Annotated in this window: 105 protein-coding genes (1 of these 105 cut by a window edge); 40 read left to right on the top strand and 65 right to left on the bottom strand. The window is 64.0% G+C overall.

The annotated features are described in order from the left end of the window. Nucleotides 1-267, bottom strand: partial view of a phage major capsid protein, P2 family gene (locus BAC01S_RS09520; protein WP_027794558.1) — the start only. It extends 744 nt beyond the left edge of the window; the window shows 267 of its 1,011 coding nt (coding positions 1-267); the start codon lies at nucleotides 265-267; the stop codon falls past the left edge of the window. A 46-nt stretch (nucleotides 268-313) separates the two neighbouring features. After that, nucleotides 314-1,201 (bottom strand): GPO family capsid scaffolding protein, encoded by an 888-nt coding sequence (locus BAC01S_RS30795; RefSeq protein ID WP_043201711.1) that lies wholly within the window; start codon nucleotides 1,199-1,201, stop codon nucleotides 314-316. Between the two features lie 142 nt (nucleotides 1,202-1,343). Between BAC01S_RS30795 and BAC01S_RS09510 the strand changes: the two genes are divergently transcribed. Together BAC01S_RS09510 and BAC01S_RS09505 are read left to right on the top strand one after the other, a co-directional pair. Next, nucleotides 1,344-3,110: a terminase ATPase subunit family protein gene (locus BAC01S_RS09510; RefSeq protein WP_027794557.1), complete on the top strand. Its 1,767-nt coding sequence runs from the start codon at nucleotides 1,344-1,346 to the stop codon at nucleotides 3,108-3,110. Beyond that, entirely contained in the window at nucleotides 3,107-4,150 is a 1,044-nt protein-coding gene (locus tag BAC01S_RS09505) for a phage portal protein (RefSeq protein WP_027794556.1), read from the top strand. Before BAC01S_RS09510 ends, BAC01S_RS09505 begins: the two co-directional genes overlap by 4 nt. A 14-nt stretch (nucleotides 4,151-4,164) precedes the next feature. On the opposite strand, the gene BAC01S_RS34525 is transcribed toward BAC01S_RS09505, so the two are convergent. Genes BAC01S_RS34525 through BAC01S_RS09500 form a run of 3 tightly spaced genes read right to left on the bottom strand, consistent with a single transcriptional unit; the run spans nucleotide 4,165 to nucleotide 6,697 of the window. After that, on the bottom strand, nucleotides 4,165-5,241 hold the full coding sequence (locus tag BAC01S_RS34525) for an MBL fold metallo-hydrolase (RefSeq protein WP_156954364.1): 1,077 nt from the start codon (nucleotides 5,239-5,241) through the stop codon (nucleotides 4,165-4,167). 2 nt (nucleotides 5,242-5,243) lie between these two features. Continuing rightward, on the bottom strand, nucleotides 5,244-5,918 hold the full coding sequence (locus tag BAC01S_RS34520) for a hypothetical protein (protein WP_156954363.1): 675 nt from the start codon (nucleotides 5,916-5,918) through the stop codon (nucleotides 5,244-5,246). Continuing rightward, nucleotides 5,918-6,697, bottom strand: coding sequence for a hypothetical protein (locus BAC01S_RS09500; RefSeq protein ID WP_156954362.1), 780 nt, complete (start codon nucleotides 6,695-6,697; stop codon nucleotides 5,918-5,920). The genes BAC01S_RS34520 and BAC01S_RS09500 overlap by 1 nt, the downstream gene beginning before the upstream one ends. Before the next feature lie 486 nt (nucleotides 6,698-7,183). On the opposite strand from BAC01S_RS09500, the gene BAC01S_RS33755 reads away from it, so the two are divergent. Both BAC01S_RS33755 and BAC01S_RS30790 read left to right on the top strand, forming a co-directional pair. After that, nucleotides 7,184-7,462, top strand: coding sequence for a BrnT family toxin (locus BAC01S_RS33755; protein WP_084168470.1), 279 nt, complete (start codon nucleotides 7,184-7,186; stop codon nucleotides 7,460-7,462). Continuing rightward, on the top strand, nucleotides 7,416-7,718 hold the full coding sequence (locus BAC01S_RS30790; RefSeq protein WP_084168437.1) for a BrnA antitoxin family protein: 303 nt from the start codon (nucleotides 7,416-7,418) through the stop codon (nucleotides 7,716-7,718). The genes BAC01S_RS33755 and BAC01S_RS30790 overlap by 47 nt, the downstream gene beginning before the upstream one ends. Nucleotides 7,719-7,837: 119 nt before the next feature. Here the strand turns inward: BAC01S_RS30790 and BAC01S_RS09490 are convergent, their stop codons facing one another. The 7 genes from BAC01S_RS09490 to BAC01S_RS34515 form a co-directional block, all read right to left on the bottom strand. Then, complete coding sequence (locus BAC01S_RS09490; protein WP_156954361.1) at nucleotides 7,838-8,029, bottom strand: ribbon-helix-helix protein, CopG family; 192 nt, start codon at nucleotides 8,027-8,029, stop codon at nucleotides 7,838-7,840. Nucleotides 8,030-8,169: 140 nt separating this feature from the next. After that, a complete protein-coding gene (locus tag BAC01S_RS09485; protein WP_407667915.1) occupies nucleotides 8,170-8,838 on the bottom strand; it encodes an AAA family ATPase in 669 nt (222 codons plus the stop codon). A 47-nt stretch (nucleotides 8,839-8,885) separates the two neighbouring features. Further along, nucleotides 8,886-9,098 carry an ogr/Delta-like zinc finger family protein gene (locus BAC01S_RS33750; protein ID WP_027794552.1) on the bottom strand — a complete coding sequence of 71 codons (213 nt, stop codon included), beginning with the start codon at nucleotides 9,096-9,098 and terminating at the stop codon, nucleotides 8,886-8,888. Next, entirely contained in the window at nucleotides 9,095-9,358 is a 264-nt protein-coding gene (locus tag BAC01S_RS09475) for an ogr/Delta-like zinc finger family protein (RefSeq protein WP_027794551.1), read from the bottom strand. Before BAC01S_RS09475 ends, BAC01S_RS33750 begins: the two co-directional genes overlap by 4 nt. Further along, nucleotides 9,355-11,226 (bottom strand): replication endonuclease, encoded by a 1,872-nt coding sequence (locus BAC01S_RS30785; protein ID WP_052408722.1) that lies wholly within the window; start codon nucleotides 11,224-11,226, stop codon nucleotides 9,355-9,357. Before BAC01S_RS30785 ends, BAC01S_RS09475 begins: the two co-directional genes overlap by 4 nt. Next, nucleotides 11,226-11,510: a hypothetical protein gene (locus BAC01S_RS09465; protein ID WP_218001657.1), complete on the bottom strand. Its 285-nt coding sequence runs from the start codon at nucleotides 11,508-11,510 to the stop codon at nucleotides 11,226-11,228. Before BAC01S_RS09465 ends, BAC01S_RS30785 begins: the two co-directional genes overlap by 1 nt. A gap of 5 nt (nucleotides 11,511-11,515) precedes the next feature. Next, the gene (locus BAC01S_RS34515; RefSeq protein WP_156954360.1) at nucleotides 11,516-12,106 is read right to left on the bottom strand and encodes a hypothetical protein; all 591 of its coding nucleotides are present in this window, start codon (nucleotides 12,104-12,106) and stop codon (nucleotides 11,516-11,518) included. A gap of 246 nt (nucleotides 12,107-12,352) precedes the next feature. On the opposite strand from BAC01S_RS34515, the gene BAC01S_RS09455 reads away from it, so the two are divergent. Further along, nucleotides 12,353-12,682, top strand: a complete 330-nt coding sequence (locus BAC01S_RS09455) for a helix-turn-helix domain-containing protein (RefSeq protein ID WP_027794549.1) — start codon at nucleotides 12,353-12,355, stop codon at nucleotides 12,680-12,682. 141 nt (nucleotides 12,683-12,823) lie between these two features. Here the strand turns inward: BAC01S_RS09455 and BAC01S_RS09450 are convergent, their stop codons facing one another. Both BAC01S_RS09450 and BAC01S_RS34510 read right to left on the bottom strand, forming a co-directional pair. Then, nucleotides 12,824-13,099, bottom strand: a complete 276-nt coding sequence (locus BAC01S_RS09450; RefSeq protein ID WP_027794548.1) for a BrnA antitoxin family protein — start codon at nucleotides 13,097-13,099, stop codon at nucleotides 12,824-12,826. Continuing rightward, complete coding sequence (locus tag BAC01S_RS34510; RefSeq protein ID WP_156954359.1) at nucleotides 13,071-13,253, bottom strand: BrnT family toxin; 183 nt, start codon at nucleotides 13,251-13,253, stop codon at nucleotides 13,071-13,073. The genes BAC01S_RS09450 and BAC01S_RS34510 overlap by 29 nt, the downstream gene beginning before the upstream one ends. 162 nt (nucleotides 13,254-13,415) lie before the next feature. Between BAC01S_RS34510 and BAC01S_RS09445 the strand changes: the two genes are divergently transcribed. The 4 genes from BAC01S_RS09445 to arsB are packed head-to-tail and all read left to right on the top strand — an operon-like array spanning nucleotide 13,416 to nucleotide 15,840. Continuing rightward, a complete protein-coding gene (locus BAC01S_RS09445) occupies nucleotides 13,416-13,739 on the top strand; it encodes an ArsR/SmtB family transcription factor (RefSeq protein WP_027794547.1) in 324 nt (107 codons plus the stop codon). A gap of 12 nt (nucleotides 13,740-13,751) precedes the next feature. Beyond that, nucleotides 13,752-14,228: an ArsI/CadI family heavy metal resistance metalloenzyme gene (locus BAC01S_RS09440; protein ID WP_027794546.1), complete on the top strand. Its 477-nt coding sequence runs from the start codon at nucleotides 13,752-13,754 to the stop codon at nucleotides 14,226-14,228. Between the two features lie 23 nt (nucleotides 14,229-14,251). Next, a complete protein-coding gene (locus tag BAC01S_RS09435; RefSeq protein WP_027794545.1) occupies nucleotides 14,252-14,746 on the top strand; it encodes an arsenate reductase ArsC in 495 nt (164 codons plus the stop codon). A gap of 23 nt (nucleotides 14,747-14,769) precedes the next feature. Continuing rightward, the gene (gene arsB / locus BAC01S_RS09430; protein ID WP_027794544.1) at nucleotides 14,770-15,840 is read left to right on the top strand and encodes an ACR3 family arsenite efflux transporter; all 1,071 of its coding nucleotides are present in this window, start codon (nucleotides 14,770-14,772) and stop codon (nucleotides 15,838-15,840) included. A gap of 79 nt (nucleotides 15,841-15,919) precedes the next feature. Here arsB and BAC01S_RS30775 read toward each other — a convergent pair whose 3' ends face one another. The 10 genes from BAC01S_RS30775 to BAC01S_RS09380 all read right to left on the bottom strand — a co-directional run bounded on the left by BAC01S_RS30775 (nucleotide 15,920) and on the right by BAC01S_RS09380 (nucleotide 27,149). Further along, entirely contained in the window at nucleotides 15,920-16,198 is a 279-nt protein-coding gene (locus tag BAC01S_RS30775) for a winged helix-turn-helix transcriptional regulator (RefSeq protein ID WP_084168435.1), read from the bottom strand. A gap of 193 nt (nucleotides 16,199-16,391) precedes the next feature. Next, nucleotides 16,392-17,321, bottom strand: coding sequence for a LysR family transcriptional regulator (locus BAC01S_RS09420; RefSeq protein ID WP_027794543.1), 930 nt, complete (start codon nucleotides 17,319-17,321; stop codon nucleotides 16,392-16,394). A gap of 24 nt (nucleotides 17,322-17,345) precedes the next feature. Continuing rightward, nucleotides 17,346-18,446 carry an NAD(P)H-dependent flavin oxidoreductase gene (locus BAC01S_RS09415; protein ID WP_027794542.1) on the bottom strand — a complete coding sequence of 367 codons (1,101 nt, stop codon included), beginning with the start codon at nucleotides 18,444-18,446 and terminating at the stop codon, nucleotides 17,346-17,348. 34 nt (nucleotides 18,447-18,480) lie between these two features. After that, the gene (locus tag BAC01S_RS09410) at nucleotides 18,481-19,758 is read right to left on the bottom strand and encodes an MFS transporter (protein ID WP_027794541.1); all 1,278 of its coding nucleotides are present in this window, start codon (nucleotides 19,756-19,758) and stop codon (nucleotides 18,481-18,483) included. 187 nt (nucleotides 19,759-19,945) lie between these two features. Next, on the bottom strand, nucleotides 19,946-20,872 hold the full coding sequence (locus tag BAC01S_RS09405; protein ID WP_027794540.1) for a LysR family transcriptional regulator: 927 nt from the start codon (nucleotides 20,870-20,872) through the stop codon (nucleotides 19,946-19,948). Between the two features lie 148 nt (nucleotides 20,873-21,020). Further along, entirely contained in the window at nucleotides 21,021-22,439 is a 1,419-nt protein-coding gene (locus BAC01S_RS09400) for a cytochrome-c peroxidase (protein ID WP_027794539.1), read from the bottom strand. A 136-nt stretch (nucleotides 22,440-22,575) separates the two neighbouring features. Next, entirely contained in the window at nucleotides 22,576-24,255 is a 1,680-nt protein-coding gene (locus BAC01S_RS09395; RefSeq protein WP_027794538.1) for a phospholipase C, read from the bottom strand. A gap of 381 nt (nucleotides 24,256-24,636) precedes the next feature. After that, a complete protein-coding gene (locus BAC01S_RS09390) occupies nucleotides 24,637-25,680 on the bottom strand; it encodes a sugar ABC transporter substrate-binding protein (protein WP_027794537.1) in 1,044 nt (347 codons plus the stop codon). Nucleotides 25,681-25,734: 54 nt separating this feature from the next. Continuing rightward, nucleotides 25,735-26,058: a non-heme iron oxygenase ferredoxin subunit gene (locus BAC01S_RS09385; RefSeq protein WP_027794536.1), complete on the bottom strand. Its 324-nt coding sequence runs from the start codon at nucleotides 26,056-26,058 to the stop codon at nucleotides 25,735-25,737. A 23-nt stretch (nucleotides 26,059-26,081) separates the two neighbouring features. Next, nucleotides 26,082-27,149 carry a fatty acid desaturase gene (locus BAC01S_RS09380; RefSeq protein ID WP_027794535.1) on the bottom strand — a complete coding sequence of 356 codons (1,068 nt, stop codon included), beginning with the start codon at nucleotides 27,147-27,149 and terminating at the stop codon, nucleotides 26,082-26,084. Between the two features lie 248 nt (nucleotides 27,150-27,397). Here BAC01S_RS09380 and BAC01S_RS09375 point away from each other — a divergent pair, with 248 nt between their 5' ends. Further along, nucleotides 27,398-28,435 carry a LacI family DNA-binding transcriptional regulator gene (locus BAC01S_RS09375; protein ID WP_027794534.1) on the top strand — a complete coding sequence of 346 codons (1,038 nt, stop codon included), beginning with the start codon at nucleotides 27,398-27,400 and terminating at the stop codon, nucleotides 28,433-28,435. A gap of 69 nt (nucleotides 28,436-28,504) precedes the next feature. Here the strand turns inward: BAC01S_RS09375 and BAC01S_RS09370 are convergent, their stop codons facing one another. From BAC01S_RS09370 to BAC01S_RS09340, 7 genes are all read right to left on the bottom strand, one after another. Then, entirely contained in the window at nucleotides 28,505-30,004 is a 1,500-nt protein-coding gene (locus tag BAC01S_RS09370; protein ID WP_027794533.1) for an aldehyde dehydrogenase family protein, read from the bottom strand. Nucleotides 30,005-30,045: 41 nt separating this feature from the next. Beyond that, nucleotides 30,046-30,414: a cupin domain-containing protein gene (locus tag BAC01S_RS09365; protein WP_027794532.1), complete on the bottom strand. Its 369-nt coding sequence runs from the start codon at nucleotides 30,412-30,414 to the stop codon at nucleotides 30,046-30,048. A 39-nt stretch (nucleotides 30,415-30,453) separates the two neighbouring features. Beyond that, on the bottom strand, nucleotides 30,454-31,755 hold the full coding sequence (locus BAC01S_RS09360; RefSeq protein ID WP_027794531.1) for an NAD(P)/FAD-dependent oxidoreductase: 1,302 nt from the start codon (nucleotides 31,753-31,755) through the stop codon (nucleotides 30,454-30,456). A 749-nt stretch (nucleotides 31,756-32,504) separates the two neighbouring features. Continuing rightward, a complete protein-coding gene (locus BAC01S_RS09355) occupies nucleotides 32,505-33,722 on the bottom strand; it encodes a porin (protein ID WP_027794530.1) in 1,218 nt (405 codons plus the stop codon). A gap of 70 nt (nucleotides 33,723-33,792) precedes the next feature. Continuing rightward, entirely contained in the window at nucleotides 33,793-35,241 is a 1,449-nt protein-coding gene (locus BAC01S_RS09350) for an APC family permease (RefSeq protein ID WP_027794529.1), read from the bottom strand. Between the two features lie 236 nt (nucleotides 35,242-35,477). Then, complete coding sequence (locus tag BAC01S_RS09345) at nucleotides 35,478-36,587, bottom strand: class II histone deacetylase (protein ID WP_027794528.1); 1,110 nt, start codon at nucleotides 36,585-36,587, stop codon at nucleotides 35,478-35,480. 88 nt (nucleotides 36,588-36,675) lie between these two features. Then, nucleotides 36,676-37,863 (bottom strand): MFS transporter, encoded by a 1,188-nt coding sequence (locus BAC01S_RS09340; protein ID WP_027794527.1) that lies wholly within the window; start codon nucleotides 37,861-37,863, stop codon nucleotides 36,676-36,678. 389 nt (nucleotides 37,864-38,252) lie between these two features. Here BAC01S_RS09340 and BAC01S_RS09335 point away from each other — a divergent pair, with 389 nt between their 5' ends. From BAC01S_RS09335 to BAC01S_RS09325, 3 genes are all read left to right on the top strand, one after another. After that, on the top strand, nucleotides 38,253-39,338 hold the full coding sequence (locus BAC01S_RS09335; protein ID WP_043201806.1) for a helix-turn-helix transcriptional regulator: 1,086 nt from the start codon (nucleotides 38,253-38,255) through the stop codon (nucleotides 39,336-39,338). Nucleotides 39,339-39,464: 126 nt separating this feature from the next. Continuing rightward, a complete protein-coding gene (locus BAC01S_RS35775; protein WP_281175886.1) occupies nucleotides 39,465-39,599 on the top strand; it encodes a hypothetical protein in 135 nt (44 codons plus the stop codon). Between the two features lie 219 nt (nucleotides 39,600-39,818). After that, complete coding sequence (locus BAC01S_RS09325) at nucleotides 39,819-40,436, top strand: LysE family translocator (RefSeq protein ID WP_027794525.1); 618 nt, start codon at nucleotides 39,819-39,821, stop codon at nucleotides 40,434-40,436. Between the two features lie 13 nt (nucleotides 40,437-40,449). On the opposite strand, the gene BAC01S_RS09320 is transcribed toward BAC01S_RS09325, so the two are convergent. Further along, a complete protein-coding gene (locus tag BAC01S_RS09320) occupies nucleotides 40,450-41,853 on the bottom strand; it encodes an aminotransferase-like domain-containing protein (protein WP_027794524.1) in 1,404 nt (467 codons plus the stop codon). Between the two features lie 157 nt (nucleotides 41,854-42,010). Here BAC01S_RS09320 and BAC01S_RS09315 point away from each other — a divergent pair, with 157 nt between their 5' ends. Together BAC01S_RS09315 and BAC01S_RS09310 are read left to right on the top strand one after the other, a co-directional pair. Continuing rightward, complete coding sequence (locus BAC01S_RS09315; RefSeq protein WP_027794523.1) at nucleotides 42,011-43,339, top strand: aspartate aminotransferase family protein; 1,329 nt, start codon at nucleotides 42,011-42,013, stop codon at nucleotides 43,337-43,339. Between the two features lie 215 nt (nucleotides 43,340-43,554). Next, nucleotides 43,555-43,803, top strand: a complete 249-nt coding sequence (locus tag BAC01S_RS09310) for a hypothetical protein (protein ID WP_027794522.1) — start codon at nucleotides 43,555-43,557, stop codon at nucleotides 43,801-43,803. Nucleotides 43,804-43,879: 76 nt separating this feature from the next. Here the strand turns inward: BAC01S_RS09310 and BAC01S_RS30770 are convergent, their stop codons facing one another. The 6 genes from BAC01S_RS30770 to BAC01S_RS09280 form a co-directional block, all read right to left on the bottom strand. Beyond that, on the bottom strand, nucleotides 43,880-44,233 hold the full coding sequence (locus tag BAC01S_RS30770; protein ID WP_407667914.1) for a carboxymuconolactone decarboxylase family protein: 354 nt from the start codon (nucleotides 44,231-44,233) through the stop codon (nucleotides 43,880-43,882). Beyond that, nucleotides 44,155-44,544, bottom strand: a complete 390-nt coding sequence (gene pcaC / locus BAC01S_RS09300) for a 4-carboxymuconolactone decarboxylase (protein WP_027794520.1) — start codon at nucleotides 44,542-44,544, stop codon at nucleotides 44,155-44,157. The genes BAC01S_RS30770 and pcaC overlap by 79 nt, the downstream gene beginning before the upstream one ends. Further along, the gene (pcaD, locus tag BAC01S_RS09295; protein ID WP_027794519.1) at nucleotides 44,541-45,332 is read right to left on the bottom strand and encodes a 3-oxoadipate enol-lactonase; all 792 of its coding nucleotides are present in this window, start codon (nucleotides 45,330-45,332) and stop codon (nucleotides 44,541-44,543) included. The genes pcaC and pcaD overlap by 4 nt, the downstream gene beginning before the upstream one ends. A 5-nt stretch (nucleotides 45,333-45,337) precedes the next feature. Continuing rightward, nucleotides 45,338-46,717 (bottom strand): 3-carboxy-cis,cis-muconate cycloisomerase, encoded by a 1,380-nt coding sequence (locus tag BAC01S_RS09290; RefSeq protein ID WP_027794518.1) that lies wholly within the window; start codon nucleotides 46,715-46,717, stop codon nucleotides 45,338-45,340. 135 nt (nucleotides 46,718-46,852) lie between these two features. After that, complete coding sequence (locus BAC01S_RS09285) at nucleotides 46,853-47,512, bottom strand: 3-oxoacid CoA-transferase subunit B (protein WP_027794517.1); 660 nt, start codon at nucleotides 47,510-47,512, stop codon at nucleotides 46,853-46,855. 11 nt (nucleotides 47,513-47,523) lie between these two features. After that, entirely contained in the window at nucleotides 47,524-48,225 is a 702-nt protein-coding gene (locus tag BAC01S_RS09280) for a 3-oxoacid CoA-transferase subunit A (protein ID WP_027794516.1), read from the bottom strand. Between the two features lie 381 nt (nucleotides 48,226-48,606). On the opposite strand from BAC01S_RS09280, the gene folE reads away from it, so the two are divergent. Beyond that, on the top strand, nucleotides 48,607-49,275 hold the full coding sequence (folE, locus tag BAC01S_RS09275; protein WP_027794515.1) for a GTP cyclohydrolase I FolE: 669 nt from the start codon (nucleotides 48,607-48,609) through the stop codon (nucleotides 49,273-49,275). A 64-nt stretch (nucleotides 49,276-49,339) separates the two neighbouring features. On the opposite strand, the gene epsC is transcribed toward folE, so the two are convergent. Both epsC and BAC01S_RS09265 read right to left on the bottom strand, forming a co-directional pair. Further along, complete coding sequence (gene epsC, locus BAC01S_RS09270; protein WP_027794514.1) at nucleotides 49,340-50,269, bottom strand: serine O-acetyltransferase EpsC; 930 nt, start codon at nucleotides 50,267-50,269, stop codon at nucleotides 49,340-49,342. Between the two features lie 139 nt (nucleotides 50,270-50,408). Beyond that, nucleotides 50,409-50,642: a hypothetical protein gene (locus tag BAC01S_RS09265; protein WP_027794513.1), complete on the bottom strand. Its 234-nt coding sequence runs from the start codon at nucleotides 50,640-50,642 to the stop codon at nucleotides 50,409-50,411. 302 nt (nucleotides 50,643-50,944) lie between these two features. Between BAC01S_RS09265 and BAC01S_RS09260 the strand changes: the two genes are divergently transcribed. Together BAC01S_RS09260 and BAC01S_RS09255 are read left to right on the top strand one after the other, a co-directional pair. Next, the gene (locus BAC01S_RS09260) at nucleotides 50,945-51,307 is read left to right on the top strand and encodes a DUF3005 domain-containing protein (protein WP_084168432.1); all 363 of its coding nucleotides are present in this window, start codon (nucleotides 50,945-50,947) and stop codon (nucleotides 51,305-51,307) included. A gap of 346 nt (nucleotides 51,308-51,653) precedes the next feature. After that, nucleotides 51,654-52,358, top strand: a complete 705-nt coding sequence (locus BAC01S_RS09255; RefSeq protein WP_027794511.1) for a helix-turn-helix transcriptional regulator — start codon at nucleotides 51,654-51,656, stop codon at nucleotides 52,356-52,358. Here BAC01S_RS09255 and BAC01S_RS30765 read toward each other — a convergent pair. Continuing rightward, complete coding sequence (locus tag BAC01S_RS30765; RefSeq protein ID WP_043201705.1) at nucleotides 52,342-52,665, bottom strand: helix-turn-helix domain-containing protein; 324 nt, start codon at nucleotides 52,663-52,665, stop codon at nucleotides 52,342-52,344. The genes BAC01S_RS09255 and BAC01S_RS30765 overlap by 17 nt on opposite strands. 171 nt (nucleotides 52,666-52,836) lie before the next feature. Here BAC01S_RS30765 and BAC01S_RS09245 point away from each other — a divergent pair, with 171 nt between their 5' ends. Next, nucleotides 52,837-53,427, top strand: coding sequence for an acyl-homoserine-lactone synthase (locus tag BAC01S_RS09245; RefSeq protein ID WP_027794509.1), 591 nt, complete (start codon nucleotides 52,837-52,839; stop codon nucleotides 53,425-53,427). A 161-nt stretch (nucleotides 53,428-53,588) separates the two neighbouring features. Here BAC01S_RS09245 and BAC01S_RS09240 read toward each other — a convergent pair whose 3' ends face one another. Then, on the bottom strand, nucleotides 53,589-55,118 hold the full coding sequence (locus tag BAC01S_RS09240) for an MFS transporter (protein WP_027794508.1): 1,530 nt from the start codon (nucleotides 55,116-55,118) through the stop codon (nucleotides 53,589-53,591). Between the two features lie 319 nt (nucleotides 55,119-55,437). On the opposite strand from BAC01S_RS09240, the gene BAC01S_RS09235 reads away from it, so the two are divergent. The 3 genes from BAC01S_RS09235 (at nucleotide 55,438) to BAC01S_RS09225 (ending at nucleotide 58,290) form a co-directional block, all read left to right on the top strand. Then, a complete protein-coding gene (locus BAC01S_RS09235; RefSeq protein ID WP_027794507.1) occupies nucleotides 55,438-55,902 on the top strand; it encodes a universal stress protein in 465 nt (154 codons plus the stop codon). Between the two features lie 180 nt (nucleotides 55,903-56,082). Further along, entirely contained in the window at nucleotides 56,083-56,838 is a 756-nt protein-coding gene (locus BAC01S_RS09230) for a helix-turn-helix domain-containing protein (RefSeq protein WP_084168429.1), read from the top strand. A gap of 177 nt (nucleotides 56,839-57,015) precedes the next feature. Further along, on the top strand, nucleotides 57,016-58,290 hold the full coding sequence (locus tag BAC01S_RS09225; protein WP_027794505.1) for an SUMF1/EgtB/PvdO family nonheme iron enzyme: 1,275 nt from the start codon (nucleotides 57,016-57,018) through the stop codon (nucleotides 58,288-58,290). Nucleotides 58,291-58,330: 40 nt separating this feature from the next. Here BAC01S_RS09225 and BAC01S_RS09220 read toward each other — a convergent pair whose 3' ends face one another. Next, nucleotides 58,331-59,077, bottom strand: coding sequence for an SDR family NAD(P)-dependent oxidoreductase (locus tag BAC01S_RS09220; protein WP_027794504.1), 747 nt, complete (start codon nucleotides 59,075-59,077; stop codon nucleotides 58,331-58,333). 17 nt (nucleotides 59,078-59,094) lie between these two features. Beyond that, on the bottom strand, nucleotides 59,095-60,336 hold the full coding sequence (locus BAC01S_RS09215; protein WP_027794503.1) for a thiolase family protein: 1,242 nt from the start codon (nucleotides 60,334-60,336) through the stop codon (nucleotides 59,095-59,097). Nucleotides 60,337-60,524: 188 nt separating this feature from the next. Between BAC01S_RS09215 and BAC01S_RS09210 the strand changes: the two genes are divergently transcribed. The 4 genes from BAC01S_RS09210 to BAC01S_RS09195 all read left to right on the top strand — a co-directional run bounded on the left by BAC01S_RS09210 (nucleotide 60,525) and on the right by BAC01S_RS09195 (nucleotide 64,736). After that, nucleotides 60,525-61,337 (top strand): enoyl-CoA hydratase/isomerase family protein, encoded by an 813-nt coding sequence (locus tag BAC01S_RS09210; protein ID WP_304622294.1) that lies wholly within the window; start codon nucleotides 60,525-60,527, stop codon nucleotides 61,335-61,337. Nucleotides 61,338-61,388: 51 nt separating this feature from the next. Next, on the top strand, nucleotides 61,389-62,303 hold the full coding sequence (locus BAC01S_RS09205) for an SDR family NAD(P)-dependent oxidoreductase (protein ID WP_027794501.1): 915 nt from the start codon (nucleotides 61,389-61,391) through the stop codon (nucleotides 62,301-62,303). A gap of 71 nt (nucleotides 62,304-62,374) precedes the next feature. Beyond that, nucleotides 62,375-63,574 carry an acyl-CoA dehydrogenase family protein gene (locus BAC01S_RS09200; protein ID WP_027794500.1) on the top strand — a complete coding sequence of 400 codons (1,200 nt, stop codon included), beginning with the start codon at nucleotides 62,375-62,377 and terminating at the stop codon, nucleotides 63,572-63,574. 13 nt (nucleotides 63,575-63,587) lie between these two features. After that, nucleotides 63,588-64,736 carry an acyl-CoA dehydrogenase family protein gene (locus tag BAC01S_RS09195; RefSeq protein WP_027794499.1) on the top strand — a complete coding sequence of 383 codons (1,149 nt, stop codon included), beginning with the start codon at nucleotides 63,588-63,590 and terminating at the stop codon, nucleotides 64,734-64,736. 68 nt (nucleotides 64,737-64,804) lie between these two features. Here the strand turns inward: BAC01S_RS09195 and BAC01S_RS09190 are convergent, their stop codons facing one another. Then, entirely contained in the window at nucleotides 64,805-65,725 is a 921-nt protein-coding gene (locus BAC01S_RS09190) for a LysR family transcriptional regulator (protein WP_027794498.1), read from the bottom strand. 234 nt (nucleotides 65,726-65,959) lie between these two features. Between BAC01S_RS09190 and BAC01S_RS09185 the strand changes: the two genes are divergently transcribed. The 3 genes from BAC01S_RS09185 to BAC01S_RS09175 are packed head-to-tail and all read left to right on the top strand — an operon-like array spanning nucleotide 65,960 to nucleotide 69,590. Beyond that, complete coding sequence (locus tag BAC01S_RS09185; protein ID WP_027794497.1) at nucleotides 65,960-67,186, top strand: acyl-CoA dehydrogenase family protein; 1,227 nt, start codon at nucleotides 65,960-65,962, stop codon at nucleotides 67,184-67,186. Nucleotides 67,187-67,209: 23 nt separating this feature from the next. Beyond that, a complete protein-coding gene (locus tag BAC01S_RS09180) occupies nucleotides 67,210-68,349 on the top strand; it encodes a CaiB/BaiF CoA transferase family protein (RefSeq protein ID WP_027794496.1) in 1,140 nt (379 codons plus the stop codon). Nucleotides 68,350-68,402: 53 nt separating this feature from the next. Next, the gene (locus BAC01S_RS09175; protein WP_027794495.1) at nucleotides 68,403-69,590 is read left to right on the top strand and encodes a lipid-transfer protein; all 1,188 of its coding nucleotides are present in this window, start codon (nucleotides 68,403-68,405) and stop codon (nucleotides 69,588-69,590) included. A 114-nt stretch (nucleotides 69,591-69,704) separates the two neighbouring features. Here BAC01S_RS09175 and BAC01S_RS09170 read toward each other — a convergent pair whose 3' ends face one another. Beyond that, entirely contained in the window at nucleotides 69,705-71,585 is a 1,881-nt protein-coding gene (locus BAC01S_RS09170) for a feruloyl-CoA synthase (RefSeq protein ID WP_027794494.1), read from the bottom strand. Between the two features lie 197 nt (nucleotides 71,586-71,782). Beyond that, nucleotides 71,783-72,367 (bottom strand): DUF2889 domain-containing protein, encoded by a 585-nt coding sequence (locus BAC01S_RS30760; protein WP_043201702.1) that lies wholly within the window; start codon nucleotides 72,365-72,367, stop codon nucleotides 71,783-71,785. A 355-nt stretch (nucleotides 72,368-72,722) separates the two neighbouring features. Between BAC01S_RS30760 and BAC01S_RS09160 the strand changes: the two genes are divergently transcribed. The 6 genes from BAC01S_RS09160 (at nucleotide 72,723) to BAC01S_RS30755 (ending at nucleotide 78,349) form a co-directional block, all read left to right on the top strand. Continuing rightward, nucleotides 72,723-73,862, top strand: coding sequence for an acyl-CoA dehydrogenase family protein (locus tag BAC01S_RS09160; RefSeq protein WP_027794493.1), 1,140 nt, complete (start codon nucleotides 72,723-72,725; stop codon nucleotides 73,860-73,862). A gap of 46 nt (nucleotides 73,863-73,908) precedes the next feature. After that, complete coding sequence (locus BAC01S_RS09155; RefSeq protein ID WP_027794492.1) at nucleotides 73,909-75,096, top strand: lipid-transfer protein; 1,188 nt, start codon at nucleotides 73,909-73,911, stop codon at nucleotides 75,094-75,096. A gap of 56 nt (nucleotides 75,097-75,152) precedes the next feature. Next, on the top strand, nucleotides 75,153-75,593 hold the full coding sequence (locus tag BAC01S_RS09150; RefSeq protein WP_027794491.1) for a MaoC family dehydratase N-terminal domain-containing protein: 441 nt from the start codon (nucleotides 75,153-75,155) through the stop codon (nucleotides 75,591-75,593). A 14-nt stretch (nucleotides 75,594-75,607) separates the two neighbouring features. Further along, nucleotides 75,608-76,024 (top strand): MaoC family dehydratase, encoded by a 417-nt coding sequence (locus tag BAC01S_RS09145; RefSeq protein WP_027794490.1) that lies wholly within the window; start codon nucleotides 75,608-75,610, stop codon nucleotides 76,022-76,024. Nucleotides 76,025-76,048: 24 nt separating this feature from the next. Then, nucleotides 76,049-76,870: an SDR family NAD(P)-dependent oxidoreductase gene (locus BAC01S_RS09140; protein ID WP_027794489.1), complete on the top strand. Its 822-nt coding sequence runs from the start codon at nucleotides 76,049-76,051 to the stop codon at nucleotides 76,868-76,870. A gap of 159 nt (nucleotides 76,871-77,029) precedes the next feature. Further along, nucleotides 77,030-78,349 carry an MFS transporter gene (locus BAC01S_RS30755; protein ID WP_043201699.1) on the top strand — a complete coding sequence of 440 codons (1,320 nt, stop codon included), beginning with the start codon at nucleotides 77,030-77,032 and terminating at the stop codon, nucleotides 78,347-78,349. 179 nt (nucleotides 78,350-78,528) lie between these two features. Here the strand turns inward: BAC01S_RS30755 and BAC01S_RS09130 are convergent, their stop codons facing one another. The 13 genes from BAC01S_RS09130 to BAC01S_RS09085 form a co-directional block, all read right to left on the bottom strand. Then, nucleotides 78,529-78,876 (bottom strand): BON domain-containing protein, encoded by a 348-nt coding sequence (locus BAC01S_RS09130; protein WP_027794488.1) that lies wholly within the window; start codon nucleotides 78,874-78,876, stop codon nucleotides 78,529-78,531. A 65-nt stretch (nucleotides 78,877-78,941) separates the two neighbouring features. After that, complete coding sequence (locus BAC01S_RS09125; RefSeq protein ID WP_027794487.1) at nucleotides 78,942-80,054, bottom strand: porin; 1,113 nt, start codon at nucleotides 80,052-80,054, stop codon at nucleotides 78,942-78,944. 204 nt (nucleotides 80,055-80,258) lie between these two features. Further along, nucleotides 80,259-83,096 carry a helix-turn-helix transcriptional regulator gene (locus tag BAC01S_RS30750; RefSeq protein WP_043201802.1) on the bottom strand — a complete coding sequence of 946 codons (2,838 nt, stop codon included), beginning with the start codon at nucleotides 83,094-83,096 and terminating at the stop codon, nucleotides 80,259-80,261. 224 nt (nucleotides 83,097-83,320) lie between these two features. Further along, on the bottom strand, nucleotides 83,321-83,587 hold the full coding sequence (locus BAC01S_RS35920; RefSeq protein WP_027794486.1) for a hypothetical protein: 267 nt from the start codon (nucleotides 83,585-83,587) through the stop codon (nucleotides 83,321-83,323). Nucleotides 83,588-84,565: 978 nt separating this feature from the next. Continuing rightward, nucleotides 84,566-85,648 carry a fimbrial protein gene (locus BAC01S_RS35355; RefSeq protein ID WP_218001655.1) on the bottom strand — a complete coding sequence of 361 codons (1,083 nt, stop codon included), beginning with the start codon at nucleotides 85,646-85,648 and terminating at the stop codon, nucleotides 84,566-84,568. A gap of 113 nt (nucleotides 85,649-85,761) precedes the next feature. Then, entirely contained in the window at nucleotides 85,762-86,280 is a 519-nt protein-coding gene (locus BAC01S_RS33730; protein ID WP_084168424.1) for a fimbrial protein, read from the bottom strand. A 73-nt stretch (nucleotides 86,281-86,353) separates the two neighbouring features. Beyond that, nucleotides 86,354-89,101 carry a fimbria/pilus outer membrane usher protein gene (locus BAC01S_RS30745; RefSeq protein WP_245616548.1) on the bottom strand — a complete coding sequence of 916 codons (2,748 nt, stop codon included), beginning with the start codon at nucleotides 89,099-89,101 and terminating at the stop codon, nucleotides 86,354-86,356. Between the two features lie 203 nt (nucleotides 89,102-89,304). Continuing rightward, nucleotides 89,305-90,060, bottom strand: a complete 756-nt coding sequence (locus BAC01S_RS09105; RefSeq protein WP_027794485.1) for a fimbria/pilus periplasmic chaperone — start codon at nucleotides 90,058-90,060, stop codon at nucleotides 89,305-89,307. Nucleotides 90,061-90,308: 248 nt separating this feature from the next. Continuing rightward, the gene (locus BAC01S_RS09100; RefSeq protein ID WP_245616547.1) at nucleotides 90,309-90,920 is read right to left on the bottom strand and encodes a fimbrial protein; all 612 of its coding nucleotides are present in this window, start codon (nucleotides 90,918-90,920) and stop codon (nucleotides 90,309-90,311) included. A 327-nt stretch (nucleotides 90,921-91,247) separates the two neighbouring features. Further along, nucleotides 91,248-91,616, bottom strand: coding sequence for a hypothetical protein (locus BAC01S_RS34500; RefSeq protein ID WP_156954357.1), 369 nt, complete (start codon nucleotides 91,614-91,616; stop codon nucleotides 91,248-91,250). A gap of 357 nt (nucleotides 91,617-91,973) precedes the next feature. After that, nucleotides 91,974-95,345, bottom strand: coding sequence for a hybrid sensor histidine kinase/response regulator (locus tag BAC01S_RS09095; RefSeq protein WP_027794483.1), 3,372 nt, complete (start codon nucleotides 95,343-95,345; stop codon nucleotides 91,974-91,976). 103 nt (nucleotides 95,346-95,448) lie between these two features. Continuing rightward, nucleotides 95,449-96,180, bottom strand: a complete 732-nt coding sequence (locus BAC01S_RS30740; RefSeq protein WP_043201795.1) for a response regulator transcription factor — start codon at nucleotides 96,178-96,180, stop codon at nucleotides 95,449-95,451. A 984-nt stretch (nucleotides 96,181-97,164) separates the two neighbouring features. Then, nucleotides 97,165-97,770 carry a TetR/AcrR family transcriptional regulator gene (locus BAC01S_RS09085; RefSeq protein WP_027794482.1) on the bottom strand — a complete coding sequence of 202 codons (606 nt, stop codon included), beginning with the start codon at nucleotides 97,768-97,770 and terminating at the stop codon, nucleotides 97,165-97,167. Between the two features lie 130 nt (nucleotides 97,771-97,900). On the opposite strand from BAC01S_RS09085, the gene BAC01S_RS09080 reads away from it, so the two are divergent. Further along, nucleotides 97,901-98,824, top strand: coding sequence for an NAD-dependent epimerase/dehydratase family protein (locus tag BAC01S_RS09080; RefSeq protein WP_027794481.1), 924 nt, complete (start codon nucleotides 97,901-97,903; stop codon nucleotides 98,822-98,824). A gap of 2 nt (nucleotides 98,825-98,826) precedes the next feature. Then, entirely contained in the window at nucleotides 98,827-99,171 is a 345-nt protein-coding gene (locus BAC01S_RS09075) for a DoxX family protein (RefSeq protein WP_043201697.1), read from the top strand. 108 nt (nucleotides 99,172-99,279) lie between these two features. Here BAC01S_RS09075 and BAC01S_RS09070 read toward each other — a convergent pair whose 3' ends face one another. From BAC01S_RS09070 to BAC01S_RS35505, 5 genes are all read right to left on the bottom strand, one after another. Continuing rightward, on the bottom strand, nucleotides 99,280-100,524 hold the full coding sequence (locus tag BAC01S_RS09070) for a metal-dependent hydrolase family protein (RefSeq protein WP_027794479.1): 1,245 nt from the start codon (nucleotides 100,522-100,524) through the stop codon (nucleotides 99,280-99,282). A gap of 62 nt (nucleotides 100,525-100,586) precedes the next feature. Continuing rightward, entirely contained in the window at nucleotides 100,587-101,954 is a 1,368-nt protein-coding gene (locus BAC01S_RS09065; RefSeq protein ID WP_027794478.1) for an MFS transporter, read from the bottom strand. Nucleotides 101,955-102,154: 200 nt separating this feature from the next. After that, on the bottom strand, nucleotides 102,155-103,477 hold the full coding sequence (locus tag BAC01S_RS09060; protein WP_043201693.1) for an MFS transporter: 1,323 nt from the start codon (nucleotides 103,475-103,477) through the stop codon (nucleotides 102,155-102,157). 98 nt (nucleotides 103,478-103,575) lie between these two features. Beyond that, a complete protein-coding gene (locus tag BAC01S_RS09055) occupies nucleotides 103,576-105,066 on the bottom strand; it encodes a class I adenylate-forming enzyme family protein (protein ID WP_169740113.1) in 1,491 nt (496 codons plus the stop codon). A gap of 420 nt (nucleotides 105,067-105,486) precedes the next feature. Next, entirely contained in the window at nucleotides 105,487-105,711 is a 225-nt protein-coding gene (locus BAC01S_RS35505) for a hypothetical protein (RefSeq protein WP_174442443.1), read from the bottom strand. A 28-nt stretch (nucleotides 105,712-105,739) separates the two neighbouring features. Here BAC01S_RS35505 and BAC01S_RS35320 point away from each other — a divergent pair, with 28 nt between their 5' ends. From BAC01S_RS35320 to acnB, 3 genes are all read left to right on the top strand, one after another. After that, nucleotides 105,740-108,820 (top strand): autotransporter outer membrane beta-barrel domain-containing protein, encoded by a 3,081-nt coding sequence (locus tag BAC01S_RS35320; RefSeq protein ID WP_245616546.1) that lies wholly within the window; start codon nucleotides 105,740-105,742, stop codon nucleotides 108,818-108,820. Nucleotides 108,821-108,927: 107 nt separating this feature from the next. Further along, nucleotides 108,928-109,311, top strand: a complete 384-nt coding sequence (locus tag BAC01S_RS09045) for a hypothetical protein (RefSeq protein WP_027794474.1) — start codon at nucleotides 108,928-108,930, stop codon at nucleotides 109,309-109,311. Between the two features lie 185 nt (nucleotides 109,312-109,496). Continuing rightward, complete coding sequence (gene acnB, locus BAC01S_RS09040) at nucleotides 109,497-112,082, top strand: bifunctional aconitate hydratase 2/2-methylisocitrate dehydratase (protein WP_027794473.1); 2,586 nt, start codon at nucleotides 109,497-109,499, stop codon at nucleotides 112,080-112,082. The last annotated feature ends 95 nt before the right edge of the window (nucleotides 112,083-112,177 follow it).

Below are 112,177 nucleotides of genomic sequence, written 5' to 3'. Positions count from 1 at the left end.
GTCGACGGTCGTGCGGTCCTTCGTGCTGGTGTCGGTGGTGCTCGCGATCGGCGAGCCGACGCCCAGGCCAAGCTTCTGGCCCTGCTGCTCGGCCACGCCGATCACGTTGATCTTGCCGAGGAATTCGCTCGACTCGGTGATACGGTTTTCAAGCGTTTGCTGCACGCTCGGATCGACCGCGAATTTGGCGGCCGCGTTTTCGATGCCGTTGAGCTGCGCGATCGCGCTCATGTAGGCGTTGAAGGCGTGCCGGGTTTCGTTGCGCATGGGTGGATTCTCCGGGGTGTTGGGTCGGTGGCCGCTCAGTGGCCTGTCAGCAGTCGGTCTTGACGCCAGCGTTCTGGCCGGTCACGGCGGGACGCTGCGCACCGCTGCCCTGCTGCGAAAGCGTCACCTTGAGCTCGGCGAATGCCGTGTCGGCCGCCTCGCGTGCTTTCTTCTCGGTGGCGAGCTCGGTACGCACCGCGTTGAGCTGCGAGGCGAAGCCGGCGACGCGCACGGCCTGCTCGCGGCCGTGGTTCGCGAGCGCTTCGACGGCCTGCGCCACGTCGGCGAATCGCGTGTCGTCGGCGGCGCCCTTCTTCTTCGCGAGGCCGAGGGCTTCGGTCACTTTGGCGAACAGGGATGCGACGCCGGCGGCGGGTTCGGTGGCCGGCTCGAACTCGATCACGGTTTCGGCCGCGGCACTGAACAGGTTGTCGGGGCCGAGCTTGCGCGCGGCGAGCGGGCTGGCTTCGCCCTTCGCCACCTGCCCGGCCGAAAACGCCAGCATGTCGGTGCCGAGGCTCGCGGGGCTGTCGGTCACGGCGAGGCCGACGAGATAGGCCTGTTTCGAATCGGCAAACGAGGGGTCGACTTCGATCGACGTGAACACCTTCTGCCGTGCCTTCGTCATCGCCACGAGCGAGGGCGTCGGCGAAATCTGTGCGTACAGGCCGAGCTTGCCTGAGAACTCACCCGACTCGTCGCGCGCTTCGAGCGCGAGAACGTCGCCGTACGCGTTGAACGGACCATCGGGCAGCACGCCGCGAATGTGTTCGAGGTTCACACGGGCACCGTACAGCGTCGGGCTGTAGTTCTTCGCCATCTGTGCGATCCAGTCGCGCGAGATGTTGCGGCCGTCCGTCGTCGCACCTTCAACGGCGACGCGGAACCACTTCGACGTGCTCGCGTGATTCGTGTTGCCCGGTTGACCGTTCATTTAGTTTGGACTCCATCTGTTTGGATCGTGTAACCGAATGTTGCCGTCCTGAAAGCCGACGGGCAATCAGGCGCCTCAGTGGATCGGCCGGACACAAACGGCAACGCTGCGCACGCGCGCGCGTGACCGTTACGCTCTCGTCATGCTTGAGACGACGAACATTCCCGCATCCACGCCTGACCCGAAAAAGGCGGCACGCGCCCTCTACTGGCAGGGGTGGCGCGTGTCGTCTATTGCGCGCCATCTCGAACTGAAACGCTCCACGGTCGAGACGTGGAAGCAGCGCGACGGTTGGGACAAGACCGCGCCGGTCGACACGATCGAGCTCACGACCGAGATGCGCGTCAATGCGCTGATCGCGAAGGAGAAGAAGGATCCGGGCGATTACAAAGAAATCGACCTGTTGATGCGCCAGCTCGAACGCATCGCGCGCGTGCGCAAATATGGCGAGACGGGCAAGGAATCGGACCTGAATCCGAACATCGAGGCGCGCAACGCGGCGCCGAAAAAAAAGGCCACACGCAACGCGTTCAACGACGAGCAGGTCGAAAAGATCAACGACGCGTTTCGTGAATCGCTGTTCGACTACCAGAAGGTGTGGTTTCGAAGCGGCGAGCAGCGAACGCGCAACGTCCTGAAGTCGCGGCAGATCGGCGCAACCTGGTATTTCGCACGCGAGGCGCTGGTCGATGCGCTCAACACAGGCCGCAACCAGATTTTCCTGTCGGCCAGCAAGGCACAGGCGCACGTCTTCAAGCAGTACATCACGCAGTTTGCGCGAGAGGCCGCCGACGTTGACCTGAGCGGCGATCCGATCGTGCTGCCTAACGAGGCGATTCTCTACTTTCTCGGCACGAACGCGCGCACCGCGCAGAGCTATCACGGCAACTTCTACTTCGATGAGTATTTCTGGGTGCCGAAATTCACGGCGCTCAACAAGGTCGCGTCAGGCATGGCGATGCACAAGCACTGGCGCAAGACCTACTTCTCGACGCCCTCAAGCATCGGGCACGAGGCCTATAAATTCTGGAGCGGCGAGCACATCAACCGCGGCCGCGCGAAGGCCGATCACATTCACTTCGACGTCACACACGAAGCACTGGCGCGCGGCAGGCTCTGCGAGGATCGCCAGTGGCGTCAGATCGTCACGGTCGAGGACGCGGCGCGCGCGGGCTGCACGCTGTTCGATCTTGGCGAGCTGCGGCTCGAATACAGCGCCGAAGAGTACGCGAACCTGCTCATGTGCCAGTTTATCGACGACACCGCGTCGATTTTTACGCTGGCAAACCTGCAGCGCTGTATGGTCGATTCGTGGGAAGTGTGGGAAGACTTCGAGCCCCTGCTCGCCCGGCCGTTCGGCTATCGCCCGGTATGGGTGGGATACGACCCGGCGCTGTCGGGGGACTCGGCCGGTTGCGTAGTGGTCGCCCCGCCCGTGGTCGAGGGCGGCCCGCTGCGCGTGCTGGAAAAGCACCAGTTTCGCGGCATGGATTTCGAGGCACAGGCGCGCAGCATCGAGGAAATCACGAAGCGCTACCACGTCGCCTACATGGCGATCGACACGACCGGTATCGGCCAGGGCGTCTATCAGCTCGCCAAGCAGTTCTTTCCGCGCGTTGTCGCGTTCAACTACTCCCCCGAAGTCAAAGGCCGCCTCGTGCTCAAAGGCCTGTCGGTCGTCGGCAATGCCCGGCTGCAGTTTGATGCCGGCTGGACGGACATGGCGGCCGCCTTCATGGCGATCAAAAAGACCGTGACGGCGAGCGGCCGGCAGGTCACGTACGAGGCAGGCCGCAACGAAGAAACGGGACACGCTGATCTTGCCTGGGCGGTCCTGCACGCAATTTCAAACGAGCCGCTGGAAGGCATGGCGGCCCGCAATTCTGGTTTCATGGAGATTTCCGCATGAGGGCAAAACACAAGCACCGCGCGCAGCTCACGCGCGCCGTCGAACCGGCCGCAGGGGCATCGCACGCGCCGAAGGCAACGGCATTCACGTTCGGCGATCCAATGCCGGTGATGAGCCGCGCCGACCTGCTCGATTACGCCGAGCTCGTCGAGGTCAACGGCTGGTATGAGCCGCCGGTGAGCTGGTCGGGGCTCGCGAAGTCGTTCCGCGCCGGCACGCATCACGCGTCAGCGCTGTACTTCAAGCGCAACGTGCTGGCGTCGACGTTCATTCCGCACCCCCTGCTCTCGCGCGACACGTTCCGCCGCTGGGCGCTCGACTTCCTCATGTTCGGCAATGGATACATCGAGCGGCAGGCGAACCGGCTCGGCGGGACGCTGAAATTCGAGGCGGTGCCGGCGAAGTACACGAGGCGCCGTGTCGACCTGGCCAGCTACGTGCAAACGGACGGCTGGCAGGCGGTTCACGAATTCGACGCGGGCGCCGTGCATCACTTGATCGAGCCCGATGTGAATCAGGAGGTCTACGGCCTGCCTGAATACCTCGGCGCCCTCCATGCCGCCTGGCTGAACGAATCGTCAACGCTGTTCCGGCGGCGCTACTACGAGAACGGGAGCCACGCGGGCTTCATCCTGTACCTGACCGACCCGGCGCAGAATCAGGATGACGTCGATTCGTTGCGCGATGCCCTGAAAAACGCGAAGGGACCGGGCAATTTCCGCAACCTGTTTTACTACGCACCGAACGGCAAGAAAGACGGGCTGCAGCTCATTCCGGTGTCGGAAGTGGCCGCGAAGGACGAGTTTTTCAACATCAAGAACATCACGCGCGACGACCTGCTCGCAGCGCATCGCGTGCCGCCTCAGTTGCTCGGGATCGTGCCGAGCAATACGGGTGGATTCGGTGCGGCCGACACGGCGGCGAAGGTGTTCGGGCGCAATGAGATTGTGCCTCTACAGGCGCAGTTTCTTGCGGTCAACGAGTGGGCCGGCGAGGAAATAGTGCGATTCCTTCCGTACGTGCTGATTGATGGGAACTAAGTCGCACTCGTCGTTTAAAGGGCAGTAGCATCACCGAAAAGGGTGGTATCCCAGATGCCGTTAGAACGCCGTACACGAACAGCACCAAATCCGTTGTTAATAGGTGTAAGTTTTTCGCAGATACGCTCTAACCTTCCTACAGTCTCGCGATCGAGGTTTGGTTTCCTGCTTGCCCCTGAGCTAATGAAAGCTGAATTCGATTTTTCGCGAATGCGAATGCGGTCCTCGTCGGTAGGAAGCTTCACCCTGCCCCTAGAAAAGGGAGTAAGGAGCGACAGCGGTTGTTCGCGTAATAGCACGTCCCATGTACCTGCAAATTCTGCCGTGGAGGACCCGTGATGCGCGACCTTGTAGAGGCCCGCTTTGCGCCTTCTTGATCCGAAGCGTGATTCCACGATGCCGCGCCACCCTGCATCTGCGTGATGTTCGAGATCTGAACCTAGAAGAATAGCTTCGTCACCGAAGTCAACGTGCACCACTACTGATTCAAAATTCGGCTTGAGGTCGGGTGCATAGTCGATCGGAGTACTTTGCGGCGCAGGATCCTCGGGTGGAATATAGCCGGCAAAGTGTGCAATCGTCTGTGCTTGTCCAGCCGGCGTCGGTGAAAGGGCGGTAACTTGCACTCTGTTACCACCGTTTGTTGTAAATTCGTAAATTAACGAACTATGCCCAGTAGGAATTATTTCATTAGCACTACCGCTGACGCTCTGATATAGCTCACGTGTACCGCTACTCAGATTGTGCGTGTGTGCGCCAGAGTACGCAGCGAGGAAAGCCATTGCTTCCCTGTCGTTGAATACGTTGGAAATATGAAATGTCGCGTTCGAGCAGGCCGCCTGCACCTCCGAGATTCCGCGAACATGATCGTCATGCCAGTGCGAGGCGACAATGCTTACCACCGAAGTTGGCGGAACATTTATCGCCTCAAGGTATTCAAGCGACGCAGGGCGCCTACTGGAAGGATTGCGGCATGAATCGACCAGTATCCACGCATGGTCGCCTAGATGAACGGCAATTGCCTCACCGTATCCGGGTCCGAATACCACTATCTCCGGCTCATCGGGAGCCGGCCCCGCAGTGTATTGCATCGTTATTCGTCTAGCTTTTTTTCTGGCGCTAACTTTCCGAGTAAGCGATCTGCGTCTCGGCGGACGTTGTTGACCTGTGATTTGGTCCACGCCGGTAGACGTCTGAAACGAATGTCCTCCGTATTACGGATCGTCTTGCCTCGCAATTCGCGGTACAGCGACAAATAGAACACAGCGCCGGGCCTTACTAGATCTCTATCCTGTGGATTTACCCAACGCAACGAAATATCCGCAGTGTGCTCTGCTGTTGCGCGCGTTTTGGCACGCAAATTAACCTGCATTGTGCCTTGTGTTGGATCGATCTCTTGAACAACGCCTTCAAAAATCTCTATGGGAGCAGCATATACTGCTTGGCGTGGCCAAGCTCGTGGACGATTTTCAATACTAACTTCAGGCAAAATCGTAGATACTTTGCCTAGATCGACAGGCTCGATCGCCTCAGTAGTTGGCTTTTCTTCTTCACTTGAAGGGGGTAAGCCTAGTCGGCTAACGAGCGCATCCACATCCCACTTGCTAATCCTACTAGCCGTTGTTGTGTTTGTCCGAGCTGACGCCTGCGTCTTTGTCTCAAAAAGCGCAAAAACATCTGCACTCAGGGGCGCATTGGATTGAACATCCACCCAAGTAAGCACTGAGTCGCTATCGGACCGCGAATCGGTATATGCGATCGTTTCCATTAGCTTGCCTTCAATGCCCTCTCAATAATTTTATCGAAAGCTTCAGCAGACATACGCCAAGACGACTCCCACTTTTCACCGATTAGAGCTGCAGCAGCGCTTCCGTTGGCAACCGATTTATCGTCTGCGAGTAGTCGGTAGTGGTTGTTGATTCCGAGGTAGATCCCGGACTGAACCACCGCCGAGGGTTGCACGAAAAATCGCTGGTAATCGTTGTTCATGTCGATGATGCCAGCATCGCCCTTAGGTTGCATTATCACTTGAAGGTTTGCCAAGCCAATATGCTCAGCAGATGGAAACGCTTCGTGCCACATGCCCTTAGGGACAATGGCGTCCCCAATCCTGTGCAATTCCGCCATCGTATCAGGCCGATAATGTGCCCCATAGTTCAGCCCTACCGCACGCACGACCAGCGAGTCGATAGAAGTCAACAACCCTTGTGCAAGGTCATGCATCGCCGGTCCGGGTGCACCTTGAGAACGCAACGTCAGCTGGTTTGGTATGACCTGAACGTGAACCCAATTCGTCGCAAAAATCGTCATCTGCGACGATACGAGTAGACCGACACCTTCGGTACCCCCGATGGCCGCGGCTACGTCGTCTTCGCCAAGCAGTCCCATCCTCCCGAACCATTCCGGAGAATACAGGCTGGGTAGAAATTCACCCGCCAGAACGATTTGAGCTTCGAAAATTTCTAAATTTGCTGCCATCTTTAGCATAAAGCAATGATTTATGGGGGCCAGCCAGAAATTTCTCCCAATGAAATCAGGCAGATGCAAGCCTCGAGAAGGATATTACCGTGTTTGTCGGCACAACCATCTGCTTCTTAAGCATTTTTTGCGAGAATCGTGTCGACGCGTCAAGAGATCGGCGATTCTCGTGCCCGTTTCAGGGCATCTGGAGTGCTCGTCAGATTGCGTTTACGTAACGGGCCAAGCTGACCGCAAGCGTACCTGCCTCATAGTGCTCTCTGCAGGACGGCCGTGCGTCGAAAACTCACTATTAAGCGACAACGCAGGCGGGGAGGGGGACCGCGTTTTTGCGGGCTGGATTGCTGCATGCGCGCGTCATGCTCCTGCCCTGATTTCGCTCCGCCACCGCCGTGCCAATCTTGCAACAGGCCTGCCCGGCGCCCGGCAATGCTTGGAGGCCCCCCGCGCACCGGAGCCCGTCTGCGGCCTTCTGCGTCTGTACGCGGCGGGCACCCTATTCCGTATATACGGAAATTCCTTGCCTTCATCATTTTTCGTATATACAATAATTCCATGGAGATTACCTTTGACCCTGCGAAGCGCGACCGGACCTTCCTGGAGCGCGGCCTTGCATTCGAGGACGCCGCACAGGTATTCGAAGGAAGGACGCTCGACCGGGTTGACGACCGGTCCGACTATGGCGAAGAACGGATGATTACAGTCGGGCATCTTGCTGGCCGGATGGTGATCGTGGTGTGGACCCAACGCGGCGACGCTCGCCACGTTATTTCTATGAGGAAGGCAAATGAACGCGAACAAGCGCGTTTTGCGCAGCGACTTGAAGAAGGTTGATGCCAGCCGACCGGCTGGCACCGACTACGATGATGTTCCCGAGCTGGACGACGACTTTTTCGAGCAGGCCGATGAGCATATTGGCGGCGTCCTGGTGAAGCGTGGGCGCGGGCGGCCGCGCAGCTCGGAGAAAAAGCCCGTCAGCATTCGCCTTGATTCCGATCTGATCGAGGCTTACAAAGCCGATGGTGAGGGCTGGCAGACACGCATGAACGATGCCTTGCGCGATTATGCAAGGTCGCACGGGATGCTGTAGTACCGCGGTTTCCGTTCACGAAAGCGAATACCTGCATCGACAACCAGACTCCCAAAACGAAAGGCCGCCGCGTGTCACCACGCCGGCGGCCTTTTTGTTGGGCGGCGTGGCCTCCCCTTTCATTCAACGTCAAGAAATCGCGCCATCGCGAGATTGATCGCAGCCGCGCGCGAAAGCCCCAACTCGGCAGCGCGTGCATCGAAGCGCTTCAACAGATCCACGTCAACGCTCGGGCTTATCACCTCTTTCCGCCGACGCGTGGGTGCGGGTATCGGCTCGTGCGCGGCGTCGGGCGCGCCGGCGATGAACATATCGGCGTCGCTCGCCTGCCTCGCAATGCCCGGCCGTCTCGTGATTGCCATGTAGCCCCCTCCTAGATATTGATTTGATATCAACTTGCCATCTGTTCGATATCGCTTTGATATTGTCTTGATGGCAAATCGATATCTGGTTAAATGCCGAAGATCGCGGCCGTGAGGCGATCGATTTCCGCGCAGGCCACCAGGTCACGTCGCGGCATTTCCTCGACATGCAGGCCGGCACCGCTCGCATTCGCGAAGGCCTTGCGGCGGCCGAGCCGGAACGGCAGCAGTTCAACCTGCAAAAACTCCGCGATCGCGGCGGCCGCGTCGCGATTATCGGACCCGTTGGTGTCGGCCGCATTCAGGAATGCGAAGGCCTGCAGGTCGTGAACGGCGCGTGCCTCGTCGACGAGCTGCACCATGTCCTGCATGGCCCACACGTCGAACGTACGGGGCAGGCACGGAATCACGACGGCATCGCAGACCGTGAGCGCGGCGCGTAGCGCGCTCGAATCTCGGCCGCCGGCATCGATCACCACGAAATCATAGGCGTCACGCTGTTGGAGCACCTGGGCACGCAGCGTGGCGCCGTTGGCATAAGCCGACGCGGCAATCGGCGGCCGCCCGCTTTCCGCACGCATGGTAATCGCGGTAACGCTGGTTTCCTGCCGATCGCCATCAACGAGCCACACATGCGCACCTTCGCGTGCCAGCCCGATTGCGAACTGCAGCGAGCTCGTCGACTTACCCGTGCCGCCCTTCGAATTTGCCACCACAACGGTTTTCATAATGCTCCCCCGAGCAGGATTGAAACGCATGGCCGATATCACGTCGATATCGATCTAATTGCTTTGAAGCCGGACCGCTATTCGCCGAATTGCAGTGCGACCGTTTCACGCCGCTCGCGGCGTGGGATAGGCGTTTGCGGCGGGAACATTTCGATTCGTGTGCGGTACGTGTGGCCGCACGTCACGTCATCGCACTGGAAGTCGAGCAGCCATGACACGGGCGACTCCTTTTCGATCGACCTGGCGATACCGCGCGCGCCACAGTGCGGGCATTTGATAGTGAACCTCATATCGCCCTCGCTAGCGCTGCTGTCGTGCGTGCGTTGAAGCCACCGCGAAGCATCGGTGAGGGCCGCACTTCGAGCGTCACGTCGGGGCGCGGCTTTGCGGACGCCGACAGCGAGAACAGGATTTCGAAGCCCGCCGGCGTGCGATAGCCGCAGTCCTCGCAGACGAAGTACATGCGTCGCATGGTGTCGGACAGGCCTTCCGTGTGCCGAGCGTCGATATCGCCGCCGCAGCAAGGGCAATCGATTTTCATGGTCGTCATTCCGGTCTCCGGTCAGTACGAATTGCGCCGCCGCCGGCGAAATTCTGGGCCGCGCCGTCGAAATCTGGATCGAGTGGCGCGGCCCCGTGGTGTTCAAATGCCGGCTCTGCGGCCGGTCGCGTACAGTTATTCACACAGGTCCGAGGCGCGCGCTGCGCGCGCTCAACACCCGAACCATTCGCGCGCGAGCCCGTGCGCACAACTTCCCACCGGTAGCGCTTCGAGTCGACCGTGACCGTGCGCGGTAGTACGTCAATCCAGTTGCCGATCACGTCGCGCACCTTTGCGACTTCGAAATACTCGACACCGACAGGCTTTGCAGCGGATTCCTCGCCGTAGGCCGTGCGCGAGCCATCACGGAATGTCGCAAGGCGCACGCGATAGTTGCGGCCGCAATGCACGCCGCCCTGGGCGTTGACGTAGTGATCCCACGCGACGGACGCGTTGTCGCGCCCTTCGAGCTTGGCGACGCGGTTGACAGCGTTGTGCGCCGCACGTACGTGGGCGGGCGCATCAGCGGGCACCGATTCAACACGGCGCAACTCGCGCCATACCGTGACCGGCGCCCCACCGATTTGCTGGAACTGGCGAATGCGCCAGCGCGAGGCCCACGCTTCCACGCGCGCAGACGTTTCGAGCGCGTCGTTTCCGATCAGATCCTTGTCGAGCTTGTAGCCGTCGATATTCTTTGCGACGTACTTCGCGATATAGGCAGCGGCCGTACCGAGTGCTGCGTCCATGCGCTTGAAGTCGCAGCGCTTCTCCAGTGCGCCCGCTTCGTCGCCGTCCATTTCGAGCGCGTAACGGCGCACGATCGACTCGACGGTCGAATCGTGCTGCGGCGGATAGAACACGAGCAGATGCCAGTGCGGCGTGCCGTCGTGTTGCGGCTCGGCGATGCGGAAGCCGTAGAGCGCGATATCCCGGCGCGCGAGCGCGGCACGGATGCGCGCCCATACGCCGCGTAGATACGCCTGCGCCTCGTCGGGCTTCGTGCCGTCGTAGCGCGGGTTGCGAATCGCCCGCGTGCCGGCCATCCTGAAGGCGTGCATTTTCGACGGGCATGTGACCGTCAGGAACAGGCCCGCGTGCGCCGAGGCGATCGCGATGCGCTCGAATCCGGCGATGCGCGTCATGAGCTCGGCGCGACGGATTGCCTTGTTGGCCGGCCCCTTTGCCGAGAGTTCGGCCAGCGTGAATTCCTGGTCGGTATCGAGGTTGCGCGCGATCGTGCTTTCGAGCATCGCCGCATTGCGGGTGTTCTGCGCTTCGCGCGCAGCGAGGCCTTCATTGGACACGTACACGTCGCGCGAGCGGTTCACGAGTCCGAAATCGATCGCGGCCGCCTCAACGGCGCGCGCGTGCGCGCGGCGCATGCGCATCGTCCACCATTTCGGCGCGATCATGCGGCGTACAGCGCCTTCGTCCGTGATACGGCCCGTGGCGGGCGGCACGCCGCGCGATTCGCAGAAGTCGGCGAGCATCGCGCGCGCTTCCAGCACTTCCACGTCGGCGAGCTCAAGCGCCGAGACACCGGCGGCCCGCGTTGCGCAGCGCCCTGCTTCCTGCCACGCCTCAAGCGTAAGTAGACGCACGCGAGCCTGTTCGGCGCACGCCTGTGCGTGCGCGATCACGTCATGGTCGAGTGCATCGAGCGGCAACTCATCGCTAACGGCATGGCCGGCGAGCGCCGCGACAGTCTCGCGGAGTCCAACATTGGCAAAGCGTTGCGCGTCGTTCTCCGCTGTGACCATCTTCGGGTTGAATGTCGAGCGGCGGCGATCCCACTCGCGCATCATGTTCGCCTGCCAGCGACGCGGAAACGGCGCGACGAGCCCGGCGGCCCATACGTCGTTGGTGCCATGCATTACGCGAAGCCCCGCACGGTGCGAGAGATCGCAGCCCAATAGGCTTCAGGCGTCACGTTCATGTGGCGCGGCGTCGGGCTTTGCCCCGCGCCGTGCGTTGCCTTTGCCGTAGTGAGAATGGATTTGATACGGGAGAGCTCGGCGTCGCCTCGTGCCGTTGCGCGGATATGTGCGACGCTCGGCGCGGCCTGCGCCTTGAACGACAGGTGCGTATCGCCCGCATAGCCGATATCGCCATCTTCCACTCGATATCCGATTTCCCCGAAAGCGGTTGATGTGCGCATAGCGGTTACGCGCCGAGCCAGTAGAAAAAGCGATCGAGCGCGCGAGCGATGCGCGACGGGCGGCGGTTGAACGGACCTTCGATAGTGAAGCCGCCGAGGGAGGACGGATGGATGCGGCATGTCGCGCGGCTGTATTTGGCCGCATAGCGCCACGTTTGACGCGGGGAGCGAAGGAGTCTGCCCCATACTCGTGGTTCCGCTATCAAACAAAGAATCGTATGAACTCGACCCTTCACGCCGGCGTTGAAGCCGGAATAGACGATGAAGCTATTAGCGCTTTTCTCGCGAGCCGCCCGCCACGTAGCCCGATTGATGGCGCGGCGATGGTCATTGGTGTACGCAACGACTTGTGGGAGATCTACCGGACCATCACCACGTACGGTTTGGGCGAGTACGTTGAGTGCTGCAACTTTCTCACCGCGCTCGGCCTGACCGATTGCCTCGTCCCGGGCGAAACCGCCGACGGCTTCGATAGCATCTTCGGTGAGGACTGAGGCACGCACAGCGACATCGGCGCTGTTTTGGCCCCGCTTTGAGCCGCCTACACGTTGCGAATCGGTGAGACCTGTAACGATATGTTGCGGCAAAACTTGCATTTTGCTTTCCCCTTGTCAACCCCGAGAGCAACGTTTTTAAGAAACATCGCCCCAGCGGCCGGGTAGCAAATCCAGCACTGGCGGGGTTGGAGACCAGTTGCCGGGGCGACAGGCCGAAGAATAGTATCAGTTACGGAAACGTGTCAATGACTGATACGTATCACTCATGGAGACTGTTGCATCAAATGAAGCGTCGCAGTACCTTTGACGCCGGGTTGATTCACTTTGATTTACAAGGGGTTGTCTATGAAAACGACAGTCGAATGGCTCGACGCGGTGAAAGCCCGCCTCGACCTGCCCTCCGATTACGCCGCTGCCAAGGCGCTGAATGTGACGCGCGGTGCGGTAAGCAAGTACCGGAATCAGCAGTCGGTTTTTGATGAAAAGACGGCGATCCGCGTCGCCGAGATTCTCGGGAGTGATCCGTTGGAAGTGATCGCTTCCGCGCGCGTTGAGAGCGCGAAAGATGCCGAAACGCGTGGCGTTTGGATGCACGCTTTGGAAATTTTTTCCAAGGGTTTTCGGTTGCTGGCGCTACCCGCTAACGCTTGTGGGACTTGGCTCCCACAGGTGTAACGCCAGCTAAAGTTAGCCTCTACGAAGATTAATCTTTATCTTATGTAAAATAATAGGAACTAGTTTGAACAAGCCAAACGAAAACGGGCCGCTCAACGGCCCTTCTGGAAATATGGAAATGCGTGCCGGTTTGGCCGGCGCTTAGGCGTGGTGCGTCGACAGCCATTCCCGCAGGGCGTTGTTCATGCGCGTTTGCCACCCTTCCCCGCTGGCCTTGAAGCTCTCGACGATATCGGCGTCGTACCGCACCGTAACTGCAACTTTCGGATTGGCGAGTTTCGGCCGACCGCCGCGCCGCTTCATCTGCGCAAACTGCTCGTCGGTCGGCACGAACGTGTCGGGGTCATTCGCGATTCCGCGAGCAATCGCGGCTTCCTCTTCCGGTGTGTTACGGATCAATTTGTGTGGCTTGCTCATCGCTGTCTATCTCCCGGTTGTTGGCCTTGCGCAGACTGATAACTGGAAAAGTTTCGCCGCGCTGCGTGAACACGACGGCTTCCGCGAGGGGCAGAGACACGCCATGCTTGCGTTGGTTGGCTTCGCTCTTGGCCGAGTCGCAGGTCGTTTTCATCGATTTATTGTAGTTACAAAAAAAGCTTGCAAGAGATTGTTGTAACTACAGTTATTAACCTCCTCGGCGGAAGTGCGACCGATGCCTGCCTGTCGGTCGTCGGATCGTCGCGCACTTCGTCAATCCCTTGAATTCACTCTTAATTTCGAATATATTGGAAATATGGAAGAAAAAAACATCGTCCGTGCCCTTGCGGCGCTTGCCCACGAAGTGCGCCTGCGCGTATTCCGGATGCTGGTTGTCGCCGGACCGGCCGGCTTGACGCCCGGCGCCATCGCGACACAGCTGGATCTGCCCAATGCAACGCTCTCTTTTCATCTGAAGGAGTTGATGCACGCCGGGCTGGTCACGCAGGAGCGCGACGGGCGCAGCCTGATCTATCGCGCTGCGTATGGACAGATGAACGCGGTGCTGGGCTTTCTGACCGAGAACTGCTGCCAGGGGCAAGCTTGCCTCGCGCGCGGCACAGATTCATGCCAATGCTGACGGAGAACGTCCATGAAGCGGTTTCACATTCACGTCCACGTTGACGATATCGCAGCCAATGTCGCGTTCTATTCGAAGCTGTTCGGTGCAGCACCGACCCGCATCGAAACGGATTACGCAAAGTGGATGCTGGACGATCCTCGCGTGAACTTCGCGATCTCAACGCGCGGTACGAAGGTCGGTGTCGACCACCTGGGTTTCCAGGTGAATGACACAGCGGAGCTGGCCGAACTCGCGCAGCGTGCACAGGCCGCGGACATGAGCTTGCTCGACCAGGGTGAAACGACCTGCTGCTATGCGCGCAGCGACAAGCACTGGATTGTTGACCCGCAAGGAATCGCTTGGGAGTACTACCATACCATCGAATCCGCGCCGGTCTACGGCGAAAGCCGGCAGGCAGCCCCTGCTTCGGGCGTGGCTGCCTGCTGCGGGCCAAGCGGCAAGCCCATTGCCATTCCTGTGAAATCGACCGGTTCGGCCTGCTGCTGATCGCGAACGCGTCTGACGATACCATGACCACCAACGTCCTGATTCTCTGCACGCACAATTCTGCACGTAGCGTGCTTGCCGAAGCCATGCTGAACCGCAGGGCACGCAAGCTCGGCAAGGACGTCCGCGCGTTCAGCGCCGGCAGCGCGCCCGGTGGCCGCATCAATCCGTTCGCGCTCGAAGCGTTGACGAACGCGGGTATCGATACGGAAGGCTATCGCAGCAAGAGCTGGGATGAATTCGCGCAGAACGGCGCGCCGCCTATGCGCATCGTCATCACGGTATGCGACAGCGCGGCCGCCGAACCATGCCCGTTCTGGCCTGGTAGCCCGGTCAAGGTCCACTGGGGCTACGCTGATCCGTCGAACGCACCGGGCGGCGATGAAGGCAAGCGCCAGGCGTTCGAACTGACACGCCAGGCCATCGGCTATCGCATGCTGCAACTGCTCGAATTGCCCCTGGACCGCCTGGAGAATGCCGAGCTTCAGCAGGCACTCGACGCCATTCTGCAGAGCTGACCTTTTCCCCTTCGAGTTGTGCAATGAACACCCCCAACGTCGCGGCTTCGCGCAGGACTGCATCGAAACCGGCCATCAGCTTCTTCGAACGATACCTGACCGTCTGGGTCGCGCTTTGCATTGTTGCGGGCATCCTGCTCGGCCAGGTTCTGCCGGGCGTATTCCAGGCGATTGGCGGGATGGAATACGCGCACGTCAATCTGCCGGTCGGTTTGCTGATCTGGGTGATGATCATCCCGATGCTCGTCAAGGTCGACTTCGGCTCGCTGCATGAAGTGCGTCAGCACATTAAGGGCATTGGCGTCACGCTCGTCGTCAACTGGCTGGTCAAGCCGTTCACGATGGCGTTCCTCGCGTGGCTCTTCATCAAGCAGCTGTTCGCGCCGATGTTGCCCGCGGCGCAGCTCGGCAGCTATGTGGCCGGGCTGATCCTGCTGGCCGCCGCGCCCTGCACGGCGATGGTGTTCGTGTGGAGCCGCCTGACTGGCGGCGACCCGCTGTTCACGCTCTCGCAGGTTGCACTCAACGACAGCATCATGGTGGTCGCGTTTGCGCCGCTCGTCGGCCTGCTGCTGGGCATCTCGGCGATCACGGTGCCGTGGGCAACGCTGTTCACGTCGGTCGTGCTTTACATCGTCATTCCCGTGATCCTCGCGCAGATCCTGCGCAAGGTGCTGCTCGCCGGCGGAGAGGCGGCGTTCGAGGCGGTCATGGCGAAGATCGGTCCCTGGTCGATCACGGCGCTGCTCGCGACGCTGGTGCTGCTGTTCGCCTTCCAGGGTGAAGCCATCCTGAAGCAGCCGCTAGTCATCGTGCTGCTCGCCGTGCCGATCCTGATTCAGGTGTTCTTCAATTCGGCGCTCGCGTACTGGCTCAATCGTGCGGTCGGCGAAAAGCACAATATCGCCTGTCCGTCTGCGTTGATTGGGGCGTCGAACTTCTTTGAGCTGGCCGTCGCCACGGCAATCGGTCTGTTCGGTTTCGACTCGGGCGCCGCGCTGGCAACGGTCGTGGGCGTGCTGATCGAGGTGCCGGTCATGCTGCTCGTCGTGCGCATCGTCAACCGCTCGAAGAGTTGGTACGAGTGCGTCTGAAGATTGCCGAACGAAGCTCAGGTCCGCTTTGGGCTGGCACTCAGGCCAGCGTCCGCGAAGGTCGGAAACGCGCCATGATCTACGCCTGGTCCGCTTCGCGATCGTGCAGGGCTCGTTGCGTTTCGATCTGGTCGAGATGATTCACCGCCCACGTTGCAAGCCGCATCAGCGGCAAGGAGAGTGACCCGCCAAGCTCGGTCAGCGCGTACTCGACTTGCGGCGGGACAGTCGGATAGACGGTTCGCGTCACCATCCCGTCGCGCTCCGGGGCTTTCAACGTGGGGGTCAGCATTTGCTGGGAAATTCCGCCAATGAGGCGTTTCAGCTCGTTAAAGCGCCGCGGCTGCTGCGCCAGCATGGTGATAAGAAGCCGCGAGATTCATCGCATCAAACCCGGTAGAGCACGGATAACGGCTGTGGCGAAACGCCGTGTATCCGCACGTGGGACGGAAAACTGCGCTTACAAAAACGGCCCCGGCAGCGATGGGCCGCGGGGGCAAAATGAGCGATGTCGTCGATGCGATTCTTCGATCAGGAATACGAAGCGCCTGTCAAGCTCGCTTGCGAGCCGGCTGCGCCAGATGCTCGACGAGAAAGTCCACGAACACCCGCACGCGCGACGACAGATAACGGCCGTGCGGATACAGCAGGATGAACGGCCGCGTGCAGCGGCCGCAGTCGCTCAAGACCTCCACGAGCCGCCCTTCGCGCAGATCCTCCTCGAGGATGAAGCGGTAGGTCTGAAACAGCCCGGCGCCGCTCCTCGCGAGCGTAACGCCCGCCAGCACGTCGCCCGACGTGCCGTAGCCGCCGTGCGTCACGACGTCGGTTTCCCCGGAGGCATTCTCGAACGTCCACGGAATGTTGCGCCCGCTGCTCGGCCGCTCGAACTGAATGCATTCGTGCGCCTGCAGGGCTTCGACGGACTCCGGCACGCCCGCGCGCCGCAGATAGGCGGGCGACGCCACCACGGCCAGCTCGGCGTCCTCCAGCTTGCGCGCGATCAGGCTCGAGTCCTCGGGAGCGCGCCCTCGTATCGCGAGGTCGTAGCCCTGGTCGGCAAAGTCGATGTTGCGATTGCTCAGATGCGCTTCCACCTGCACCTGCGGATAGAGTTCACGAAAAGCCGGCAGGAGCGGCAGGACGCGATAGTGCCCGTAAGGCGTCGGCATGCTGATTCTGAGCACGCCGGCGGGCGTGCTCTGCTGCCCCGTCGCTTCGCGCTCGGCGTCCACGAGCTGCGCGAGTGCCGCCCGGCATTGCTCGAAGTAGCGCTGACCCGAATCGGTCAGACGAATCTGCCTCGTGGTCCGCACGAAGAGCCGCACGCCAAGGCGCTCTTCGAGCCTCGCCACCGACCGGCTCACCGCGGCGGGCGTGACGCTCGCCGCGTTGGCCGCCAGCGTGAAGCTGCCCTGCTCCGCCGCGAGACAGAAGAGTTCGATGCTGCCGAGCAGCAGGTCGTCGAATTTGCGTTGCATGGCCCGGGTTCCGCTGATGAAGTGTCAGACGTGAATGTCCCGCATCTGCTTCAAACAATCGCGCATCTCGTGCTCCAGTTGCGCAAAGAGTTGCGCCGCCGGCAACGCACGCGCCAGCGCGGCAGCCTGCCCCGCCCATTGCGCGCCATACCCGTACTCTCCCTTGGCTTTCGCCGCCGCGTGGAGCGCCTTGCCGGCGTCGTAGGCGATCGGATAAGCGGGCGAGTTCGGCGCCTGCGGATCGTCGCCGAGCGCCGTGAAGCGGTTCACCATGCTGCGCGCGATGCGCCCCGAAATGGCCTTCGTGAACGTCGTGTGCTGCGCGGCCTCGCTGAGCAGCGCGCGGCGGTAGCCCTCGTCGATCGAGGTTTCGGCCGCCGCGACAAACGCGGTCCCGAGTTGCGCGGCTTGCGCGCCCAGCGCGAGCGCCGCGACGATGCCCGCGCCGTCCATGATGCCGCCGGCCGCGATCACGGGCACGCTCAGCGCGCGAACCAGCAGGCGCGTCAGCGCGAATGTGCCGAGGCGTTCGTCCGTGGCGTTCGGGTCGAATACGCCGCGGTGGCCGCCCGCTTCGATGCCCTGCGCCACGACCGCATCCACGCCCGCGGCCTCGGCCTGCCGCGCTTCGTCCAGATTCGTCGCGGCGGCGAACAGCTTGATGCCGGCACGCCGGAGTTCCGCCATGGTGTCCGCCGCCGGGAGTCCGAAATGAAAACTGACGACGGCCGGCCGCTCTTCCGCGAGCATGGTCTGCATGTCGCGGTCCACGAGGAAGCTCGTGTAGATTTCGTTGAGCGTGGCGGGCGGCGTTGCGCCGAACTGCGCGAACGCGGGCTCGAGCCACTCGCGCCAGGCTTTTTCGACCGCCGCGTCGGCGTGCGCCGGCTCATGGCAGAACACATTGACGTTGAACGGCTTGTTCGTGAGCGCGCGCGTGGCGCGAATGGTCTTGCGCGCACCTTCGGCGTTCATCGCGCCGACACCGAGCGAGCCGAGACCGCCCGCATTCGAAACGGCGGCGGCCAGCTCGGGCGTGGTCACGCCGGCCATCGGCGCCTGGATGATCGGCTTCGCAATGCCGAGAATGTTCAGCAACGTACCGTTGCCGGATGCATGACTCATTTCCTCTCTCCGCAAAACAAACGGCCAAATGCATTCAACGTCCGCGCGCCCAATGCGCGAGTGCGGCGCAGGTGGCCAGCAGCGCCGCCGTTACGTAAAAGACCGAGTGCAGCCCGAGGTGCACGCCAATCACGCCGCCCACGAGCGGTCCGAACACCTGGCCGCTGAATTGCGCGGACTGCAGATAGCCGAGCATCTGCCCCGTCGCGCGCTCGTCCACCGACTGCCGCGCGAGCTTGCCGATGGAAGGCAGCAGGCCGGCGAGCGACATGCCCATTGCCACGCGCAACCCGGCCAGTTGCCACCAGTGCGTGACCCAGGCTTGAGGCACCATGGCGAGCGCGGTCGCCAGCAGGCACCCGATGATGACATTCCAGCTGCCGATACGGTCGGCCAGTGCGCCGAGCCGCGACGCGGTGAGCATGCTCCCCAGCGCCGAGCACGCCATCACGAGCCCGGCCGTGCGCGCCAGATGGCCGGCGTTCACGCCAAGGCCGCCGATATAGACCGTGATGATCGGCTCGATCGACATGTTGGCGAGCAGCACCATCATCGCCGTCACGAGGATCGCGGCGACGGCTGCGCGGCGCGTGGCGCGATGCGGGGTGTGCTGCGATCCGGCCGCGGCCCCGCCCGGACGGCCCCGTCCGTCGCGGCCCGGGTGAAAGTCCTCGCGCACCACGGCCATCGTCAGCAGCGCGGCCACGGCGATCACGGCGCCGCCCGCGAAGAACGTCCCGCGTATGCCGATCCACCCCGGCAGCAAGCCGCCGATGAGCGGCCCGACGAGATTGCCCGCGAGCGCTCCCGTCGAGAGAATGCCGAGCGCCCAGCCCGCGCGCTCGCGCGGCGCCTGGGTGCCGATCATGACCGTCGAGGCGGAGGCGTAGCCGCCCACGAGCCCGGCGACGAGCCGCAGGCCGACGAGCTCGTACACATTGTGCGCGAGTCCGATCAGCGACATCACGATCGCCATGCCGATGGCCGCGCGCACGAGCATGGGCTTGCGGCCGAAGCGGTCCGCGAGGCGCCCCCAGATCGGGGCGGTGACGGCCGTGCCGAGGAAGGTTGCGCTGAACGCGACGCCCGACCACTGGATCACCGCCGACTGCGAGCTCACGCCAAGCTGCCGCACGTACAGCGGCAGGAACGGCAGCAGCATGCTGAGGCTGACCAGCGTCGTGAACGAGCCGAATACGCACACGGCCAGATTGCGGCGCCAGTAGTTCGCGTTGCGTTCGACGTAGCCGGCAGCGGCGGAAGCGGCAACGCCAGCGGCCGCGCCCGGCGTGGAGGAGGCAAGCTGATTCATCGCGCGCCCCTCTTGCCAGGCCGGCCTTGCGCGAGGGACACGGGGGGATTCGGTGCTGTGGACTGCATCTCGCCTCTCCATGCAAAAAGCGCCGCGAGAGCGCTCGTCGTCGATGGAAGCGAGTCTAGATTGCTACGCCAATAGAGAGAATCACCGACGCACGGAAGGCATTCTTCCGCGGGACGATTCAATCGTGATCCGTAATGCGTTGCAGCCGGGTGAAATGCGCGCGCAGGCGCGGCGTCGCGAAATCGACGAACGCGCGCACTTTCGGCACCGAGAGCCGCCCTTGCGGAGTCAGCAGATGGATCGGCAGCGGCGCGTGCTCGGCATCGCGCAGCACGATCTTCAGCGCGCCCGACTGCACGTGCTCGGCCACATGGTAGGAAAAAAGCCGCGTGAGGCCGTGACCGGCCAGCGCCGACGCCACCGCACCGCGAATCGTATTGACGGTCAGGCGCGGCGCAAACTGCACCACCTGCGGTATGGCGGCCTTGCCGGCGGTGGGAAAGCTCCACGAATCGAGCCCGAAGTGCGTCATGGAGATGATGGGGTGCCCGGCGAGATCGGCCGGATCGTGGATGGCGGGATGCGCGGCCAGGTAGTCCGGCGAGGCCACCACCACGCGCCGCACCTCGCCGATGGGCACCGCCACCAGTGTCGAGTCGGCGAGATGCGCGAACCGCAGCGCCACGTCGATACCCTCGTCGATCAGGCTGACCGGGCGGTCGAGCAGTTGCAGGCGGGCCGATACCTCGGGGTGGCGGTCGATGAATTCGTCGAGCAGCGGGCGCAGCACGTCCTCGCCCGCGGCGACCGGCCCCGTCAGCGTGAGGAGCCCGCGCGGCGCCGAGCGTTCGTCGGCAACCAGCATGTCGGCTTCTTCGAGGTCCGCGAGAATGCGCCGGCAGGCCAGCGCGTAGCGCTCGCCCGCCTCGCTCAGCTTGAGCGTGCGCGTCGTGCGGTACAGCAGGGGCGTGCCGGTATGGGTTTCGAGGAACGCAATGGCGCGGCTCACCGCGGCGGGAGAACGGCCGAGCCGGCGGCCCGCGCCCGCGAGGCTGTTTTCGTCGAGAGCGGCGATGAAGACCTTCATCGCTTCGATTCGATCCATGGCGCGTCGGGGTAGTCGAGGCAGAGCAAAAAGGGGCTGCTGCAGTCTACCGTATGGCGCGCGAGAGCCGCCGCGACGCGGGCAGCGGCGCGGGCGACGGGCAATGGCGGCGCGGGCGGCGTGCGGGCGGCCCCGCACGCCAGCCTCCTTACTTCGTCGTCACCGGATCGTCGTTGAGCGTCTTGAGGAACGCGATGATGTCGCGGATATCGCTGTTCGTCATGGCCGGCGTGTCGCCGAACTTGCGGTCGAACGGCGCGTCCGTCACGTCCACGTTCTTCTGCAGCGCCGCCGGGATATCGTCGTACTTCTCGACCTTGCCGTCGGCGCCGCGCGGATAGAACTTGCCCGGGTCCGTGTTCCGCTCGTTGTAGAACGCCATCACGTGATCGAGGTCGTGATAGATGCCGTTGTGGAAGAACACGGTGCGCGTGGTCGAGTTGCGCAGCGTCGGCGTAAGGAACATCGCGCAGTACTGGGTCTGGTCCTTCAGGTCCTGGCGGAACGGCCCGCACACGCCCAGATCGAAGAACTTCGGGTCCTGGTTCTGCGCGAGCTTGCGGTTGCGCGGCACGCCGAGCGCTTCGTACTGGTAGTCCGTGAACATCGGCGGCAGACCATCCTTGCCCGGCTTCGAGAGGTGGCAGCCCGCGCAGTTGGCCTTGTTCGGATCGTTGAAGAGGCGCAGCCCGCGCAGTTCCGCCTGGGTCAGGCGCGCATGGCCTTCGAGCCAGCGATCGTATTTGCTGTTGTACGGGTGGAACGACGGGTCTTCCACCTGGTAGCGCGAGATCGCGAACATCGCCTCGGAAACGGCGAGCCGCTTGTCGCTGAAGATGCGCGGGCCGAAAAGTTCGGTGAAGCGCTTCGCGTACGGCAGCCGCTCGAGCTTGGCGGCCACGGTGTCCACATTCGGGTTCGCCATCTCGACGGGATTGAGCAGCGGACCATAGGCCTGCTGCTGCAGCGTGTCGACGCGGCCGTCCCAGAACAGGCCGCCCTGCGGCACCATCTCGACCGAGGTCGAAGGCCCGCCCGCCGTCTTCTGCGACTTGACCACGTCGGCCGACGAGGCGGCGAGCTGCGCGACCGTGGGCGCGTCGTCGTTTTCGCCCGCATCCGGGCCGATGCTGAAATTCGGCTGGCGATACAGATACATGAGCGACGGCGGCGGGCGATAGCCCTCCTGCTTCATCGCGAGACCGCCCTCCTGCACGTCGAGGCCGTTCGGCGGCCCGTAAGAGTGCTCGGGGCTGTGGCACGAGGCGCACGACTGCTGGCCCGACGCCGAGAGCGACTTGTCGTAGAAGAGCTGCTTGCCCAGCTGCGCCATGGCGGAGAGCGGCGCCACGGGCGGGCGCTGCAGCACGACCGGATGCGCATTCGCGCCGGTGAGATTTTCGACGATCTCGCCGACGGACTCGGGCACGTCGGCGGGGTATGCGAGCGCGAACGCCCCGAAGCCGAGCGCGGCGACGACGACGGCAATGGCCAGCCGCAAGGCGATGCGCGCGCCGGACGGCGCGGCTGAGGAAGCGGAAGAAGACGACGCGGAAAGCTCAGTCATGGTGCAATCTTCGAGTGCCAGGAGATAGATGCAAAAAGCCGTGCGGCTGGCGCACGGCGTGGTTTTCGGCACCGAGCCGGTCCGGACCGGCCGCCCGCTTCGTCGACGCTCGCGGGCGGCACGGTCAACGGCGCGCTCAGCTGGCCGGCGGCGTGGAGACCTGGGTGCCCTGAGTCGGGTCGAGGTACAGCACCGGGTTGAGGCCCGTGCTGTTGAAATTGAACAGCGCGCGCATGTCGCCTGCCGTGGCGTCGAACGAACCGCCGCCAAGACGCGCACTGCCCAGCCAGTTGTCTTCGATGAAGCGCGTGACCGAAGCCTGGTTGATGAGCGTGTGATCCACGTAGTTTGCCTTCGCCCACGGCGAGATCACGAGGAACGGAATGCGCGTGCCCGGGCCGCAGCGGCCGTTGACCGGCGAACCGGAAACGCCCGTCGGCTGCGTGCCGGTACCGCACACGCCATTGCCGTTGAGCTGGTCGACCGCGTTCATCGACGACGTGACAGGCTTCACGAACTGGTGGTCGTACCAGCCGTCCGAATCGTCATAGGTCACGACGACCGCCGTGTTCTTCCAGTCCGGCTGCTGCATCAGGAAGTTCACGACCTTCGTCACGAAAAGCTGCTCGTCGAGCGGGTCCGAGTAGCCCGCGTGCGCGTCCTGGGCTGCCGGCGCCTTCAGGAAGCTGACCGACGGGTAGTTGCCCGCCTGCACGGCCGCGAAGAAGTCATCCGTGTCGTACTGGTGGTTCGCCGGCTCCGGCGTCTTGCCGTCGCTCTCGACGCTCGAGCCGATCGCGGCCATCGAACTCGGGCGCGTATGCTGCGGATTCGAGGTCGTCTGGTAGTACTGGAACCAGTTGTGGTGCGGCACGTAGTCGGCCGTCGCGGCGTTGACTGCGGTGGCGATCGTGCTGCGCTTGCAGCCCGTCGTGCCGTTGCTGTTCACGGTCTGCAGGTTGAACCCGCCCATGAAGCCGCCCCACGTGATGCTCTTCGAGTTGAGCAGGTCGCCGACGTTCTTCCCGGTCATCATGACCTGATCGGTCGTGCTCGAGCACATGTCGTAGCCCGGATCCGCGTCGCCAATCTCGGTCAGGCCGCCTGCGCCGTCCTCGATGTAGTACGAGGACTTCGCGAGCGTCGAAGGCTGCGCCGTCGTCTTGACGAGCTGCATGCCGTTGGTCTGGCCCGAGACCACTTCGAGGGCGCCCGGCGTGGACGGACCGTAGGCGGCCGTCCATGCGTTGTCGCTCATCGCGAAGTGCTGCGCGTAGTTCCAGAGCGCCGTGACGGTGTTGCCGTCGAAGTAGCCCATCACCTGGCCCGTCGTGCCGAACGCGCCCGCGCCGCCCGCCGTGGCGCTACCCGTGTACTTCGGGAACAGGTCCATGGCGCCGTTGTCGTAGGCCTGCTGCTCCGGCGTATAGGCGTGGTTCTGGTCCGACGTGGCCGCCTGCGTGCGGTCGAGGCGGAACGGATTGGCCTGGCCCGGCGCATTGGCGGCGTTCGTGAAGTTCGGGTTCGACGTAAGCAGCGAGCCCGAAAGACCGTTGGGAGTCGGCGTGCCCGCTGCGGCAGAAAATGCCGGCTCGCCCGACGGATTCGCAGCGCTCGGGTACGTGGCGAAGTAGTGATCGAACGAGACGTTCTCGTTGTAGATCACGACGAGATGCTTGATCGGCGTAACGGTCGGCAATGCGTCCTGCGCCGACACGACCGTCGAGGGGCTGCTGGAGTTCGAGCTGCTGCCGCAGGCAAAGAGCGTGGCCAGAAGACCAACGCACGGCAAAGCCAGTAAGGCACGGTGTTTCATGTTAACGGGCTCCATCGATTGTTCGAATTGCTTTTCTAGAGTCCTGTACTACGCGACGAAAACGCGTGAGTCCGATCCGTCGCGCCAGCCAGTGTATGTGAGTGCGCCAGACATCAGAGCGAGCGCATTAGACCACCCTAACGTGACTCCACGGCGACTGTTTAATTTCCATTTCCTTTCTATTTATTTCTTTTTGTAATAAATGTAGGCCGCGCCCGTTGCACGGCGGCGCATACGGAAGCGCCGGCCGCAAAAAAACAAACCGGAAAAAATACGATATGGGCCGACGGCCCATATCGCCCACCGAAAGCGCGGTGGCAAACGCCGGCGGGTGGAGTCGCCGGTGCGGATTTCGGTCGCCCGTTGCCCGGGCGCCCGTGCTCAGCGGTACTGCCCGGCGAGCGCCGATACCTGCTGGATGTTTTCCGGCGTGATGAAGCCCGGACCCGAGGCGATGTTGCGCGCTTCATAAACGGGCTTGAGCCCGTAATCCTTGAGCCGCTGCTGGAATTTCGGATTCCTCTCCAGCTCGGCGCGCGCCGCCTCCACGTCGGTGTTCTTGTTCTGATGCAGGATCGCGAGTATCGCGACCGGAATGTAGCCCTGCAGATAGGGCTGCTGATCGGTGCAGAACTTGATCGTGCCGTCCTTGATGGCCGCGGCCACGTCCGGGTCGATGTCGAAGGTCGCAAACCAGATCTTGCCGGCAAGCCCGAGGCTCTTCACCGCGCGTATGGTGGGGTCGGCCGAGGTGGGGCCGAGCGTGAGCACGGCCTGCGTGTCCGGATGATTGCGCAAATACGCGCTCACCTTCGACTCGATGCCCGTGGGGTCGGTGCCGGAATCGAGCACGGAGGTTTTCATGTCGGCGCCGATGGCGTCGGCGAAACCGCGGCAGCGCTCGAACGAAAGCGGATTCGTCGCGTAGTGGTTCACGCACAGGAAGGTCTTCACGCCGTCGGCCTTCGCGCGCAGGCCCGCCGCCTTGCCCGCGAGATATTCGGGCTGCCCCACGTGCATCAGCGCGCCCAGTTCTGCGCTTTGCTGCTCCGTGCCCGTATTGGCGGTGATGAACGGGATGTTCTTCGCCTTCAGGCGCCCGAGCGAGCCTTTGAGAAGGTCGTAGTCGGCAATGGTCGTGACCACGCCGTCATAGTTTCGCGCGGCCGCCTGGTTCACGAGCTGCACCATGTCCGCAATGTCGCCATTGGGCGGATTGCGGTAATCGGTCTGCACGTTGAAGTCCTCGTCGGCCTGCTTGATGCCGTTTTTCACCGTATTCCACCAGGCGTCCGAATCGGGCGCGTGAGAGATGAAATCGAAGTGCGCGACGGGCTCGGCACGCGCGCCCGGGCTCAGTCCCAACGCGAGGACGGCTGCCGCGAGCGGCACCGCACGCAATATTCTGCTGAACGTAAAACTCATGACTGTCTCCTTGGATAGATCGCCTCGGCTTGTCGTTATGGTCGTGGGATGAAATCAATCGGCTGCCAGGCCGATGAAGATCCTGCCGTCCTCCACCTTCACCGGATGCGTCGCGAGATTCACGCAGACGGGGGCTCCCTTCGCGGCGCCGGTGGGGATGTGAAAGCGTCCCATATGCATGGGGCACTCGATGATTTCGCCGAAAACAAGGCCTTCCGCGAGGCGCGCCGTTTCGTGCGTGCAGACGCCGGCCGTCGCGTAGAAGCCCGTGGGCGTGTGATAGACCGCATAGAGTTCGCCGTCGCGGTCGAACTCGATCACGTCTTCTTCTTCGAGGTCATCGCTCGCGCAGACCTCGTGCCATTGCAGGATGTTCATGGTGGGGTGTCTCCTTCGGGGTATCAGCGCACTTCGGCGGCGAATTCGGCAGCGTCGGACCGGCTTTGCGCAACAGGCGCCGTCTTGCCCGGCACCTGCGGCGTGACCATGTACCCGGGGTCGCGGCGCTGCATGCGGAACACGTGCAGGATTTCGCGCCAGGCATGGCCGAGCCCGTCGTAGGCCGGCGGCAGATCGTTCTCGATCGCGCGGCGCAGCTGCGGCAACGCATGGAACGGCACGTTGGGGAACATGTGGTGCTCGACGTGATAGTTCATGTTCCAGTACAGGAACTGCAGCATCGGATTGAGGCGGATCGTGCGCGTGGAAAAGCGGTGATCGAGCTCGTTCTCGCGCAGCCCCGTGTGCTGCGTGATGGCCAGCAGCTCGTGCAGCCATGCACCGTACGAACGCGGCAGCAAGAGAAACACAACCGGCAGCCAGCTTTGCGCGACGATGGCGGAGGCGCCCACGCCCACGTAAAGCACCAGCATCACGCGTGAATTACGGCACATCGCGCGGTATTCGACCGGAGGCACGACGGCCTTCGCGCTCTTCGAAACGATGCCGAGGCTGTGCAGCACGATGTTGCCCAGGTGGTGGACGCCGTGGGAGACGCGCAGAAAATCCGTGGCGAGCTTCAGATAGTTCGGCGGACGCTTGACCGCGATTTCCACGTCGGCCGGCACGGTGGCCGTGAGGTGCGTATAGGTGTGATGCTGCGCATGCGACCAGCGGCTGTAGATCTGCTCGCGCCACGTCATGAAGCAGATGATCCAGTGCACCGACTCGTTGAGCCATTCGCTGCGAAACGGCGTGCGATGGCGCAGCTCATGCTCCATCGCCTCGGCGAACGCGAAGATCGTGCCGTAAAGCAGGAGCGCCGGGACGCACCAGCGCGTGCCGAGCGCGCACCCGCCGAGCACGCCGGTAACGACGACGAGCGCCATGAACCCGCCGAAGTACGCGAGCGCAACGTGGTCGTTGCGGCGCGTGAGCGCCTTGAGCGTCTTGCGCTCGAGCCGGCATTTGTACCAGTCGTCCATCGTGATCGGTTGCGGGCGGCCCGGTTGCGGGGAAGTTACGGACATGGAAACGTCTCCGGTGCGATAGCTTGAGTGCGTGTTCGGAAGGAGTGGCGTGTGGTGTTCGCCCTCGTCTTTGAGGCATATTAAAGTCTCCAAATGAGCAATCGTCAAAAGGCAAAATGCCTCATTTAGAGATATCGAGGGTAAATACGCAGGGGTAGGCCTGCCAAACACAGGCGTTGCAGCCGAATTGGCCGGATAGCCTCAAATTGAGGCAAAATAACCGGAAACGTGCTCGATCAGGAATCGCAATGAAAGGCCGGCCCACACTCAAGCAGCTCATGGAGATCACCCAGCTCAGCCGGGCGACCATCGACCGCGTGCTCAACGACCGTCCCGGCGTGCATCCGCGCACGCGCAGCGCCGTGGAGGCCGCGCTCCGCGGGCTGGAAGCGGGCACGGCGCCGGCGGCGGCTGGCAAGGCGCCTTCAACCGGTGCGCAAGCGCCCTATCGCGCGTGCTTCGTGCTCCAGGCAGGCGATGCCTTCACGGCGGAACTCATGCGCGCCGCCGAGGGCTTCGCGGCCATCCTCGCGCAAAGCGGCGTGACGCTCGATATCGTCGACTGCGTTGGCGCGTCCGACGAAACCGTCGCGCAACGCGTGCGCGAGGCAGCGGTCGAGGCCGACGGCATCGGCATCATCTGCACCAACACGCCGACGATCACGGCGGCGCTGCGCGAGTGCATGGCGGCGGGCAAAGGGGTCGTGACGATGATCACGGACGTGGATGCCGATGCGCGCCACACCTACGTAGGCGTCAACAATCGCGCGGCGGGACAGGCTGCCGCCTTTCTGATCGGCCGGCATCTGGAGACACGGCCCTCGCCTTCGGTGGCCGTGGTGGTGGCGACGTTCTCGTACACCTGCCACGAGGACCGCGAGATCGGCTTTCGTTCGCTGCTGCGCCAGCGCTTTCCGAACGTCAACGTGGTCGAGGTGATCAAGGGCGCGGATTCGGGGGCGGCGACCTACGAAGCCACGCGCCGCTGCATGGAGATGCATGGCGCGCTCGACGGCGTCTACAACGTCGCCGGCGGCAACGAAGGGCTGGCTCAGGCGTTGCAGGAACGTTCGCTCGCGGGCAAGACGCTCTATGTGACGCACGAGGTCAATCGCGTCACCGAACCGCTGCTGCGCGCGGACGTGATCGACTATCTGCTTTCGCAGGACTTGCGCCTCTTGATCGGCACCACGGTGGAGCATCTTCGCGGCGCGGCGCGAGACAAGGCCGTGGCGAGCCAGGCACTGCTTCCCATTGAGACCTGGTCGCGTTATTCGCTGTCCTGAGTGTTTGCGTGCGTGCGGCCCGAGCAATTTATTATCGCTCGGGCAGGCTGTCCGCGCGGGCCCGGAAAATCAGTGCGCAATACAGACAGACTTCGTTTCCGTGAAGCTTTCCACCGCGCCCTTGCCGAACTCGCGACCGATCCCCGACTGCTTCATGCCGCCGAACGGCATGCTCGGGTCGAGCGGCACATGGGAGTTCACCCACACCGTACCCGCGTCGATCTCGCGCACGAGCTTCATGGCCGCGCGCAGGTCGTTCGTCCACAGGCTCGCCGCGAGACCATACTGGGAGTCGTTGGCGAGCCGCAACGCTTCCTCGGGCTCGTCGAACGGCACGAGCGCGAGCACGGGGCCGAACACCTCGTCGCGAATGATCGCCGCATCCGGCGGGACGTCGGCGATCACGGCCGGACGCACGTAATAGCCCGGCCCCTCCACGGGCGCGCCGCCGGCCATGAACTTGAGCCCGGCCTCCCTGGCGACGGCGATATGACGCTCGACACGCTCGCGATGGCCCGCCGAAACCAGCGGGTTGATTTGCGCTTCGGGATCGATCCCCGGGCCGATCTTCATCGACCCGGCAATGTCGGCCAGCGCTTCGGCGATCGTCCGGTACTTGCTGCGGTGCACGTAAATGCGCGAAGCCGCCGCGCAAACCTGCCCCTGGTTCAGAAAGCCGCCGGCCAGCATGCCCTGCACGGCCGTATCGACGTCGACGTCGGCCAGCATCACGGCCGGATTCTTGCCGCCCAGTTCGAGCGAGAAACGCGTGAGGTTCTGCAGCGCTGCCGCGCCGACAAGCTTGCCGGTGGGCGTCGAGCCCGTGAACGAGATCTTCGCCACGCCGGGATGCGAAGCCAGCGCCGCCCCGCTCTCGCGCCCGCCCGTGACCACGTTGAACACGCCGGCGGGAATGCCGGCCTCGATGGCCAGTTCGGCGAGGCGCAAGGCCGTGAGCGGGGTCTCGGGCGAAGGTTTGATGACGACCGTGCAGCCCGCGGCGAGCGCGGGAACAAGCTTCCATACCGCGATCATCAGCGGGAAATTCCACGGCACGATGCCCGCCACCACGCCCACCGGCTCCTTGCGCGTGAATGCCGTGTATTGCGCGCCCGGCGGAAACGGAATCGACACGTCGAGCGTCTCGCCGTGAATCTTGGTGGCCCAGCCCGCCATGTAGCGCACGTATTCGACCGTCGCCCCGACTTCGATCGCTCTCGCGATGTTGATCGATTTACCCTGATTCAGGGTTTCGAGCTGCGCGAGTTCTTCGCCGTGCGCTTCGATGACGTCGGCGAGGCGCAGAAGAATGCGTTCGCGGTCGGCGGGGCGCAGGCCGCTCCAGCGGCGCTCGACGAACGCCTCGTGGGCGCTGGCGACGGCGCGGTCGACGTCCGCGCTGTCCGCGTCGGGCACGCGTGCGATCGCCGTGCCCGTCGCCGGATTGAAGACGTCGATCCAGTGGCCCGAGTGCGCCGGCTGCGAACGGCCGTTGATGAAAAGACCGAAGTCGCGGTCAAGAAATCGTTCGATGGCCGCACGGGCCGCTTCCGTGGCGTTGCTCGTCATGTCAGTGCTCGCATCATGTGGGCCAGAGCCCGGGTTTCCGTTCAGACAATGGCCAGGTAGTGCTTGACGAAGCTGTCCGAGATCACTTCCCAGAGGGTCGACGTGCCCTTCGTCACGAACCACGAATCGCCCGCCTTGAAAGTGCGCGTTTCGCCCGTCGATTCGTCGGTGATGCGCAGTTCGCCTGTCACCACGGTGGCTTGTTCGGAGAACGGATAAACGAGCCGGAACTTGCCTCGCGTCGTCCCGAAGTAGCCTGCCGAAACGGCGTCGGTCGGCGCGCCGCAGGTCATCTTGCCGAACGCCGCCACTTCGCCGCCTTCGAGAATCTGCGCCCCGAGATCGCTCAGCTTGCCCCACGGTTCGAGTTCCGCCATCCCGGTGCCGTGCTGGATCGTGGTAAGACTCACGTTTTAGTACTCCTCGTCAATGAAAAGATTGGGCCGCGCTCAGCGCCGGCCGTGCCAGTAGCCCGAAGTCTGGTGCATCACCTTGCCGAGCGTGACCAGCAGCGCGCGATATTGGTCCTTGCCGCGGATCGTGGCGCGCGGAATCGCGCTCACGAGGCGGTAGCGTTCCGAGCCGCCCAGAATGCCCTCGCAAAGGATCTTGCAGATGATCTGGCTGGGCGTGACGCCGAAGCCCGAATAGCCCTGCACGAAAAACGCATTCGGCCGGTCCGGCAGCGTGCCGATCTGCGGAAACAGGTTCAGCGTCGTGGCCATGGGACCGCCCCACGCCAGATCGATCTTGACGTCTTTCAGATACGGAAATACCTCGAGCATCAGGCGCCGGTTCCACGCCTTCAGGTCGCTCGGAATATGCTCGACGAGCGAGGTGGACGAGCCGAACAGCAGCCGGTTCTCGTTCGTCACGCGGTAGTAGTTGATGACAGGCCGGATGTCGCTGTACGCGCCGCGAATCGGGCTGATGCGCTCGATCAGCTCGTCGCTCAACGGCTCCGTCATGGAGTTGAACGCGTAGACGTTGATCGTGCTTCTGTGCAGTTCCGGTTCGAGACCGTTGATGAAGCCGTCGCAGGCCCAGACGATCTTTTTGGCCCGGACGCTGCCCTTCGCCGTGCGCACCTGCACCGTGTCGCCATAATGGATCTGGAGCGCGGGGCTGTATTCGAAAATGCGCACGCCGTAGATTTCCGAAACCGCCCTGGCTTCGCCCAGCAGCAGATTCAGCGAATGCACGTGCCCGCCGCCCATATGCAGCAGGCCGGCATGATAGACGTCCGAACCGATGATCTGCTTCACGTCGGCGCCCTCGACGTAGCGGATTTCGTGCGGACTGCCGAGCGATTTGAATTCCTTTTCCCAGTTTCGCAGCGTTCTGGCCTGGCGGGCGTTGTACGCGAGATAGCCGTAGCCGCTGCAGAAGTCGGCGTCGATGTTGTATCGCTCGATACGTTCGCGCATGATCTGCGGACCGAGGTCGCTCAGCGCGAAGATCGTGCGCAGCCCCTCTTCGCCCACGTCGTGCTTGATCGCGTCGAGGTCGTGTCCGATCCCCGCCATCACCTGGCCGCCGTTGCGGCCCGTGCCGCCAAAGCCCAGATAGCGGGCCTCCAGCACCACCGTATTGGTCACGCCGTTTTCGGCCAGTTCGAGCGCCGTGTGAATGCCCGAAAAGCCGCCGCCGATGATGACCACGTCGGCTTCGATATCCGCTTCCAGCGACGGGAAGCTCAGATCGTACTTCTTCGTAGCGGTGTAGTACGTCGCTGTTTCGTCAATATGCATCGTGTTTCCTGCAAGCGCGTGGCAATGCCAGAGTCCGTGTTCCTGCTCACTCTAAGTGTCCCGAGGCACGATCGTCAGCACAGATCGGCAATGTATCGCCGACCTCGGGAAAATACGGAGTTGCCTGTAGGCAGGCGGTTGATTTGCGGTTCTTGTTGCTTTGGCCTTTCCTTGTGTTCGTGGTGGTGTGCCAGGGTTGCCCCTGTGCGGGGCGGCACCTACTTTTCTTTGCAGCGGCAAAGAAAAGTAGGCAAAAGAAAGCCGCTCACACCGCTAATGTCAGCCACCATTCATCTCACGCCGCAATAGCCAGTGGCTCCGGAGCGTCTGTCACCTCGCACCCTCCACGCTAGTGACAAAGGGCTCATACCTCCTGCTGCGCGCTACGCGCGCCGCAGACAGGTCTGCAAGGGAAACCGTGCGTGCTGCGTGGACCGGCGAATACGCATGCGCCGCATCGGTGTGGGTTATGCCCTTCGGCGCGCGCAGCGCCGCCGGAAGGATGAGCGCCTTGTCACTTCGGCTAACGACGAGTGATGGCAGACGCCCCGGAACCACTACCGGGGTAGGCGAGTGGCGGACGGCGTCACACTGGCGGTATGAGCGGCTTTCTTTGCCTACTTTCTTTGCCGCGGCAAAGAAAGTAGGTGCCGCCCCGCACAGGGGCAACCCTGGCATACCACCACGAACACAAGGAAAGGCCAAAGCAGCAAGCCCCCCCTCACGAATCACAATTCCAAAACACTCATCTAAAAATTAACCCGCACTCCGGCCAGAACGGCCAACTGTCGATCGGAATTGCTATTGGCGAGATTAGGAATCTGCGCATAGTTCACGCTCGCGCCGGTGGCCGGGTCGATACCAAGCCCCATCCCTGAGGACTTCTGCGCGAAGGCGAGTAAGTACAGCGCCGTTCGCTTCGAAAGCGCGTAATTCGTGCCAAGGTTGATCTGGTGAAAGCGCGTGGAGCTTGCGCCGCTCACCTTCGCGTCGTTGAAGATGTACGCCGCGCCGAGCGTCCATGCGTTCGTCAGGTTGTAGACAACATTCAGTTCGGCAATGTCGAAGGAGACGTCCGCGCCGCCGGGATTCGCCCCGCTCGCGAAATACTGGCTGTTTTCGAGGCGCGTATGCGTATAGACAACGGCGACCGTGGCCTTGTCGATTGCGACCGAGCCGCCCAGTCCCCATGCCTTCAGCGACGAGGCGTTCTGCAACTGGCAATATTGGGCATCGGCATTCGTGCACGAGAAGTCGCCGATATAGTCGCTCGCCCCCCCAAGCGCGGCATCGAGCGGTTGGTTCAGGGAAAGGTAGCCCGCGCTCAGCGAAAACGGTCCGTGGTTGTAGGCGGCCGCGAGCGCATAGCCGCGCTTCGTGGCGAAGTCGCCGGCCTGGCCGCCGAAGCTGAACGTGCCGCCAAACGTGAACCCGCCGAAATTCTCGCTCGTGAACTTGAGCGCGTTGTTGAAGTTGAAGGCCTCGTTCAGGTTGTCGACGTCGCCGAAGTGGGAGCCGTACAGCGTCGCCCAGTTGTTGCTCGATGCATAGACGCCCAGAAAGTCCGAATACGAATCGTATTGCCGCCCTGCCGTCAGCGTGCCGAAGCGCGCATCTTCCAGTCCCACCCACGCCTGCCGGTTGAAGAGCGATCCGCTTTGCAGCATCGCCCCCGTGCCCGTGAGGAACTGGTTTTCGAGGTCGAAGCTGGCCTTGACGCCTCCGCCAAGATCTTCGCTTCCCATCAGTCCCCAGCGCGACGGAACGAGGTTGCCGCCGCTCATCTGCACGGCATGGCCGCTGCTGACCGAACCGTTCGCGTTGGTCGCCTGCTGGCTCGTGGAATAGATCACGCCGGCGTCGACGGTGCCATAGAGCGTTACGCTGCTTTGCGCATGAGCGCCCGCCGATAGTCCAATAGAAAGGACTACTAATGCCTTACCTGTCGGATTACGTTTTATTGTCATGTGAAGTTCGATGGAGGGTGAGTTGATGTTGCCCGGGCGCGTACAACGACGCCCCGGGCGATCGGCAGGATCAGAGCTTCGAGCTGCCGAGCTGCGCGAAGGCGCGCGGATTGCGCCGCTTGAGACCGACTGCCGCGATTACGCCGATGACGGCGAACACGGGCAGCAGCGCGGTCAGGGCATAGGAAAGCCCTGCGCCCGCCCCGGTGAGCAAGGGGAAGTTCACGATGGCGAGCACCAGCACGACCACCAGCGCGACGCAGGAGAGAGCCGGCAGCACCTTGACGCGAAAGGCGCTCTCTTCCGCCGCGGGCAGCCTGCCGAAGAACGCCATCACGGCGGCCGACGACAATGCCATCAGCGCGATGATGCAAAGCGTCGCCACGTTCGTGAGCCACGAGAACAGCGTGAGCACCGGGTCCGCCTTCGCGACGATGAACACGAGCACGACGGCCGCGGCCAGCACGGTCTGCGCCACCGATCCCGCATGCGGACTGCTGTGTACGGGGTGCGTGCGGCCAAGGCGGGCCGGCAGCAGCCCTTCGCGGCCTGTGGCGTAGAAGTACCGCGAGGCGGAGTTGTGGAAGGCGAGCAGCCCGGCATAGACGCTCGTGATGAAGAGCACGCTCATCGCGTCGGTCAGCGTGGCGTTTGCGTAGCGGCTCGACAGCGAGTAGAGAAAAGTCGTCGGGTCGGAAAGCGCGGTGAGCGTCTTCACCACCTCTGCGCTGCCCGCGCCGACGATCATGCACCAGACCGAAAACGCGTAGAAACTGCCGATCAGCAGCACGGAAATGTAGGTGGCAAGCGGCACCGTGCGCTGCGGATCTTTCGCTTCCTCGCTATAGATCGTGGTGGCCTCGAAGCCGATAAAGCTTGCGAAGCAGAACAGGAAGCCGATGGCGGGCGCCCCGCCGAGGAACACGTGCGGCGTGAAGGAAGCGGTGTCCACGCCATGCGCGCCGCCCGCCTTCAGGATCGCGACGTCGAGAATCAGTACGACGACATATTCGCCCATCACGAGCAGCGACAGCACCTTCGCCGAAAGATCGATCTGGCGATAACCGAGCACGGCGATGCTCGCCATCGCCACGAGCGAACAGGCCCACCACGGCACCTGCACGCCGAAGTGCATGCTGAGAAAACCCGCCGTCACGGCGCCGAACATGCCGTAAAGACCGATCTGCATCGTGTTGTAGCCGAGCAGGGCGAGGAGCGCCGCGGCGCCCCCGGCCGTGCCGCCCAGCCCCCGCGCGGTGAAGGCATAGAAGCCGCCCGCATTCGTGATATGGCGCGACATCGCCGTGTAGCCCGCCGCGAACATCAGCAGGATCGCCACCGTGGCGATCAGGAGCGACGGCGTTCCCGCGCCGTTGCCGAGCATGATGCCGATGGGGAAACCGCCCGCAATCGCGACGAGCGGGCCGGCCGCGGAAATCACGAAAAAGACGATGAAGCCCAGACCCAATGCGCCTTTGCGCAATTCGGTCGAAGGCGTGGAGTCTACCGCTACGTTCATGTGATCTCTCTCCATTGAGCCGTTCTCGTATTCGTTCTGGCAGTCGCAGGCACGCGCGGCGCCTGCGCCCCACAACGTACCTGCCGTGGAACGCAATGTAGGAGGTCAAAAATGTAAAGCGGCAGCACAAATCGGCAACCCTGCCGCCGCGAAGCGCGTCGCCAGGGTTTGTACGGAGGGGCCGGGCGTGCATTGCGGCACGCCGGCAGGGTGGAAAAACGCAGGCGGGGTTGTTTTTAGTAACCAGCCGCCGCCGCCATCTCGTCGATCAATTGACGCTGGAACGCCGCGAAGCGCGCGCTCGGCTGCTGCGCGATCGCGAGATCGAGCATCGGGTCTGCGACTTTCGTGCGCACGTCGGCGAGCGTTTCGATAATGGCGTGGCCGCAGAACGGCACATACGCCTCGGAATAGCCGCCCTCATGGACGATCGCAAGGCGTCCTTTGCAGTGGCGCTCGGCGGCGTCGCGCACGAGCTGTGTCATGGCCCGGTAGCTCTCGCTGTGCAGCAGCATGCGTGCGAGCGGATCCACCGCGCTCGCATCGAGCCCGCTGGCCACCACGATCAACTCGGGGCGAAAACGCTCAAGCGCGGGCAGCACGATGCGCTCGAACGCATACAGATAAGCGTCGTGGCCGCCGCCCGGCAGCAGCGGAATATTGACGTTGGCGCCCTCGCCGCGCCCTGCCCCGCGCTCGTCCGCGCCGCTATAGCCGGGCGGGAAGCAGTTCTCCTGATGCAGCGAGATCGTCAGCGTGTTGGGGTCGTCGTAGTAGATCGACTGCGTGCCGTTGCCGTGATGCACGTCCCAGTCGATCACCGCCACGCGCCCGACGCGGTGCTTCGCGCGCGCCGCTTCGATCGCGACGGGAATATTGGCGAACAGGCAGAACCCCATCGGCTTGTCGCGCAGGCAGTGATGGCCCGGCGGCCGCGACAGCGAGAAGGCATTGGCCGCCTGCCCCGAGAGCACCGTATCGACGGCGCCCAGCGCGAGACCGGCCGAAAGCGCCGCGATTTCATAGCTGCCCTTGCCGAACGGCGCGAGATCGCCCAGGTCGCCGCCGTTTTCGTCGCTCAGCGCCTTGAAGCGCGCGAGGTAGTCGCGCGGATGAATGCGCAGCAGATCCTCTTCGGTCGCCGCGGGCGCGCTGCGCAGGTCCAGCGACGCCGCGAGCCCCGAGGTCTGCACGAGCGCCAGCAGGCGCCGCTTCGATTCGGGCGACTCGGCATAGCCGCTCGCCGAAGGCGGCTGCACCCAGCCGCCTACCGGAAAGAACAGCGCGTGCGTGCCGCCCGTGTGCCAGAAGGTCCGTTCGTCGGTGAAGCATGCTGTCTTGCTCATGAAGGTCTCTTGCTCGTGATTCGTAATCAATGGATGGTGGCAGCGACGCCTGGGTCATCGGGCGCGTGCGAAAGGCGTGGAGCCGGTGTCAGTTGCGCTCCACGTGCAGCAGGCACAGGCACGAGAGCACGCAGATCGCCACCGCCCCCGCGAACAGCGCGGCGAGCGACGCACCCGCGTCGAGCAGCAGGCCGGCGATCAGCGGACCCGCCGCGAGCCCCGCGCCGATCACGAAGTTCAGCGAGGCAATGAGCCGGCCCGAGCCGTCATGCTTCGCCGCGGCGGCGAGAATGAACGGGAGTACGAAGGTCCACGCGAATTTGAAGGCGAACACCGCCGCGCAGTAGCCGGCCGTGCCGGGATGCGCCGCGAGTCCGGCGAGCGAGACCGCAAGAATCGCGTAGCCCGCGAGCAGCATGGCGAGCCGCGCCAGCCGCCCGCCGATGAGCGAAGCGCACGCCGCGCCCACGATGCCCATCACGCTCGCGATGGCGAGCACCTCGCCGGTGCGCGCCGCGTCGAAACCGGCCAGCGCCGCCGCCCTGCTCGCGAACGTCCATACCCCACCAATCGCGACGTAGAATGCGAACACGCCGCCGATCACGAATGCCGCGTTTGCCGCCGTATTCGCCGTGGCGGCGGTCTGAGAGGCATGGCCGTGCGTGGACGCAGGCGACGCGCGGCCGAGCGCCGGATCGAAACCGCGCACGAGCGGCGCGGCACACAGGCCGAGCACGCCGAGCGCGAAGTACAGTACGCGCAGGCCGAACTCCGCGAACAAGGTCGGGAGTACGAAGAGCCCAATGGCGCCCGCCACCAGTTGCCCGACCACCCACAGCCCGTAGACTCGGTCGCGGTTCGTGCTCGTGGCGGCGCTCGTCATGCAGAGCACCATGAGCGTGCCCCCGCCGAGCGCGGTCGCCGTGCGCAGGGCCAGCAGCCCCGCGAAGCCCGGCATCAGCAGTGCCGTCGCGAAGTTGCCGGCGCAGAACACGACGATGGCGCAGGCCGCGACGCGGCGTGCGTCGACGCGCCCGAGCCACAGCAGCGAGGGCAGCGTCGCGCTGCTGAACGCGCCTAGCTCGACGAAGAAGTACGTGCCGATCTGGGAGGCGGAGAGCCCGAGCTGCGTGGCGAGCTGCGCCGCGACGGCCGGCGCGACCAGCAGCAGGAGCGGCGTGATGGCCGCGAAGACCACGAGCGAAAGCAGCGTGGAGGCGGAAAAGTCGCGCGGCGCGAGGTCGGCGCCGGCGAAGGACGGTGAGAGATTCTTCATGGCGGTCAAGTCCGGCTCCATGGGGTTTTGTTTCGGTCTGCGTACAGTGTCGGTAGCGGGAAAAAGGATGAACAGACGTTCAAGTGAACGCTGCGGAAAACCCGCATGCGCGCCGCGCAGCGCGCGCGAGCCGCCCTTGCGGGGCCTTGCGGCAGGGACCGCGCACAGGTCCGCGCGGCCCGCCCCGTTCAAATGGAGGGGGTGAACAGGCATTCAGGAGCCGGGTCCGCCGAAAAACTGCGAACCGTATAATCGGCTCGAAGCCGGCGTTTGACCGGCCGGCCGGAAGCCCCAGCGGAAACAACAACGGAAGCGGCACGACAGTACCGGAGGAGTCCAGCTTGACCCGTATCGCAAACCGGCTCCTGCCGCCCGGGAGCGCGCCGGACATGCCGGCAGCTATTGCCATCGACGGTTACGCACAGTCGGCGCCGCACACGCGCAGCGCCGACTTCGAAGGCCCGTTCGCGCGCAACGGCGCGCCAGGCCGCGACCTGAGCGTCCTGCTGCTCGATCTCTATGCACTGGCGAACGAAACGGGCATCGGCGAATTCGAAAACGGCTTTTTCCGGCTGCTGTCGCAACTGCTCCCGTTCGACGCGGGATGGACCGGCGTGACCACGCATACGGAAAGCGGTCCCGTGATGCACAACAGCTTCACGTGGCGCCTGCCCGATACGTTCTTTGGCGACTGGATCAAGGTGCGCGCGTGCGACCCGCTGGCGGAGCGCACGCGCGGCGCCTATGGCCGCGCGATGTCGGTCTCGATCGTCGACCCGGGTGTGCCGCCGCGGTTTCGCGACTGGTCGGTCAAATACGGATTGGCCCAGTTGATGGTCGTGACGGCGCTCGATCACCGCTTCGGCCTGACGACGTTTCTCTCCGTCTACCGGCGCGCGCTCGACAAACCCTTCACGGGCGAGGACGCGCACACGGTCGAAAACATCATTCCGCATCTCGCCGCCGCGCTGACGATCAATCGCTCGTTCCAGCTCACGCGCGAACGCGGCGTCGCCACCGGCGCCTCTCCCGCGCGTGCGATCTGCGATTCGTTCGGCACCGTGCACCAGGCCGACAAGGCGTTCGAGACGATGCTGCGCGACGACTGGCCCCTTTATGGCAACCAGACGCTGCCGCAACCGCTCGTAGAGTGGCTGCGCGACGGCGCGGCGCACCCGTTCGAGGGCGAGCGCGTGACCGTGCAGTGCGTGCGGACCGCGGGCCTGTTTCAGCTCGAAGCACGTGTGCGCTCGGGGCTCGACCGGCTAAGTCCGCGCGAACTGGTGGCGATCCAGCACTATGGCGAAGGCCTGTCACACAAGGAGGTCGCCCAGCGCATGGGGATTTCGCCGACCACGGTGCGTCACTATTTACGCTGCGCGTACCGCAAGCTCGGCATGCACGACAAAATCGAAATCCCCCGGCTGCTGGCGTCGCTCAAGCAGGCCGAAGCGGCCTCCACGCCTCGGGACTGAGCGCGCGCCGGCTCGGCGTTGCGCCGTTGCGAAATCCCCGCATCCTGGGCACGCCGGGCTTGATTTTGTGCGGCGCATCATTATAATAGGGTTAACACTTAGGTAACAACCCTTAACGAGAACATCATGGTCGCGATTATCGCCGCAGTGTCGTCCACCGCCGCCCAAGCTTTCGAAGTGGTTCGCCGCTTCAGCGTCAAGGCACTGAACCGCCATCTGGAATACTGCGAACTCCTCGCGGAAGCCCAGCGCCGTTTCTGATCGGCTGCCGCGGTCCGTGACCGCCAGCATATTGAGCAGTACGGGGCGCGCCCTTGCGCCCGTAGTTCGCCGCAGGTAGCCGGCAATTGCCGGCGCTGACACTTTTCGCCATCCGTTCTCCGATCCGTACCGCTATCCGATCCCCAATCTGTACCGGTACTGTACAGACGACGCCCGATACACTGGGTCGCTATAGATCGTTACCCGGAGTTTCGCGTCATGTTGCCCGAATTGCTCAGCGCCCTGCCCGCCGGCATGCTCTTCGTCGTCGTCACGACCATCACGCCCGGCCCCAACAACACCATGCTGCTCGCTTCCGGCGTCAATTTCGGCTTTCGCCGCACGGTGCCGCACATCCTCGGCATCAGCGCCGGGGTCGTGGTGCTCATGCTCTGCGTGGGACTGGGCCTTGGCGAAGCGTTCCGGCACATCCCCGTTCTCTACGCCGTGCTGGAGGCCGCAAGCGTGGCGTATCTGCTCTATCTGGCATGGAAGATCGGCACCTCGGGCGAGCTGAAGGTGAAGCGCGGCGAGCATCGGCCCATGCGCTTTCACGAAGCCATCGCCTTCCAGTGGATCAACCCGAAAGCCTGGATGATGGTGCTCACGGCCGCCACGACAATCCGCCTTTCGGCGGATTTCAATCTCAACACCGTGATGATGGCGGGGCTGTTCTACGTGATCGGCCTGCCCTGCATCTGCGTGTGGGCGGCCTTCGGCACCGGCGTGCGGCGCTTTCTCTCGAACCCGTTGCGCATGCGCGCGTTCAACGTCGCGATGGCGCTCTCGCTTGTGCTCTCGATGTATCCGCTCTTCGCCCATCTGATCTCGCGCTGACCGCGCAGTCGCTTCAGCGCACGCGGGCAATGAAGCGCCACAGCGCGTCGTCCGTCGAGTACGGCGCGTTGAAGCGGAACCAGCCGCTGGCCGCGTCGTCGGGACGGAAGTAGGAGCCCGGCGCGAGCCAGATGCCGTCCGCGAGCGCCGCCGTGGCGATCTCGCCGGCGCGCGCCGGCTCCACGGGCAGGCGCGCCCAGACGAAGAGCCCGGCGCGCGGCCGGTGAAAGATCTCGAATCCCAGCGCGTCGAGCCGCTCCTCCACCACGGCGTGCGCCCCCTTCAGCCGTTCGTTCACGAGTTCGACGTGGCGGGCGTAGCGCCCCTCCAGCAGCACCTTGTCGACAATGCGCTCGATCGTTTCCGACGAGGTCAGCCCCACTGCCATCTTGGCGCGCGCCAGCTCGCGCAGCACGTCGCGCTCGGCCACCACGTAGCCGCAGCGCAGCGAGGGCGTCACCGTCTTCGAGAAGCCTCCCACGTACAGCACGCGCGAGAGCCCCTCCATCGCGGCAAAGAGCGGCGCCCCCGCGGGCGCAAGCTCGCGGCTCACGTCGTCCTCCACCACCCACATGCCGTGGCGTTCCGCGATCTGCAGGAGGCGGAAAGCATTCGCCATCGTGAAGGTCGCGCCCGTGGGATTCTGCAGCGTGGTGTTCACGAAGATCGCCTTCGGCTGGTGCGCGGCGGCCTGCTGTTCGAGCGCCTCGATGTCGAGCCCGGCCGGCGTGCGCGGCACGCCATGCACCGAGAGGCCCGCCAGCTTGAGGATCTGCAGCAGGTTGCAATAACCGGGGTCTTCGACAAGCACGGCGTCGCCAGGGCGCAGCAGCGTGCGCACGATCAGGTCGAGCCCCTGGGTCGCGCCTTGCGTGAGCAGCACGTTGGCCGTCTCCACGGGCAGGCCCTGGCGGTCGAGCTGCGCGGCAATGCGCTCGCGCAGCGGCGCGAACCCGTAGGGGTGGCCGTAGTCGCCCAGGCGCACGGCCGGCACCCGGCTCGTCGCGCGCAGGGCGTGATGGAGCCCGGTTTCGTTGATCCACTCGCTCGGCATCCAGCCGCAGCCCGCCTTGATGGGCACGGAATGGTCGGCGAATACGTCCGAGAGCAGCCAGGTGGCCGTGAGCGTGGGCGGCTGCCAGTGCGCCGGGCTCGCGCTCGCGGCCGTGGCGCGCTGCGCGACGCGGTAGCCCGAGCCGCGCCGCGCCACTACAAGGCCCATGGACACCAGCCGCGTATAGGCCTCGGTAACCGTATAGGTCGAGAGCGCGTGCTGCTGCGCCAGTTGCCGCACCGAAGGCAGCAGCGCGCCCGCGCGCAGCGAACGCCCCTCGATCGCGCGCGCGAAGGCGTTCACGAGCTGTTCGACGAGGGTGGACGTGGCGCGGCGGCCGCGCTCGAGTTCAAGTTCGATCATGGGAAGCGGCGGTGAACGGCAGTCGGCGTGGCACCCCTGCCAATACAGTTGGCAGGGATTGCCCAGCACAGTTATCAGCGCAGTATAGAGACTGTCTATGCCGACGTTCAAGTCGGGGCGCTACAGTTCATCTCACTCACTCAGGAGGAGAACAAGCATGACTTCGCGCCCCGTCATCGACGACCTGTCGTCGTTCTGGATGCCCTTCACGGCCAACCGCCAGTTCAAGGCCGCGCCGCGCCTGCTCGAATCGGCCAAGGGCATGTACTACCGAACCAGCGACGGCCGCGAAGTGCTCGACGGCAGCGCGGGCCTCTGGTGCGTGAACGCGGGCCACGCACGCGACGAAATCGTCGCCGCGATCGCCCAGCAGGCCGGCACGCTAGACTTCGCGCCGACCTTCCAGATGGGCCATCCGCTCGCCTTCGAAGCGGCGGCCAAAATCGCCGAGCTGATGCCCGAGGGCCTCGACCGTATTTTCTTCACGAACTCGGGCTCGGAGTCGGTGGACACGGCGCTCAAGATCGCCCTTGCCTACCACCGCGCGCGCGGCGAAGGCCAGCGCACGAAGCTGATCGGCCGCGAGCGCGGCTATCACGGCGTGGGCTTCGGCGGCATCTCGGTAGGCGGCATCGTCGCGAACCGCAAGGCGTTCTCGGGTCAACTGCTGCCGGCTATCGACCATCTGCCGCACACGCACAATCTGGAGCACAACGCGTTCACGAAGGGGCAGCCCGCGTGGGGCGCGCATCTCGCCGACGAACTCGAGCGCATCGTCACGCTGCACGACGCCTCGACCATCGCGGCCGTCATCGTCGAGCCGGTGGCCGGCTCGACCGGTGTGCTGATCCCGCCGCAAGGCTATCTGCAGCGCCTGCGCGAGATCTGCACGAAGCACGGCATCCTGCTGATTTTCGACGAGGTCATCACGGGTTTCGGCCGTCTCGGCAAGGCCACGGCGAGCGAGTATTTCGGCGTCACGCCGGACCTCATCACGATGGCGAAGGCCATCAACAACGCCGCCGTGCCGATGGGCGGCGTGGCCGCGAGCCGCACGGTCCACGACGCGATCGTGAACAGCGGCGCGCCGGGCGCAATCGAACTGTTCCACGGCTACACCTACTCGGCTCACCCGCTCGCGGCGGCCGCGTGCGTGGCCACGCTCGACCTGTATCGCCGCGAAGGCCTGTTCGAGCGCGCCGCGAGCCTCGCGCCGAAGTTCGAAGCCGCCGCGCATGCATTGCGCGACGCGAAGCATGTGAAGGACATCCGCAACCTCGGCCTCGTGGCCGGCATCGAGCTCGAATCGCGCGACGGCGCGCCGGGCGCGCGTGCCTACGAGGTGTTCCTCAAGTGCTTCGAGGCCGGCGTGCTGGTGCGCTTCACGGGCGACATCCTCGCGTTCTCGCCGCCGCTGATCGTGAGCGAAGAGGAAATCGCGCGTCTTTTCAGCACCGTGCGCAACGTGCTCGCGACCGTGCAGTAAGGCTCATGCCTGCGCCGCGGCGGCGGCGCGAACGGTTCTCCCGCACGAGCCAGGCGGTCCGCAACGAATCACCGAAGCGGGCCGCTTTTCGTTTTAGCTGCCGCACCGGTTCCGACGACGGCCCAGAAATGACGGCACGACCCGCGCCAACGGCGTATCTTTCGATTATCGATGGATGCAACGCCGCCGTGGTGCGGCTCGTGGAGAATGGACCGATGAAGACACCGATCCGCGTAGGGACGCATATCGAAGGCGTCCACTGGGTAGCCGAATACTTCACGAACACGCGCGAAATCCGCGTGTTTCGCGAGGGGCAGGAAGTCGAGACCTTCGACGCGCCGGCCTCGATGTTCGGCGAGGAGCGTGAAGCCGGGTCCGCCAGCGACGCCGCGACGCGCGCCGAAGAAGCCGCCCTGCTCGCCACGCTGCGCCGCTACGTCGCCGAAGGCGAGCCCGAAGAATAAGGCCCTGGCGCTCGGGCTTATACATGCCTTTTCAACCCGGTGCCGGCGCCGGAGCGCCCGCGCCTGGCCGGTGCGCTCAGCTCTGCGCGCCGTCTTCCTCGCGGAAAATGCGGTCGGCCAGGTGGTACGCCGAGTTCGCCGCAGGCACCCCGCAATAGATCGCCGTCTGCAGCAGCACTTCCTTGATCTCCTCGCGCGTCACCCCATTGTTCTTCGCGGAGCGCAGATGCAGCGCGAGTTCCTCGCTGCGGTTGAGCGCGACCATCATCGCGATCGTCAGGAGACTGCGCGTGTGGCGCGGCAGGCCCTCGCGCGTCCAGATCTCGCCCCACGCATAGCTGGCCGGTGCGCTCAGCTCTGCGCGCCGTCTTCCTCGCGGAAAATGCGGTCGGCCAGGTGGTACGCCGAGTTCGCCGCAGGCACCCCGCAATAGATCGCCGTCTGCAGCAGCACTTCCTTGATCTCCTCGCGCGTCACCCCATTGTTCTTCGCGGAGCGCAGATGCAGCGCGAGTTCCTCGCTGCGGTTGAGCGCGACCATCATCGCGATCGTCAGGAGACTGCGCGTGTGGCGCGGCAGGCCCTCGCGCGTCCAGATCTCGCCCCACGCATAGCGCGTGATGAGCTTCTGGAACTCTTCGGTGAGTTCCGTGCGGTTCGCGATCGAACGGTCGACATGGGCGTCGCCCAGCACCGCACGCCGTACCGTCATCCCGGCTTCGTAGCGCTCGTCTTCGGTCATCGTGCCTCCAGCAGGAAATCGGCGACGGTCTTCGTGAACGGCCCGGCCAGTTCGACGTTCGAGATGTGCGAAGCGTCGAGCTCCACGTAGCGCGCGCCCGGCACCGACTCCGCGAGCTCGCGGCCCTGCGCCGGCGTGGCGGCGAGATCGTGCGTGCCGGAAATCACGAGCGTCGGCGCGGTGATCGAGCCGGCCTCGCCGCGCAGGTCCGCGGCGTTGATGGCGTCGCAGTTCGACGCGTAACCTTCGTTGTCGGTGTGCACGAACACGTCGCGCGCCTGGTCGATCACGAGCGGATTGCGCTCCATGAATCCGGCTGTATACCAGCGCGGCAGCACTGCGTCGGCGAGCGCGCGCATCCCCTCGTTGCGCGCTTTCGCCGCGCGCGGCACCCACACCTCGGGCGAGCCGATCTTCGCGGCCGTGTTGCACAGCACGAGACGGTCGATGCGGCTCGCGTAGCGCGCGCCGAGACCTACGCCGGTCAGGCCGCCCATCGAAAGGCCCGCAAAGTGCGAGCGCTCGATGCCGAGGTGGTCCATCAGGCCGATCACGTCGCCCGTGAGCTGCTCGATGGTGTACGGTCCCGGCGGCACGTCCGAGTGTCCATGGCCGCGCGTGTCGTAGCGCAGCACGCGAAAGTGCTTCGAGAATGCGACGAGCTGCGGCGTCCACATCGACACGTCGCTGCCCAGCGAATTCGACAGAACCAGCCAGGGCGCGGCGCCGTCCGTCGCGCCGTCGATGCGGTAGAACAGCTTCGTGCCGTTGACGGCTGCATAAGGCATGCGGGTTACTCCTCGTGAGTCTGCGATGAAGAAGGGGCGGCGCGCTTCGCGTTCGACGCGAGCACCGCGTCGACGAAGGCATGCGCCTCGCCCGTGTAGTTGGCCGGGTCGAGCAGCGCCTTGAGGCGCGCGGCATCCAGATGTTGCGTGACGGCGGGGTTGGCCGCGAGCACGTCGTAGAGCGTGCGGCCGGTCTGCACGGCCGTCTTCGAAGCCTGCTCGACGAGGTGATGTGCATCGAGCCGGCCGATGGCGTCGCCGAGCGCGAGCATGACCGCCTCGCCGAGAATCAGCCCCTGCGTGGCGTCGAGATTGGCCGCGAGACGCTCGGGCCGCACTTCGAGCCCGCCCGCGATCTGGCCGATATGGGCGAGCGCGCCGCCCGCGAGGCGCGCGAGGTCGGGCAGCGCGTCCCACTCGGCCTGCCAGCCGCCGAGCGCGCGCTCGTGCTCCTGCACCATGCCGCCGAACACCGTGGCGACGAGGCCGGGCGCACGCGCCGCGGCGGTCAGCACGGCCGCGCAGCCCACGGGATTGCGCTTGTGCGGCATCGTCGAAGAACCGCCCTTGCCCGCCGCCGCCGGCTCGGCCAGCTCGCCCACTTCGGTCTGCATCTGCAGCGAAATGTCGCGCGCGATCTTGCCGAGCGTGCCGATCAGCATGCCGAAGAAAGCGGCCGCTTCGGCGATGCGGTCGCGCTGCGTGTGCCACGGCAGCGTGGGTTGCGCGAGCGCCAGCTCCTGCGCGAGCGTTGCGCTCACGTCTGCCGCCGCGGCGCGCAGGCTCGCGAGCGTGCCGGCCGCGCCGCCGAACTGCAGGACGAGCGCATGCTCGCGCAGCGCGGCGAGCCGTTCGCGGTGGCGCAGCAACGCATCGAGCCACTGTGCGAACTTCAGGCCCAGCGTGACCGGCAGCGCCTGCTGGAGCCAGGTGCGGCCCACGGCGGGCGTCGAGCGGTGCGCGCGCGCGAGGCCCGCGAGCGTCGCGCAGAGCGCATCGAGTCCGGCTTCGATCAGCGCCAGCGAGTCGCGCAATTGCAGCACGGTCGCCGTATCGATGATGTCCTGGCTCGTCGCGCCCCAGTGCACGTACTTCGAGGCTTCGGGATCGATATCCTTGACGCGCGCCGTCAACTGCTTGACGAGCGGAATGGCGAGATTGCCGCCCAGCGCGGCGTCGCGTGCGAGCGCCCCGGCGTCGAGGCGGTCGGCCTGGCAGGCCTCGGCGATCGCGGCCACGGCCGTGCGCGGAATCACGCCATGGGCCGCCGACGCGCGTGCGAGCGCCGCCTCGACGTCGAGCATCCGTTGCAACGTTGCGCGCGGCGACCAGACCGCGTTCATCGGTTCGGTTCCGCAGATCAGGCTCGTGAGGCGTTCAGTCATAGGGCAGGCAAAAAGGTATCGGGCCTTGGAAGCGGCCGCAATGCGCACATGGCGCGGCGCCCGCGCGGCAGGTGCCGCCGGATGCCGCGCCATGCCGTCAAGCTTGAGCGCATGCCGCGAACTCGGGTCGCAAAATCAGGCCGCGCGACGCGTTCCGGTCGCATCGATCAGCGGCACGCCGGCGAGCTTCTGCAGCGCGTCGAAGTCGATGTCCGAATAGATCTCGCGCACGGCGAGACCATCGCCGGTCACGTCGAACACGGCGATGTCGGTATAGATGCGGTCCACGCACTGCACGCCGGTCACGGGATAGGAGCATTCGGCAACGAGCTTGCTTTCGCCCTGCTTGGTCAGAAGCTCCATCATCACGAAGACCTGTTTCGCGCCGATGGCGAGGTCCATCGCACCGCCGACGGCCGGAATCGCGTCCGGCGCCCCCGTGTGCCAGTTCGCGAGATCGCCCTTCGCCGAGACCTGGAACGCGCCTAGCACGCAGTAGTCGAGATGGCCGCCGCGCATCATCGCGAACGAATCCGCGTGATGGAAGTAGGCGCCGCCGGTCAGCAGCGTGACGTGCTGCTTGCCCGCGTTGATGAGCTCGTCGTCTTCCTCGCCGGGCGCCGGCGCCGGGCCCATGCCGAGCAGACCGTTTTCGCTGTGCAGGAAGATTTCCTTGTGCGGATCGAGGTGGTTGGCCACCAGCGTCGGCACGCCGATGCCGAGGTTCACGTAGGCGCCTTCGGGAATGTCCGCGGCCACGCGCTGGGCCATTTCGTCGCGATTCAGTCGTTTCATGGCTTGTCTCCTCAGGCCGCCTGCTCGGCTCGCTGCGTCTGGTGCGCCGGCTGCGGCACTTCGACGACACGTTGAACGAAAATGCCGGGCGTGACGATCACCTCGGGGTCGAGCTCGCCGAGCGGCACGACGTCCGACACCTGGGCAATGGCGACTTTCGCCGCGCTCGCCATGATCGGGCCGAAGTTGCGCGCGGTCTTGCGGTAGACCAGATTGCCCCAGCGGTCGCCCTTGTACGCCTTGATCAGCGCGAAGTCGGCATGGAGCGGCGACTCCAGCACGTAATGGCGGCCGTCGATGAGGCGCGTTTCCTTGCCTTCGGCCAGCTTCGTGCCATAGCCCGTGGGGGTGAAGAAGCCGCCGATGCCGGCACCCGCCGCGCGGATGCGCTCGGCGAGATTGCCCTGCGGCACGAGTTCGAGCTCGATCTCGCCGGCGCGGTAGAGCGCGTCGAAGACATACGAGTCGGTCTGGCGCGGGAACGAGCAGATGATCTTGCGCACACGCTTTGCCTTGAGCAGCGCGGCAAGGCCCGTGTCGCCGTTGCCGGCATTGTTGTTGACGATGGTGAGATCGCGGGCGCCCTGCTCGATGAGCGCGTCGATCAGTTCTGCCGGCATGCCGGCCGTGCCGAAGCCGCCGATCATCACCGTGGCGCCGTCATGCACGTCGGCGACGGCGGCTTGAAGCGAGTCGAAAATCTTGTTGATCATGCCTCTTCCTGAAAGCGGGGCGCCCGGCGACATGTGCCTGCCACTCGATCGCGAAAGTTCTAAATGCGAACACTGATTCGTTTAGCGAACGCTTGGCGCATTATCGGAGCCGTTAAGGCGCGTTGTCAAGGCGTGCGTCACCTGGGGTTGCGGGCCGGCGGTACGGCACCTGGCCGGCGCCGCAGCAGCTAACACCGCAGTTGAAACCGCAGTTGAGACCGCAGTTGAGACCGCAGTTGAGACAATACGCCCGGCAGCGAACGGCCGGCGCAAATCGTGTCCACCCTGCACGGTCCCGCATAAAACATGAAACAATGCTCGCTCGTGGTGCGCGCCGCGGGCGTCCTGGCCGCGCCCGGCCACATGACAGGAGCCGATTGCATGAGCGACGGAAAAAACGCAGGCAAGACGAAGAAAAGCAAGTCGCAACCCACCGCCGCAGCCGTGGCCCGCCCCACGCGCCCTTCGCGAGGCGAGGCCGAAGATGCCGTGCGGGTGCTATTGCGCTGGGCCGGCGACGACCCCACGCGCGAAGGCCTCATCGACACGCCCGCGCGCGTGGTGCGCGCCTACGAGGAGTTCTTCGCGGGCTACGAAGTGGACCCGCGCGAGATTCTGTCGCGCACGTTTTCGGAAGTGGACGGCTATGACGAGATGATCGTCCTGAAGGACATTCGTTTCGAAAGCTACTGCGAGCATCACATGGTGCCCATCATCGGCCGCGCGCACGTGGCCTATCTGCCCGAGCATCGCGTGGTGGGCATCTCGAAGCTCGCGCGCCTCGTGGACGCCTTCGCAAAACGCCTGCAGATCCAGGAAAAGATGACGGCGCAGATCGCCGATACGCTCAACGAGGTGCTGCAACCCAAGGGGGTGGGCGTGATCCTCGAGGCGGCGCATCAATGCATGTCGACGCGCGGCGTGCACAAAGCCGGCGTGGAGATGGTCACCTCGCGCATGCTGGGCACGTTCCGCTCCGACCCGTCCACGCGCCGCGAATTTCTCGCCATCGTCGGCAACCCGGCGGCAATGAGCCTCTCCAATACGTAAAGCCGATCGTAAAACCGATAGACGACACGGGGACGCCGCTCACGGCATCCCCGCGCGGCATCCCTTACTTCTGCGGCCCTTCCTCGCCGCGCTCGGCCTCGCGAATCTTGCCCTGGCGCACGCTGCTGCCGGGCGGCACGCTATGCGTGAGCCACACATTGCCGCCGATCACCGAGCCACGCCCGATCGTCACGCGGCCGAGGATGGTGGCGCCGGCGTAGATCACCACGTCGTCCTCGACGATCGGATGACGCGCGTTGCCCTTGACGAGGGTACCGTCCTGGTCGGTGGCAAAGCTCTTCGCACCGAGCGTCACGGCCTGATAAAGACGCACGCGCTCGCCGATGATCGCGGTTTCGCCGATCACGACGCCCGTGCCGTGGTCGATGAAGAAGCTCGGGCCGATCTGCGCGCCGGGGTGAATGTCGATGCCCGTCAGCGAATGGGCGATCTCGTTGATGAAGCGTGCGAGCAGCGGCACGCCGAGCCGGTGCAGCGCATGGGCGAGCCGATGATGCGTCATCGCCCAGACGCCGGGATAGCAGAGCAGGATTTCGGTGATGTGCTGCGCGGCCGGATCGCCGGAGAAGGCCGCCTGAATGTCGCTGACCAGCAGCGCGCGGATGCCGGGCAACTGGCGGCCGAACTCGCGCGCCACCTCGAATGCACGGGCCCGCAGGATCTCCTCGCCGACGTCGGCATTCTCCGGCAGGAAACGCAACGCGCGGCGAATCTGCTCCGCGAGCAGGCGCAGCGTGCTTTCTAGCGTGTGGCCGACGTAGTAGTCCACGCTTTCGTCGGTGAGATCGGGCGCGCCGTAATGCGTCGGGAAGAGCGCCGCGCGCAGGCCCGCGACGATGCTGACGACGGCATCGCGCGAAGGCAGCTCGCGAATGCCGAGCGGATGGCGCGTGCGGTGCAGTTGCTCACGCGACGCACGCAGGGCGGCGACGATCTGTTCGAGTCCCCAGTCGGGGGTAGCGGCATTTGACATGGTCAAGCGGGCGCGGCGGCGCGGGCCGCCGGTGAGATGTACGGACCCCAAAGATTACCGCGTTTTGCACGAGTTCGCCGAGGCGCCCCTGGCCGGGTGCCTTCGCTTGCCGAGGTCTGCGGCCGGGCCTGGCCGTGCGCTAGAGCGGCACGCTGCTGGCGTCGATCCAGCGCACCGCCCAGTCGCGCGCGTGCGCAATGGCGGTAGCCTCGTCGGGAAAGCGCAGCTCTGCGGGAAAGAACCGGTTGGCAACCAGTTCGCCGTCGCTCGAACGGGAAATCACCACATAGGGTTGCCAGCTGCCATCGCCCGTGCGCGCCGGCGCGCAATTGAGCAAATAGCCGCGATGCGTGAATGCAGCGTCGAAGTGCATGTGTGTCATCCGCCCCTGACTGCCTCTTCCGTTTTTCCGTTATCGGCGGGCGCGTCCAGGATCATGCGGCAAAGCCACGGCACGGCCGCCTGTCGAGGCCGTTGATTGATAGCGCGCCAACTCGTTGAAAGAGGATCATACTCCGAGGAAAAAGCGCGATCCAAACTAAAAAAGGTTAAATCGCTGGAGCCGTTTCCCTGGGCGTTCGCCTTGCTTTGCGGCCCGTTTCAGGCCATGAGGCAACGCGCGGGGCGCGGCTGCCCGCACCGCGGCCAACCCGCAACCTCCCTGGAGGACGCACCATGAACCGCAGAGACGACGCCGTCGAGCAACGCCGCGAGCTGGCGGCGCGGATCGCCAACGCCGGCATGAGCCCCGACGAGGTGACGACGAGCGACGCAACGCTCGACAACAGCGTGCCGGAAGCCGGCGACGGTCTTGGGGGCTTCGACAGCCGCAGGGGCGGCCATCATCTGCTGTTCGCGCTTACGCCCGGCTACGAGATGCTGGACAAGGGCATGGCCGCCCCGCTTACGCCTTACGACTTCGACTGGCAGTTCGTCGACACGCGGCCGCCCGGCACGCGGCGCAGCCCCGGCCGGCTCCACTATTCGCTCAATCACCTGCGGCCTACGCGCATCGTCGAGCTGCAGCGCAAGGGCTGATGCGCCCCGAACCGCGCCAGCAAGGGACCCTCGTGGCCCCATGCCTGCCTATGGACTACACGCTATGGGCGGCTGGCGGGTGTCGTGCTGTGCGCGGCAGCAGACGATACAGGCTTTGCCCTCTCGGGCCGTTAAACATAAAACCGGCCCAACACTTCTGCGTCTCGCCCACCGTCATTCCCCTTTCGGTTTCCGGACTTGGCGCCAGGGAAAAACAATGAGGGCGAGATTTAGTGATAAATTGTTACATCATAAGAAGCGAGGCCGAATCTCGCCAGGGCTCGACTTGCGATCTGGCCCAGCGCCGACGGAGAGTCTTGAAGTGCCTCTACATTTCATCGAGCAGATGTCGCCCGTACTCGACGCGCCAGGAGAGGCCGCGTGGTTCGAGGCGGTGACCCGGCTCGCCAGCTCATGGGGATTCAGCCAGATCTTGATGGCGATCCTGCCGCGCCCGGGAATGCGGCTCGAGGACGCGTTCATCCGCACGAACTACGCCAGCGCCTGGCGGCAGACGTACAACGACCACAACATGGCGTATTTCGATCCGACCGTTGCGCATTGCACGACGCGCTCGGCGCCGCTGATCTGGTCGCCTGCTCTCTTTGCCAGCGAGCAGCAGCAGACGATGTACGAGGAGGCCCGATCCTACGGACTGCGTGCGGGCATCACGCTGCCGATCCACGGGCCGCGCCAGGAAATCGGCATGCTTTGCTTCGTCAACGACACGAATCCGACCGAGCAGTTCTGGCAGGACGTCGACCGCGCCCTGCCGAATCTCGTGCTGCTGCGCGATCTCGTGCTCGACACGAGCCAGCGGCACCTGAACGATCACGTGCAGTCGCTGATCCCCAAGCTTACGCCGCGCGAAAAGGAATGCCTCAAGTGGACCGCCCTCGGCAAATCCACCTGGGAGATTTCGCACATTCTGAACTGCTCGGAAGCCGTCGTGAACTTCCACATGAAGAACATTCGTGCGAAGTTCGGCGTCAATTCACGGCGCGCGGCAGCCGTGATCGCGACCCAGATGGGGCTTATTGACCCGGGCTGAGCGCCGTGATCGGCAGGTCGGCGCGACGCAGGACGCGCTCGGCACGGCCGAGATCGCCGTCCGAAATCGTCTTGTTGAAATAAAGGCCGAGCAGAATCGAGACCGGCGGCGGAATTTCCGCGCCCGATTCGAACCGGCTGCCGCGCGACTGGGTAACCCCGAAGCGGGCCCAGAAACGGCGCTGGCTTTCTTTTTTCTTCTTGCGATACGCAATGATCAGGACGCGGTCGATTGCCGACGACAGCTCGCCTGACGGAAGCGACTGCGTATGCGCACCCATATGCCATTGATGATCCAGAAGTTCCATGGTGTTTCTCGCTCTCAGAGTTATGCCTGGTGAGTGACTGCCGCCGAAGCCATTCTCCAGAACTGACCCTCTCCGCGCACCTACCTATCTGGATAGGTGTTCTTTTGTACCCAAAACGCATAGCTTTCGATCGGTACTGCTGTACTTCCTACACGCAACCGGGAGAAAGCCATGCAAGCTGTTATCCGGATAGGACAAAGACAGGATTTCAATAACGAAGACGTCAACGAGATGTACCGACTGCGCGCCCGCGTTTTCCGCGACCGCCTTGGCTGGGACGTGCCCACCATCGCCGGCATGGAAGTCGATGGTTATGACGCGCTCGGGCCCCATTACATGCTGATCCAGGAGCCTTCCGGCCGTGTGCGCGGCTGCTGGCGCCTGATGCCCACGGAAGGCCCCAACATGTTGCGCGACACCTTTGCCCAGCTTCTGCAGGGCGAGAGCGCTCCCGCCGACCGTCAGATCTGGGAGCTGAGCCGCTTTGCGATCGAATCGGACAACGACCACGCATTCGGTTTCGCCGACCTCACCTCGCAGGCCATCCGCTCGGCCATCACCTTCGCCGACCGCATGGGCATCCAACGCTACGTTACGGTGACAACCACCCCGATCGAGCGGATGCTGCGCCGCACCGGCATGGAGATCAAGCGCCTCGGGCAACCCCAGCGGATCGGCGTGGAGAACGCCGTCGCGCTCGATATCGCCATGAGCCAGCAGACCCATACGGCCATGTTCGGGCAGATGGCGAGCGCCGCCTGAACGTCGGACCCGATCGGCCGGCCCCGCAGCGCCTGCATCGGGCCGCGAGGCTTATGCGTTTTGTCCGAGGATGGTGTCTGAAGTGACTGCCGCCAACGGTCGCCAGCGCAACCCATCCGATACAGAGCCGCCGCCCGCCGCTTCAGCGGGTTTCAGCGGGTTCAAGGGGTTTTAGGCGCCGATGCCGCGCGGCCGAAGCGGATATGTGAGATCCGCCGCACGAGCAGCGCCGCCGCGAGCGCGGCGACGCCCGTTAGCCCAATGCCAAGATGAATGGCATCGACGAGTATGTGGCGCACCGCCTCCATGAGCCCCGCCCCGTCGAGCCCGGCGGCTTTCAGCTGGGCGACGAGCGTGTCGCGCAACGCCGGATCGACCAGCACGCGCGGATCGGCCAGTTGCGGCCGCCAGCGCGCCTGCAGCGGCGCGCCCAGCACCGCCAGCGCGTCGCTCACGCCCGCCGCGTAGCGATGATTGACGATCGTCGCGACAATGCTGGTGCCTAACATGCCACCCACCATCCGGGTGGATTGCAGCAGCGCGGTCGTGATGCCGAAACGCTCACGCCCGGCAATCTCCTGCCCGAACACATTCAGGTTGTTGAGGATGAAACCGAGCCCGATGCCGACCGCCGACATCGCCAGCTCGAGCCACAGGTGCGGCGTGCGCAGCGTCGCGAACGCAAGGCTTGCCGAAGCGATCACGAGCAGGCCGAAGCCGACCGTGAGGATCGCCGTCGGCTTCGGCAAACGGATCACGATGCGCGTATTGATCACGCTGCCGAGCGCGATGCAGGCGGCAATCGGCGTCGCGAGCAGCCCGGCTTCCTGCGGCGAGAGGCCGAAACCGCCTTGCAGCAGCAGCGGCGCGAAGAAGATCAGCGAAAACATCACGAAGCCGGACAGCGTGGAGAGCATAAACAAGGTGACGAGTTGCGGATCGCGAAAGAGATCGAGCGGAATCATGGGATGCGTCGCGCGCCGCTCGCAGACGAGGAGCGCCGCGGCGCCGGCCACGACCACGGCGGCGAGCGCGAGGCTGGTCGCGCTCAAGCCGTCTTTCGGCACGGCTTCGATCAGGGTCTGGAAGCAACCCAGTACGAGCGCGACGAGTGCCGCACCGGCCCAGTCGATGCGTACCTCGCCCGTGCGGGCGGGCCGGTAGGCGGGCAGATGCGCCCAGATGAAATACAGTGCGAGCGCGCCGACCGGCAGATTGACGAGAAACGTCGAACGCCAGCCGAAGTGCTCGCTAAGCCACCCGCCCAGCGATGGCCCCGCCGCCGTGCCGATGCCATACGCGGCCGCCATGACGACCTGCCAGCGCACGCGGGCACGCGGGTCGGGAAAGAGATCGGGGATCGAGGCGAACGCCGTGCCCACCATCATCCCCCCGCCGACACCTTGCAGTGCGCGCGCCACGGCAAGAAAGCGCATGCCCGTGGCCAGCCCGCACAGGACCGAGGCCGCCGTGAATACGATCACGGCGGCAATCACGAACCGCTTGCGCCCGAAGTAGTCGCCAAGACGGCCGAACACCGGCACGGTCACGACCGAAGCCAGCAGATAGGCACTCGCGATCCAGGCATAAAACTCGAAACCATGCAGTTCGGCGACGATGGACGGCAACGCCGTGCTGACGACGGTCTGGTCGAGCGCGACCAGCATGTTGACGAGCCCGATGCCGAGCATGGCGAGAAGCGCGTCGCGAAACGACAGAGAGGGGGAAGCGGAAGTCACGGCAGGAATCGAAAGAGGCGTGGCGCAGCGAAAGAGTCGCCACGATAGCGAGACGGGAGAGCCTCCGCAAGCCTCTGTCCGACGTCCATTTCTTGATCTTCCTTCCGGTCGCTTCCATTTCTCATACAACTGGCCCGCATTTTTTGCGTCAATCGTTTAGACTTTCTGTCAGATCAGTTGGCCCGGCCAACGCATCGCGGGCCTTGCCGGGCTGTGCCGTCACGCGAAGCCGAAGCCGCGCACGTTCCAATCTCACCCAAGCGGAGGTTCCATGTACAAACGCATCCTCGTCGCGGTCGACGGCAGCGACACGTCGCGGAGAGCCTTCGAAGCAGCGCTCGAACTCGCGAAAGCGACGAACGCAACCCTGCAGCCTTACTACGTGATCGAAAACACGCCGATGTATTTCGACGCGCCCGGTTACGACCCGTCCATCCTGCGCAACCAGATGATCGCGCAGGGCAACGAGCTTGCGGCGCAGCTGACCGGCACCATGCGTGAGTGCGGCGTGAATGGCGACATGCTTACGGGCGAGGCGTCGTCGCTCGACGACGTCCCCACGCTCGTGCTGAACGCCGCGAAGACGGCCGGCGCCGATCTGATCGTGATGGGCACCCATGGCCGCCGCGGGTTCCAACGGCTCATTCTCGGCAGCGTGGCCGAGCGTTGCGTGCGCCAGTCGACGCTCCCGGTCCTGCTGATTCCGTCCGCGGCCGGCACAACGGTAGCCGCATAATAAAAAGATAGCGGTCCAAAACTTGATGCTTGACAAGAGGCTGCTTGCGCGTATCCCTTGACGCGCGCGGCCTCTGACGACGCGCAAAGACATCGATCTCAAAAGCGCGTCATTTTGCCGCCAATTCAAGTCTGAAACACGATGGGACAATGCTCCAGCACAAATAACAGGAGCAGGCAGATGCTAACGCCAACCGTCGTCTCTCATACCGCTGCACGCCGCGCGAATCGTGCGTCTGCAGCCAGTCCTCGTAGCTCGGCCCGCTGCTCCAGTTGTGCGATGCGTCACCTCTGCATGCCGCAAGGCCTCAATGCCGACGACATGCCCAAGATCGAAGCCCTTATCTGCAGCGCACGCAGCGTGCGACGCGGCGAGGCGCTCTACCGCGCGGGCGATCCGTTCGACAATCTCTACGCCGTTCGTTCCGGCTCGCTCAAGACGGTCATGGCCCACCGTGACGGGCGCGAGCAGGTGACGAGCCTGCGTCTCGCCGGCGACCCGCTCGGCCTCGACGGCATCAGCACCGAGAACTACACCTGCTCGGCCGTGGCGCTCGAAGACAGTTCCGTTTGCATCGTCCCGTACCCCGCGCTCAAGCATCTGTGCCGTGAAACCGGCGCGATGCAGGACCGCCTGCACCGGCTGATGAGCGAGCAGTTGTACCGGGAGTCGTCCCAGATGATGGTGCTCGGCTCGCTCTCGGCCGACGAGCGTGTCGCAGCCTTCCTGCTCGACGTATCGGACCGCAACGGCCAGCGCGGCTATTCGCACGCCGAATTCAATCTGCGCATGACGCGCGACGACATGGGCAGCTATCTCGGCATGACGCTCGAGACGGTAAGCCGCACCCTGTCAAGATTTCAGAAGCGCGGCCTGATCGACGCACAAGGCAAGCTCATTCGCATTCTCGATCTCGAAGGGTTGCGCCACGTCTGAGCATCGCGCCGCCCTCGCCTGCGCGCCGGGAAGTCCGGTGCGCCGGGCCGGGTGCGGTCAGCAGCAGTCCTTCTCCCTTTCCCCCGCCCTTCCTGCCGGCATCCGGTCGCGCCGTGGCATGACTCCTGCGACAGCGGTAAAGTCTCGAACACCGCTCTCGCACGGAGAATCGCCATCATGCCTCTCCCGCCCGCTCCCACGCTCGGCGAGCGCCTCATCGCCGCCCGCGCCGCCAGCGACGCGCTATTCGATATCGTCAAGCCCGAGTTTCTCTACGGGCGGCCGATAGGCGAACGGCACCGGATCGTCTTCTATATCGGCCATCTCGAAGCATTCGACCGCAATCTCTTCGACCAGCGCCTGTTCGACCTGCCCCCCGTCGATCCCCGGCTGGACCGGCTGTTCGCCTTCGGCATCGATCCTGTCGACGGCATGCTGCCTACCGACATGCCGGAGGACTGGCCTCGCCTCGCCGAAATACGCGACTATGCGCACGCGAACCGCGCGCGCATCGACGAACGGCTCGCCGCGCTCGATCTGCCTCCCGATGTCTCGCATCACGCCGGCCCCGGCCAACTGCTCAGCGTGGCGATCGAGCATCGGCTCATGCACGTCGAAACGCTCGCCTACATGCTCCACCAGTTGCCGCTCGACCAGAAGCAGGCACTCGCCGCGACGTGCGCCTTGCCCGATCATCTGTACACCGTAACGTCTTCGATGGTGCCCGTGCCGGCGGGCCGTACCGAGCTCGGGATGACACCGGAACACGGCTTGTTCGGTTGGGACAACGAATTCGGCGAACAGCAGGTGGAGCTTCCGGCCTTCGAGATCGACCGCTACATGGTCACCAACGGCGCATATCTGACGTTCCTCGAAAACGGAGGCTATCGCAACAGGACCTGGTGGAACGATGCCGACTGGGCATGGAAAGAGGCGCAAGGCGTCGCGCATCCGGTGTTCTGGTCGCATGACGAGGGGCAATGGCGCCTGCGGACCATGTTCGACGATATTCCACTGCCGCTCGCCTGGCCCGTGTACGTGAGCCACGCGGAGGCGAGTGCGTTCGCGCGCTGGCGCGGAGCCCATCTGCCGAGCGAGGCGCAGTGGCAGCGGGCGGCACATGGCGCCCTGCCTGGCACGACCGACAATTTCGATTTCCGCAGCTGGGACCCCGTTGCCGTGGACGCGACGCCCGATAGCGCGAGCACATGGGGCGTGGAAGGTTTGTATGGCAATGGCTGGGAATGGACCTCGTCGGTATTCGGACCGTTGCCCGGCTTCACGGCATTTCCCTTCTATGAGGGTTACTCGGCGAATTTCTTCGACGGCCAGCACTACGCGATGAAAGGGGGATCCCCGCGAACGGCGGCTTGCATGCTGCGGCCGACATTCCGCAACTGGTTTCAGCCGAGGTATCAGTATGTGTATGCGGGGTTCCGGTGTGTGAAGTAGCGGAAAGCCGCCCCCATCGCCAACTATCGACGACGTCCCCCTAGCGCATCCCGCAATCGATATCGAGCGTAAGCGCATTCAGATAGGGGTTTTCGACGACATGCCGCACCAGCGCGGCGAATTCGTCTGCGTGCCCCATGCGGCGCGGAAACAGCAGTTTGTCGATAATGCCCTCGGAGACCTTCTCGGGCATGCCCGCCGACATACCCGTTTCGAACAGCCCCGGGGCGACCGAGAGCACACGTATGCCGTGCTCGGCGAGGTCGCGCGCGATCGGCAACGTCATGCCGATAACCCCCGCTTTGCTCGCGCTGTAAGCCGCTTGCCCCATCTGCCCGGCCTTCGCCGCCCCCGATGCGGTATTGACGATCACGCCGCGCTCGCCCGTTTCGTCCGGCTCGTTGGCCGACATCGCGAGCGCCGCATGGCGCACGAGATTGAACGTGCCGGTCAGATTGATCGCCAGCACGCGGTTCCACAGGTCGAGCGGAAAGAGCTTGCCTTTGGACAGCGTCTTGCACGGCCCGAGTATGCCCGCGCAACTCACGGCAATATGCAGGCCGCCATGGGTGGCCGCCACCGATGCGACGGCATCGCCGACAGCGGCTTCGTCGGCCACGTCGAGCGCCACGCCCTTCATCGTGCCGCCCATAGCATGCTTCAGCTTGCCGGCGTCGAGATCGAATCCCACCACCCTCGCACCCGCTGCCGAAAGAGCGTGGCAGGTGGCCAAACCCAGCCCGGAAGCCGCGCCCGTTACGATCGCTACCTTGTCTTGCAGTTTCATGTTCACCTCCGTTCACTTCAGCGTCCGAGTATCGTCACGCACGCCACGGCTTCTTCCACGCCGTGCGTGCCGCCGCCGTTCTCCGCAACCGCAATGCGCGCGTTCTCCACCTGGCGCTGGCCGGCTTCGCCGCGCAACTGCGTCACCAGCTCGTAGATCTGCGCGAGTCCCGTTGCGCCCACCGGATGCCCCTTCGATTCGAGACCACCCGACGGATTGACCGGAATGCGCCCGCCAATTTCCGTTTCGCCGCGCTCCGAGATCGGCCCGCCGTCCCCGAAGGCGCAGAAACCCAGATTCTCGATCTGGAGAATCTCTCCCACCGCAGTCGCGTCATGCACTTCGGCAACCGAAACATCCTGCGGCCCCACACCGGCCATTTCATAGGCGCGCTTGCCCGCGCGCACGGTGATGTGATTGTCGATGTCGTCATAAGGGCGATCGCTGCCCGTCTGGATGACGGCGGCCAGCACGCGCACGGCACGGCGCGCGCCGCTCTCCATGCGCTTGAGCGCCTCGCGGTTGCAGACGATCACCGCCGCCGCGCCGTCCGACACCGGCGAGCACATCGGCACTGTCAACGGGTAGGTGATCGGTGCTGCGGCCAGCACCTCTTCGATCGTGTATGCGTTCCGGTATTGCGACAGCGGGTTGTGCACCGAATGCCGGTGATTCTTCGCCGAGACCGCCGCGAACTGCCGCTGCGTCGTGCCGAAACGCAACATGTGCGCGCGCGCCATCGCCGCATAGACCTCCATGAAAATGCTGTAGGGCCGCGTCGATGTCGTGCCGGGCGGGATTTCGAGATCCTTGCCCTGGCGCGTCAGGTCATCGAGCGCCGCGTTGCCGAGCGATACGTCCATCGCGCTGTCGAATACCGAGAACATGCGTTCCTTGTCGGTGGACACCATCTTCTCCGCGCCCACGGCCAGCGCAATGTCGCCCATGCCGGCCCGGACGTGATTGACGGCCAGCGTGAAGGCGCTGCTGCCGCTCGCACAGGCGTTCTCCACGTTGACCACCGGAATGCCGCCGATGCCCATGGCGCGCAGCGCGACCTGCCCGCGAATCATGTGCTGCCCGTCCATGTGGCCTTGCGATGCGTTGCCGAAAAAGGCCGCCTCGATCGCCTCGCGTTCGATGCCGGCGTCCTTCAATGCGCTCGTGGTCGCCTGCCGCACCATCTCCTTGATGCTCACGTCGAGACATCGCCCGAACGGCGTCATGCCGACACCGACCACGTAGATTTCTTCGCTCATCTCACGATCCCTTGAAAGGCACCGGCAAACGCCGTTGCTGGGGGAAATTATGTGAGCGCCACTCCTCTCCCGATCGGCCCCGTTATGCAAAGCCCGGCAGAGCCCATGCGCTCCGTGCATAGCCTGTGGAGACCGCGAAATCGAACTGCTATCGTGCAAAAAAGATCTGGAGATACACGGTGCGGAAGATGCAAGAAGCGGCGCAAGAAGCCATGCAAGAAGCCGAAATCCTGATAGATGTTCGCGAACAGGCCTTGTGGCTTACGTTCAATCGCCCGGAGGTGATGAATGCGATTTCTCCCGGCGTCATTGCGCTCGCCATGCGCGCACTCGACGACGCTGAACGCCGCGACGATATCCGCGCAATCGTCCTGACCGGCAACGGCCGTGCATTCTGCGCGGGGGCCGATCTCAAGTTCGCCCAAGGCGCGCTGCAAGGCAACGCGAGCGGCACCGACCGGTTCCTTGCCGATCTGCTCGTGCTGCTCAATCGCCTCGAACGGCTTACGAGGCCCGTTATCGCGGCGGTCAACGGACTCGCCCTCGCCGGCGGCCTCGAACTCGTGCTGTGCTGCGATCTTGTGCTGGCTGCCCGCTCCGCGCGGTTCGGCGACGCCCACGCCAACTATGGATTGCTGCCCGGCGGCGGCGGATCGGTCCGGCTGCCGCGCAAGATCGGCGCAACGCGCGCGAAATACCTCATGTATACCGGCGAATTCGCTTCCGCCGAAAGCATGGAGCGGGCGGGTCTCGTCAATGCGGTCGTCGACGACGCGGAACTGCTCGACGCATGTGCGGCGCTCGTCCGCAAGATCGCCGCAAAGAGTCCGCTCGGGCTTGCCCGCATGAAGGCGCTCGTGAACGACGGACTCGAACAGCCTGTCGACGTGGCGCTGCGCCAGGAATTGCTGGTATCGGCGCTGCATCAGCACAGCCACGACATTCAGGAAGGTCTCGCGGCGTTCCAGGAAAAGCGGGCACCCCGCTTTCTCGGCCGCTGACCACCTTTGCCTCCGCGCAACATTGATTTCCCCGATCGAAAGGAAAGAAAGATGAGCAATCCCATGATGGAAGGAAAAGTCGTCGTCGTGACCGGCGCCGGTCGCGGCATCGGTCGCGAAATTGCGTTGCAGATGGCCCGGCAAGGTGCGCGCGTCGTGGTCAACGACGTCGGCTCGACCGTGAGCGGTGAGGCCTGCGCGGACGATCCCGCGCAGGAGGTGGTCGCCGCGATCCGAGCCGAAGGCGGCGATGCAATCGCGAACAAGGACAGCGTGGCCGAATGGGGCACGGCGCGGCGCATCGTCGAAGCCGCAATGGATCAGTATGGCCGGATCGATTGCGTCGTCAACAATGCCGGCATCCTGCGCGACCGCATCTTCCACCAGATGACGTGGGAGGAATGGGAGCCGGTGCTGCGCGTGCACCTGTTCGGCGGCTTCAACGTGAGCCGCGCCGCGGCCACGCATTTCCGCGAGCAGAAAAGCGGTGCGTTCGTGCACATGACCTCGACGGCCGGGTTGATCGGCAACATCGGCCAGGCCAACTACGCGGCGGCCAAGATGGGCATTGCGGGCCTCTCGCGCTCGATCGCACTCGACATGGCCCGCTACAACGTGCGCTCCAACTGCATTTCGCCGTTCGCCTGGAGCCGGATGGTCGGCAGCATTCCCGACACCCCGGACCAGGCCGCGCGCATCGAGAAGGCCAAAACGATGTCGCCCGAAACGGTCGCGCCGCTCGCCGTGCTGCTAGGCAGTGACGCCGCGGCGTCCGTGAGCGGCCAGATCTTCGTCGTCCGCCGCAACGAGGTCTTCCTGATGAGCCAGCCGCGCCCCATGCGCTCGCTGCACCGCTCCGAAGGCTGGTCGCCCGAATCGCTTGCCTCCCATCTGCTGCCCGCCTTTTCCAGTTCGTTCGTGCCGATGGAAATGGGCTCGATGGTGTTCAACTGGGATCCCGTCTAAACCGAAAGACACGGCAAGCGCGCGGCGTCGAACCGGACACGCCGCATTTCAACCCATCAGGAGCCCTTAAAGTGGATTTCCGACACGATTCGAATTTGAGCGAGTTTCGCGAGGAAGTGCGACGCTTCCTGAAAGACCGTCTGCCCGCCGAACTCGCCGGCCGCAAGAGCGGTTCGCGCTCGCAACGCCCCGACTTGATGCGCTGGCAGCGCATCCTGAACGAGCACGGCTGGGGCGCGCCCTATTGGGCGAAACAGCACGGCGGCACGGGCTGGACCGTGCAGCAGCGTCTCGTGTTCGACGAGGAATGCGCGGCCGCGGGGGCGCCTACGCAGGACAACTTCGCGCAGAAATTGGTCGGGCCGGTTCTCAATCACTTCGCGACGCCCGAGCAAAAGGCCGAGCATCTGCCGGCGATCTTCAACGGCGAACGGCTGTGGTGCCAGGGCTTCTCCGAGCCCGGGGCGGGCTCGGATCTCGCTTCGCTACGCACCCAGGCCGTGCTCGACGGCGACCACTATGTGGTGGATGGCCAGAAGATCTGGACCAGCTACGCGCACCAGGCGGACTGGATTTTCCTGCTCGTGCGCACCGACCTCGAGGCGAAGAAGCAGCTCGGCATCAGCTTCCTTCTCGTCGACATGAAGACGCCGGGCGTCACGGTGCGCCCCATCATCAGCATCGACGGCCGGCACCACCTGAACGAAACCTTCTTCGACAAAGTGCGCGTGCCGGCCGGCAATCTCGTCGGCGCGCCGGGCGAGGGCTGGAAGCTCACCAAGTTCCTGCTGAACAACGAGCATGCTTCCACCGCCGACCTGCCCGCGCTGCTGCGGCTGCTGCGTCTCCTGAAGGAAACCGGGCGTAATCGCCATGTCGACAACGCGCCGTTGCTTGCCCGCAGCGAGTTTGCGCTGCGCCTCGCGCGGCTGGAAGCCGAGGTGCTGGCGATCTCCGTGCTCGTGCAGCGGGTGGCGGCCATGGAGGCCGACCACAGCCCCGCCGCGCACGCCATGGGCTCGATCCTGAAGATACGCGGCACCGAATTGCAGCAGCGCTTGAGCGAGTTCCTCGTCGAATCGCTCGGCGAGCAGGCCGCCGTCTCGCGCCTGGCCGAAGACGAGGCTGCCGATGGCATGCAGGCCTCGAAGCCCGAAGCCGAAGTGCAGGCCATGGCCGCCGAGATGTTCTTCCGGCGCGCCACGACCATCTACGGCGGCACCAGCGAGATTCAACGCAGCATCATCGCCCGATCGATTCTCGATCTCTGAAGCGGATATCGCCATGAACTTCACTCTTACCGACGAGCAGCAGCTCCTTCAGGACAGCGTGCGCCGTTTCATCGACAAGTCTTATGGGTTCGCCGCGCGCACGGCGCTCGTCCAGGCCGGCCGCGGCGGCAGCGCGGAAAACTGGCAGCGTTTCGCCGATAACGGCTGGCTCGCGGCCGCATTGCCCGAATCGGGCGGCGGCCTCGGCGGCTCGGTGCTCGATACAGCGCTGATCGCCCAGCAGCTCGGCCGAGGCCTCGTGATCGACCCTTATCTGGGCTGCGCGGTGCTCGCCGCGCAAACGCTCGCCGCGGCAGCGACACCCGAGCAGCAGGCGCGCTGGCTGCCGCCGCTCGCGAGCGGCGAAGCGCGCTTCGCGCTCGCCTGGTGCGAAGCGGCGTCGAACGGCAATCCGGCCGTCGTCGAGATGCAGGCGACACTTTCCGGTGACGACTATCTGCTCAATGGCCGCAAATCGCTTGTGCTCGGCGCGCGCGGATCGAACGGATACATCGTCTCAGCGCGCATTCACGAGGCCGGCAAACCGGGCCAGCTCGCGCTCTTCGTCGTGGACGCCGGCACCCCGGGCGTGACCGAACGCGCTTATCTGTTGCACGACGGCAGTAGCGCATCGGCGCTCGAATTCGCGCAGGTCCGCGTGCAAGCCGACCAGCGGCTCGGCCTGCGCGCCGACGGTCTCCCGGCGCTGCGGCACGGACTTGCGCACGCGGTCGCCGCGCTCGGGGCGGAGCTTGTGGGCGCCATGGAAAGGGCCATCGAAATGACCGCCGAGTATCTGAAGGTGAGACGACAGTTCGGAGTCCCGATCGGCAGCTTCCAGGCGCTGCAGCACCGCATTGCCGACATGAGCGCCGAGCTGGAAGTCGCGCGCTCGATGCTCTATGCGCTGCTCGCGTCGATCGAAAACGACAATGCGGCCCGGCGCGATCACACCGTTTCGATGGCGAAGGCGCTGATCGGGCGCGCGGCGAAGTATGTGTGCGGTCAGGCGATCCAGTTGCACGGCGGCATCGGCATGACGGAGGAGTACGCCGTGGGTCATTACTTCAAGCGCGCGGTGGTGGCGGATCTGCTGTTTGGCAATAGCGACGCGCATGACGCCGTCTCGGTCGCCGTTCTGCAGCGGGCGCTGACCTCGTGACGGCTCACGCCGCCGCGTGAACCCGCACAAGCCGGGACACGCGGCGACGTTTTGCCTCCATCAGCCGCTTACTCTTGCGAGCGGCTCTGCACCTGTAACAAGGTTTCCCGAATGAGCTGCATCGCGCGCTGCGCGATTGGCCCCAGGTAAGCATGGCGCCGCGTAACGATACCGATATGCCGGCGGTACGCCACGCCCGGCAGATCGAGCACCTCCAGCGAAGTAAAGCCTCCCGGGCGCCAACCCGCCAGCCATTTGGGCGCCATCGTCACGAAATCGGAGCGTGCCGCCGCCTGTAACGCGACCTCGTAGATGCTGGTCTCGACCGCATATTCCGGCGCTGCCAGCCCCTCTTCGTTGAACATCGCGACAACAGCGTCGTAAGTCCCCACCTTCGAGCGAAAGCCGATCCACGGATACTTGCGCAATTCCGCCAGCGTCGCGCCGCGCGCCGTCAGCGGATGCCCTTTGCGCACCACGGGCACGAGTTCGTCGCGCATCAGCTCTTCAGCCTCCAGCGCGAAGGGCAGTTCGCTCGGCAGCACGCATACGCCAAAGTCGTATTCGCCCGCCTCCACCACCTGCAAGATCTCGTCGGCAATCATCACATCGAGCGTGAGCGTGGAGACCGGGCGCTCGATCCTGAGCTGCGGCACCAGCGCACCGGACACCAGCGGCCAGAGCGTGTAGCCGCTGGCCACTCGCGCGTGGCCGGCGAGTCCATCGGCCAGTTCCTTGATCTCGCGGCTGATGTCGTCCAGCGCAACCTTCGCCACCTGCGCCCGCTTGAGGAGCCGCGAACCGGCCTCGGTGGGCTCGACACCGAGCGCCGTGCGCTCGAGCAGCGGCACGCCGAAGTGACGTTCGAGGCGCTGGATCGAGCGGCTGAGCGTGGGCTGCGACACGTCGAGCGACACGGCGGCCTGGGCGAGCGACGCATGACTGGCAATCGCCAGAAAGTACTCCAGGTCTCTATCGAGCAAGGTCATGTTCGGCGCCGCTTCGTCAGTCGGTGAAATCGTTGGGGCAACTCGCTGGGGCAAGTCGCTGGGGCAAATCGGCAAGTCATGCGCGAGCATACAGCCATATGTCCGGCCCGCATAGCCACGTGCAATGCGCGTATCGCGACGCATCGAAAGCATCCCGCGAATGACGTTCAATGGAGCCAATACCTCAATCAAGCGAGCCCGCAGGGCCGGCCAACCCATACCGAAGAGGACACCATGCCCTTGAGCGCAGACCACCATCCATTCGTCGAACTGAATGCCGAGGAATCGGCCGTGCTCGAACGCGTCCGCCAACTGGTCACCGAGGAAATCGGTCCGAAGGCGAACAGCGTCGGCCGCGAAGACAAGTTTGCCTGGGACACCTTCCGTCTGCTGAGCCGGGAAGGGCTGATCGCGAACGGCTTTCCGCGCGAATACGGCGGCATCGCCGCCACGATGATGCTGCGCGCGCGCATCGTCGAAGAGCTGGCGCGCGCGTGCAGCGCGGCGGCCGCGATGCTGGTCGGCACCGACGGCTCGGCCAGCGCGATCATCGTGGCCGGCAGCAAGGAGCTGCAGCGCGAGGTGCTGCCGCGGCTTGCAAGCGGGGAGCGGCAGTGCGCGTTCGCGCTGACCGAGCCGCACGCAGGATCGGACCTCGGCAACCTCAAGACGATCGCGCGCCCGGTCGAGGGCGGCGTGCGGATCACCGGCGTGAAGAAGTTCATCACGCGCGCCAACGTTTCGGACTACTTTGTTGTCATCGCACGCGAACCGAACAGCCCGCCGGGCACGCGGCATCTGCTGTCGTATCTGGTCGACCGGAAGTCGGCCGGTCTGACGGTGTCCGACGACGTGCCGAAGCTAGGCTGGTATGGATTGCCGATTGCCGGGTTGCGCTTCGAAGACGTGTTCGTGCCGCCGGAGCGGCAACTGGGTGAGCGCGGCGTGGGCATGACGATCGCGCAAGACCTGCTCCTGCGCGCGCGCATCAGTCACGCGGCTATCGCGCTCGGACGCATGACGGCCGCGCTGCAGATCGCCACGCAGTACACGTCGCGGCGCCAGGTGAAGGGGCAGCCGATCAGCGACCACCAGGGCGTCCAGTGGATGATCGCCGACATGGGCGCGCGTATCGAAGCCGTGCGCTGCACCGTGTATGCGGCTGCGCGCCGCTACGACCGCGGCGATGCCGACGTCGCGCTGCACGGCTCGATCGCCAAGATGCTCGCGACCGACCTGAGCATGAAGGTGTCGATCGACTGCCTGCAACTGCTCGGCGCGAACGGCTACCTGAAGGAATACCCGCTGGAGCGCTTCGTGCGGGATGCGAAATTCAACCAGATCGGCGAAGGCACGAGCGAGATCCACAAGAACATCATCGGCGCCGCACTCACGAAGATCGCGGCCGGTATGCCGCTGCATCCGTGTCTGGATATCGATCCCGCCGTGTTCGCGGCCTGAACCCTGAACACGGGAGCCACGCAATGAAGCCGCTTTCGGGCGTTACCCTCATCGAGCTGGCCGGCATCGGGCCGGGGCCGTTCTGCGGGATGCTGCTCGCGGATCTCGGCGCGGACGTGATACTGGTCGAGCGGCCTGCCGGTACGCCGGACGCTGCCGCAGGCGACGAAGCACCGAAGGTGGGCGAGCGCCATGCCATCGCGCGCCGCGGCAAGCGGTCGATCGCGCTCGACCTCAAGAATGCAGCCGACCGCGAACGGATCTTGCAGATCGTGCGCCGCGCCGACGGCATGATCGAAGGCATGCGGCCCGGCACCGCCGATCGCCTGGGGCTCGGCCCTGCCCAATGCCTCGCCGTCAATCCGCGCCTCGTCTACGGCCACATCACGGGCTGGGGTCAGCACGGGCCGCTCGCTCAGGCAGCCGGGCACGACATCAACTACACGGCGCTGTCCGGCGCCCTCTGGTACGCAAGCCCGCCGGGACAAGCGCCCTGCCCGCCCCCCACGCTGCTCGGCGACATCGGCGCCGGCGCGTTGTACCTCGCGGTCGGCATGCTCGCCGCGATCCTGCGCGCGCGCACGACAGGCCAGGGCGCGGTGATCGACGCGGCCATGGTGGACGGCAGCGCACACATGATGAACCTGCTGCTTGCGCAGGCCGCAGCCGGCTACCTGAAAAGCGAGCGCGGCGAGAGCCTCTTCGACGGACCGCACTGGAGCGGGACGTATCGCTGCGCGGACGGTGGCTGGATCAGCGTGCAAGCGCTCGAACCGAAGTTCTACCGGATCTTGCTCGACAAGCTCGGTCTCGCGGACGACGCGGACTTCAGCCGCCAGTACGATGCCGACGCGTGGCCAGCGCTGCGCGAACGCTTCGCACAACTGTTTTCGCAACGGACCCGCGAGCAATGGTGCGAACTCCTCGAAGGCACGGACGCGTGTTTCGCCCCCGTACTGTCGCCCGACGAAGCCGCCCGGCATCCGCACATCCGCGCCCGCGAAATCTACGTCGAACGCGACGGCGTCAGGCAGGCGGCCGCCGCGCCACGATTCGTCGGCGAGCCTGCCTGGACGCCGCCGCCTATTCCAAAGCGCGGCGAACATACCGCCGCGATTCTCGATGAACTTGGGATTGCGAATCATCCCGACAACGGAACGTGATCCCCCATCCCTAACCCCCACTCACCGACCTTCGAATCAAGACTGGAGAAACCATGAGCGAAAAAGTGCATGTCTGCGGTGTCGGCATGATTCCCTTCACGAAACCCGGCACCAGCCCGAGCTATGTGGACATGGGTGCGCAGGCCACGCGGCTGGCGCTCGCCGACGCGGGTATCGACTACGCGCAGGTGCAGCACGCGTACGTCGGCTTCGCATACGGCCAGTCCACCTCCGGCCAGTCCGCGCTTTACGAGGTCGGCCTGACCGGCATTCCGGTGTTCAACGTCAACAATGCCTGCGCGACCGGCTCGACAGCGCTCTATCTCGCGCGCCTGGCCGTGGCGCGAGGCGAGGTGGACTGCGCGCTCGCGCTCGGCTTCGAGCAGATGGAAGCCGGCGCGCTAAGGTCCTATTGGCCGGACCGGCCGCCCACCCGCGCGCGCTTCATGCCCATGGCGCACGCGCTCACGGAGGACGCCGTGGGCATGCCCGAAGCGTTGCGCGCGTTCGGCGGCGCGGGGCGAGAGCACATGCAGCGTTACGGCACGAAAATGGAGACGTTTGCCGCGATTCGCGCCAAGGCAAGCCGCCATGCCGCCAATAACCCGCTCGCCATGTTCCGCAACGTCGTGACGACGGAAGACGTGATGGCCGACAAGGTGATGTGGCCCGGCGTGATGACGCGGCTGATGGCCTGCCCGCCCACCTGCGGCGCTGCCGCCGCCGTCGTCGTTTCGGAAGCGTTCGCGAAGAAGCACGGCCTGCGCAGCGACGTCGTGATCCTCGCGCAAGCCATCACGACAGACCCCGCCGAGTCCTATGACCCGCCCTCGATGATCAGCTACGTGGGCAGCCACATGGCGAGCGCCGCCGCACGCAAGGTCTATGAAGACGCGGGCGTTGGCCCGGAGGATATTCGCGTGTGCGAACTGCATGACTGTTTCGCGCACAACGAACTGCTGACCTATGAAGCGCTTGGCTTCTGCCCCACCGGAGAAGCCGAGAAGTTCGTGATGAACGGCGACAACACCTACGGCGGCCGCGTTGTCACGAATCCGTCCGGCGGCCTGCTTTCGAAGGGGCATCCGCTCGGCGCAACGGGTCTCGCGCAGTGCTACGAGCTGACCCATCAGCTGCGCGGCACCGCCGACAAGCGCCAGGTGGAAGGCGTGAATCTGGCGCTCCAGCATAACATCGGCCTGGGCGGCGCTTGCGTGGTCACGCTTTACGGCAAGAACTGATCGTTTCGGCAACGGCCGCGAAGATCCGGCTCAGCTTCACCGAGCCCGCGGCCGCAGCAAAAAGGGTTGCGCCCTCATCGAGAGCGCAACCCTTTTCCTTTACCGCACTTCAGATCATCGCGCACACGCAACGTGTGTCATGGGCTCGCTTCGATAAAGCGCCTCGACCAAATGCGCACGGCGTGCTCGCGTCACAGCCTGGTTCACATAGCCTTTGTCCGCGATTTCATTGGCATCCATCGAAGGCGGCTCCGCCATCAGCATCAGGCGCTCGACGGCAAGACTCGCCGCGTGCGTGCCCGGGTGCCGCAACCGTTCGCTCAGCGCCGCCACCACGAGCGGATGCTGCGCGAGCGCCGCCGCATCGAGCCCGGCGAGTTCCGGCGCGAGGCGCTGGCACGCCGCCACGTTCGGCCACGCGAGCGCGGCCAGATAGTCGTGGTCGTGGCCGCAAATCACCGCATCGGTCAAAAGCGGTGCGCAGCGGTCGAGCAGCGCGAGGCGCACGGCGCCGGTACGCACCCACGTGCCATTGGCGAGCTTGAAATCCTCGACCACGCGGCCCGCGAACAGCAGACCCTTTGAAGGGTCCGCGGCGTCGGCGAGGCGCACCGCGTCACCGAGGCGGAAAAAGCCCTCTTCGTCGAACGCGGCTGCCGTTAGTTCGGGATGCTTGACATATCCGCCAAACACGCTCGGCCCGCGCATGCGGATTTCGTAGCGTCCATCGCCGCCTTCGAGCGGCAGCAGTTTCACTTCCATGTCCGGCACCGGCACGCCGATGTTGCCCACGGTGTCGGAAGGCCAGCCGCAATGCGTGCCCACGGCGCAAGTCTCCGTGCAAGCGAGACCCGAAAGGAATGCAATGCGCTGCCCCGTCGTGGCCACGGCCACGCGCTGAATGCGTTCCCACACGTCGGCAGGCAGACTCGCGCCGCCATAGCCGAAAAAGCTCGCGTTCGAGAACAGATTGCGCGCCAGCTCGGGATCGCGCTCCATCTCGTTCGCCAGCACGGTCCACGCGGACGGTACGCTCGTGAAGATGGTCGGCGCGACTTCGCGCAAATTGCGCACGGTACGCTCGATCATGCCCGGCAGCGGACGGCCGTCGTCGATGTAGTGAGTCGCGCCGAACTGGATCGAGCGGCCCAGATTCAGGATGCCGCCCAGGCCGTGATGCCACGGCAGCCAGTCCAGAAACACGGGCTTCATGTCGAGCAGCCACGCCAGGTTCTCGGAAAAGTACGCGGTCACTGCCTTCACGTTGCGGTAAGTGAGGTTCACGCCCTTGGGCACGCCGGTCGAGCCGGACGTGAACAGCACGCGCAGCGTGGAATCCGGGCGGACAGCACGATGCGCGGCCGCGACAGCCGCGCGGCGTGCGCCCGTCAATTCCGTCGCGGCAAGCGCGGCCCAGTCCAGTTGGCCGCCCGTCGCGCCGTTCACCGCGATCACGGGCACGTCGCCAGGTTCGAGCGCTGTGAGCGCCCGGGCCACTGCTGCGGCGTCCTGAACGAATACGGCGGCGGGCGGCACGAGATCGCGCACGCCCTTGAGCCGCGCGAAGTCCTTGCTGAGCGTCGAATAGGCCGGCGAAACCGGCGCGCTCGGAATGCCGACGTACTCCGCCGCGAACAGGATCACCGCCTGCTCGATCGAATTGCCGGACAGCAGCATCAGCGGGCGCTCCTGGTTCAGCCCGAGCTCCAGCAACGCGGCGCCAACCGACTGCACCTGCTGCCACAGCGCCCGCCACGACAGCGAGCGCCACTCGCCCCCGCTATCCCGCTCGCAGAGCACCGCCGTATCCGCGCGTGCCCCGGCCCAATGCTCGATGAAGTCGGCAAAGCTCGTTTGCGCAATATCGGGCAGCGGGTGCTCCGAACGCAGAATCAGGCAGCCGTCGTCGCGCCGCTCGACAAGCGTGCGCCGCAACGGGGTGCGTATCGGGCGATAAGCAGGCGTCGACGGGGAACTGGCCGTGGATGGGGTCATTGCGCGTTGTCTCCTGTGCGGGCGCTGCGTCGTGAGCGGCGCGCCCCTTGGTGTTCGGGTTCGGAGGCCCCGGAACGATATCGTCGCGAACGCCTCTCGTGAGTCACGATAGCGAGTCGCACGGCCGGCTGAACCACCCGATCCCGGTGGCTGCCGGCACGGCCAGGCAGCGATCCGGCCCATTGTAGCCTCGCCGGCTACTTGCCCTCTCGCGTGGCGAGGTCCGCACGCGTGTCCTTCGCCCGCACGATCTGCATGACTTCGCCGTTCTCGCGCCATGCGTAGCACGTGTCGCGCATGGCGCTCACGCGCACGTCGTCCCCGGAGGGCCGCGTGCCCGCCGCGGCGCGCCCGGCGCTCTGCAGGGCCATGCGGGTCTGCACCGCCGTCGTGGCGATCGGCCCAAGCAGTTCGGTCAGATGCGTGCAGCCGTTCGGGCCGCCCAGGCGCGCCTTCACGTCCTTCATGAAACCGCCGCGGAACGCAATGCCCACGAGCCGCTGGTAGGCCGCATTGATCTGCGCGCAATACGGCGTGGGCCCCGTATCCGTCTGCGCTTCGATATGGCGGACCACGAGCTCCTGGTCGACGGTGACGACGACGCGCATGGCGTGAATGGCGTTCCCGGCCGGCACGTCCTTGAAGAACAGGCTGGCGTGCCGGGACCGCGTATCGAGAAGCCGGCCTTCGATCTCGAGGAGGCCGTCGTCGCGGACATAACCGGTGCAGACGACCTGGCGCGTGTGGACAGGCTGGCGTGACGCATTGGCGGGTTCGGTCATGGTGGTCTCGTTCGGGAAGGGATCGCACGGTGGCAGGCCGGTGCCATCCGGCCGGCGCCAGCGTGCATGAAGCGTAGGAGCGACGCAGGCGGCAAAAACCACCGGAGTTGGGGGGCGCACTCACCCCACCGGGGGTATTCCCTTAACCGCCGGAGTGCGGCGTGGACACGGACCGCTGCCGCCCTGCCGGCGCCCCCCCATCGGCGGTGGCTTTCGGACCGAACGAAGCGGGGACCATCGTTTCTGCAGGGGGTACCCGGGAAGCGGGGCCTCAGCTATCCGCGGCACGCCGCCCGGCAGCGCGGCCGCCCAAAAAAACAGGCAACAGGAACGGCGTCGACAAGAGGATTCCGATATGCAGATACAACGCAATGTGTTCCGCGAGGACCACGAGATGTTCCGCACCACCGTGCGCCGCTTCTACGAGCGCGAGTGCGTGCCGCATCTGGCCGACTGGAACAAGGCAGGCCTCGTCGACCGCGAGGTCTGGCGCAACGCGGGGCGCGAGGGCCTGCTGTGCGTCGGACTGCCGACCGAGTACGGCGGCGGCGGCGGCGACTACGGGCACTGCGCGGTGATGGCCGAGGAAGCGGCGCGCTGCGGCGTTTCCGGCGTCACCTTCAACATGCACTCGGACATCATCGCACCGTACATCGAGCGCATCGGCAGCGAAGCGCAGAAGCAACGCTGGCTGCCCGGCGCGTGCACCGGCGAAACGATCCTCGGCATCGCGATGACCGAGCCCGGCACCGGCAGCGACCTGAAGGCGATCCGCACGACTGCCGTGCGAGACGGCGACGAGTACGTCATCAACGGCAGCAAGACCTTCATCAGCAACGGAATCATCGGCGATCTGTTCGTCGTGGTCTGCAAGACCGACCCGGCGGCAGGCGCCAAGGGCATCAGCCTGATCGTCGTCGAGGCGAATCGCGAAGGGTTCCGGCGCGGCCGCAAGCTGGAGAAAGTCGGGCTGCATTCGCAGGACACGGCCGAGCTCTTTTTCGACAACGTGCGCGTGCCGGCCGGCAACCTGCTCGGCGAAGAAGGCCAGGGCTTCCGCTATCTCATGGCCGAACTGCCGCAGGAACGCCTGACCATCGCGCTCGTCTCCGCCGCGCGCCTCGAAACGATGCTCGCGCAAACGATCGCCTATGTTAAGGATCGCAAAGCATTCGGCCAGACCGTGTGGGATTTCCAGAACACGCGCTTCAAGCTCGCGGACATCCAGGCGCAGGCGATCGCCGTGCGCACGCTGGTCGACCACTACCTCGCCGAACACCTGCGCCGCCGGCTCACGCTCGAAGAGGCCGCGGTGGCGAAGCTCTTCGCGACCGAAACGCTCGGCAAGGCGCTCGACGAGATGGTGCAGCTGCATGGCGGCTACGGCTACATGCTGGAGTACCCCATCGCGCGCGCATTCGTCGATGCCCGCGTGAACCGCATCTTCGGCGGCACCAGCGAAGTCATGCGCGAGCTGATCTCTCGCGCGCTCTGAGCGCCGCCTTGAACCCGACCGATTCGATATAAAAGGAGACACAAGCATGACACGCAATGTCCATGTTGCCGGCGTCGGCATGATTCCGTTCATGAAGCCGGGCGCGAGCGCCCACTACGACGAGATGGCCGAAAAGGCGATCCGCCAGGCGCTGGAAGACGCGGGCCTCGCCTACGGCGCCGTGCAGCAGGCCTACGCCGGCTACGTCTACGGCGATTCGACCTGCGGCCAGGCCGCGCTCTACCGCGTCGGCATGACCGGCATCCCCGTCGTCAACGTCAACAACAACTGCGCGACGGGTTCGTCCGCCCTCTATCTCGCGCACCAGGCCGTGAAGAGCGGCATGGTGGACTGCGCGCTCGCCGTCGGCTTCGAAGAGATGCAACCGGGCGCGCTCGCAAGCCACTGGGACGACCGCCCGCGCGCCATGGCGCGCTTCCAGGCGCTGGCGGCCGACCTGCTGCCGAAGAACGATCTGCCAGGCGCGATTCGCATGTTCGCGGGCGCCGGCCTGGCGCACATGAAACAGTACGGCACGAAGCTCGAAACGTTCGCGAAGATTCGTGCCAAGGCGAGCCGGCACGCGGCGCGCAATCCGCTGGCGATCTTCCGCACCGTCGTCACGCCCGAGGACGTCATGGCCTCGCCGATGATCTGGGAAGGCGTGCTCACCCGCCTGATGGCCTGCCCGCCCACCTGCGGCGCGGCGGCGGCGATCGTCGTTTCGGCGGAATTCGCGCGCAAGCACGGGCTGCGCGCCGACGTGGCGATCGCCGGACAGGCGCTCACCACCGACGACCCCAGCGTGTTCGAAGCCCCCTCGATGATCGACCTCGTCGGCGTGGGCATGACGAAGTCGGCGTCTCGTCTCGTCTACGAGCAGGCGGGCATCGGCCCTGAAGACGTCGACGTGATCGAGCTGCACGACTGCTTCGCGCAGAACGAGCTGCTGACCTATGAGGGCCTCGGCCTCTGCAAGGACGGCGAAGGCGAGAAGCTCGTCGAGGACGGCGACAACACCTATGGCGGGCGCTGGATCGTCAACCCCTCCGGCGGGCTGCTTTCGAAGGGGCATCCGCTTGGCGCGACCGGCCTCGCGCAGTGCTTCGAGCTCGTGCAGCAGCTGCGCGGCACGGCGGGCGAGCGCCAGGTGCCGGGCGCGAAGATCGCGCTTCAGCACAACCTGGGGCTTGGCGGCGCGTGCGTCGTCACGGCCTACCGGAAAACCGCCTGACGCGCCCCCGGTGCGCCCCGCGCGCCCTTTTCACTCCTCCTTCGATTGTCGTCGACATGATCAACAAGTCATTCATCGGCCGGGCGCTGCCCTCGTTCCACGCGAGCGCCGAGCCGGGCCAGTTGGCCCTCTTCGCGAAAGCGACCGGCGAAACCCGTCCGGTCTACACGAACGAAGCGGCCGCGCGCGACGCCGGGCATCCCGGCCTGCCCGTGCCGCCCACGTTCCTGTTCTCGCTGGAACTCACGCAGCCCGCAGCCGGCTGGCGCGAGGAGATCGGCATCGTGCCCTCGCGCATCCTGCATGGCGAGCAGTCGTTCGTCTATCACCGTGCCGCCCATGCCGGCGAGCGGCTGCTGTTCGAGCCGCGCATCACGGAAATCTACGACAAGAAAGACGGCGCGCTCACCTTCATCGTGAAGGAAACGCGCGTCACCAACGCGAAAGGCGAACACGTTGCGGACCTGCGCGCCGTGATCGTTCACCGCAACCTCTGAAGAGGCCCAATTCGATGAGCAATCCTGACTTCAATACGCTGCAGGTCGGCGACACGCTGCCGCCGCTGACGCTTGCGCCGGTCAACCGCACGACGCTCGCGCTCTTCGCGGGCGCCTCGAACGACCACAACCCGATCCACATCGACCTCGACTACGCGCGCAAGGCCGGCATGCCCGACGTGTTCGCGCACGGCATGCTCTCGATGGCCTGGCTCGGCCGCTTCCTTACGCAGTGGGTCGATCAGCGGCAGTTGCGCGAATTCGGCGTGCGTTTTGTCGGCATCACGCATCTCGGCCACCAGATCACCTGCACCGGCAAGATCGTGGAGAAGTACGAAAGCGCCGGCGAAAAGCGCGTGCGCCTCGACATCCAGACCGCGAACCAGTACGGCGAAACCAGGGTGGCCGGCACGGCCGTGATCGCCTTCTAAATCATTGAAAGAGACGGAGAAAGCATGGGCAAACTCGACGGAAAAGTCGCGCTCGTCACCGGTTCGGGACGAGGCATCGGCCAGGCCATTGCGCTGAAGCTGGCCAGCGAAGGGGCGCGCATCGTCGTGAACGATCTCGACGCCGACCCGGCGCACGAGACCGTGGAAGCGGTGCGGCAGGCAGGGTCGGAAGCGGTTGCCTGCGTGGGCAGCGTCACCGCGCCGGACTTCGCGCAGCGCTATATCGACACGGCGGTCCAGACGTTCGGCGGCATCGACATCATCGTCAACAACGCCGGCTACACGTGGGACGACGTCATTCAGCGCATGACCGACGAGCAGTGGTACGCGATACTCGACTGCCACCTCACCGCGCCGTTCCGCATCCTGCGCGCCGCGTATCCGCACATCAAGGCGAAATACCAGGCCGAGTCGGCCGCGGGGCAGGAGATCTTCCGCAAGGTGGTGAATATCTCTTCGGTGTCGGGGCTCAACGGCAACGCGGGGCAGATGAACTACTCGTCCGCGAAGGCCGGGGTGATCGGCATGACGCGCGCGCTCTCCCGCGAGTGGGGCCGCATGAAGGTGAACGTGAATGCGGTGGCGTTCGGCCTCATTCACACGCGCATGACCGACGCCGACGCGAAGGAAGGCGCAACGGTCAAGATCGAGGGCCGCGACATTCGCGTGGGGATCAATCCGGATCTGCTCAAGACCCATGCGCAGCGCTGTCCGCTCGGTCGCGGCGGCACGCCGGAGGAAGCGGCAGGCGCGGTGTATCTGTTCTGTCTGCCGGAGTCGAATTACATTACCGGGCAGGTCGTGTCCGTTGCCGGAGCGCCGTGATCGGGCGTGCGTGCCCCACTCTCCCGGCCGGCGCCGCAACGGCGCCGGCCAGGCGGCGACAGAAGTTGAATCTCATCCGTCAACGCCAACTTCCGTTGCGTCAAACGGAAATGGACGAGACGGCGCGTGTCCCCGCGAAGCGGGCCAACGAGACTTGCCATGACTGCTTCGTCCGATTTCCAGCCGCGTGCGGCATGGACCATGACCGTCCTGCTGACCGTACTCACGCTCATCAACTTTCTCGACAAGATCGTGATCGGCATGGTCGCCGTGCCGCTCATGGCGGCGCTGCACCTCTCGCCCGCCGAATTCGGCGTGATCGCGGGCGGATTTTTCTGGTTGTTCTCGCTCTCGACGATCGCCGTCGGCATGCTGGCCGGCCGCATGCAGACGCGCTGGCTGCTGCTGGCGATGAGCGTCACATGGGCGCTTGTCCAGATTCCCCAGGCATTCGCAGCGAGCGCGCTCTCGCTGTTCGTCTGTCGGCTCTTGCTTGGCGCCGCCGAGGGGCCCTTCTCGCCTACCACGATCCACGCGCTCTACAAGTGGTTTCCCGACCGCAAGCGCAACCTGCCGGTCGCCGTCGTGAGCCAGGGCGCCGGGCTCGGTCTGCTGCTTGCCGGGCTCGTGATTCCGCATATCACGCAGCACTGGGGCTGGCGCATGAACTTCGTGCTGCTCGCCGTGATCGGCGCGCTCGGCAGCCTGCTCTGGCTGTGCTTCGGGCGCGAAGGCAAGCTCGCCACACCGCGCACGACAGCGGCGGCTTCGCTGGCCAGCGAAGCGAGCGATCCCGTTGCCCCCGAGCGCAGGCTGCGGACGACGCTCTGCGATCCTTCGGTCCTCTGCGTGTTTCTGCTCGGCTTCGCCGCTTACTGGTCGCTGGGTCTGGTCTTCACCTGGCTGCCCGCGTACCTAGAAAAAGGACTTGGCTTTTCGAACATCGCCGCGGGCCGCTGGTTCGCGCTCGTCATCGTCACGGCGGCGCCCGTTAGTGTCGGCGTGAGCGGACTGTCGCAGTTCATGCTCGGACGCGGCATCTCAACGCGCGTTGCGCGCGTTCAGGTCGTCAGCGTCGCGTTGCTCGCCAGCAGTGCGCTCTACGTCGCGCCCCTTCTTTTCTCGTTCGGGGCGAGCGCCAAGGTGCTGCTGCTCGCCGTGGGCGCGGCCTTGCCGACGGTCTGCTTCGCGGTAGGCCCCGCGCTGCTGGCCGAGGTCGTGCCGGACCGGCAACGCGGGCTGATTCTCGCGATTCATACCGCCGTTGCGAGCATAGGCGCGGCGATCGCACCGGCCGTGATGGGCGCGATCGTGCAGGCGCGCGGCACGCAGGTCGCAAGCGCCTGCGAGATGGGCTTCGCCACCTGCGCGATCCTCTCCATCACCGCCGCCCTGCTGGCGCTGTGCTGGCTGCATCCGGAGCGCTCGCGCCGCGCCCTCGATACGCCGCTGCAGGCCTGCGAGTCACCGGCTATCTGATCGCTCCAAACGATCGTCCCCAACACCCCGGCGCTTCCGCTGCGGGCTACGCAAGATCACAAGGCGTAACCGCACGACGGCGCGAGTAGCGCCCATCAAGCAGACGACCCGGAGCGCCTCGCTGGCCGCTCCGGGTCGTCTGCTTTGGCGGCGGCCTTCCGCCGCCTCGCCGCACCGCGTTAAAAAGTAGAGAGGGTCAGTGCGCTCTTGACCGACTTCACGCCCTGCACACCGCGTGCGGCCTGAACCGCAATATCCATTTGCGACGCCTCGGGTACGGTTCCTTCCAGCACGACGTCGCCGTCGTTCGCACGCACGGTGATGTTCGTCACGGTTAGTCCCCTGGTGCGGGCGAGCGTGCGAATCACGCTCTTTTGCAGCGCGCGGTTGGCGGCTTTCGCCTCCTTGGCGCCGGCAGGCGCACTTGCAGCAGACTCCGCCGGAGCGGACGTCTGCGCGTGCGCCTGAAACGGCGCGGCGACGATCAGGGCGCTGACGAGCACTGGCCCGATGCGAAAGCACTTCATCGTGGATTCTCCTTTTGCCTGGTGATTTTTGATTGGCGATGCCGCCATGTTGAGTAGCGCTACGACTAGAAACGGTGGGTCATGCCGACGACGGCGAGCGTCTGCGACGTGCCCGCCGTGGCCGTGATGCCCGGCCAGCTCGTGGTCGCGGTGCCGTTGTTCTTCATGTATCCGGCGCGGGCATACAGGGCCGTGCGCTTCGACAGGTTATGGTCGTAGCCAATCTCGAAGCCTGGCGTGTTGTCGTGCGCGCCGCGCACCGCGCGCTCCTGCATGGACACTTCAACCGTGTCAGACGGCGTTGCCTGGATCGTCGCGCCGAACGACGCGAGGCTATAGGAATGATCCGCGCCCAGCAGCGCCGCGAGCGACTTTGCGGGTGCGTCGTCGGCACGCGCATACGTGTAGAGCGCCTGCAGGTTGACGATGCCGATGCGATACGCGAGCGCACCCGTGAAGCGCTCCGTGCCTAACAGGTTCATCGCGGCGGGAAGGCCGGGGTAAGTTTCCGTACCCGAATGCGTGTACTGATACCCGAAGCCCGCATAGAAGCCATAACCGGTCCACGACGCGGCGACATCGAGCATGTTGCCGACCGACTGCGGAATCGGCTGCGTTGCCGTTGCCGCAAAGCCATACATCGCGTAGAGCTTGAGTCCGCCTACGGCCGGCGACTGATAGACGATCGAGTTGCTCGTTCGGCCCGAGAAACTCTGTGTCGCGAGCGTATTGCGATCGATCGCGACAACGGCGGCGGCGGCCGGGGCCAACAGTTCGTTCGCGCGGAACGGATCGGCAGGATAGACCACCAGGAAGCTCGGCTGATACTGGCGGCCAAAAGTCAGTGATCCGTATTTTTCGTTCGTCAGGCCGACCCACGACTGACGATAGAACATCGAGGTCGAATCGACGAAGAACGTGCCGTTGTTGGCGTTGAAGCCGTTTTCGACGTCGAACGCGGCCTTCCAGCCGCTGCCCAGATCCTCGCTGCCCTTCAGGCCCAACATCGACCCGGTGTTCCCGCCGCTGCGCTCCGAAAAAGTATGCACGGCGCCGTTGCCCTGGTACTGCATGAACACGTCGACCACGCCATACAACGTGACGCTCGACTGCGCGGCCGCACCGCCCGCCGCGCACAACAGCGCCGCTCCACAAAGACTTCGACCGACAACACGCATGCAAGTCTCCTCTGTTTGTGATGTCCGCATCCGGCGAATGCGGATGACCGGAATACGGGAGCCTGCCGGCGAATGCCGTCAGGCCGACCGTATGCCGATCTTGAGGAGTGTTGCGTGTGCGCGGGCAACCCGAATCCGGGGGGTGGGATAACCCGGTGAGTTTGCGCGCGATCAAAAAATAGGGGGTGCGTAAAGGCTGCGTGTCTAGCGGCCGGCGTCGGGTGCGCCGTTATCGGGCTCGACCGCCCAGTCCATGTCGCGCATGCGTTCGACGGCTTCGTCGCGCCCGCTCACGCCCAGCTTTCCGTAGATGCGCGTGAGGTGCCACTTCACCGTTTCGGGCGACAGGCCGAGCGCGCGCGCAATCTTCTTCGTGCTGAGCGCTTCGCCCAGCAAGCGGACCACGTCGAGCTCGCGCTCGCTCAACACCTTGAAGCCGGTCATGGCCGAGCGGCGGCGCGAATCGGCTCTCGCGCTATCGGCGGTGTCGAAAGGCTTGGGCAACGCGGCGCGCAGACGCTCGACATAGAAACCCAGCACGGGATCGAGCGGCGCTTGCCGCGCTGCCTCATCGACGAGATCGAGCACGGACGGATCCGCATCGAGCAGCCGGCGCAGCAGACCGAACCGGTGCCCGAGACTCAGCGCTTCCACCACGTTCGCGCGCGCGGCCGCCGGGCGCCCGAACTTCATGTCGACCACGGCGCGCTGCAAACGCAGCGGCGCGACATGATCGATACGGCCCGACGCCGTGCAATAGTCGATCAGGCGATCGAGCAGCAACGCGGCGCGTTCGTGATCGCCGGTCGCCATGTGCAGGCGAATCGCGGTGCTGCTGCACGAGAGTTCGAGTGCGTCGAAGCGCGAGCCGTCGCGCGGCGGTACAGCCGCGTCGAGTGCCTGCAGGCGTTCGAGACACGATCCGGCCACGTGAAATTCGCCGAGACTCAAACGCCGCACCGCCTGCGCGGCCAGGCTCGCGCCAAGCAGGCGAGTCAGGCCGAACGACGTTGCGTAGTCTTCGAGGCGGTCGAGCTGCGCGAAGGCGTCGAGACGATGACCGGCCACCCATCTTGCGCCCGAAAGCGCCAGCATGGCCCGCTCGGCGATGTCCGGAATACCGAGCCGCTCGACCACGTCGACGCGCGCTTCCAGCAGTTCGCGCGCCGCGTCGTTCTGGTTGTGCTCGTAGAGAAGCTCGCCGAGCAGCACGGCCGCCGCGCTCGCCGCATGGTTGCACGAACGGCCGCGCCGCTCGGCCTCGCGCAGCACGGCGCGATAAATGCGCTCGGCCTGATTGACTTCGCCTTCCAGCGAATGCGCGAGGCCCATGAGGCAGCGTCCGGTGAGCGTGCCCGAAGCGGTGCCGAGCAAAGGCTCGCCGTCGATGTCGGCGACGGGGGTGTCCGGTGTCTGGAGATCGCGTGCGCGCGCGTATTCGCCGCACTGGATGTAGATCCACGACAGCGCGTTCCGAAGGCCCGCGTTCACCACGGGCTCGACCGACGGCGGCGGCGCGAGCAGCGCGGGCAGCAAGGCCACCGCGCCGTCCACGTCGTTGCGTTCGATCGCGAGCGCCGCGCGCAATAGCACGATCCTGAAGCGGTCCGCGGCGGCCTGCGCAGGCAGATCGCCTTCGAGCGACCGCAGCGTTGCCGCGCAGGCGTCGAATTCAAGGTGATAGAGCTGCTGCCGCGCGACCCACGAGCGCAGGCTGGGGCTCGACTGCACCTGATCGGGCGGAAGCTGCCGCACGAGCGACGCCAGCGTGCGCATCTCGCCGCGCTGCCAGAGTGTCTGCGCGCAGCGCTCGATCAGCGCGGCGGCGCGCGCGGGTTCGCCCGCCTTCAACGTATGAAACACGGCCTCGCCCAGATGACCGTGTTCCAGAAACCAGCGCCACGCAAACGTATGCACTTCACGGCGCGCGCCGTCGCTCCAGCTTTCGAAGCGTCCGAGCAAGGTTTCGCGCAGCAGCGGATGCAGCCGGTACCAGTTCTCCCGCTCGCTCTGGTTCAGCGGCACGATGAAGAGATTGTCGTTTTCGAGGCGCTCCAGGAGCTGCGCGGCACCGGCGCGCTCGAGCTGGTCGTTCGCGCACAGCGCGACGCAAAGCGATGCGCAAAAGCGCTCGCACGCGGCCGCGCGCGTGAGGAGATCGAGTTCGACGGGTGCGAGCTTCGAGAGCACTTCACGTTCGAAGTAGAGCGAAAACGCGCTTGCGTCGCGCACCTGCTCGCGTATCGCCAGATCCACCTCGTGTGGCGCCGCCGCGCGCCGCCGCTTCTTCAGACTCAACGAAAAGAGTTGCAGGCCCGACACCCAGCCGTCGGCCAGTTCGTTGAGGCGCCGCGCGCTCGCCGGCTCGATTTCGCCAAGCTGCGCCTTCAGGAAATGCTCGGCCTCTTCCGGCGTAAGCCGCAGGTCGCCGAGATTGAGTTCGAACGTGAGATGCTGCGCGCGCAGCCGGTCGAGTGACAGCGGTACGGGCCCGCGCGCAGCGAACGCGAGATGCAGGTTTTCCGGCGCGTAGTCGAGCAGCCACTGCAGGGCCTGGAGAATGCGGGAGTCGGTGATGTGATGCAGGTCGTCGAATGCGATCACGAGCTCGCGCCGGTGACGAACAACGCCCCGCACCAGTGCGATCACGGTGCGCTCGATGCCGTCCTGGTCCATGCCGAAGCCGTCCAGCAGCATCGCTTCGCGGGAGATCGCCGCATCGACTTTCGCCACGCTCGCGAGCAGGTATTCGAGCCACGTGCCCGGGTCATCGTCGTCCGTGTCGAGAGAGAGCCACGCGACGTCGTAGCCGAGGGGGGCCAGCGCGCGACACCAGGTTGCAAGCGCAGTCGTCTTACCGTAGCCCGCCGGGCTTTGCAGCACGAACGCGCGGCGATGCCGCTCGGCCAGCATGCGGGTGAGCAACGAATCGCGGTTCAGCATGCGCCGGCCGCTGCGCGGCACGCTGAGCTTGCTGTTGACGAGCGGTTTGAGCGTGGCGGGATTCAGTCCACCGGACCAGGGTTGCGAACGATCGGACATGTAGGCGGGTACCATTTACGTTGCCACGAAAGGACAGGAAGCGCGGCAGCTACGGCGCCGGCCACGCTTCGCTCGCCGACGCTGCGCTGCTGGAACATTACACCTCCCTGACGCCGAGCGTCCATAGAGATCGCCTCGGGTATTCGCCACCTTGATTCTTTGATCCACCGTTCACATTGCCGAAGCAAGCTCGGGCACAGCGGCATCATGTCCATCCGCTCCCCTCACAGCGCCTTAGCTTCGGTCTTCAGCGTCTCGACCAGCGTCTTTGCGTCCAGCACCTTCAAGCCTGCGCTGCGCTTCGAGGACTTTAAACATCTTCGGACGTAGCGTGACAACCACACTGAATTCTCGGGTCTAACCGTTTCCTGCGGCTTCTCCTTTGCCTTCACGATTCTTGCGTTTGCCAAGCCGACGCCGGACTTATCCGGCTTGACGCGGACCTTCACGTTCGCATCCATTACGCACTTGACTGCCACCCACACCTTCATGGAGTCCCCTGTTCCATCCCGCTGCTCCGATTCCATGGAAGAAAGGCGATAGCCGATAGCCGATAGTCGATAGCCGAGTTAGCGCTCACGCATCCTCGCCGGTCCCATCTCGGCGAACATTGAAATCGTGCCCCGCGCGAGCCGCGAGTGGCACGGTCTGTCCCCAGACCACGGTGCGTCGATCAACAGCGCTGGAAAGGGAAAAATAAGGCGGAAAAAGCCGTGCCGACCCACCCACAACCGGTGGGTGGGTCGGCACGGCGCGTCACAAACGGCTGTGCCGCGGCGCGCGGCTTGGAAGCGCAGACGCATGCCTGCCGTCATGCCATCTGATGGGGCTTGAAGAACGGTGGCAACAGACCCGCGATAGATGCCACATTTCCCGTACCAACACCATGGCCGTTGTTATACAGATCACCGAAGAGTGCTGATACACACTCGCGAAGTAGATAGTACTGTGCACCGACACCATAGATGCATTGCTGGCTAGCTCCGTACGGCACCGTACCGGTCTGCGAGAAAAGCGCAGCAGCACCCGGATTGCGGTCCAACTGACAACAGACCGCGACAACCGTGAATGGGGCGATCTTGTAGCCGGCTACCGATACTCCAGACGCGTCTGCTCAAGAAGACGCCTAGATCGCTTACTGAGCCCGTAAAATGCGCCGAAATGGAAGGACAGATAGTCAGTGCTTTGGACCCAGATAAACGTTCCCTCGCGGAGAGTCGGCATCGTGGACTACCCGGAATAACATGCAAAATCGTGAAACGACGCGCCTATCGTTTGATTATGTTTTCGTTCCCGGGATATCGGTATCATAAACATCGCGATTCACAGATCGCGATGTTTCACTATATGTACGAAATTGCGGCGATCCGAGTCCATTACAACCACCACAAGAGCACTCACATAACAAGGAACCCCGCCCAAATATCTACGAAGACCGTCACATATCAAATCACCACTCAAATGAAGGTTCACTGGTAGGTCATGATGAAGGTCAGCGACGTATTTGCGGTACCTGGTGTAACGGCGGATGCTGTCTGGTAGTAGCGGGCCTGGAGCGGAATGCTAAAGCTACCGCCAGAGGTGTTGTAGCCCGTATACTGGACTTTCGAGCCCAGTGTCTGCGGCGAGCCACTACTATTGAGTATTTGTACACCCATACCTGTTGCAGTCGATGTACCGTCCAACGCCACAACCGATTGCGACGCATTCGCTATGGATGTCGCATTATCAATTTCGTAGTAAACTTTATTGATCCCAGCCGGACAGTTATTCAGCGCGATGTTAAAACCGACGGCTGCGGTGGTTGTATTCACCCCCGTCAGTTCGGTCGTCTTGTGCGTTCCTAGCGGCACCGTAACATCCGGTGTAGTACACGCGACTACGTTGATTGCCGTAGCCGTGATCGAATAAGACGAGTAAGGGAGACTGAGAATACCGACGTCCGAACCATAGGCCGCACCCTTCAAAACCTGACCTCCACTCGTACTGCCCGCGCTCACTGGCCCGTAACTAACAAGTGCGGCTTGGATCAGACCACCGTGATTGGTACTGCCGCCGCTGGAACCGCCACCGGTCCAGCCAGCAGGAGGTGGGCCACTCCAACCCGCCCCTGTGGCGCCGCTCGGGTTAACTGCAAGATATCCTGTCCAATTGCCGGTGTTCTCGTTGTATTCGTTAAAAGCTAATGCCAAGCCTACGCCATTCACCGACGTTTGATACAAGTGATACATCTGCCCCCCGTTGCTCCAGGTCACCCCCGAGTCAACCAAGCCGTTCGGCGCCACAGCCATACCGTACCATGCGGAGCCACCCGAACAATTGTAGATGGCTGTGTTCTGAGCACTTTGCACCCAAGCGGTCAACTGTGTGGGGGCCGTTGTGTCTCTGGGTACAGTAACGCTCGCCGGCATGGTGACGGTGTACGACGCACCGCTGCCCGAGCAACTGCCAGCGGCAGCCCATGCCCCCTTGGCTCCCAGCACCATCGCAAACGTTGCGATAGCTAAAAGAAAGCTACAACACCTAGATTTATGTACATTGAAGAAATTCATAGGTAAACTCAGTTAGCTAGATACGCCCAATATCGGCATTGAGCGAAAATGCGTTACCCGATTCGAACACCGAGACCCGTTTCTTTCGAACGCCGCATCGATTAGCAAAATAATTAGTTATACGTAAAGTTGACTGTTGCTGTTGCCGACACGGTACCTGCCGTAACCGCACCGAGACCGTAAAACTGTGCAACTAACGGAATCGTCATCGTACTTCCGGTACCGACTGCACCTAGACTGATTGCGTTGTTGAGAGCAAGCGGTGCGCCTGTCGTAGCACCCATGCTGCCGGCTCTCAAGATTTGCACACCCACTTTCGTGGCAGTGCCCGTATTCTGGAGGACACTCGGAACCGTATCTATCGTACCCGCCACGGTCATCGTGACGTTCGTGCCCGGCGCACAACTGACGAGATTCAAATTAAATGCCGCAGGATTGGTGGTGCTACCGACAGAAGTAAAGTTCGTGATCGGAACGCTACCCAAGCTGATGGTCTGATTCTGCGTCGAGCTATCAATACTGCAAGACGGCACCAGAAATGTCCCCGAGAGACTTATGGTTCCATCTACCGCGAACGCCGATCCCGCTGTCATTGTGGCGAGGATGGCCAAAAATAATCTAAAAATGCGCATACTCAATGTGCTCTCTCTTCAGTGATTTCGTTCGATTGCGACGCCTAAGACGTTCCAGTTGTGCGTAAATCATCTATTGGCAGCTCGCATCAGCAAACTGGGTCGTCATCGCCTCGCCCTTCTTGGCTACCGGCATGTCGTAGTGAACCTTGCAGCTCTGTCCAATGCCCTCGCCCCACTTGACGGTCAGGTCGTTGGCCGCCTGCTTGCTGAAGAACATGGCGCGGCTACCCTGGGTCACCGTGCCAACGCTATTTCCGTTGCTGTCAAGAACATCGGCACCGAACGGCACGGCGTCTCCGTTCGTGCGACGCAGGCTCATGATGACCGCCTGGCCGCGGTATTCCGTATCGAACTTCACGCGCACCACCGCACCCGCAGTTGGCGCGAAGTGCTGCTCGGTGCTCTTGAGTTCGACACCCATCGGCAGCCCCTTGGTGTCGATTTCCGCGTCATTCAGTTCGTACGGCATCATGCCGGCTATCACGGCATGACCGTGCGTATCGACCACCACACCCGGTGCGCTGGCCACACGTGCGCCTACCGCATCCTTCGCCTCGATCACCGCCAGCGTGTCGCCGGTCTGCGAGGTGAGCGCAACACCACCTTCGTAGGCGACTACCGAGCCCGTCATGCCGCCGCCCACCTGCGTATAGCCGTTCGCGTAGCCCGCGTTGACGCGTGCCTGGGTGAACGGCGCGAGATAGCCCGCATTGGCGTTCACGCTTGCGCCCTGTCCGCCGGTGGTATAGCCCGCCGTGGCGCCATAGTTGATCTGGTTGTCCTTGCCGGCCGCACCACTGAAGCTCTCCTGGATCTGGTCCGTATTCGTGAGCGAGTCGTGCGTATAGCTCGTGGACGTGTTGGCAATGGTCGAACCGATGTCGAGCGGAACGTTCAGGTTGAGCATGAAACGGTTGTCCCATCGCGACGAACTGGTGTCGTATTCGCGCGAGGCCGAAACGCCTACGCCCACCCGGCGGATGTTGGTGTTGTAGCCGACCTGGAACGACGTGTCGGTGCCCTGCCGGTTCCAGTAGTTCTGGACATAGCCGGACGCGTAGACCGAACCCCAGGAGCCCAGCGTCTGGTTCAGCGTGAGCTGGAGCCGGCCCTTCTGGATGCCGGTGTAGGTGTTAGCAATGCCGCGCTGCGCGTAATCGCGCAGCGTCATCGCATCAGCCAGGCTCAGATAGCCGCTGGTCGAATAGCGATAGGCGGCCAGCGTGACATCCGTATCCGTGGGGGTAAATACGCGCGAATACGAAAGACGCAAACTCTGGCCGCTGCGGCTCGGCATCTGCGGAATATTCGTGTTCGCCTGGGTCACGTCGACAGCAAAGGCGCCAAGAGGCGTATTCACCGCAACCCCGCCCTCGCCCGCGACGTAATCCGTGGCGCCGATCAAGCCACCATACAGCGTGACGAAGTTGTTCAGACCGCGCTGCAACGTCCCTTCGAACACGAACGGATGGCCGTTAATGCTCGTATCGCGATACTCGCCCGCAGTCACGAAGTAACGCCAGCGTCCCTCGCGCAGCGCGTTCACCGGCGCCGCATACGGCACCGAGGAAACGTGCTGGCTACCGTCGGCTTCGGTCACGACAACCTGCAGGTCGCCGCCGTAACCGGTGGGATACAGGTCATTGATTTCGAACGCACCCGGTGCAACGGTCGTTTCGTAAATAATGTTGCCGTTCTGCTTGACCTGAACCTTGGCATTGGTGTTGGCAATGCCGCGCACCGTCGGCGCATAGCCCCGCTGCGATTCGGGGTACATGCGGTCGTCCGTGCCCAGTTGCACGCCGCGCACGCCGAAGCTGTCGAACACTTCGCCGTCCGTGTACGAGTCGCCCAGCGTGAGTTGGCTCTTGATGGGCGTGAACGAACGCTGCAGATACGTTTGCATGCTCTGCACGTGCGTGCCGGAGTCCGTCTGGCTCGTCACGTTGCCGTTATACCGGAAGCGCCAGGCGCCCACGTTCAATCCGGCATTGAGACCCAGGTACCCCTGCGTGCTCGAAAAACCGCTGCCGTTCGTGTGGTAAACGTTGGCGTTGTACTGCAGCGTCGCCGCCGTCACGCCGTCGTCCCAGTACTTCGGGTCTACCCAGCCGCGTGCGTTGCGGCTCAATGCGGCCTGCGGAATGCTCAGGTCGAGACGCTGCTCGCCCGGATCGAACGTTGCAGTCGCTTGAGGAATCAGCTCGGGCAGCACGACGGCGCTATCGCCCTTGGCCACGGCATCGAGCTTCAGGCTCGCCGCTTCCGGCAGGCGCATGATGTCGACGCCCGCGCGGGCGAGCAGATCACGGTCGAATACCGGCTGGACATTGTTCTTTTGGCCGTCGATCTCGCGCAGCGTGACGTCGGCTACACCGATCCAGATGCCGTTCACATAGAGCGCGGCACGATAGTGGCCCGGCAATGCTGCATTGCCCTTGTTGAAGCGGGAGATGTCCGTGCTTGCCGCTCCGGTGCCGCTAAAGAATTGGGTGTTGAACTCGACGCTCTGGGGTGCGGCCGCCGGTGCCGGCGTATTCTGGCCGGCCGGCGCACCTGCAATGCCATTCCCCGGCGCGGCCTGAGCAACTGCATTCCCGCTCGTTGCAGGCTGAGCGGAGGACGTGGACAGTGGAGCGCTCTGCACATCGGTCACAGAAATTGCCGGACCCGGCTGAGCCGGCGCACTGGCATCTGGAAGATCGCCGGCCTGGGCCGCTGCAGCCGCAAACGCGAGCAGCACGGCCACACTAGCCTGGCTAAGCGAAAGCGAACCGGCGTGCGTGTGATTGAAATGGGACTGTGACTGATGGCTCATGGTTCTGATCAAGGTCCGCAGGCAGCACTGCCCCAACCGGGGCGTCGAGTCACCGGCTCGTGGACCTTCTACCTCGCAGCGTTTTACTGGTTTTGTTCGCTTAGCGCGACTCAAGCCTATCCGCGGCAATGCTCAGTTGAGAATTACTTTGGAATCCTGATTACATGGAATTCGCGCGCCCTGAAATCGAACGCGCAGTGGTATTACTGGAGTGCCGCCTCGTGCTTGATCGGGCCACCGTAGTCGTTAAGGGTGGTGAAACTCACCTTGCCCCCCGCTCCGGCAGCAGCCGAGAGCGGCAACGCGGTCTGCCCACCGGGCGCCACCATGTCGCCTTCATCGAATTTCGGTGCATGTGCGCCCTCGCCCACATGGGCTTCGATGATCGTGACGTAATAGGGCGTGGGATTCGAAACCAGCAGCGCAGGCTTGCCGTCCTTATCGCCCACGTGCCACGTGAGCTTGTCCGGTGCATCGTCGGCCCTGCCCGGCAGACCCGCCGGACGGAAGAAGAACTTCAGGCGCGAGCGGAACGCAAGCTGCACGTAGTTATCGCCTGCCTGATCCGCCGTAGGCTTGGGCGGCACTTCGAGCAGGTTGAACCACAGCAGGGTTTCATGGTCCTTCGGCAGGGCTTCGCCGGTATAGGCGATGCGGATGGTCTGCGACTTGCCCGGATCGATGCGTGCGAGCGGCGGCGTCAGGATGAAAGGCAGATCGAGCTTGCTCGGGTCGGCCTTCGGGTCGCCCTTATCGAGCCATACCTGGGTCAACGCCGGCGACTGGCCGGCGTTGGAGAGTTTGAGCGTCACTTCGCTATCCGTAGCGTTATAGACCACGCGCGTACCCGCGATGACGACCGATGCATGCGCCGCAACAGGTAACATGGCGGGCACCATCGCGCCCAGAACCAGCGCACCTGCGGCCATGGCGCTGCTGAGAAGTTTTCGGATATTCATGACGCTCAACCAGAGAACAAAATTCTGTGAAATGCTGTTTCGCGCATTCGTGCGGCACCACCCGTGCGGGCATTGGCATCTGAGTGCGGACAACACAAACAAGGTCACGCGAAAGGAAGCAGCTGCACACAAGACCCAACCCACAGGCCTACCCCAACCCGGAGGATCAGGTATTGCGACAGCTGCTTTTTCGAGACCAACAGTTGCGGACGACAGGCGCTCGGGCGCCCCGTCCGCATACCAGTGGATTACTGGTAGACCATCGAGTACGTAACGTTGGTCGTCACCTGGCCCGCAGCTGCGCTGCCGGCCGGCGAGAAGTATTGCGCTGCGTACTGCAGGGTCGCGCCGTTGCTGACGATTGCGACCGATTGCGAGTTCTGCGCGCCGTCGGCCTTGCTCACGTCGATGACCTTCGAACCGTTGTTGTAGTCGAGCAGCTGCACTTCCACGCCGGTGGCGGCATTGGCGCCGGAGAGGGTGTTCTCCAGATTGCCGTCGGCCAGCGTCGTCGAGCCGTATTCCCAGAACGTGTGCACGTTGTTGATGCCCGGCGTGCAGTTCGTCAGGGCGATGTTGAAGCCCGTTGCGCCAGCGGTCGAACCGGCGGCCGAGAGTGCCGAAGCCGATTCGGTCGGCAGCGTCACTGCGAAGTTGGTGCCCTGGCCGTTGCCGCTCACCGTGCAGGTGTTGGACGTCAGCGTACCATTGATGGTCAGCACACCACCGTTGCTTGCCGGAGTGGCGTGCGCAGCAACAGCAGCAGCCAGACCCATCGCAGCAGCGATCGTGCCAATAGCGATCTTCTTCATTTTCAAACTTTCCTGAATTTTCATCGTCTTTAAAATGACCAGATCCATTCAATCGATTCCACCGAATGGCATCAACCGCATCTATCAATTAGCGATTTACTACCGGGAGCCGCGTTGAATCTACGGGTCTGGTTTCTTCGCCCCTCAATCTCGGGACCAATAGAATTATCGAAGGATGAGCAGCTTTCGGGATCAAGACTAGTATGGAAACAGCCTTCAGTTACCCAGGTTTTTCATTTTTTATATTTTATCGGTGACAATAATTCGACCAGAATTGCTTAAAGTTTAAAAAATGCAAATTTCTAAACTCGCGCAGCGAACCATTATCCAACCCGGTTTCAACCGTCGGCTCAACGCAGTCCGGAGCTTGCTCCATCACCGGAACCCGCATCTTGTTCGCACATGAAGGCGATTTCGACCGGCTTTCCTTCTCCGCTCGACGAGATTTTTCTTACATAAAGCGTTTGAGTGCCATTTTTTTTTGCGCCCGCAGGTATCGAGCGCCTTTGCCAGGCACGCGCTGGCATCTTGCGTGGAACCGGAGCAGCCCACATGGTAGGTCACGGTTTTCGTTGCCAGATATCCGTTGAGGACCGGCGTAAATTGGGGCTGAAAACCAAGGTACAGCAGTGCCGCGCACGATCCGAATATAAATACAAATCCGGCGGCAATCATCCACATTACTGCAACCGTGATATTCCTTTCTTCGTAATAGGTTGTTTTCGCAGCGTCCATTTTCAGCACGAATTCCCATGTGCCGGCACCGCGATCAGTGCCGGATAGCGTTCTCAGAAAGCAAATTGACCGACTTCGCTGTCGGTTGTTATCCTGCCGTTTCTGATTAATCGCTACATCACCTGGAATATCTGGCGATTTTGTTCACTCGCAAATTGGCTGCGAGCCAATGCAAGAGAAGGAAGCGCAGGGCGCGCTTTCATAAAGCGAACAGGGGCGCGTGTATCACGCGTTGCTGTGCATCGAAAAGTCAGCAATAACGTAATGATGCTATTCCCGGAGAGCCGGCGCCTGGTCCTGACTTGTCCGGAAACGCGATCCTGCGTTCTGGAGAGAACTGCCGGTAAGAACTACAGCCCGATAGAGCTAACCGGCACTTTCAGCGCCAGCGGCGAGCACCGCGGCAAGCTGCGCGGCGAGTTCCTCTAGCGGCTCGCGCAAGTCCGCGGCGCCGCGCCTTAGCGCCTCCTCCATCTCTTCGCACCGGGCCGCCAGCGCTCTGAGCCCGGTCACGAAAAGCATGCCCTTCAGGGAATGCAGTTCGGCGCGCATCTGCGCTTCGTCGTGATCGCCGCACGCGCGGCGGAGCGACTCGATGGATTTCGAGCTGGTTGCCGCGAAGCTCGCGCGCAGATGGGCCGGAATCGACTCCGCGACCTCTTCAGGTGGCTCGCCCATGGAAGCGGGTTCCGAAACGTTCAGATCTCGCAACAGCTTGTACAGCGTCTGCACGGATACCGGCTTCAGGAGGATGTCGGTGGCGCCGGCCTGCACGCACCGCTCCCGTTCGTCAGCCGTTGCCTGTGCCGTGATCACGAAACTCGGCAGATCCGGCAACGCCGCGCGCGCGGCGGCGCACACCTCATCCCCGCGCATGTCGGGCATGTTGAGATCCGTAAGCAGGACGTCCCATGGTTTCGAGCGCAGCTCGGCCAACGCCGCCGTCCCCGAATTGACCACCCGTGCGTCGGCGCCCAGCTTCTCCAACTGGTCGGCCAGCAATTGCGCGTTGACCGGATTGTCTTCCGCTGCCAGTACGCGAACGGGCCGACGCAATGCTGGGCGCCTGGCCGTTCCCTCGTCGTCAGGCTCGACGGTCGCAAGACCCGCGGCAGGATGGAGGCCCCCGGCCAACGCCATGCACACGGCGTCATGCAGCGCGGTAATCGAGCTGGTCGAAACCGTGATCAGCTTTCCCGTCTGCACCGGGCGGGCCGGCGCATCAATCTGGCAATCCACGATCCACTTCGCAGCGTCGACGATCCGGTCTTCATTGTCCTGCGTCCAGGCCGACCCGCCGTTGCAGAGTACGACCACGTCATATTGGCTCACTTCGTCGCTCGCCAATGAATCCAGGCGCCGCTGGTGCAGAACCGACAACCCCCAACGCTGAAGATGGGGCACGGCCCACGCACACCACTCATCCGAAGTCACCAGAAACAGGGCTCTGCCATGCAGCCCCGACGTACCGGCGGCAATACGAACCTGATCGCCAAGCGGCAGCTGCACAATAAAGCGGCTCCCCACGCCCACGCTGCTTTCCACGGCCAGGCTGCCCGACATCGCGCGGACGAACCACTGGCACAGAAAAAGCCCAAGGCCCGTGCCGCCGAACCGGCTGGCCACGGACGCATCGGCCTGGACAAACGGCTCGAATATCCGGCTCATCTGCGCTTTCGTCATGCCGATGCCGGTATCCAGAACCTCGATCACGAGAGCGTGCTGACCGGCGTCGATCCTCGCCACCGCCTTGACCCTGCCCGTTGCGGTGAACTTGATGGCATTGCTGAGCAGATTGTGAATGACCTGCCCCAGCCGGTTGGCATCGCCAATGATTTCCTGCGCGATATCCATGTCGATCTCGCTCACCAGCATGATTCCCTTGCCGGCGGCTACGGGCGAGAACAGCATGAGGGCCTGCTCGATAACGGGCACCACCTTGAACGGAACGGTCTCCAGGTTCATTTGCCCGGACCCGATTCTCGAAATGTCCAGCACGTCGTTGATAATATTAAGGAGTCCGGCGGATGATGCGCGTATCGTCGCCAGCCGGGCCCGTTGCAGCTGATTCAGCGGCGAATCCCCCAGCAATTCGAGATTACCGATGATCGCGCTCAACGGCGTCCGTATCTCGTGGCTGATCATCGCCACAAAGGTGGACTTCGCCGCGTTGGCAGACTCTGCCGCCTGCTTCGCTTCCTGGAGATAAGTCTCTAGCTGCTTCTGTTCGGTAATGTCGGAGAACGCCGCCACCAGGATGTCCTGGCCGAGATATCGGGCCGACGAGACATTGACGGAATAGACTTTCGTGCCGCCCGATGGCGAGTCCAGTTCGATCTCGACCGGTTTGACGATTCTCTGCGCTCCATTGCGCCCCACCGGCGGCAGCACGAGTTCCCCCTTGTGCACCTGCGCCAGAAGCGCCGCAACCGCCGCGTCCCCCACCCTGAACATGGTGGGGCTGCTCAGAAGCGAAGCGCCGCTATCCCTTGCGATCAAACTCAGGCCTATCGGCGCCGTTTCTATCAATGTTCGGCTCAGTTGCTCGCTTTCGAACACGCGGCCGGACTGATCCATGATGGGCTTGAAATACCGCTTCATCAAGAGAAGCAAGGCCGTCCAGAGCGTCAACAGAATCGCAAACGAAGCGTAGGCCGCGATGAGCACGTGCTTCGCGATGGCCTCGACAATGCGCTGCCAGGAAAAGACGTAGGTCAACGTCCATCCCGTGTCGCCAAGGCTTTGCGAGAAGCTGACCAGATGTCCCGCGAGATCGCCCAGCCCCTTATGATCGCCGGTCTGCCGGACCGCCAGGCCCCCGGACGGCGACACGGACACCCACTCCTTGCCGGATGTCGTCGTGATCATCATCGTTTGCCCGGCGGGATCGGATATCAGATAGGTTCCCTGTCCGACGTCTCCGTCGCCCGGGCTCAGACTGGAAGCCACGGCGCGAAGCAGGACCCGGGACGGGTATTCGACTTCCACCCTTGCGAACGGGAGGCCGTTATCCAGCACGACGCCGCCCAGGCGAACAGCCGTTTCGCCCGATAGCGGATCCACATGGGGAGGCAGCCACTCCAGTTTGCGCGACAAGACCCCGGCCTGTTCGCTCCCATCGGGCGGCTCAGGTATCGTCGTTTCAACGCGTATTTCCCGCATCAGCGCCGAACGATCGCGCCGGATCTGGTCCAGCAGTGCCGCGACATGCGAAGGCCGGACCACCATCCCTACGAAGTCGCCATCCCGATAATAGAAATACGCTGTCCCGGCCGCGCGGCCCGGCAACATGCTGCCGATAGCGACCATCTGCTGCTCCACCAGAGCAAGCCCCAGAAGTCGCGGCAACGCGGCATCCGACTGCCGGCACCCGGGCCGGCCAACGACGAGCAGTGCTTCGTCGCCCAACACTGCCGGAGCGTGCAATACGCACCCGCCGTCAACGTACGATTTCACCAGTTCCGGCGACGCGACTCTGTTCTGTTCCAACGCCAGTTCCATGGCGCCAAGCAACGTGCGGACGTAGGTCTCGCCCACCCGGATGGTATCCATGACGAGACTCGTGTTGGCAGTGAACCGGTCTCGTTCGTGCTCGATCTGGGTCCTGGCCATCAATGCGACGTTGACGAGAAACGCCAGGACAATCATGACGGTAACGACTACCCCGCCGCCGAACATCACCAGCTGGTGATAATGGCGCAGTTCCGCCAGTGGCCGAAACCGGCTTATTTTGGGCATGTCCTATCCCGAGGCTGGCTGATCTGCCTGAATCAAGCGGAAGCGGTTGTGGTGCAGCGTGGCTACGCGCTGGACAGTGGCGCAACAATCCCCGTTGCCGGACTCACTCATCACTCTCCGCCGCGGGCGCTTCCTCCCCCCCGGTCCCACCCGCGCCGGCGACGTCCGCATCTTGGCGGCCCTCCCGCCCCATGACCAGGCCGGAATCGAAAGCGTACCGAAACAAATCCGCGTCCCGCGTCAAGCCAAGCTTGCGCTTGACACTGACTTTTTGCCCACTAATGGTTTGCTTGCTGCGATGCAAATTGTCGGCTATCTGCCCCACCGAATAACCTGACGCAAAGAGACGGAGGAATTCCAGCTCTTTGGGCGATAACCGGTCGACCGGCGATTCAACGACAGAATGGGGATTCTGCTTCACGCCCAGCACATTGCTTACACTAGGCGAAAAATATTCCGCCCCTGCGTAGACCTCGTTAATTGCGGTAATCAGGTGTCGTGCTTCGTCTCTCTTGCTGACGATGGCTCGGATACCTGCTTTGCGCATTTCCTGCACCATCGCTATGTTGTCCATCATCGTGAAAGCCACGACCTTGACATCGGGGAAACGCCTTGCCAGAAAAGCCAGCAGCATTAATCCGTCGCCGAACTCGCCGCCCGGCATCGAATAATCGGTCACCAGGATATCGCAGTGCGATGACTTCAGCGTCTCTACGATTTCTGTTGAATTGTTTGCAGTGCCAATGACATTGAAGCTTGGCACACGGGAGATCTCGTGAAGAACCCCCACGAGTACAGTTGGATGGTCGTCAGCAACAAGCAGGTCGATTTTCATAACGCCCCCGTCCCGAGGACGGAGCCCCGAGAACATAAAAACGCTAAACGTAGCCGCACCAACCCCTCCGCCGCACCAGACATGTACGGTTTACGGAGATTCTGACACAGATACCGCGCGTTTTCCTAGGCTTGGTTACGCCCGACCCAATACGAATCGACCCGCCAGCAATAACACTCCGTCACTGCCGACGCAAATCTGACAGACGCCGTGCCGGCATATCCGCTATGTCATTGCTGAATCTGCCAATGTCGGCCCAATATTCAACAAGGAATGCAAACATTTAGACCTACAAGATTTTTCCGCACAGGAAATCAGCAAGCACACCCTGCTGACTCCTCACCCCCGGCAATCGCAAACTAATTGCTTTTCTGCCCCGCACCGATTGTCCATCCAGCAACTATCGTGCGCTGTTGAGCAGGCGATGCAAGCAAATACTTGTTCACCTCTGTCAGCAAGCAGTCTTGCTCCAACTTTCCAAGGTGTGCAAATGTCACCAGCACGCTCAACGCGGATAGCGAAAGCGGACTCTCCGTATGATCTCCCTTCACTTTCCTGCCTCTTGGTTGACTCTGAATAGATACGGATTCGTGTATACACGAGCCAAATCGGAGTGAGCGCCGCATTCAGTTCTCAGCTCCAATCTTATGCGCTGCGATTTGCGGAACCAATTCCTCCAATCCGGACGCCTTTGACTTTAACGCTTACCAGTACCCAATAATTGCGGACATGTTCGGAAACGACTCGTCTATCGGCATCTGCCCAATCCAGAATGCATGGACCTTCGGTGCGTCCCAAAATCATCACCTCCGGCATCCGCGAGAGAACTCGTCGCCCGGGAATCCCAGGCATCGCCGATAAACCGCGGCGCACGGCCCTTGCGGTTGACGGTGAATGTGCAGCGATGTATTCCCGGATCGTGCTTCCCGCACTACGCGCTGTTGCACTCTGCATGCAGTGGCTCGACATCCCGTGCGGCCCCCGTTAGCGAAGTGCTGCTGTCACCGCCTCGTCGATCTGCAGCGCAAAGCGCGCTTCAACATCGGGCACCTTGTAGCCAATTGACAGTTCCAGATACGCGTCGCCCAGCACCAGCTGAACGAATGTCGCTGCCCGCAATGCAGCAGTGGATTCATCGAATCGCTTTCGCAGAATTTTTGCGGCGAAGGCACGCACGACCTTTGCACCATTTTCGTAAAACACCTGGCCGAGTTCTGGAAGACGCTCGGCCTCGGCAACGATGGCACGGTAAAGCCGCAGATAATCCGGCGTGATCAGGATTTGTGCCAACACCCATCCCAACTCGCGCAACTCGACTTCGGGCGCGCCAGCGGATTGCTCGTTCCGGGCGCCGGCAAGCACTCCGCCCACCTGAGTGCACATTGCGCTCACCAGGCCAACGAAGAGCGCCTCCTTCGACTTGAAATGGCGGTAGACCGTCTGTTTGCCGACGCCAGCGGCCGCCGCGACGTCGTCCATCGTTGCCAGGCCGAAACCCTGGCTCAAAAAAACGGTTTTCGCGCCGTCGAGGATGGCAGTCCGCTTGCGCCGTTGCAGCGGGCTCAGGCCAGAAAGAGAGGAAGCATTCATACGAAATAAATACCAGATCGCCGGGCAGTTGACAAGACTGGCCAGTCTCGTCTACATTTCCAGAAACGAGACTTGTTAGTCTCGTTTCTTGTGGTTATCCAATTTCGCACGCAATCGTTGGGAGAACGCTTTGGAACTGTTCATTACAGGCGGTACTGGCTACATCGGGCAGGCGGTCGCGCGCAAGGCAATCAGCCTCGGCCATCAGGTGACGGCGCTGGTGCGCCAGGACGGGTCGGCGGGCGCCAGCGCGCTGGCACGTCTCGGTGTGAAACTGCATTCCGGCGACCTGCGTGAGCCGCAGTCTTTCGCTGCGACCGCCGGTGCCGCGGATGGCGTGGTGCACGCCGCGTCGACCAACGATGCTTCCGCCGCCGTTGCTGACGAGGCCGCGGTTGTAGCGATGCTTTCGCATTTGCGTCCGGGCGCGGTGTTTGTCTATACGTCGGGCACCTGGGTCTACGGCAATACAAAGGGGGCGCCCGCGACTGAAGCATCGGCGCTGAACCCGACACCACTCATCGCCTGGCGGCCTGCCGTGGAGCAGCATGTGCAGACGCTTGCCGCGAGCCGCTCGATTGCCGCGGTGATTCTCAGGCCAGCGATGGTGCATGGCTACGGCGGCGGCGTCTTCGGCATGCTCGCCGGCATGGTCCATCAGGCCGGCAGCGTGAAGGTCGTTGGCGATGGCCGCAATCACTGGCCTGCCGTTCATGTCGATGATCTCGCCACAGCTTACCTGAGCGCGGTGGAGCAGGCGGCAAGCGGGAACGGTCGAATCGCGGGACAGATCTTCAACGTGGTCGCGGAAGAAGCTGTTGCGGTTGCCGAAATGGGTGAAGCGATTCGGGCCTCGGTCGGCGCCGATCGCGTCGAACTCTGGCCGCTCGACGACGCCCGCAAATCGCTTGGACCGTTCGCCGACGCACTGGCGCTCGACCAGACGGTAAGCGGTCAGCATGCCCGGCGAGTTCTTGCGTGGAAACCCCACGGCCCCGGCCTGATTGCGGACCTCTCCGCACCAAAACACTTTCAGCAAATCAACGGAGCATGACGATGGCGTGGAACAGCGTGTCTCTCGAATCGACCCTCGCGATGATCGTCGCGGCTCTGTTCGCGGTTGCCGGCGTGGTCAATCTCGCAAGACCCGGCGCGGTGAAGCGCGACTTCGCACGCTGGGGTTATCCGGCATGGTTTCAGTTGCTTTGTGGCGCGCTCGAATTGCTCAGTGCGGCACTGCTTCCTGGACAACAAACCAGACTCTTAGGCCTGGCGTTGGCCGGTGCGATCATGTCAGGCGCGCTCTTCACGTTGGTGCGAAATCGAGAGCCATTCCGGCATCTTGCCCCGGCACTGGTCTTTTCGGCTCTGATTGCGGCTACTTTGGCTGTTCGCGGTTGAGACGTCCTCACCGTCAGGCAAATGAGCCCAGGACGCAAACCGGTCGAAATATTTTCTGTAAATCTCGATCCGGCGGGCCTGTTTGCACCAGAGCCATCGCACCCCTGTTCAATGCAATTCGTTGAATTCGACGCGACCGCCCTTCATCACCAGAGGAATGTGGTCGCCCTGGCCGCCGAGGCATTTCAAGTCGCGCAGCGGATCGCCATCGACCACCAGCACGTCGGCATAGGCCCCCGGTGCGAGGCGTCCCAGCTTGCCCGTCATGCCCAGGATTTCGGCGCCGATGGTGGTGGCGCTACCGATGATCTCGGCGGGCGTCAGGACCTGCGCGCGGATCGCGAACTCGTCGCTTTGCATGCGATGCGACGGACCGAGCAGGTCGCTGCCGAAGCCCATCTTGACCCCGGCGCGCTTGAATATTTCCAGGGACTTCAAACCGGCCTCGCGCACGACGTCGATCTTGGCCGCGCTCTCGGGGGGCAAGCCGTAGCGCACGCCCTCGAGATGCAATGCTTCGTAGGCCACCAGCGTAGGTACAACATACGCGCCGTACTCGGCCATCAGCGCGGCGGTCGGCGCGTCGATCAGGTTGCCGTGCTCGATGGTGCGCACGCCGCAGCGCACCGCGCGCTGCATCGATTCGGGCGTATAGGCGTGCGCCATCACGTAGGTGCCGCGCGCCTGCGCTTCGGCGACGACCGCGCGGATCTCGTCCTCCGAGTAACCGAGCGCGCCGACCGGGTCGGTCGGCGAAGCGACACCGCCGGAAGCCATGATCTTGATCTGGTCGGCGCCCATCTGCAGTTCTTCCCGCACCGCCCGGCGCAACGCATCGACACCGTCGACCACCCGGCTCAAGGCGCCGACGCGCACGCAGCAGTTACACGGCGCGTCGCCGGGCATGAAGTCCGAGCGCGCGCGCACGTCGCCGTGGCCGCCGGTCTGACTGAGCGCACGCCCGGCGACGAAGAGGCGCGGCCCCTGCGCGAGGCCCATTTCTATCGATTGCTTGAGCGCGAAGCCGGCGCCGCCGGCATCGCGCACCGTCGTGAAGCCGCGCCGCAAGATGCCGCGCATGATCGGCAGCGCCTTGAGCGTGATGAAAACGTTGGGCATTCTTGCCTGGCTCGGCAAGTCGAACTGCGTTGCGATCATGTGCGCGTGCAGGTCGATCAAGCCCGGCATGATGGTCTTGCCTTCGAGGTCGATCACTTGCGCGTCGTGCGCAGCAATCGGCTGCTGCGACACCGCCTTGATCGTCTCGCCCTCCACCAGCAGATTGTGGCCCGGCTGCAATGCGCCCTGCAGGGGATCGAGCAAAGCGCCGTTCTTGAACAGGATGCGGTCCATACGTTCCTCCTTCGATTTTCGATTGCCTCGCGCGGGAGCGCGATGCGCAGGCTGTGAACGATTCAGCGTTTCAGGCGCATGGCGGCAATTTCTTCCAGCGATCGGCCGCGCGTCGGCACGCCCATGATGAGAACGGCGAGCGCGCCGACGATCAGCACCAGCGTCGTGGCGCCGAACACCCCGCCGAAGCCGAGGCGCGGATAGAGATAGCCGACCAGGATGGGCGCGGCGATCGCGCCCAGGCGCCCGATAGCCGAAGCGACGCCCATGCCGGTCGCACGAACGTCGGTCGGGAACACTTCGGGCGTGAAAGCGTAAACGCCGGCATAGGTCCCGTTCATGAAGAACGACAGCAGGAAGCCCGACGTCAGGATTTGGGCATTGCCGTGCGTGAGCGCGAGCCCCAGCGCCGAGATGCCGCCCAGGGCCATGTACGTTGCGATGGTGGCCTGGCGGCCGATCTTTTCGTTGATCCACGCCCCCGAAAAATAACCGGGAATCTGCGCCAGGTACATGACGAGCGAATACGAAAAGCTGCGTGTGATAGTCATGCCGCTTTGCACCAGCAGGCCGGGGATCCACGTAAAGAACGCGTAGTAACTGAACGTGATCGACAACCACATCAACCAGGCCATTGCGGTGATGCTCGCCAGCTCGCGCGAAAAGAGCGCCTTGAGGTTGCCCAGCGGTGTGCCCCGCCCCGCGGTTGCCAGGGGGACCGGCTCGTGCGCTTGCAGCGGCTCGAGCTGCACGCCGGCGGCGCGCAGCTCCGCCTCCATGGTGTCGACGATCGCCTCGGCCTCGGCGGTTCTGCCGCGGCTGTCGAGCCAGCGCGGCGATTCCGGCAGCGCGCGCCGCCACCACAGCAGCATGACGACCGGGAGCGCGGTGATCACCGAGACGACACGCCACGCGTCGGGCGCGAGCGGAATGACCAGATAACCGAGCACCGCCGCGGCGACAAACCCGAACGAGAAGAATGCCGCCAGACTGCCGGTGAACGTGCCGCGATATTTGCGCGCCACGAACTCCGAGAGAAACGGCGCCACGATGGCGCTTTCGGCGCCGGTGCCCACACCGGCGATGATGCGCATCGCCATGAAAAAAGGCCAATCTTGCGCCGCGGCGCTAATGAGCGATGCGACGCAGTAGATGATCAGCGCCCACACCATGACCGTGCGCCGGCCGATCACGTCGCCGAGAATGCCGGCCACCGCGGCGCCGAAGAAATATCCAATGAAAGTGCCGCTGCCGAGCACCCCGGTCTGCACGCTGCTCAAATGCCACTGCGTGCGCAGCACGGGCAGCATGAAAGCCAGCACGGCGGCATCCATCGCGTCGAACACGTAGCCCAGCCCGCCCAGCCACAACAATCGACGATGAACGCTCGAGTACGGCATGCGTTCTATGCGTGCTGGAATCGTCGACATGGCTTGCCTCCGGAAGGGAGAGCGGCGTGGCGCCGGGCAATGTCAAGCGAGTATATGGAGCCAAAACAGGCGCGTCTTGACAAAAAAACACGCCGAACATGCGGATTCCGGCATAACGGCGCCCTGTGGCTATGCGGGCGCGCGGCGGCGCCATCCCGATCTGGGAGCGCGCACAAAATATGCCGCTCGCCGCGCTCGAATCAGCCGCCCCTCTCTCCGCACCATCCCTTCGCCAGCAGCGCTCCGCCCGCCACCATCGGCGGAACGATCAGCGCCATGAATACACGGTCGGCACTCCATCCCATGCTCAGCATCTGCGCCCCGGAGAAAATACTTAGTACTGCACCGCAGCGTCCGGCTCCGTGCATCCAGCAGGACCCCGTTGCGCGGGCACGCGTCGGATAAAAAGCGGTGGGCAGCGCATTAACGCTGCATATTGCGCCGATCAGGGAGAAGCCGAGTGCGAACGCCTGCAGCATCGTGAACAACTCCGAATGAAACCCGAGCCCCAGACCGAGAAACAGCGCGCCGCTCGCAATGCATGCGAACGCCGGTGCCTTGTGCAGATCGTGACGGTCCATCGCCCAGCCCATCGCCAACGCGCCGACAACGCCGCCCGTCTGATACACCGCAGCGACAGTGGCGGCATACTGAAAGCCGAAGCCCGATTCCTTGATGAAGCTTGGAAGCCAGCTCGACAGCGTATTGCTCGCGAACAGCGCAGCGAAATAGGCCAGCCACAACATGAGACTGCCGAACCGGAAGCGCCGCGACAATACCAGCGCAGTCTCGCCCCGTCCCGCGGGTTCCGTCGATGCGACAAAAACAGACCGCGCCGGCGTCTCGCCCGGCGCCATCCGTTCCATGATGGCGCGGATCCGTGCGGACGGCGCCTCTGTCGCCACCAGAAAGCGGACCGATTCCGGCATTGCGACGGCCAGCACAGGGATCATCGAGAGCGTGGCTAATCCGCCGACAGCCAGCAGGCAGCGCCAGCCAAATGCCGGAATCAGCCACGCCGACAGGAAGCCCGCGCACGCCGAACTGAATGCCACCCCGCAGATAATGAACGCGACCGAACGTGAGCGCAGCCGCTTTGGTACGTACTCCGAAATGAGCGTGGCGGTGTTGGGCACGACCGAGCCCACGCCCACTCCGGTCAGAAAACGAAAGATCGTGAGCATCGGCAATCCGCCCGCGGTTGCGGTGAGCAGCGTGCACGCGCCGAAGCCCGCCACGCTGCACAGCAGGACGGTCTTGCGGCCGAAGCGGTCTGCCAGGGGGCCGGCTATCAGCGCGCCGAATACCAGGCCGAATTGCGCCGCGCTCAGCGCGGAACCGAGCGCGCGATGGCTGAGATGCCATTGCTGCCGCAGCACCGGCACGATGAACCCCATTACCGCGAGATCGAAGCCCTCCAGTGCGATGATGCAAAAGCCGAGCACCAGCATGAGCTTCTGCAGCCGTCCGAGCGAACGGCGATCGATGACTGCGCACACATCGACGACAACGGGCGTATTCACACAAGGGTCCTTCACCCTGCTTCACAGGATGTGCGGTTCAATGGCTATGAAAAGGGAACTCAGGTAGCAAAATCAGGCAGCAAAATCAGGCAGTGGATTCAAGCGCGTTCAGAGAAATTTTCGGTAAGCCGGTCGCGCAAGATCTTGCCGGTCTCGCTGCGGACGAAGCTGTCGACGAACACGATACGCTCCGGGCACTGCGGTCCGAGCGTGCGCTCGGCCCAGCTCAGCAGCTGCTGCCCGGAAACCTGCGCGCCGATGTTCACGGCAATCGCGAGCAGGTCGCGCCCGGCCGCTTGCCGCCACACGAATGCAGCCGCTTCGCGCACCGCGGGATGCGTTTCGAACGCCCCGTCGACGTCGCGGAAATAGACCTTGCCGCCGCCGATGTTGAACACGTCGTCTTCCCGGCCTTCGATGTACAACAGCCCTTCGGCATCCAGCCGCGCACGATCGCGCGGGTAGTACCACCCATCGCGAAAGCACGTCGACGTGTGCGCGGGGTCGAGATGGTAGTCGTTGAACATGTAGTCGAGTTTCACCCGCAGGCGGCCGGACTGGCCCGCCGGCACCGGCCGGTCGTCGCCGTCGACCACTTCCAGCCGTACCCAGGGGCACACGCGGCCCACACTTGCCGGCGCGCGCCTGAGCGTGTCCGGGTCGGCGATCGCGATCTGGCCGATTTCCGAAACGCCGTAAGCGACATACACGTTCGGCGTAAAGCGGCGGAACAAGGCATCGAGCAGACGCGGGCTCGGGGTGTCGCCCACGACCTGCAGATAGTCGAGTGTCGGGAAGTGAATGCCGTCGTCCTCCAGCAGCGCCAGCACCTCCTCTGCCAGGGCAGGCGAAACGAGCCAGTGCGTCACGGCATGCGAGCGGACCATGTAGGCAAGATGCGCGGGCAACGGATTCGGCGCCAGCACCACGGCGCCGCCCAGCACGAGCATTCGCATCGCCTGGCCGAAGCCGATTCCGAAGTTCAGATCCATCGGCAAGAGACGCGAATGAGGGCCGCGCGCGAAGCTCGATTTGCCGACACGGTCCAGCATGTAGCCATGCGTGCGCAACACGCCCTTCGGCTCGCCCGTGGTACCGGAAGAAAGCGACAGCCAGCAGGGATCGTCGCGTTGCGTGCCGCTCGGCGGCAAAAGTGTCCCCCCTGCGGCCTGATCCACGCCGTCGAGCGAAATGAAGGGCCAGCCCTCGAGCTGCATGTCGCCTCGCCCGGACACGACCGCCGACACGTTGAATCGCCTTGCCACCTGCACCCGGCGCGCGGCGGGCAATGAGGTATGCAGCGGCACCGCGACCGCACCGATACGCGCGATGGCCAGCAGCGTGACGAGGTGCAACGCGGTCTGCCCCATCGAGACGCCGAGCGTCTGCCGCGGTTGCACGCCGCGATCGAGCAGCACGCGAGCCACGACGTGGATCGCCGTCACCAGTTCGCGATAGCTCAGCACCCGGTCGGCCAGGATCAGCGCCATCGCGGCCGGATTCTCAGCCGCGCGTCGTTCGATCACTTCCGTGATGTTCCAGATATCGTCCTGTCCGCCCAGGCCGCCTGCATTCGTTTCGTCTGACATATCGGTTCTGATGATCGGCATTGGCCGCGCCATTGCGCGAAACAGCATAAAAACAAGCGTGTCAATTGGTGTTTATTTTTCGAAGCGACATGCCGAATATGGCGATCGTTCGCCTACTTCCTGTCTTATTCCATTCACGCAAAGCAGCATAGAGTTAACGGCACAGCCGCCTCGAAACTTGATGGCTCAATACTCTTTTTTGCGCAAAAGCGACAAGCGAGCCCGTTTTGCACCGGGTTCTTTCGATATCGTGGTCCGCCTGCGCGCGAGCAGCGTGAAACACGAAACCAGAAATTAAATGCCAGTTAAAAAAGTAAGCATCCGGTAAGTAATTTTCTTTAACAAGCGGCATTCAGCCCGACCGCCTCCCGTATCTTTTACGCAATCCTTTCGAATAATTCTTGCAAGATGTTACCGGTCTTACATAATCGCCCGCAATTGACAAAAGACCGGATGCGCCATGACTCGCAGGACCGCACGACCGAAACAGCGCATGATCGCCGCCGCGTTGACCGGAATCATGGCAGGCATATCGCCGCTGGCCGCAAGGGCCGATTGCGGATTGTACGGCGCCAGCATCGACAACACCGTGGACAACACGGTGAACTGGAGTTCGGGCGACTGCACGGTAACGAGCAACGGCATAGTGTCCAATTACATGTGGACAACCGGTGTGACCATATCCGGCGCTGTCGGCACCCTGACCAACAGCGGCCTGATCGCGGGGACCAAGTACGGCATCAACGTCGGCCACGCGGACTCCATCACGGCGATCTACAACACCATTGGCGGGCGGATCGTTGCGGCAAGCGTAGAATCAATGGCCATATTCAACAGCGGTGTCATCGGCACGCTGTCCAACAACGGCACGATTCTGAGCCAGACCCAGGGAATCAACAACACAGGCAGCATCGGCACCCTCGTCAACAGCGGCACGATTTACGGTGGAGGAGGCTACGGCTACATCGTGCCCGAAGGAATCGCCAACTCCGGCACGATCGGCGGGATCGACAATACGATCGGCGGCCACATCACCGGCAGCCATATTGGCATTTATAACAATGGCTCGATTGGCACGATCAGCAATTCCGGCACGATCCAGTCGGTCCAGTTCGAAAACCAGGGCGGCATCTACAACGACAGCCTCGGAACCATCGGCACGATAGCCAATCAGGCTGGCGGGCTGATCAATGGCGAAGAAGATGCGTTCGTGAACAACGGCACGATCGGTGTCGTCACGAACAGTGGCACGATCAGCGCCTCGGGACCGGCCATCTACAACGAATCCACCTCCGCGACCATCGGCACGATTGCCAATCAGGCCGGTGCCCTGATTCAGGGCGAGACGGCGGCAATACTGAACTACGGCACGATCGGTACGCTGACGAACAGCGGCACGCTCATGGGAGTGCATTTCGGGCTTGAAAGCAGCGGCACCTTCGGCGCGATCGTCAACGAGAGCGGCGGCACCATCGAAGGCTCGCACACCGGCATCAACAACGCCGGGAATATCGGCGCGCTGACCAATAACGGGCTGATCCATGGCTTGACCATCAGCGCTCCCAGCGCGACGGCGATCAACAATTCCGGCAGCATCGGCACGCTGACCAATAACGGCACGATCACGAGCTACAACGCGGGGATAAACAACGGCAGCGGCACCATCCAGTCACTGGTCAATACCGGCACCATCGAGGCAACCGGCTCCGGCGGCTCGCACGCCGGGGCCGCGATCGTCAATTCCGGCTCGATCGGCACGCTGTCCAACAGCGGCCTCATTAGCGGTGCCAATCGTGCGATCAGCAATTCCGGCACACTGGGTGCCGTTCTGAACTCGGGAACGATCGCCGGTGACATCCTGAACACGTCGAGCAATGCACTTTCGATCAGCGGCGGCGCAGGCACGATCTTCGGCACCCTGACCGGTTACGCCTCGGGCAGCATCGGCACCCTGACCAGCAGCGGAGCGAACGTCAACTTCGGCGCCGGCAACCTGCTGCTCAACGACAACCTCAACGTCGGCAGCAATGCGGTCAACAACAACGGCGCCGTGCTGCAGGTGAACAACCCTGTCACGATCACCGGCAACTACTCGCAGGGCGCTTCGGCTACCTTGCTGGTCGGCGTCGCCGACGGCGCGGTCGCCGGCGGTGCAATCGGCACCGATAGCGGCTACGGACGTCTCGTGGTCTCGGGCACGGCCACTGTCGCGGCCGGCTCGGCCGTCACGCTGGAGAAGCTCGCCTCCTACGGCTTTGCGGCGGGCCAGCGCTTCGTCGTTATCGATGCGACAGGCACCGGGACCAACTACAACGCCAGCGCGCTGCGCTATTCGATCGCCGGCGTCACCGGGCTTGTGGTGACCGGGGCGGCCGTCGCCAATGGTTCCAGCAGCGACCTGGTGCTGACCGTTGCCGCTACGCCTACGCCAACCCCTACGCCGACCCCTACGCCTACGCCTACGCCTACGCCTACGCCGACCCCGACCCCGACCCCGACCCCGACCCCGACCCCGACCCCGACACCAACACCAACACCAACACCAACACCAACACCAACACCAACACCAACATCTACGCCGACACCCACGCCGACACCAGCGCCAACGCCCACGCCTGCTGCGGCGACCGTGCCCAACGCAGTCTCCGCGCTCACGGGCCTCGCGCGCTATACGGGCATCGGCAGCCCCACGCTGCTCAACCTGTACAACGCCTCGCTGGCACTCGATGCCGGCGGCTCGACCCCGGCGCTCAACCGTGCCGGCAAGCAGCTTGGGCCGACCTCGCAGACGACCTCGGCCCAGGCCGCCGCCGCCCCCGCCTTCGACGTGCTCAACATCGTCTCCGAGCACGCCAACGAGCTGCGTCTGGCGCAGGGCGACAGCGGCATCTCGACCGGCGACGGCGCGCCTCAGTACGGCGTCTGGGGGCAGGCCTTCGGCGGCCACGTAAGCCAGGACGAAAGCGATCAGGTGGACGGCTACAGCGCCAACTTCGGCGGCCTGCTGTTCGGCGTCGATCGCGCGCTCTCCGATGCCTGGCGTGCCGGTGGCGCGTTCAGCTACAGCAACGCGGCGATCAACAACACCGGCGGCACGGCGGGCGACAACACGCGGGTCAATTCCTACGGGTTCTTCGGCTACGCGAGCTACACCGCGCCAACCTGGTACGCGGACTTTTCCGCCGGCGTGATCCAGCAGCGTTACGACACGAACCGGCTCGTCGACTTCAGCGGATTCTCCGGCGACGCCAGCGGCAGCTTCAACGGCCAGCAGTACGTGGTGCGCGGCGAGGCCGGCTATCCGCTCGCGCTCGGCGCGGCCACGGTCACCCCGCTGGCAAGCCTCACCTACAGCTATCTGCACCAGAGCGCCTATACCGAGTCGGGCGGCAATGGCGCGGCGCTCTCGGTCGATGCGGCGCACACGACCTCGGTCACGAGCGACATCGGCGCGAAGATCAATCGCGAACTGGCCACGCCGCTCGGCGTGCTGGTACCGGAGCTGTCAGTGGCATGGCGGCACGAGTACGACAACACGCGCACCACCACGTTCGCAAGCTTCGCGGCGGACCCCACCGGCCAGACCGGCTTCGCCACGCAGGGCACGAGCCCGATCACGAACTCGGCTGTGCTGTCTGTCGGCGTGACGCTGCTGCGCTCGCAGAACCTGAGCCTCACCGCGCGCTACGACGCGCAGATCGGCGGCGGCTACCTGTTCCAGGCCGGCACGCTCAGGCTCAAACAGCTGTTCTGATGCGATGACATGAAAGGGAGCCCGCGATACGGGTTAATCTACCCGTTTGTCACCGATATCCGTCGGCGTTTTCCATACGCCGGTCTCGGTGACCGGGAGAAGCTCGCATGTTCTATAACCAGTCGTGGATGGGTTACGGCATCGTCGGCGGCATGCAAGCGGGCGCCATTGCGGCGGCGGTCGGCTTCTTCATGCTGCTGCTGGTGCGCTGGCTGACCCGCAAGCAACGCTGGATCCCTGGCCGCGAACTGGGCGTGGCGTATCTGCTGGCCCTGCTGCCCAGTTCCAGCGGCGACCTGTGGAATCTGTTCTATTTCAACTACGCCAACCTGCAGTCGCCGGTTTTCCTGAGCGCGGCACTAGCCGACGTACACGATCCGGACAGTATCGGGCTGCGCGTCATGTGCGAGTTCCTGGGCGTGGCGGTGGGGTTGTCGGTAGCCTGGTTATTGCTGCTTTGGCGCGATCGCGGGCGTGCCAGGGACGCATGACGCTCATTCAGCGCGGGACAGCATGCCGATCGTTCGTTCTGCGGTTCTGCGCCCCAACTCTTATATAAGACATAAGACATTTGACGCTGCGGGGTATTGCGCCTAGAATCGCGGTCAAAGCAGTGCCAGGAACCGCCCCGGCGTGCCTGGCTTCCCCGTGAAACGCAATACCAGCAGGTCCCGCCATGCTTGAAAACTTTCGTGCTCATGTCGCCGCGCGCGCCGCGCTCGGCATTCCTCCCCTGCCGCTGACGGCCCAGCAGACCGCCGAGCTGGTGGAACTGCTGACCAACCCGCCCGCGGGCGAAGAGCAGACCCTGCTCGACCTGATCACCCACCGCGTGCCCGCCGGCGTGGACGAAGCCGCCCGCGTGAAGGCCGGCTTTCTCGCCGCCGTGGCCAAGGGCGAAACCGCCTGCGCGCTGATCTCGCGCGCTCGCGCCACCGAACTGCTCGGCACGATGCTGGGCGGCTACAACATCGCCCCGCTGATCGAGCTGCTGTCCGACGCCGAAGTGGGCACCGTGGCCGCCGACGCACTGAAGAAAACCCTGCTGATGTTCGACCAGTTCCACGACGTGAAGGAACTGGCCGACAAGGGCAACGCCAACGCGCGGGCCGTGCTGCAAAGCTGGGCCGACGCCGAATGGTTCACGAGCCGTCCGGAAGTGCCGCAAAGCCTGACCATCACCGTGTTCAAGGTGACGGGCGAAACCAACACCGACGACCTCTCGCCGGCCCCGGACGCCACCACGCGCCCGGACATCCCCATGCACGCGCTGGCCATGCTGAAGAACGCGCGCCCCGGCATCACGCCGGAAGAAGACGGCAAGCGCGGCCCGGTCAAGTTCATCGAATCGCTGAAGGAAAAGGGCCACCTGGTCGCCTACGTGGGCGACGTGGTCGGCACGGGCTCCTCGCGCAAGTCGGCCACCAACTCGGTGCTGTGGTTCACGGGCGAAGACATCCCCTTCATCCCGAACAAGCGCTTTGGCGGCGTGTGCCTGGGCGGCAAGATCGCCCCGATCTTCTACAACACGATGGAAGACGCCGGCGCCCTGCCGATCGAGCTCGACGTGTCGCAAATGGAAATGGGCGACGTGGTCGAACTGCGCCCTTATGAAGGCAAGGCGCTCAAGAACGGCGCCGTGATCGCCGAATTCCAGGTCAAGTCCGACGTGCTGTTCGACGAAGTGCGCGCCGGCGGCCGCATTCCGCTGATCATCGGCCGCGGCCTGACCGCCAAGGCGCGTGAGGCGCTGGGTCTCGCGCCGTCGACGCTGTTCCGCCTGCCGCAAAACCCGGCCGACAGCGGCAAGGGCTTCTCTCTGGCACAGAAGATGGTTGGCCGCGCGTGCGGCCTGCCCGAAGGCCAGGGCGTGCGCCCCGGCACGTACTGCGAACCGAAGATGACCTCGGTCGGCTCGCAAGACACCACGGGCCCGATGACGCGCGACGAACTGAAAGACCTGGCGTGCCTCGGCTTTTCGGCCGACCTCGTCATGCAGTCGTTCTGCCACACGGCCGCTTATCCGAAGCCGGTGGACGTGAAGACGCACCAGACGCTGCCGAACTTCATCAGCAACCGTGGCGGCATCGCGCTGCGCCCCGGCGACGGCGTGATCCACTCGTGGCTGAACCGCATGCTGCTGCCCGACACCGTGGGCACCGGCGGCGACTCGCACACGCGCTTCCCGATCGGCATCAGCTTCCCGGCCGGTTCGGGCCTGGTCGCCTTCGCGGCCGCCACCGGCACGATGCCGCTGGACATGCCGGAATCGGTGCTGGTGCGCTTCAAGGGCAAGATGCAGCCGGGCGTCACGCTGCGCGATCTCGTCAACGCGATCCCGCTGTACGCCATCAAGCAAGGCACGCTGACGGTCGCCAAGCAAGGCAAGAAGAACATTTTCTCGGGCCGCATTCTCGAAATCGAAGGCCTGCCCGATCTGAAGGTCGAGCAAGCGTTCGAACTCTCGGATGCTTCCGCTGAGCGTTCGGCCGCCGGTTGCGCGGTGCACCTGAACAAGGCACCGATCATCGAGTACCTCAACAGCAACATCACGCTGCTGAAGTGGATGATCGCGCAAGGCTACCAGGATCCGCGCAGCCTGCAGCGCCGTATCAAGGCGATGGAAGCCTGGCTGGCCGATCCGCAACTCCTGCAACCGGACGCGGACGCCGAGTACGCCGCCGTCATCGAAATCGATCTGGCCGACATTCACGAGCCGATCGTGGCCTGCCCGAACGACCCGGACGACGTGAAGACGCTCTCCGACGTGGCCGGCGCCAAGATCGACGAAGTGTTCATCGGCTCGTGCATGACCAACATCGGTCACTTCCGTGCCGCTTCGAAGCTGCTGGAAGGCAAGCGCGACATTCCGGTCAAGCTGTGGGTGGCTCCGCCGACCAAGATGGACCAGAAGCAGCTGACCGAGGAAGGCCACTACGGCGTGTTCGGCACGGCTGGCGCGCGTACCGAAATGCCGGGCTGCTCGCTGTGCATGGGCAACCAGGCCCAGGTGCGCGAAGGCGCGACGGTCATGTCGACCTCCACGCGTAACTTCCCGAACCGTCTGGGCAAGAACACGAACGTGTACCTGGGCTCGGCGGAACTGGCGGCGATCTGCTCGCGCCTGGGCAAGATCCCGACGAAGGAAGAGTACATGGCCGACATCGGCGTGATCAACGCCAACGGCGACAAGATCTATCAGTACATGAACTTCGACCAGATCGAGGACTTCAAGGAAGTGGCCGACACCGTGACGATGTAAGCACTCTGCCAGGCTACGGTGCGGTGTTCTCGTTGTCGGTTCGCATCGTAGCCCCACGGAATGGCGCCGCAGGCTGAATGCTTGCGGCGCCATTT

This window comes from Paraburkholderia acidipaludis NBRC 101816 (assembly GCF_000684975.1).
GTDB classification, from domain to species: Bacteria; Pseudomonadota; Gammaproteobacteria; order Burkholderiales; family Burkholderiaceae; genus Paraburkholderia; species Paraburkholderia acidipaludis.
The sequence above is the reverse complement of the archived record's forward strand: the minus strand, read 5'-3'. Positions and strand labels throughout refer to the sequence as shown.

What these genes read in the sequence shown, in the direction of transcription:
- BAC01S_RS09355 (WP_027794530.1), bottom strand. Translation starts at nt 33,722, where the DNA reads ATGACAATAAAACGTAATCCGACAGGTAAGGCATTAGTAGTCCTTTCT.
- BAC01S_RS35920 (WP_027794486.1), bottom strand. Translation starts at nt 83,587, where the DNA reads ATGAAGGTGTGGGTGGCAGTCAAGTGCGTAATGGATGCGAACGTGAAG.
- BAC01S_RS09440 (WP_027794546.1), top strand. Translation starts at nt 13,752, where the DNA reads ATGAAGCGGTTTCACATTCACGTCCACGTTGACGATATCGCAGCCAAT.
- BAC01S_RS09445 (WP_027794547.1), top strand. Translation starts at nt 13,416, where the DNA reads ATGGAAGAAAAAAACATCGTCCGTGCCCTTGCGGCGCTTGCCCACGAA.
- BAC01S_RS09475 (WP_027794551.1), bottom strand. Translation starts at nt 9,358, where the DNA reads ATGACGACCATGAAAATCGATTGCCCTTGCTGCGGCGGCGATATCGAC.
- BAC01S_RS09065 (WP_027794478.1), bottom strand. Translation starts at nt 101,954, where the DNA reads ATGTCGACGATTCCAGCACGCATAGAACGCATGCCGTACTCGAGCGTT.
- BAC01S_RS09485 (WP_407667915.1), bottom strand. Translation starts at nt 8,838, where the DNA reads ATGCGTTTCAATCCTGCTCGGGGGAGCATTATGAAAACCGTTGTGGTG.
- BAC01S_RS09225 (WP_027794505.1), top strand. Translation starts at nt 57,016, where the DNA reads ATGCCTCTCCCGCCCGCTCCCACGCTCGGCGAGCGCCTCATCGCCGCC.
- BAC01S_RS09150 (WP_027794491.1), top strand. Translation starts at nt 75,153, where the DNA reads ATGATCAACAAGTCATTCATCGGCCGGGCGCTGCCCTCGTTCCACGCG.
- BAC01S_RS09360 (WP_027794531.1), bottom strand. Translation starts at nt 31,755, where the DNA reads ATGCATATTGACGAAACAGCGACGTACTACACCGCTACGAAGAAGTAC.
- BAC01S_RS09100 (WP_245616547.1), bottom strand. Translation starts at nt 90,920, where the DNA reads ATGGATCTGGTCATTTTAAAGACGATGAAAATTCAGGAAAGTTTGAAA.
- BAC01S_RS34520 (WP_156954363.1), bottom strand. Translation starts at nt 5,918, where the DNA reads ATGGAAACGATCGCATATACCGATTCGCGGTCCGATAGCGACTCAGTG.
- BAC01S_RS09045 (WP_027794474.1), top strand. Translation starts at nt 108,928, where the DNA reads ATGTTCTATAACCAGTCGTGGATGGGTTACGGCATCGTCGGCGGCATG.
- BAC01S_RS09320 (WP_027794524.1), bottom strand. Translation starts at nt 41,853, where the DNA reads ATGATCGAACTTGAACTCGAGCGCGGCCGCCGCGCCACGTCCACCCTC.
- BAC01S_RS30755 (WP_043201699.1), top strand. Translation starts at nt 77,030, where the DNA reads ATGACTGCTTCGTCCGATTTCCAGCCGCGTGCGGCATGGACCATGACC.
- BAC01S_RS09240 (WP_027794508.1), bottom strand. Translation starts at nt 55,118, where the DNA reads ATGCTCGGCATCGGGCTCGTCAACATGCTGGTCGCGCTCGACCAGACC.
- BAC01S_RS09350 (WP_027794529.1), bottom strand. Translation starts at nt 35,241, where the DNA reads ATGAACGTAGCGGTAGACTCCACGCCTTCGACCGAATTGCGCAAAGGC.
- BAC01S_RS33755 (WP_084168470.1), top strand. Translation starts at nt 7,184, where the DNA reads ATGGAGATTACCTTTGACCCTGCGAAGCGCGACCGGACCTTCCTGGAG.
- BAC01S_RS09325 (WP_027794525.1), top strand. Translation starts at nt 39,819, where the DNA reads ATGTTGCCCGAATTGCTCAGCGCCCTGCCCGCCGGCATGCTCTTCGTC.
- BAC01S_RS09230 (WP_084168429.1), top strand. Translation starts at nt 56,083, where the DNA reads ATGCTAACGCCAACCGTCGTCTCTCATACCGCTGCACGCCGCGCGAAT.
- BAC01S_RS09385 (WP_027794536.1), bottom strand. Translation starts at nt 26,058, where the DNA reads ATGAACATCCTGCAATGGCACGAGGTCTGCGCGAGCGATGACCTCGAA.
- BAC01S_RS09280 (WP_027794516.1), bottom strand. Translation starts at nt 48,225, where the DNA reads ATGATCAACAAGATTTTCGACTCGCTTCAAGCCGCCGTCGCCGACGTG.
- BAC01S_RS09510 (WP_027794557.1), top strand. Translation starts at nt 1,344, where the DNA reads ATGCTTGAGACGACGAACATTCCCGCATCCACGCCTGACCCGAAAAAG.
- BAC01S_RS30745 (WP_245616548.1), bottom strand. Translation starts at nt 89,101, where the DNA reads ATGAGCCATCAGTCACAGTCCCATTTCAATCACACGCACGCCGGTTCG.
- BAC01S_RS09255 (WP_027794511.1), top strand. Translation starts at nt 51,654, where the DNA reads ATGTCGCCCGTACTCGACGCGCCAGGAGAGGCCGCGTGGTTCGAGGCG.
- BAC01S_RS09455 (WP_027794549.1), top strand. Translation starts at nt 12,353, where the DNA reads ATGAAAACGACAGTCGAATGGCTCGACGCGGTGAAAGCCCGCCTCGAC.
- BAC01S_RS09130 (WP_027794488.1), bottom strand. Translation starts at nt 78,876, where the DNA reads ATGAAGTGCTTTCGCATCGGGCCAGTGCTCGTCAGCGCCCTGATCGTC.
- BAC01S_RS30760 (WP_043201702.1), bottom strand. Translation starts at nt 72,367, where the DNA reads ATGACCGAACCCGCCAATGCGTCACGCCAGCCTGTCCACACGCGCCAG.
- BAC01S_RS09380 (WP_027794535.1), bottom strand. Translation starts at nt 27,149, where the DNA reads ATGTCCGTAACTTCCCCGCAACCGGGCCGCCCGCAACCGATCACGATG.
- BAC01S_RS30775 (WP_084168435.1), bottom strand. Translation starts at nt 16,198, where the DNA reads ATGCTGGCGCAGCAGCCGCGGCGCTTTAACGAGCTGAAACGCCTCATT.
- BAC01S_RS09310 (WP_027794522.1), top strand. Translation starts at nt 43,555, where the DNA reads ATGAAGACACCGATCCGCGTAGGGACGCATATCGAAGGCGTCCACTGG.
- BAC01S_RS30785 (WP_052408722.1), bottom strand. Translation starts at nt 11,226, where the DNA reads ATGCATGGCACCAACGACGTATGGGCCGCCGGGCTCGTCGCGCCGTTT.
- BAC01S_RS34510 (WP_156954359.1), bottom strand. Translation starts at nt 13,253, where the DNA reads ATGAAAACGACCTGCGACTCGGCCAAGAGCGAAGCCAACCAACGCAAG.
- BAC01S_RS09085 (WP_027794482.1), bottom strand. Translation starts at nt 97,770, where the DNA reads ATGAATGCTTCCTCTCTTTCTGGCCTGAGCCCGCTGCAACGGCGCAAG.
- BAC01S_RS33730 (WP_084168424.1), bottom strand. Translation starts at nt 86,280, where the DNA reads ATGCGCATTTTTAGATTATTTTTGGCCATCCTCGCCACAATGACAGCG.
- folE (WP_027794515.1), top strand. Translation starts at nt 48,607, where the DNA reads ATGAGCGACGGAAAAAACGCAGGCAAGACGAAGAAAAGCAAGTCGCAA.
- BAC01S_RS09465 (WP_218001657.1), bottom strand. Translation starts at nt 11,510, where the DNA reads ATGCGCACATCAACCGCTTTCGGGGAAATCGGATATCGAGTGGAAGAT.
- BAC01S_RS09490 (WP_156954361.1), bottom strand. Translation starts at nt 8,029, where the DNA reads ATGTTCATCGCCGGCGCGCCCGACGCCGCGCACGAGCCGATACCCGCA.
- BAC01S_RS09220 (WP_027794504.1), bottom strand. Translation starts at nt 59,077, where the DNA reads ATGAAACTGCAAGACAAGGTAGCGATCGTAACGGGCGCGGCTTCCGGG.
- BAC01S_RS34515 (WP_156954360.1), bottom strand. Translation starts at nt 12,106, where the DNA reads ATGCAAGTTTTGCCGCAACATATCGTTACAGGTCTCACCGATTCGCAA.
- BAC01S_RS09245 (WP_027794509.1), top strand. Translation starts at nt 52,837, where the DNA reads ATGCAAGCTGTTATCCGGATAGGACAAAGACAGGATTTCAATAACGAA.
- BAC01S_RS09450 (WP_027794548.1), bottom strand. Translation starts at nt 13,099, where the DNA reads ATGAGCAAGCCACACAAATTGATCCGTAACACACCGGAAGAGGAAGCC.
- BAC01S_RS09205 (WP_027794501.1), top strand. Translation starts at nt 61,389, where the DNA reads ATGAGCAATCCCATGATGGAAGGAAAAGTCGTCGTCGTGACCGGCGCC.
- BAC01S_RS09215 (WP_027794503.1), bottom strand. Translation starts at nt 60,336, where the DNA reads ATGAGCGAAGAAATCTACGTGGTCGGTGTCGGCATGACGCCGTTCGGG.
- BAC01S_RS30750 (WP_043201802.1), bottom strand. Translation starts at nt 83,096, where the DNA reads ATGTCCGATCGTTCGCAACCCTGGTCCGGTGGACTGAATCCCGCCACG.
- BAC01S_RS09340 (WP_027794527.1), bottom strand. Translation starts at nt 37,863, where the DNA reads ATGAAGAATCTCTCACCGTCCTTCGCCGGCGCCGACCTCGCGCCGCGC.
- BAC01S_RS09175 (WP_027794495.1), top strand. Translation starts at nt 68,403, where the DNA reads ATGAGCGAAAAAGTGCATGTCTGCGGTGTCGGCATGATTCCCTTCACG.
- BAC01S_RS09125 (WP_027794487.1), bottom strand. Translation starts at nt 80,054, where the DNA reads ATGCGTGTTGTCGGTCGAAGTCTTTGTGGAGCGGCGCTGTTGTGCGCG.
- BAC01S_RS09055 (WP_169740113.1), bottom strand. Translation starts at nt 105,066, where the DNA reads ATGTCAGACGAAACGAATGCAGGCGGCCTGGGCGGACAGGACGATATC.
- BAC01S_RS30795 (WP_043201711.1), bottom strand. Translation starts at nt 1,201, where the DNA reads ATGAACGGTCAACCGGGCAACACGAATCACGCGAGCACGTCGAAGTGG.
- BAC01S_RS09070 (WP_027794479.1), bottom strand. Translation starts at nt 100,524, where the DNA reads ATGGACCGCATCCTGTTCAAGAACGGCGCTTTGCTCGATCCCCTGCAG.
- BAC01S_RS09105 (WP_027794485.1), bottom strand. Translation starts at nt 90,060, where the DNA reads ATGAATATCCGAAAACTTCTCAGCAGCGCCATGGCCGCAGGTGCGCTG.
- BAC01S_RS09375 (WP_027794534.1), top strand. Translation starts at nt 27,398, where the DNA reads ATGAAAGGCCGGCCCACACTCAAGCAGCTCATGGAGATCACCCAGCTC.
- BAC01S_RS09095 (WP_027794483.1), bottom strand. Translation starts at nt 95,345, where the DNA reads ATGCCCAAAATAAGCCGGTTTCGGCCACTGGCGGAACTGCGCCATTAT.
- BAC01S_RS30790 (WP_084168437.1), top strand. Translation starts at nt 7,416, where the DNA reads ATGAACGCGAACAAGCGCGTTTTGCGCAGCGACTTGAAGAAGGTTGAT.
- BAC01S_RS09395 (WP_027794538.1), bottom strand. Translation starts at nt 24,255, where the DNA reads ATGAAACACCGTGCCTTACTGGCTTTGCCGTGCGTTGGTCTTCTGGCC.
- pcaD (WP_027794519.1), bottom strand. Translation starts at nt 45,332, where the DNA reads ATGCCTTATGCAGCCGTCAACGGCACGAAGCTGTTCTACCGCATCGAC.
- BAC01S_RS09390 (WP_027794537.1), bottom strand. Translation starts at nt 25,680, where the DNA reads ATGAGTTTTACGTTCAGCAGAATATTGCGTGCGGTGCCGCTCGCGGCA.
- BAC01S_RS09170 (WP_027794494.1), bottom strand. Translation starts at nt 71,585, where the DNA reads ATGACCCCATCCACGGCCAGTTCCCCGTCGACGCCTGCTTATCGCCCG.
- BAC01S_RS09195 (WP_027794499.1), top strand. Translation starts at nt 63,588, where the DNA reads ATGAACTTCACTCTTACCGACGAGCAGCAGCTCCTTCAGGACAGCGTG.
- BAC01S_RS33750 (WP_027794552.1), bottom strand. Translation starts at nt 9,098, where the DNA reads ATGAGGTTCACTATCAAATGCCCGCACTGTGGCGCGCGCGGTATCGCC.
- BAC01S_RS09405 (WP_027794540.1), bottom strand. Translation starts at nt 20,872, where the DNA reads ATGGATCGAATCGAAGCGATGAAGGTCTTCATCGCCGCTCTCGACGAA.
- BAC01S_RS09260 (WP_084168432.1), top strand. Translation starts at nt 50,945, where the DNA reads ATGAACCGCAGAGACGACGCCGTCGAGCAACGCCGCGAGCTGGCGGCG.
- BAC01S_RS09185 (WP_027794497.1), top strand. Translation starts at nt 65,960, where the DNA reads ATGCCCTTGAGCGCAGACCACCATCCATTCGTCGAACTGAATGCCGAG.
- BAC01S_RS09285 (WP_027794517.1), bottom strand. Translation starts at nt 47,512, where the DNA reads ATGAAACGACTGAATCGCGACGAAATGGCCCAGCGCGTGGCCGCGGAC.
- BAC01S_RS09345 (WP_027794528.1), bottom strand. Translation starts at nt 36,587, where the DNA reads ATGAGCAAGACAGCATGCTTCACCGACGAACGGACCTTCTGGCACACG.
- BAC01S_RS30765 (WP_043201705.1), bottom strand. Translation starts at nt 52,665, where the DNA reads ATGGAACTTCTGGATCATCAATGGCATATGGGTGCGCATACGCAGTCG.
- BAC01S_RS35505 (WP_174442443.1), bottom strand. Translation starts at nt 105,711, where the DNA reads ATGCCGTTGCTCGTTACCGTGCAGTCGCCCGAACTCCAGTTCACCGTG.
- BAC01S_RS09145 (WP_027794490.1), top strand. Translation starts at nt 75,608, where the DNA reads ATGAGCAATCCTGACTTCAATACGCTGCAGGTCGGCGACACGCTGCCG.
- BAC01S_RS09370 (WP_027794533.1), bottom strand. Translation starts at nt 30,004, where the DNA reads ATGACGAGCAACGCCACGGAAGCGGCCCGTGCGGCCATCGAACGATTT.
- BAC01S_RS09335 (WP_043201806.1), top strand. Translation starts at nt 38,253, where the DNA reads ATGCCGGCAGCTATTGCCATCGACGGTTACGCACAGTCGGCGCCGCAC.
- BAC01S_RS09075 (WP_043201697.1), top strand. Translation starts at nt 98,827, where the DNA reads ATGGCGTGGAACAGCGTGTCTCTCGAATCGACCCTCGCGATGATCGTC.
- BAC01S_RS09315 (WP_027794523.1), top strand. Translation starts at nt 42,011, where the DNA reads ATGACTTCGCGCCCCGTCATCGACGACCTGTCGTCGTTCTGGATGCCC.
- BAC01S_RS09435 (WP_027794545.1), top strand. Translation starts at nt 14,252, where the DNA reads ATGACCACCAACGTCCTGATTCTCTGCACGCACAATTCTGCACGTAGC.
- BAC01S_RS09290 (WP_027794518.1), bottom strand. Translation starts at nt 46,717, where the DNA reads ATGACTGAACGCCTCACGAGCCTGATCTGCGGAACCGAACCGATGAAC.
- BAC01S_RS30740 (WP_043201795.1), bottom strand. Translation starts at nt 96,180, where the DNA reads ATGAAAATCGACCTGCTTGTTGCTGACGACCATCCAACTGTACTCGTG.
- BAC01S_RS09505 (WP_027794556.1), top strand. Translation starts at nt 3,107, where the DNA reads ATGAGGGCAAAACACAAGCACCGCGCGCAGCTCACGCGCGCCGTCGAA.
- BAC01S_RS09400 (WP_027794539.1), bottom strand. Translation starts at nt 22,439, where the DNA reads ATGACTGAGCTTTCCGCGTCGTCTTCTTCCGCTTCCTCAGCCGCGCCG.
- BAC01S_RS09210 (WP_304622294.1), top strand. Translation starts at nt 60,525, where the DNA reads ATGCAAGAAGCGGCGCAAGAAGCCATGCAAGAAGCCGAAATCCTGATA.
- BAC01S_RS09160 (WP_027794493.1), top strand. Translation starts at nt 72,723, where the DNA reads ATGCAGATACAACGCAATGTGTTCCGCGAGGACCACGAGATGTTCCGC.
- BAC01S_RS09420 (WP_027794543.1), bottom strand. Translation starts at nt 17,321, where the DNA reads ATGCAACGCAAATTCGACGACCTGCTGCTCGGCAGCATCGAACTCTTC.
- arsB (WP_027794544.1), top strand. Translation starts at nt 14,770, where the DNA reads ATGAACACCCCCAACGTCGCGGCTTCGCGCAGGACTGCATCGAAACCG.
- pcaC (WP_027794520.1), bottom strand. Translation starts at nt 44,544, where the DNA reads ATGACCGAAGACGAGCGCTACGAAGCCGGGATGACGGTACGGCGTGCG.
- BAC01S_RS09235 (WP_027794507.1), top strand. Translation starts at nt 55,438, where the DNA reads ATGTACAAACGCATCCTCGTCGCGGTCGACGGCAGCGACACGTCGCGG.
- BAC01S_RS35775 (WP_281175886.1), top strand. Translation starts at nt 39,465, where the DNA reads ATGGTCGCGATTATCGCCGCAGTGTCGTCCACCGCCGCCCAAGCTTTC.
- epsC (WP_027794514.1), bottom strand. Translation starts at nt 50,269, where the DNA reads ATGTCAAATGCCGCTACCCCCGACTGGGGACTCGAACAGATCGTCGCC.
- BAC01S_RS09415 (WP_027794542.1), bottom strand. Translation starts at nt 18,446, where the DNA reads ATGAGTCATGCATCCGGCAACGGTACGTTGCTGAACATTCTCGGCATT.
- BAC01S_RS34525 (WP_156954364.1), bottom strand. Translation starts at nt 5,241, where the DNA reads ATGCAATACACTGCGGGGCCGGCTCCCGATGAGCCGGAGATAGTGGTA.
- BAC01S_RS09190 (WP_027794498.1), bottom strand. Translation starts at nt 65,725, where the DNA reads ATGACCTTGCTCGATAGAGACCTGGAGTACTTTCTGGCGATTGCCAGT.
- acnB (WP_027794473.1), top strand. Translation starts at nt 109,497, where the DNA reads ATGCTTGAAAACTTTCGTGCTCATGTCGCCGCGCGCGCCGCGCTCGGC.
- BAC01S_RS09140 (WP_027794489.1), top strand. Translation starts at nt 76,049, where the DNA reads ATGGGCAAACTCGACGGAAAAGTCGCGCTCGTCACCGGTTCGGGACGA.
- BAC01S_RS09155 (WP_027794492.1), top strand. Translation starts at nt 73,909, where the DNA reads ATGACACGCAATGTCCATGTTGCCGGCGTCGGCATGATTCCGTTCATG.
- BAC01S_RS09180 (WP_027794496.1), top strand. Translation starts at nt 67,210, where the DNA reads ATGAAGCCGCTTTCGGGCGTTACCCTCATCGAGCTGGCCGGCATCGGG.
- BAC01S_RS35355 (WP_218001655.1), bottom strand. Translation starts at nt 85,648, where the DNA reads ATGAATTTCTTCAATGTACATAAATCTAGGTGTTGTAGCTTTCTTTTA.
- BAC01S_RS09265 (WP_027794513.1), bottom strand. Translation starts at nt 50,642, where the DNA reads ATGCACTTCGACGCTGCATTCACGCATCGCGGCTATTTGCTCAATTGC.
- BAC01S_RS09410 (WP_027794541.1), bottom strand. Translation starts at nt 19,758, where the DNA reads ATGAATCAGCTTGCCTCCTCCACGCCGGGCGCGGCCGCTGGCGTTGCC.